Below are 115343 nucleotides of genomic sequence, written 5' to 3'. Positions count from 1 at the left end.
ATCAACTGGTTAATACTGCTTTCGCTGATCAAAACGAAATTATGATTTTCGTAGGTAACCGTGGATGTGTGCAGATTTTCACAGGCAAAATCAAACGGTTGATGCCACATCAAACTGAAGGTTCTGACATCAAATGGCTGAACATTTTCAACCCTGATTTCACCCTGCATATGATTGAAAATGGCGTTGCAGAATGTTGGGTCACTCGTAAACCAACGGAAGATGGATTCGTTACCAGCCTTGAAGTGTTTGATGACCAAGGCAACCAAATCGCACAAATGTACGGACAGCGCACTGAAGGGACGCCAGAGCAAGAACACTGGCGCCAGCAAGTCATGTCCCTGCCAAGAATCTAACACAGGTATTTGACGATGAAACAATGGCTTCTAATGGTAATCACACTGGCAACTTCGTTGGTTGCCCATGGCGCTGACCGCTTAGTGACACTCGGCGGTGATGTAACTGAAATTGTCTATGCACTCGGCGCACAAGATAGTCTGGTTGGGCGCGACAGCAGTAGTTTACATCCCGAGCAAGCAACCAAACTGCCCGATGTCGGCTATATGCGAATGCTCAATGCAGAGGGAGTTCTCTCTTTGCGTCCGACATTAGTGCTCGCCAGTGAGCTTTCCCGACCTTCAATCGCATTAACCCAAATTGAAAAAAGCGGCGTTAAAGTGATTAAAGTCACAGGAGAGCCGAAATTAGAAGCCATTCCTGAGAAAATCACCACTATCGCACAGGCAATGGGATTACCCGAAAAAGGGAAAATATTAGTCGAACAATTTAATGCCGAGCTACTTGCCGTTCCAACCAGCCCTTTGAATAAAAAAGTGGTTTTCTTAATGAGCCATGGCGGAATACAACCGATGGCAGCTGGGCAAAAAACAGCAGCCGATAGCATGATCAAAGCCGTTGGTGCACAAAATGCCATGCATAATTTCACCAGTTACCGACCGCTTTCCCAAGAAGGTTTGATTTACAGCCAACCCGACCTCGTTGTCGTGTCTGAACAAGGTGTGAAATCACTCGGTGGTATTGATAAGGTTTGGGAATTACCGGGGTTAGCACTCACTCCGGCAGGAAAAAATCGCACGCTTTTAGTCGTGGATGATACTGGTATGCTGAGCTTCAGCTTAAGTACGCCCAAGGTTATGCAGCAGTTAAGAGAGGCGTTAGAAAAAAGCGAATGAGTCGTTTTAAGCACCCTTTATTTAAAATTTTGATGTTATTGGTGCTACTGGGGGCAGTCACTGTGGCTGCCTCTACCGCTGGCGCAATTAACTTACCTTTAAAAGCGCTTTGGTTTGCGCCATCAACCGATCCTGACTGGCAAATTTGGCTCACCATTCGTCTACCAAGAGTGTTACTCGCCATTTTAGTAGGGCTGGCTTTAGCGGTTTCCGGTGCGATGATGCAAGGGCTATTTCGCAACCCTCTCGCCGACCCTAGTTTATTAGGGATCAGTAGCGGAGCTGCATTGTGTGTGGCCGCATTCATCATTTTACCGTTCTCCTTACCCACATTAATGCTCAACTACGGTCATCTTGGTGCAGCATTCGTTGGCAGTTTAGCGGTTTCGCTGATCATTTTTAGTCTCAATCGTATGTCTAATGGTAATTTGGCACGGCTGCTATTAGCAGGAATTGCCATCAATGCCCTGTGTATGTCGCTAATTGGGGTACTAAGTTATATGAGTAATGACCAACAATTACGCACATTTAGTTTGTGGATGATGGGGTCATTAGGCAATGTGAATTGGACATCGTTAGCAATTGCCGCCAGCGTGATTATCCCTACGTGCTTACTTTGCTTATGGCAAGGCAATACGCTAAATATTCTGCAATTAGGGGATGAAGACGCCCACTATTTAGGGATAAATGTTGAGCGTAGTAAGTTTATTTTATTATTCCTAAGCGCTTTATTAATTGGCTGCGCCGTTGCCATGAGTGGTGTGATTGGCTTTATCGGGCTCGTTGTCCCTCACTTAATCCGTATGACATTAGGGCCAGATCATCGTTGGCTTATTCCTGGCTCTGCCATAGTGGGTGCTTGCTTACTCTTAGCAGCTGATACCCTTGCTCGCACTTTAGCCGTTCCCGCAGAAATCCCCGTGGGCTTATTAACGGGTTTGATTGGCGGCCCTTACTTTTTATGGCTCATACTACGTCAACCTGCTGGAAGGATCTAACGGATGCCCAATTTACTCGATGCTAAAAATCTCAGTTATCGTATTAATAATCGAACATTAATCGATGATATCAGTTTGTCTATACAGCAAAATCAAATGGTGGTGATCATTGGTCCGAATGGTGCCGGCAAATCCAGTTTATTGAAATTGCTCACAGGCTACACCTCCCCCACTAAAGGTGAGTGCCAGCTAGAAGGTCGCCCACTGCCAGAATGGGAGCCTCAAAATCTGGCTAAAAAACGCGCTGTAATGAAACAACATAGTCATTTACAGTTTGCGTTCAGTGTTGAGGATGTTGTAGCAATGGGAAGGACACCTTACGGTTCTGAACATAAGCAGCACGCCATTGATATTGCTATGGAGCAAACCCATTGCATCCCACTACGCCATCACGATTATCGCCAATTATCCGGTGGTGAACAGCAGCGTGTTCAGCTTGCTCGAGTGTTAGCTCAGTTATGGCAACCAGAGCCAACACCAGCCTGTTTATTCCTTGATGAGCCCACTTCAGCCCTTGATTTATATCACCAGCAACACAGTTTACGACTTTTGCATCAGCTTACCCGTGAAAGACCGCTAGGCGTTTGTTGTGTACTGCATGATTTGAACCTCACCGCGCTCTATGCCGATAAAGTGTATCTTATTCATCAAGGGAAATTAGTTGTGGCTGGAACGCCACAAGAAGTGTTAACTACCGAGAATTTGACTCGATGGTATCAAGCTGATTTAGGGGTGCAGCCGCATCCTGAAACGGCAACCCCCCATGTGTATTTACGCCATTAATAAATAGCCGCGGCTTTCATCATGCTATATTTCATAATGAGGGCCGCGACTTAACATCATAATAAATTAAAGTATTTATTGGGCTTAGGTGGCAGTGGTAACTGCTTAGCATCAATCATATCGAGAGCATTACGTTCAAGCCCCGTACATAACGCATTCAGTGGCAAGCTGTTGTCCAGTACATCAAATGGGTCTTCCAACTGTTCCGCTAATGCATCCCACGCCAAGAACGTATAGGAAACAAACACGGAAACCAAAGGCGTCATATAATGTAAATCCCCCACCAGTGCAAACGGTAATAATGTACAAAATAAATAGACCGTACGTTGCAGGATCAGCGTATAAGCGAAGGGGATCGGCGTATTCGAAATACGTTCACAGCCGCCTAAGACTTCAGATAACCCGTTCACATCTTTATTGATGGACTGAAACAGAACATCACTGATCAGATTGTTATCTCGCAATGCCCCTACACTCAAACCAATATGCATAAGAATTCGGCTGGTGGGAAAAGGGCTTTTAATAACATCTAAAAAAACATCTCGCGGCAATAAACGATACAAATCGATATTTGGGTTAGTGCGTCTAAGTTCGTGATTTAAGCTCCAACTAAACGCAATCAACAAATTAGCAAATGTGCGATGCGCTTGAGGATCATTCGGTAATAATCCTTTTATGTTTCTTAAAATATTACGTTGATTGGTTAAGATTGAGCCCCAAAGCGTTCTTGCTTCAACTAAACGGCTGTAGCAGGCGTTATTACGGAACCCCAAAAAGATAGCTATTGCTATCCCTAATAAGCTAAATGGGGCTATTGTCAGATGTATTCCTAATTGCTCGTACCATTGATAGATTAAAATAGCGACAATGGACATCATAATATTAAGCGACAATCTAAAGGTGATTTTAGACAACACGGAACCGTGCCAGTCGAACAACCTAAAGAACCAGTGTTGATGCGGGCGAATGACCATAAATTAATAATAATTGAAAGGATAGTTATGTGTGATGATTATCACATAAATTATTTCGGCAATCCATATCTTGATGAGCGCATCGATTTACTCATCTTAAGCTAAATAGTTTAATAATAAACTATTTTATTTTTCATCTATTCTATCATCTATTTATTATTTTCCGTTTTTTAAGATTTCAGGTATTGACTCAAGTTTATTTATAATTAACTTTACCTAGCCAATACTTGAATTTGAAATACTTATTTAATTTAAAATTAATTAATCAGTAAATTAAACAATTGATATACAGCATGCGAATATAATCAATTGATTAATTTTCACCTATATTTTGATTAAATATCAGTTAGCTAGCATTGTATTAAGTCAAATTCTTAAGGAACTCTTAATATTGGCGACAATATTACCGTTATCATTTAATCATCATTTAAAAAATGATTAATATAATTCCAATTATAAAAAATTAATAAAACTTTAATTTATTAAGAATGGTTGTTTGTTTATGAAAAAAACAGAATATTTTCTAAAAAAATTCCGTGCGCTAATCATGAGTGACAAAAGTTATCTCACGAATAAATTTATTAAAAAATTAGGGTATTACCCTAACTTTAATGCACCGAAAAGCTTTAATGAAAAAGTGAATTTCCGTATGATCCATGACCGAAATCCACTGCATAGTCAATTCGCCGATAAACTCGCGGTCCGCGACTATGTTACACAGACTATCGGGCAGGAACATATCGTCCCTATTCTCGCGACTTATCAACATGTGGATGAAATCGATATCACAAAGTTGCCCCAACGCTTTGTTTTGAAATGCACCCACGACAGCGGCAGCAGTATTATTTGTACCGATAAATCCCGGTTTGATTTGCAAAAAGCCAAAGACAAATTGTCATTCCATTTACTCAAAAATCTCTATTACATTACTCGTGAGCGCCACTATAAAAATATTCCCGCACATATTATTTGCGAGGAATATATCGATTTATTTGAGCAGAAAAAAAGAAAGCTCGTCCCCGAAACCTGCCGCATTCACTGCTTCTCGGGTAAACCAGTCTACGCAGAAATCGATTATACCGACGAAGATGGCACTGAGTTTATCAATCTTTATGATACGGACTGGCAATTGCAGCCTGTGAGTTTTGGTTATCCTCAAATGCTAGAACCGGTCAGTGAGCCAACCCAATTTAGAGAGATGCTAAGACTGGCTGAAATTTTGGTGACACCATTTGATTATTGCCGAGCTGACTTTTTAATGGCTGAAAACAAACTCTATTTTAGTGAGCTCACCTTTGCACCCAATGCAGGACGTACCGTGATCAGCCCACTCTCTTGGGACTTTAAACTTGGGGAGCTATGGGAGCAGAAAATTACGACGCCAAACATGCTTCATTCACGCCAACCTGGGCTTGCTTTCGCCAATCTTAATAAGAAAAAATAGCCATAAAAAAACGCGCTACTCATTCAAGATAGCGCGTTTTTTATTTTCATTGCCCATAGCGAGCTATTTGCCAAACGCGATTAATTCACCAAGCCGATCAATTGACCAATACACTAGCCTTACGACGTAAGCTCGCAATCAGCATATAAATTGCCGTCACTAATAGCACAATAAAGAAGAAGTTAGTTAACCCGCTATGTTGTTCTAACAGAGTACCCGCCGCGATAGGTCCCATCGCCGAGCCCACACTGTAGCTAAATAACATGACTTGGGTCGCTGCCACAATAAATGACGAATCCAAGTTATCGCACGCTAAAGTGATCGCAATCGGATACAAGGCAAATGATGACATTCCTAGTAAAGCTAGCGCCACAATCATCACCACATAGTCTGATGAGATGTAAATCATGCCCATCGCAAAAACACCTAACAATGACACCATGGCCAATAATAAGGTTTTGCTCATCATTACCGACAACTTACTGATCACTGGCTGAATTAACATGCCACCCAAAATAATGGATGCCATCAGAACGCCAACTTGATCCGTTGTAAAATTATCTTTCTTCAAAGACAGAGGCATTAACCCATAAATGGTTCCCATCACAATACCGGATACCATACAGCCTATAATGGCGGGCTTACTTAAACGGGTGATCTGCTTAAATGATAATTTTTGATGCAAGCCACTTGCCGGTTGCCCTTGGCGTACCAATAAAGGCGGTAAAACTGCCACAAGCAGTAAACCGAGCACCACAATAAAGGGAACAACTCCCTGAGTACCAATCATACCAATAGCGAGCTGCCCGAGTGTCGTTCCCCCATATAATGAGGTCATATAGAAACTCAGTCGTTTTGCGCGCTCTTTTGGGTTATCGCCAATCAATAACCAAGATTCCACCACCACGAAAATCCCTGCTACCGCAATACCCGCAATTAAACGGTTTGGTAGCCAAGCTTCAATCATCGGTGTCCATGGCAGTAAAACAACCGTTGCTGCCAACATTAATAGAAAACTAATAAAGGAGAGACGGTGACCAATTTTTGCGATCACGGGCTCAATCATCATTGAGCCAATTAATAAACCAATATAGTAGGCACTCGCTAACCAGCCTGCATATTGCGTATCAATGCCAAAGCTGCCCATTGATAGCGGGATCAAGCTCATCAGGTAACCTGAAGCAATAGCAAATAACGTTAAGCCTGCAACAGGTACAAAAGTATTGTCGCCTTTACGCATTAACATGGTGGACATTTTCACGTCCTACTCTCCAAAAATAAGATAAATATTGTGCGCTGCAGACGTCGATAATCACGGCAAAATCATTCATAAAAATGAATATATTTTAGCGACCAGTGCAGTGATGAAATTAAATAGATGAGGCTAATTTGAGCGCAATATAGATCTTTCAAGGCGGGAATGACAATGAGAAAAACTAATGATGACTAGTAAATTTATTTATGTGAGAAAAATCACGTTTTTTTATGCAGTAAAACCCCCTAAAAAATCGCCACAAAAACAATCAAATTGTTTATTATCAATTAGATAAATTAACATCACTAAAACTCCTATCGTTACTTTTTGAAACACAATTCCTTACTCCCATTTCCTCTTTCAAAATATATTTATCACTTTTCTTAAAAAGAAATCTATTCAAAACTAATTTTGCTAATTAATTAGCCTCAAGCTTATCAATATACTTAATTAGTGGTATTCATTATTTATAAATTATTATCTTGCTTTAATAATTGTTTTCTAACTCCAAGTTGTTTTCTAACTGCCTTTTAACTCCGAGTTGTCTTCTAACTGCCTTCTGACTCCGAGTTGTCTTCTAACTGCCTTCTGACTCCGAGTTGTCTTCTAACTAGTTTTTGCTGTAGCAAGGCGGTAAGCATCAGTTAGCCTGGGGAGCATACATTAGTATGTGACTCAGGTAACTTATGCGAAACCAACACAGCTACAGTGAAAACTAGGACGAAGACAACCGGCGCCATAAAGTCGTTCTACTGATACCTAAAAACTCCGCCACCGCCTTACGATCCCCATTAAACCTTGCCATCACTTCCTCTAACGTCTCGGTTATTTCCCGAGACGTTGCCGGGTTTACTTCTGTTCGCCTTTCTGGCGATAGCATCTTGAGCATGTCTGGGTTGATGCTTTTATCTGCATAGGCACTACAATAGAGCGCAACACGCTCCATTAAGTTACGCAATTCTCTTACATTTCCAGGCCATGAATAGGCGAGAAAAAAGTCTCGGCAGCTGAGGAGCTGCTGAACTCTAAAGACTGGAAGCGGAAGTTGTAATCCAGCAAAAGCGAGTTTTAGTAATCGCTCTGCTAGCGTGAAAATATCCTCGTTACGCTCTGATAATGCGGGAACTTTCATGCGAAGGACACCTAGACGATAGAAAAGATCGCCACGGAATCTGCCTTGTGCTACCCATTCATCCAAATCACAGTGGGTTGCACAAATCACACGAACGTTAACCTGTAGAGGTCGATACCCCCCAACTCGTACCACGGAACGCTCTTCCAACACACGCAATAACCGAGTTTGTAACGCTATCGGCATCTCACCAATTTCATCGAGAAAAAGGGTTCCGCCATTCGCCAGTTCAAACAGCCCTGCACGCCCGCCACGACGTGAACCAGTAAATGCGCCTTCTTCATAACCAAACAGTTCAGCTTCCAGTAATGTTTCAGGAATGGCACCACAGTTAACCGCCACAAACGGCATTTGCTGTTTACTGCGTTTTTGCTGATTAAACAAACTGTATTCGTGATGAATAGCTTGTGCCACCATCTCTTTCCCCGTGCCACTTTCACCTTGTATCAACACCGTAGCATCTGAACGGGCATACAACATAATGGTTTGCCTAACTCGCTCCATCGCAGGCGATAAGCCAATCAGGTCATTAATCGTATGTCTAACTTTCGCTGTATTCTGCTGAGGGTAACGTGATTGTTCAGTTACATGGCGATGGGACATTCTGCTGAGTTCGATAGCATCAGAAAAGGCTTGTCGAATGGTCTGTGTAGAGTAGATAAAAATCCCTGTCATACCCATTTCTTCAGCGAGATCCGTAATTAATCCCGCCCCCACAACAACGTTTACCCCCATGGCTTTTAGTGCTTTTAGTTGTGCTCGAGCATCTTCGGCAGTGACATAACTGCGCTGTTCAATCTGTAATCCAAAACTATGTTGAAACTGCTCTAACGCAGGGATAATTTTTTGATAACTAATAATGCCGACTTTGTCGCTAATTTCTCGTGCTTTCGCTAGTGCTTGCATCACATCAAAGCCGTTAATATTCACAATAATAACGGGAACTGAAACATGACTTTTTAAATAAGCCCCATTAGATCCTGCGCTGATAATCGCGTCACAGTGTCCCTCCTTTAAACGACGCCGAACCTCTTCCGCAGCTTGCTCGAAACCGATATTCAGTGGAGTGATATCAGCTTGTGCACTAAATTCAGGGCTAATATCACGAAATAACGTGTAAAGACGAGACACTGACACCGTCCAAATAATGGGCTTTTCCATTGTTTTTCTCCACTGGGCATGCTCTGCACTTTAATGTTTCATTCTTGTTTCATAAATCGACACTCTTGTTTCACTGAAACAATATATGGTTTCAATGAAACACACCAATCTATTGGTTAAAAAATGGCTTTCTGGTCACAGAAAAGATAATCTTTTATCTTATTGATATTTAACAATTAATAATAATCCACTTCTTTTCCACCAGACTGGCACGTCAATTGCTATCAACTATATTTACTAAAAGTCATTTATAAATGATTAACCAACTCTGAGGTGCTTATGTCTAGCCGTTCCGCAGGTCAAAAGTTTCGAGATGCCGTTAACAGTGAATCCCCTCTTCAATTGGTCGGCACTATCAATGCAAACCATGCACTTCTAGCTCAACAAGCTGGCTATAAAGCCATTTACTTGTCTGGTGGCGGTGTTGCTGCTGGCTCATTAGGGATCCCCGATTTAGGCATTTCTACGCTGGATGATGTGTTGATTGATATTCGCCGAATTACTGATGTCTGTGATTTACCGTTAATGGTGGATGCAGATATTGGCTTTGGCCCCTCCGCATTTAACGTAGCCCGCACCGTCAAATCGATGGCGAAAGCAGGTGCTGCTGGGCTGCACTTGGAAGATCAAGTTGGCGCAAAACGTTGTGGTCATCGCCCTAATAAAGAAATTGTGTCTACTCAGGAGATGGTTGACCGAATCAAAGCCGCTGTCGATGCCAGAACAGATGAAAATTTTGTCATTATGGCACGAACTGATGCGCTGGCAGTTGAAGGTCTTGAAGCAGCTCTAGAACGAGCAAGTGCATACATCGAAGCAGGTGCCGATATGCTATTTCCCGAAGCGATTACTGAGTTAGGCATGTATCAGCAGTTTACACGTCATGCACAAGTTCCTGTATTAGCTAACTTAACTGAATTTGGTCAAACTCCGCTATTTACTTTGGATGAATTACGCAGTGTTGGCATTGCCATCGCCCTGTACCCACTCTCCGCTTTTCGTGCCATGAACAAAGCCGCAGAACAGGTGTACATCACATTACGCCAGCAAGGTACTCAGAAAAACGTTGTGCCACTTATGCAGACCCGTGAAGAGCTCTATAGATCCATTAATTACTATCAGTATGAAGAAAAACTGGATGCGTTATTTTCACAAAATAAAAAACGCTAATTTCTTTCCAATCACTCCATAAACCGTGAATAGAGCAAGTTGTAATCTCCTCTGTCCCCTACAAGGAATCAATGATGAATGAGCAACTTAAGAGTACAGGATTCAAACCCAAAAAATCGGTCGCCTTATCAGGTGTAACTGCCGGTAATACTGTACTTTGTACCGTGGGTCGAAACGGTAATGACCTCCACTATCGGGGCTATGATATCCACGATTTAGCCACTCAGTGTGAATATGAAGAAGTCGCCTATTTACTTATCCACGATAAGCTTCCTAACCGCACTGAACTGGCGGCGTACAAAGAAAAACTTAAGCCTTTAAGAGGCTTACCGACAAATGTGAAACAAACCTTAGAATCCATTCCAGCGAATACTCACCCGATGGATGTCATTCGCACTGGTGTTTCGATGATGGGTTGCGTGTTGCCAGAAAAAGATCTGCATACCATCGCGGGTGCTAAAGATATTGCCGACCGATTACTCGCCTCTCTGGGTTCTATTTTGCTGTATTGGTACCACTTTAGCCACCATGGTCGCCGCATTGAAACCATGACTGACGATGACTCCATTGGCGCCCATTTTTTGCATCTGTTACACGGTAAAAAACCGTCTGCTCAGTGGGAAAAATTCATGCATATTGCCTCTATTTTATATGCAGAACATGAGTTTAACGCCTCGACATTTGCCGCTCGCGTGATTGCAGGAACAGGTACTGATTTCTACTCCGCAATTACCGGTGCCATTGCTGCATTAAGGGGACCAAAACATGGCGGTGCCAATGAGGTTTCATTAGAAATTCAGCAGCGTTATGCCTCTATCGAGGAAGCTGAACAAGATATCGTGGCTCGAGTTAAAAACGCAGAAGTCATTATCGGCTTTGGCCACCCTGTTTACACCTTGGCGGATCCTCGCCATCCCATCATTAAATCCGTTGCTCTACAGCTTTCAGAGCAAAGTATGAATCGGCATTTGTACACCATTGCCGATCATATTGAATCGGTCATGAAGCGTGAGAAAGGCATGTTTCCTAACCTCGATTGGTTCTCTGCTGTGGTTTATCACTTAATGGGCGTTCCGACTGCAATGTACACCCCATTATTTGCTATCGCGCGGATTGCAGGCTGGTCAGCTCATGTGATTGAACAACGCCAAGATAATAAAATTATTCGCCCTTCAGCACACTACACGGGCCCAGAAAATAAGCTTTTTGTTCCCATTGAACAGCGCTAATTAAGGTAAAAATAATGACCACGCAAAATCAAACGACTCCACATGTTCAATTTGATAAAGTGATGACGGATATTGTCGACTATATTATTGATTTTCCTATCACTTCAACGTTGGCATACGATACTGCCTATTATTGTTTACTGGATACCCTAGGCTGCGGTATGGAATCCCTTGAATACCCTGCTTGTAAAAAGTTATTAGGTCCGATTATTCCGGGTACAATTGTGCCGAATGGCGCCAAAGTACCTGGCACGCAATTTCAATTAGATCCCGTCCAAAGCGCATTTAATATCGGTACGCTATGTCGTTGGTTAGATTTCAACGACACTTGGTTAGCCGCGGAATGGGGACATCCATCGGATAACCTCGGTGGTATTTTAGCCACCGCCGATTGGCTTTCCCGTGAAAATCTCGCTAAGGGTAAAAAGCCGTTAGTGATCCGTGATGTCCTCACCGCAATGATAAAAGCTCATGAAATTCAAGGCTGTATCGCCCTCGAAAACGCGTTTAATAAAGTCGGACTTGACCATGTCATTCTGGTCAAGGTGGCCTCAACTGCCGTCGTTGCTCAAATGCTAGGACTCTCCCGTGAGCAAATTCTCAATGCAGTTTCCCTTGCATGGGTTGATGGCCACAGCTTGCGTACCTATCGACACACGCCAAATACTGGCTCCCGTAAATCATGGGCAGCAGGAGATGCCACCTCTCGTGCAGTTCGCTTGGCGCTTATGGCACAAAAAGGTGAAATGGGCTATCCAACCGCATTAACCGCAAAAACATGGGGTTTTTACGACTCACTGTTCCGTGGTCAGCCATTTAAATTCCAGCGACCTTACGGCTCTTATGTGATGGAAAATGTGTTGTTCAAAATTTCTTTCCCAGCAGAGTTTCACGCTCAAACCGCAGTTGAAGCCGCTTTACAATTGCATGAACAACTGAGTTCAATGGGAAAAACCTCTGACGATATCGAGTCTATTTCAATTCGTACCCACGAAGCCTGCGTGCGCATTATTGATAAACAAGGCCCATTACAGAACCCGGCAGACCGCGATCATTGCATTCAATATATGGTAGCAATCCCGCTTATTTTTGGTCGCCTCACCGCCTCTGACTATGAGGACAGTGTCGCTCAAGATAGCCGAATTGATGCGCTGCGAGCCAAGATGCAGTGCCATGAAGACTCTGAATTTACGCAGGATTATCATGATCCTGAAAAACGCTCTATCACCAATGGACTCACTATCACATTAAAAAATGGGCAAATTTTGGACGAAGTAGTTATTGAATATCCCGTTGGTCATAAACGTCGTCGTCAAGAAGGCATGCCGCTGTTACTTAAGAAATTCAGAACCAACTTAGCGCGTCAGTTCCCTGAAACTCAACAGTTGCGAATTTTAGCCGCTGCACTGGATAAACCATTATTTGAAAATATGCCTGTTAATGAATTTCTCGATTTATGGGTGATTTAGTTTTGTTATTTTTTTGATTTACAGACAGTCAAAGGCTCCACGCTATCGAATCCCGTTGACTGTCTGTACATCACAAATAGCACGGTTTATGGCATTTGTGGCACAAGTGCAGAAATATCATCTTGTCCCGTGACAATATTTTCCGCTGGTACTAATGACGCCATCACTTCTTCCCTTAACTTCGCCACCTCTTCATCAATCTCTTGACGCATTTCTGGTGAACATTTTTCTAATAACTCGCTTAACGTACCCATAATCCCTCCGGTTTCACTAAGTGAGATGCATATTCTGCATCTGCTGATTTAATCAACTTGATATAAAACTGATTTTCATCACAACCTTTTTTATTACCTGCACATAACACAATTCCACAACTTCTTGGATCAAACGCAAAACAGACTCGAATAGGTACCCCCGAAACTTGGATCCTGAGTTCTTTCATATGAATAAATTTAGAAAGTTTTAATCTATCTGCATAAGGGCGCCCAAATGTGGCCCATATTCAGAAAGGATCAAAAGCATCGAAAGTACTTTCTTTTTCACTCGATAGTTTTGAGTTTCTAATCAATTGTCAAACAAAATCCTCGTTCTTATCGTCCATATCAACAAAACAAATCTCCTTACTTTAAGAAAAAAACTCAACTCTCTGGTTATTAAGAAAAACTAATTTTCTAAAAAAACAAAAATAAAATAACCGATTAAATACGGGTCACGGCTTTTATAACCAAAAAATTAAGTAGATTAAATAAAAAAAGAAACTCGATAAAATGAATGGAATGCGCTTCGCAGAAATCATGGCAAGAATAAAACAAACAAAATAATACCAATAGAAATTATTAAGATTTATTTGTTATTTTTAATTATCATAGAGACAAAAAAGCCCCAGTTGACTCAACTAGGGCTTCATATATGTAGGTCTAAGAATTTACTTTAGCAATCTCGCTCTCACTGATTTGCCTTTGATTTTACCTTGTTGTAATTGCTTCCACGCTTTGTTCGCCACTGATTTTTTAATCGCAACGTAGGCATGAATTGGATGAATCGCGATTTTACCAATATCATCCCCTTCTAAACCAACGTCTCCGGTTAATGCACCTAAAATATCCCCAGGGCGTATTTTCGCTTTTTTACCGCCATCTAGGCATAAAGTTACCCATTGGGCTTCTAATGGTGTAATGCGTAACCCTGTTGGCTCTGACTGCCAGTTCAGCTTCATGTTGAGCATCTCTTCGAGCACGTTTGCACGTTGAGCTTCTTCTGGTGAGCATAGGCTTATCGCTAAGCCGCTTTGTCCTGCTCGAGCTGTACGGCCAATACGGTGAACATGCACTTCAGGATCCCAAGACAACTCATAGTTAATCACCATTTCCAGTGCTTTAATGTCTAAACCTCGAGACGCTACATCCGTCGCAACCAAGACTCGGCTGCTACCATTTGCAAATTGAACTAAGGTTTGGTCGCGATCGCGCTGCTCCATATCGCCATGCAAGACTAAGACGCTTTGACGGCTGTCCATTAAAGCATCATAGACAGCCTGACAATCCTTTTTCGTGTTGCAGAACACAACACAAGAAGCCGGCTGTTCACGGCTTAATAGCTTTTGCAGTAAATCAATTTTATCGTGGCGAGACACTTCGTAAAATTGCTGTTCCACGTCAGGTAATTCGTTAACAGAATTGATTTCAATGGTTTGCGGATTATTTTGGATACGTTGGCTAATTGCTGCAATGCTATCCGGCCATGTTGCTGAGAATAAAAGTGTTTGTCTATCTTCTGGCGCGAAAGAGATTACTGCGTCAATATCATCCGCAAACCCCATATCTAACATGCGGTCGGCTTCATCAAGCACCAGTGTCTGTAAATGATCTAACTGCACAGTTTCTTTATGTAAATGATCAAGCAAACGCCCCGGTGTGGCCACCAAAATATGAGCGGCATGCACTAACGAATCGCGCTGAACACTAAAAGGTACACCGCCACATAAAGTTAAAATTTTGAGGTTAGGAATATAACGCGCTAAACGGCGTAATTCATTTGCGACTTGATCCGCTAATTCTCTTGTTGGACATAAAACGAGGGATTGGGTATTAAAGTTTTTTGCATCAATACGTTGTAATAGCCCTAGGCCAAAAGCAGCCGTTTTCCCACTCCCCGTCTTAGCTTGGGCTCGCACATCTTTGCCTGCAAGGATAGCGGGTAATGCCGCTTCTTGAATTGGGGTCATGGTTAAAAAGCCCAATTCATTGAGATTGGAGAGTTGCTCCGCAGGAAGCGCATTTAGTTCAGCAAATGAAGTCACAGTTAACATTCCGAATAAAATAAAAGAGATCATTACGGGGGATCATAGCCCCTCGTACATGATACTAAAAAATAAATTGATAGCGAGTTTGGCTGGTATAAATATGATTAGCTTTGGCAATAATAGGGTTTTCACCATCTGATTCTGTATGCCCTAAACCATCAAATGGGTATTGTGGAGCCAACACTATCCCAGAAAATGGCGTATAGGTTTTGCTTTTACCTAAAACAGAGATTAAATGGTTCCCCGTATACAAATGGATAGCAGGTGAAGTACTCACCATATTCATTTGCACATCACCATTGGGAGAACCCAGTGTCGCCACAATTTGTCGCCCATCGACCACTGACTCATCAAATATAAAAGTATGGTCATATCCACCTACCGCTTGCTGCTCTTCATCTTGTAAAAAGTCATAGCCAACACGTTTCTTTTGCCTAAAGTCGAAATAAGTGTCAGTGACATCACGCCATTCTCCCGTTGGGAGCCCTTCACTATCCTGTGGCAAGAAATATGCTGCCTGCATTTGGAGGTCATGCTCAAATGCAGTGCGATCCGACTGTTCTCCCGCAAGATTAAAATAGGTGTAATTAGTCAAGTTAACAGGGCAATCTTGGTTACATTGATATCGGTAGTTAATGACCACTTGGTTATCGTCAGTGAGCTCATAATGCACTTCAACTTTTAACTCCCCCGGAAAACCTTGGTCACCATCAGAAGAGACAAGGGTAAAAATCGCTTGCTGCTGATCCGGCTGAGCGATTGACCACACTCGATAACTGAAGTTATCACGCCCACCATGCAAGCAATGTGCGCCTTGATTATGTGCAAGTTGATATTTACGACCTTCAAGGTCAAAAGTGGAGTTTGCAATACGATTTGCGACTCGCCCTACCGTTGCACCAAAATAAACTCGCTGTTCCATTTGAGCGGCCATATTAGGTGAACCTAAAATGATATCGCGTTTACCACTCGTCAACGGCAATATGCAGCTCACCCAGCTGGCGCCTAAACTACTCAAAATAATTTTCATTCCCTGTTTATTTGTGAGTGCAACGACCTTCGGTGTGCGTAGAGTATGACGTTGTTGCTTGGTAAACTGCATTTTTCCCTAATATTCCTTATATTTCCACTTATCGTGTAACCAACATAATTTAACAATAATAAAACGAATTCTCGATTACGTAAAAAGAAAAAAGCTGAGCGCATAATACGTCAGCTTTTTCAAAAATGTTTAATACTTAAATAGGAATCAATGCAAACAATCTTTATCGTAAGGGTCTAAGTGGGTCATAACATCCAGTATTTGTGGATTTTTCATTAACTGTTTCCGTACGTTCACTGCAATATCATGCCCTTCTAGAATTGTCATTTGGCCATCTAATTCTAAGTGGACATCTACAAGGAAAAAGTCGCCAGATTTGCGTGTTTTCAAATCATGGAATCCTTTAACTCCCGAAATACCTCGAAGAACATCGCTCATTTGTTCGAGCGTTTCTTCATCTGCACCTTTATCCATTAAATCTTGCATAGACTGATAAGTGAATTTGAATCCCATACGGAAAACGAATGTCCCCACAATTAAAGCGGCAATGGGGTCAAGAATACGGATACCACATAAACTCCCAATAATCCCGATAGCGACCACTAATGAAGAAGCAGCATCAGAACGTGCATGCCAAGCATTCGCCACTAACATACTCGAATTCACTTTATTTGCCACATGCAGCATGTAGCGGAATAAGCCTTCTTTCGCAACCAGAGCCGTTAATGCAGCAACTAATGCAATCGTATGAACTTCTGGGATTAAATCTGGGTTAATCATTTTTTCGACCGCAGACCAGCCCATACCGACACCAACGATCAACAAAATAATCCCTAAAATAAGGGAAGCCCCGTTTTCATAACGAAAATGGCCATATGGGTGGTCAGCATCAGGTTTTTTATGACTTTTTTTATTCGCAATAAGGACAACAAAGTCTGCAATTAAATCCGAAAGTGTATGAATACCATCAGCAATTAAGCCTGATGAGTGGGAAAATATACCGACAATAATTTGCCAAATAGACAACAGCGTATTCACCGCCACACTGATCAATGTACTTTTTTTTGCGGCTTTAAATTTCTCTTGTTGTAGTTCGAATTCATTTTTCCCGGAAGTTGGGATTTCATGTTTATGCATAGTTTATTTTCTTAATGAAAAGCAAAACAATTATCATTTAAATATAGTGTATTTTCAACAACTTAATTAATCATGGCGATATTCTCATATTATTTGTTAAATGTCCCATAATAAATTGTAAATAATTGATTACATTGATTGAGAATGGTTATTCTTTATTTTTCTATCTTTAATCAGATAAAAGCCACAAATAGAAGGTATTCATGACTAGCCTAGTCTCTATTATAGATAGAGTGTAGATTTATCTTTATTAGATAGCCATGCTCCTATGAATCCAATATCACAAAATCATAAGTGTAATATGACTTATAAAATGATAGGTATATAATCAAATTAAAATAACAAATGAAGAGGTGGCTATGTATAAGAAAATATTGGTTCCTATTGATCTGTTAGAAGATGATTTAAATTCAAGCATCATCAAACATGTGGAATATTTGGCAACATTGGGTAAGCCTGAGATTCACTTTTTCTCGGTGATCCCGAGTGTAGAACTATTTTTTGGTATTGAAGTCGCTATTTTACCTGAAAGCCATAAAAATTCGGCTGAGCGTGCAACACTCGCGATGCGGGCATTAGAAGAAGTGATCAAAGATACTAAAATTCCAAGTTCTCAAATTACATGTCAAGTAAGCATTGGTTCAGCAAAAGACGAAATTTTAGACTATGCTAAAACCATTAATGCAGACCTGATTGTCATCGGTTCTCATCATCCAAGCACATCCACCTATTTATTAGGTTCGACAGCATCCGCCATTGTTCGTCATGCACAAACATCAGTGTTTGTCGTTCGTTAATCTAAAGCTTACAAAATAAAAAATGCCGCATCATAGAAAACTGACGCGGCATTTCAATGCATTATTTCTTAGTAGAGTTCATTAATTTATCGTCTGTCGACCAAATACGATATTTCACTTCCATATCTTTTGGCGCATAAACAACAATTGGGAGTTTGCTGTTATAACGAACAAATGCTTCATCACCTAACTGAGTGGTAATAAACCGATCTTTTGCAGGCTCACTACACGCCATCATTGTTGAGGCAGGCCCTTTGACTTCCTCTAATTTGTAGTAGTTATATCCCCAACCCTCTAAGGTTTTTTCTTCTAAGTCACCCATAAACCATTGGCGGTTACAGTCCGCTTTGATGGTTTTACCGATAACCAGCTCAACCATGTAATCATATTCATTTTGCTGAGTATCAAGTTGGATTACATGACGAGTCATACCAGATTCTGCTTTTGGATACGGAGCGATCTTTCCTAAATCTTCAGTCGCCATTGCACAAGAAGACACTGCCACTGCAGCCATTACAGACAAAATCGCTTTTTTCATCATAAAATTCCTATTGGTAAAAAAATAACAACATTAAAAACTAGGGTTTAATACATAGTAGGTCAATTCAACCACTTTAATCACTATAGATGATTCTTAATTACAAAAATATAGATAACTCATTAATCCTTTAGTGATAATACTTAATATTAGTATAAGGATCATAAAATTAATAAAAATTATGTAAATCCGCCCCTTCGATATGTACATAAAACAATCAATGGTTATACTGATAGTGAGGCTTAATTCATTCTGAGGAGGTAGTATGTTATCTGCTGATCAAGATTTAGTTTCACAATTAATCTCCACACATCCCCGCTTTCAATCTCTCTATGAGAAGCATCACCAGTTAGATAAAGAAATTAGCAAGCTTGAAGGACCTTCCGGTGCTGGCTATAACGAACAGGTTGCCAAACTTAAAAAAGAAAAACTGCATCTAAAAGATGAAATGCAGAGAATAATGCAAACCAGTCGATAAGGTGCCTTTAAACTACAGCTAATCTTACTTTATCAAGTACATTGGAGCCTTAGCTTCAGTATATTAAGCTCCAATAAAGCTAGCGGTTATACAACTGGCGATAATGCAGTGTTAATGGCATAAGAAATTTCTCTTATGCCATTTTTGCTATTGCTGGAGGCAAAAATGCTTTTATATTGATTTAATCGCCTATGAATAGTTACCTTAAAGGTATATATTAAATATATCTTTACTTGTGAGGAAACGATGATGGTGGGTAAAAGAATCTCTCGGGAAATCGTAACGATAGAGAAAATGATAAAAATCTATGAAAAGGCACACCCTGCTCCTGAAGACGCTCCTGAACATTACCAAACACTTTTTTCCTATGCGATTAAACGCCTAAAAAAATGCCGCTATGGTGAAGAAAAACCAGCTTGTAAACAGTGTCCTATACACTGCTACCAACCGAAACAACGAGAGCAAATGAAAGTGATTATGCGTTGGGCCGGCCCCAAAATGCTCTATTGCCATCCCATCTTAGCAATTCGTCATCTCATTGATGATAAAAAGCCAGTCCCTGAATTACCTCCAAGGCAACGCGCAACATCTAATAGAGGTAAATAACTCTAAGTGCAAAATATTTTACCAAGCCAATAGAAGAAGTGTGATCCTGTAGAAACTAAATCCCCCCATGTAAATGTTAAATATATTTAACCACTACTTATTCGTCTAAATCTTCGGTTTATTTTTACTATCCTATTGGTTTTTTGTCACTTTTTAAAACATCACGAATCCGATATTCAGTTTCTGATAAATAAAGTCTATTTACTTAAACACATCATCAATATTCCCCTCTCTAAAAATGACGTTCTTATAAAAATTAGTAACCAATAAAAATTAATAACCAAAAACCATATTTATAAAAAAGCCAAAATCAATAACTCAAACCTATACATGTTAAAAATGAGATTTAAATCTCAATATTTGACTTAAATTGAGTTTTTCAATGAAAATATTGAATCATAATAAGTTAAATTATTAATTGACAATGAGACTAACGATAAAAATCATTAGAAAAATTTATTATTAATACTTTTAACGAATGTATCCCAAATAATTTACATCGCTATTATTTATGATAAAACACAAATAATGACTACTTACCTTTAAAAGTCAAAAAAACATCAAAAAAGCGTAAAAAAACATAAAATATTTAAATCCATAAAATTGCATAAAGTTAGAATTTAAAACTATAGTTACCAGTAACTATCAGAACAAACGAATAGAACACTAAATGAGTCACTCGGAATAACCGATGAATATATACGAATGGATCGCAAAAACTATATTTCGAAACATTTATTAATACTTTAATTTACGATATGACATATAAAAGAACAGCTCATATAATTTTAATCATCAAAGTTATAGTGATTTTTTATATCAATAGAAGTTAAAAAATTGACATTTAATTTCGACTATTACTTAAAGAGCTAATTTTAATAAAGGTGCTACCATGAACAGCAAATTAAGTCATCAGGTGATAAAAAAAGTTCGCATAGATAAAAATAACCCACATGCGATACTCGATTTAACCTCTAAAGGTCTTATCATCATAGAAAAAGGGGCGATTTTATTAGAAACCCCTGCGGCAAATCAAAGCCTGCATGAAGGTGATATTCTCTATCACAAACAGGGATCGTACTCGTTTAAAACAGAGAGTAATGCATTAGACGGTGAATTCTTATGGGTCTCATTGGATGATAAGTTTTTACGCGAGTACTTATCTCACTATGGTTCTCAATTAAGTGAGATCGAGCGCACTGAAAGCGCTGTAAAAGACATCATTAAATTTACAACAAACCCATTAATTAATGAGTTAAAAAATAGTTTAGAGTCATTTATTCAAACTCAGTACCCGGAAATGATTCTTAACTTAAGGATTAATGAGCTACTTTTGTTATTATCCTACAGTGAGCAAGGTGCAACCCTATTGTCCAATTTACGACAACTCAGTAATCGCCAAGCTGAGCGTTTGCAGACCTTCATGGAAAATAATTATTTAAAAGAGTGGAAATTAAATGAGTTTGCCAGAACGTTTGGCATGGGCTTAACAACATTCAAAGAGCTATTTCATACTGTTTATGCGACATCGCCACGTTCTTGGATCAGTGAGAAGCGCATCATGTATGCACATCAATTATTGATAAATACGTCGATGAGTATCGTGGAAGTTTCTATGGAAGCAGGCTTTTCAAGTCAGTCTTACTTTACTCAAAGCTATCATAGGCGCTTTGGTTATACCCCCAGTAGGTCGCGTAAAGCAGCCTAGTAGCTTCCTCACGTTATATGCCCTGTCAGTATAGGATTGATGTCTTAGCTACACTGACAGAAAGGCAACCCCGCATACCGTTGGAAATAAAAAAAGAGCCTACTATTTAAGTAAGCCCTTCTTTCTATTTAGAACCTTTAGTGATCAGTTCGCTTGAATCACTTTCAAATCAATAATTGACATCGAATTTGGTGGTACTTCACCGGGAATACCTTCTGGGCCATAACCACCTTCAGGCTCAATATAAATTTTGACCATTCCACCTACACCCACTTTTTCTACGAACGAGTTCATTGGTGGTGGAAGTTGATCATAAGGTAACACCATTGGATTTTTCTCTGTATGCATAACGGTCACCTTACCATCGGTGAGTTGTTCACGCATAATCAATGTGATTTTCTTATCTTTCACATTTGTAATTGGCGTACCTTTTTGTAAAACCTTATAGTAAGTATAGTTATCTAACTTACTGTATTTCTGCTGTTTTATATCCTGCAGGATCTTCTGATTCCGCTTTTCATTCTCTTTAGCAATAGTCGCATTATCCGCAGATGGGATTTGGATAATGGTCGGTGTCTTGCCTGTAGGTGTTTTTTTACTCGCTCTTAATGCATCATTCTCTTCACGTAACTGAGTCACGCGCTGATTGAGATCCCTAATTTGTGTTTTCAATCCCTCATCCGTTGAAAATGCTTTCAAGGATGCCAGCTCATCTTTTGCTTTCTTTAAACTATCTTGAACACTAGCAAGCTCCAGCTTAGACTTGTTATCCGCTGCTGTTTTTTCATCGAGTTGTTTCTTAAGTTGAAGCAATTCCTGATCTTTTTTCGAGAGATTCTCGGCATTAAATTTTTCAGCATCTAACTTCAACGCATTCAATTGTTTGTTCGCATCTAGTAGCTTTTGCTCGATCTCTGCTTGCTGTTTGTTACGATTGGCAAGGTCACTTTCAAGCTTAGCAATCAATGCTTCTTTTTCTTTGGTTTGCGACATCAACTGAACATTTTGAGACTCTAGCTGCTGTTTATCAGACAGTTGCGCTTTTAACGAATCTTGGATGCTTTTATTCTCTAAATCTAACTTTGTTAAAGCTTCTTCTCGGCCTTTGAGTAAGCTAATTTGCTTATGTAATTCCGCCGTTAATTCTTTGACTTGTAGGTCAGTATCTTTGCCTGCAAGTTCAGTCTGTTTTTCTAATTCAGCACGCAGTTTTTGCACTTCAGTATTTGCTTGCGCTAACTGTTTTTTCGCATCCGCATAACTTTGTTCATTCGATGCTAGCTGTGCTTGTAGCTGTGTGTACTGATTTTGGCTATCAGCCAGTTGCTTAGCTATTTTTTCATGAGCATTTTGCTGAGTCGCCTGCTGTTTCTTCGCTTCTGCTAACTCAACATCCAGTGCATTTTTTTGTACTAACTTGGCAGTTTGCTCAACTAATGTCGCTTGAGCTTTGTCGTTCTGCTGTGATTTTTCAGCGAGTTGAGTCAAGAGCTTCTGATTTTGCTCCGACAAAGCTTTAACTTGTTTGTCGCTAGCTTGAGCCATCAACACAGCTTTACTTTCCAGCTCTTGCTTCACGTTTTGCAAGTCTATATTAGCCTTAGCTAGCTGCTGCTTAGAGGTAGCTAATTCAGCTTCTACCGCAGATTTTTGTTTTACTTTATCTGTCAGTTGCTGATTCTGTTGCTCAAGCTGCTTAACCGCATCTTGCTGTTGCTTCAGTGCGGATTGGACATCACTTTTTTGCGCTTGAGCCAGCTTTAGCTCATCCTCACGCTGTTTCAGCAAGGCTTCTTGCTTAACTAAGTTGGCATTCACCGATTTCAACTGCTCATCCGTATTGCCGGATGACTGCAATTGTTGTTTTGCGTCAGATTGCAGTTTGGCAATCTCAGTGGTTAATTGCTCGATACGCTGATGAGCATCCGTGACTTGCTTGTCTTTGTCAGCAAGTTGTTTTTTCGCATTTGTCGCTTCAATCACACCATCACCCAGCTGTTTTTCCAACTGCTTGATAGTGTCTAATGACTGATTATTCTGTTTGGTAAGGTTATCCAGATTAGCTTGCTTTTCAGCAATCACTTTCTGCGATTTGGTTAATTCATTGTTCAGCCCATCGATAACAGCTTTATTATCAACAGATTTTACAACATTTTGTAATTGCTCAATTTGTAACTTACTTGCTGCAATGTCGTCACTGAGTTTAGCTATCGTCGTTTGCTTTTCAGTAATGATGCGGTTTAATTCAGCAATGTCTTTATTGTAATTAGTTAGCTTAGTGACTAATTGACCATCCGTTAACAGCCTATTGTACGAAATCAGCTCACCAACACCTTGGGCAACACCAAAGCGATACAGATTTTTTAATTGCTGCTGCTCAATGAGTTTTGCTAACTGAGCCAAATTGACTGAGTTATCAGTCCCTGCTTTCTTCGTGAAATTCGAAGAATATAAGCCAAGCGGATCAATAATGACTTGGTATTTGGCAAAATCCTTCGCCAAATACTTAGGATTCCATTGATTACCTTGTAGCAAATAGGAAGATGCAGGCTGGTAAGATTGAGACTCAGAAGGCAACGAACAGACGTCGATAGCAGGTTTTATTTCTGTGCCTACTACTTGAGCTGGTTCTGTTACTTGAACTGGAGTTTTAGGCTCAACAGGCGTTGATACCGATGCTTTTGTACTTTGAGATTGAGATGACGTCACCGTATTCGATGATCGCTGAGCCACCTTTTTTTCTTTTGTGCTCTTTGCTTTACCCGTCGTAACTTGACGGTTTTCTTTCGGCACAGGAACTGGCGAAAGAGAGGATAAGACATCATAACCTTGGGCTTGTGATTTAACACTCAGTGGTACTTCGACAGGTCGTGGCCTTGGTTTTTGACCTTCATTTTCAGATTGAAGGTAAGTATCAAAGTCATCGATGACATTATTAAAACGCTCCGCGTAGGAAGCTGTTGAAAAACATGTCGAAAAAAGTGCCAAAGAGACACAAAGCCTTAGGTTAAGTCTCATAATCCATTAATTTTCTGCAAAGTTGATTCCGTTGATAGCACTGCGTTGTAACGCACCTTAGCACAAAGAACTTTTGTTTTAGATTCTATAGCCATTTGCAATAGCTCAATAGTATCTGGGCTAGCAGTTGCTTCGATTTGTTTGTAAAGCTGATTAATTTCACTCACTTCTTTAAATGATCCTACCAGGCGATTATAACTTTCTGGTGATAGCGTTTTCAGAGAACTGAGTTCTTTAATACAAGTATTTAGTGGCGCAACACCTTGTTGTTCAACAGCATTTGGTGAACGATCTAAAGCATTATTTAAAACATTCTGGGATTCAGGGTAAGAATCATCAGCCTTACTATTTTGCTGTGAATTATTCGTTGCTGCTGTGGTTGCTTGAGAATCAGCTAATGCCGTCTTTTGCGCATTTGGACCAGTGACACAGCCAGAAAGTAAAGCTGTGCTTACCGCAAGCAAAGACGCGACATAAAATTTATTTTTTAAAAACATATATTTACCTTACCAGTACTTTTCTTCGCTATTATTATGATGTCCTAGAAACCTAGTGTAAGCTAAAAACTCGCTATTTTCTATATAGCCGAATAGAGAAATAGAGACTTCTCATAAATCTTATGCATTTTTATTTTGTGCCAATTTAGTTTTACAATCACGGGATTGTTATTTCAGTATATGAATACTCATATCTCTTTAAATAAGATATCGCATACTTGTGTTTATTGGTGACTCTTGCACATTAATTAACATCAAAAACACATTTTATTAGTAATAAATCAAAGTAACCTTTGCTTACTCATCCTATCTTTCAGGTTTTTCTAAACTTAGTCTAATTAATCAACTTAGAATCATGGTATTACAAACAAGTACATTTACTCACTCAAAAATTGAAAATACTCACATTTTGGAATATCCCAATGAAATGATAAAGGCTACTCCGATGATAAAGATAAGTATTGAGTAAAATAAAATTCTACACTTATTAAAGTAGTCAATGAATAGCAGTTATCTTAAAAAGATATTAAGCTTAAATTAACGCATAACGTGATGTAACGCAGATTTTTATTTTTATACTGGAAAGATACAACAAATTAATTGTGGGCTTGAATGAGAGAGTTAAATAAAAATATCATGATTAATTGATAATATTCATGCCCAGTTATTAACTGGGCATGAAAAGCAAAGATTAAGCTTTGCTAGGACGTAATGCAGGGAATAGAATTACATCACGAATAGTATGGCTATTGGTAAATAGCATGACCATACGGTCAATACCAATACCTAAACCTGCTGTTGGTGGTAAACCGTGCTCTAATGCAGTTACGTAATCTTCGTCGTAGAACATCGCTTCGTCGTCACCTTCGTCTTTCTGACGAACTTGCTCAGCAAAACGCTCTGCTTGGTCTTCTGCATCATTTAACTCAGAGAAACCGTTACCGATTTCACGACCACCAATGAAGAATTCGAAGCGGTCTGTAATGAATGGGTTGTCATCATTACGGCGTGCTAAAGGAGAAACTTCAGCTGGATATTCAGTGATAAAGGTCGGCTGAATTAAATGGCTTTCAGCAACTTCTTCAAAGATTTCACACTGAACACGACCTAAGCCCCAGCTCTTCTCAATCTTGATACCGATAGACTGAGCAATCGCAACCGCTTTATCCATATCATCCAGATCAGCAACGTTAGTTTCTGGACGATATTTACAGATAGCTTCTTTCATGGTCATTTTGGTAAATGGCTTACCAAAATCGAACTCTTGCTCACCGTATTTAACAACGGTATTGCCTAATACTTTCTGCGTTAAGATACGGAACAAGTCTTCAGTCAGCACAATCAGGTCACGGTAATCGGCATACGCCATATACAGTTCCATCATCGTGAATTCTGGGTTATGGCGTGGAGATAAACCTTCGTTACGGAAGTTACGGTTGATTTCGAATACACGCTCAAAACCACCTACAACTAAGCGCTTCAGATACAGTTCTGGCGCAATACGCAGATACATATCGATATCTAACGCATTATGATGCGTAACAAATGGACGCGCAGAAGCACCACCAGGGATAACTTGCATCATTGGGGTTTCTACTTCCATGAATCCATGCTCAACCATGAAGTTACGAACTTCAGCTAAGATCTTAGAACGGATGATGAAAGTGTTACGAGACTCGTCGTTAGCAATCAGGTCAAGGTAACGTTGACGATAACGTGTCTCTTGGTCTGATAAACCGTGGAATTTGTCTGGTAATGGACGCAGAGCTTTAGTCAACAAACGAACTTCATGACAGTGAACAGTCAATTCGCCTGTTTTAGTTTTAAATAAACGACCTTTAGCGCCTAAAATGTCACCTAAGTCCCATTTTTTAAACTGCTCGTTGTAGATGCCTTCTGGCAGATCATCACGTGAAACGTAAATCTGAATACGGCCACCAACATCTTGCAATGTTGCAAATGACGCTTTACCCATGATACGACGAGTCATCATACGACCCGCGATAGTCACTTCAATGTTCAGGTCTTCCAGCTCTTCAGCTGATTTTTCACCAAATTCAGCGTGAAGCTTGTCGGAGACATTTTCACGACGAAAATCATTTGGGAATGGAATACCCTGTTCGCGCAACGCAACCAGTTTTTCTTTACGGGCTTTGAGTTCGTTATTTAAATCGGGAGCTTGTTCTGCACCCTGTTGCTCTTGAGACATTTTTTCCTCACAGGCCAGCTTTTAAACTAGCTTCAATGAATTTATCCAAATCACCATCCAGCACGGCTTGCGTGTTACGCGTTTCCACACCAGTACGTAAGTCTTTAATGCGTGCATCATCAAGGACGTAAGAACGAATTTGGCTTCCCCAGCCAATGTCCGATTTATTCTCTTCCATCGCTTGCTTATCTGCGTTCTTCTTCTGCATTTCCAGTTCGTATAATTTCGCTTTTAACTGGCGCATGGCTTGATCTTTGTTTTTATGCTGTGAACGGTCGTTCTGGCACTGAGTCACAATGTTGGTCGGTATATGGGTGATACGTACCGCAGACTCAGTTTTGTTAACGTGCTGACCACCGGCACCCGAGGCACGGTATACGTCGATACGTAAATCAGCAGGGTTAATTTCGATATCAATATCATCATCAACTTCAGGATAGATAAACGCTGAACTAAATGAGGTATGACGACGACCACCGGAGTCAAATGGGCTTTTACGCACTAAACGGTGAACACCTGTTTCTGTTCTTAACCAGCCATAGGCATAATCACCGATGATTTTAATTGTTGCAGATTTTAAACCCGCCACATCACCATCTGACTCTTCAATAATTTCTGTTTTGAAGCCTTTTGACTCAGCCCAACGCAGATACATACGCATGAGCATACTCGCCCAATCTTGCGCTTCTGTACCGCCAGAACCTGCTTGTAAGTCGATGTAGCAGTCAGCACTGTCATATTCACCGGAGAACATACGGCGGAATTCAAGTTGTTCTAACTTGCCTTGCAGTACGTCTAACTCAGCGCCCGCTTCGTTGAATGTTTCTTCGTCATCAGCTTCTACCGCTAATTCCAATAAACCTTCTACGTCTTCAATACCTTGAGTTAGTTGGTCAATTGTCTCAACAATCGCCTCAAGGGAAGAGCGTTCTTTGCCAAGTGCTTGAGCACGTTCTGGTTCATTCCAGACATCCGGTTGCTCAAGTTCTGCATTCACTTCTTCTAAGCGTTCTTTCTTGGCATCATAGTCAAAGATACCCCCTCAGAACCGTTGTCCGTTCAGACAGGTCCTGAATTTTGCTTTTTACTGGGTTTATTTCAAACGTCATTTTCACTATCTTATAGTTGATCAATAAAGATAAATATTTTCATTCACGAACCGTTTAGTATAACGGAATTCCTGTCAGGTTTATAGGGCATCAATCCTCTATTTCTGAACGAACTTTTACCGTGGTTTTAATCTGGCCAAATATGTTCAATCATCAATTGCACATTTTTATTACCACGGAACTCGTTCACATCTAACTTAAACGCAATTTTCGCTTTTTTGACGCTATTATCTGGCCATCTGCGGACATCAATATTGAACATAATGCCATCCAACATCGGGCCGCCATTGACGGGTTCTAACATCAATTTTAAATGTTTCTCGCCCACCAGTTTTTGTTGCAATAACTGGAAGTGCCCATCAAATACAGGTTCAGGAAAAGATTGCCCCCACGGGCCGCTTTCGCGAAGTAATTCAGCCGTCTCTAATGACAACTGATTACGCAATAATTCGCCATCACTCCAAATAACACCCGATAATTGCTCAGGTTGAATAAGCTCTCCCATCAGCGTTTCGAAATGGTATTTGAATGCGTCAAATTTGCTTTCTTCGAGCGACAGACCCGCAGCCATAGCGTGCCCACCAAACTTTTGCATTAAACCCGGTTGCAACGTATTTAATCGCTCTAATGCATCGCGCATATGCACGCCTTGCACAGAACGACCTGAACCTTTTAATAACCCATCTCCGGCTGGCGCGAACGCAATAACGGGACGGTGAAACTGCTCTTTAATTCGTGAAGCCAAGATCCCAACCACCCCTTGATGCCATTCGGGATGATATAGCGCTAAACCATTCGGTAACTGATTTTCGCTGTATTCTATTTTGTTAAATAGCACCAATGCTTCTTGCTGCATACCCGCTTCAATTTCACGACGAGTTTGGTTTAAACCATCCAACTCATTGGCTAGCTGGCGTGCATGCGCCATATCATCCGTCAGTAGTAATTCAATACTGACAGACATATCATCCAGCCGACCTGCCGCGTTAAGTCTAGGCCCCAGAGCAAAGCCAAAATCATTCGCGACTAAACGAGAGGCATCTCGTTTGGACACCTCAATTAATGCTTTTATCCCCGCGCAGCAGCGCCCAGCTCTCACTCTGTTCAACCCTTGGTGCACCAAGATGCGGTTGTTCGTATCTAATGGCACCACGTCTGCTACGGTACCCAGCGCAACTAAATCAAGGTATTCCGCTAAATTAGGCTCGCTAATCCCTTGTTTTTCAAACCACTGCTGCTGGCGTAAATGGGCTCTTAACGCTGACATTAAATAAAACGTCACCCCAACACCGGCCAGTGATTTCGAGGCAAATTGGCAATCATTAAGATTCGGGTTGATGATAGCATCCGCCGTCGGTAGCGTTTCTCCCGGTAAATGGTGATCGGTAATAATCACCTTCATCCCATACTCGTGAGCAGTAACCACGCCATCATGAGAAGAAATACCGTTATCCACCGTAATAATAAGGTCAGTTCCCTGCTTATAGGCTTCATCCACCACTAATGGCGTTAAACCATAGCCGTTTTCAAAACGGTTCGGGACGATATAGTTTAAATTCCTATACCCCATCGCTTTAAGCGCACGTATAGCTAATGCGGTGCTCGTTGCACCATCAGCATCAAAATCCCCAACGATAGTGATTTTTTGGTGCTCCACTAGCGCCAAATAGAGCAGCGTTAGTGCATTTTCAACCCCTGATAGCGAACGATAATCAAGCAAATTAGACGCTTTACGCTCCAATTGGGCGAGAGAGGTTATCCCTCTAGAGGCATAAATACGCTGTAAAAGTTCAGGAACATTAGGTAATGCCGCAGCATCACCCGTTAATTCTCGTTGACGTAAAAAAGTTTCGACATTCACAATGATGATTATTTCTGTTCAAGTATTTGGAGTAATTCGTCAGGTTTTAAAAAGCCAGGGAGTACTTGTCCGCTTGGTAAAACAATGGCTGGTGTTCCCGTAACTTTAAATAATTGACCTAATTTCAAATGATTACCTAAATCAATTTTACAGTCATCAATCATGGCAACTTCGTCACCTTTGAACGCTTTAGTCAACGCATCTTTTGGTAACGCATTACACCAGATTGATGCCATCTGTTTTGCCGTGTCGCTCTTCATCCCTTGACGCGGGAAGGCTAAATAGCGCACAGTCACCCCTTTACTGTTTAGCTCCCCCACTGTTTCGTGCAATTTCTTACAGTAACCACAGCTAATATCAGTAAAGACAGTTATCGCATATTTTTCATTAGGTGCTTTGAAGATGATCATCTCGTTTTTCAACGCTTCCATCTTCTTCAATAAAGGCTGGTTGCTGATGTTCACCGGAACTTTTCCGCTGAGATCATAAATTGGACCTTGCAACAGGTATTTACCGTCATCCGTCACATAAATTACGCCGTTATCCGTTTCCACCGTATTTAATCCCACAATTGGGGAGGGCTTAATGGATTCCACTTGCATATTATAATGTGCCAGTTTTTCGATAATCAGTTTTTCTTCCGTTGCGCCATAAACCGATGCCGTTAATGAGGCGATGCAGGCGGCTAAAACAAGTAGTTTGCGTTTCATATTTATCCTTTTCACCCATCACCCTCTTGGATGATGCTGCTCATGTAAAGCACGTAGCCGCTCAGTAGCGACATGTGTGTAAATTTGGGTTGTGGATAGGTCACTGTGACCTAACAACATTTGTACAACGCGCAAGTCCGCGCCGTGATTCAATAAATGGGTTGCAAATGCATGCCTTAATACGTGAGGAGATAACGCATCCCCATCAATATTAGCAAGAACGGCATAATATTTTATTCGGTGCCAAAATGTCTGGCGGGTCATCTTCGTACCACGTTTGCTTGGAAATAAAACATCGCTAGTTTTCCCATTCAGTAAATCTGGGCGCCCCTGCGCGATATATTTTTCCAACCAGTAAATCGCCTCTTCTCCCAGAGGGATCAAACGCTCTTTATCACCTTTACCAACGACCCGAACGACACCTTGACGCAAGCTGATATCCGAAAATGTTAGCCCTATCAGCTCAGAGACTCGTAAGCCACAGGCATACAGTACTTCCAACATCGCTTTGTCTCGTAACTCAAGCGAGTCTTCAGTCGCAGGTGCATTCAACAAATCTTCAACTTGTTGTTCACTGAGATCTTTGGGTAATCGCTGCGGAATTTTTGGTGCTGCGATTACCGCAGAAGGATCATCCGCTCTTATCTTTTCGCGGTAAAAATATTGAAATAACCGGCGAATCGAACTTAATAAACGCGCAGAACTTGCGGCTTTGTATCCGCCATCAATGCGTTCTGCGAGAAAAGATTGCAAATCAATCGACTGAACACTTTCCAAATGCAATTGCTGTGCATCCAGCCATCTATCTAACGATTGCAGATCATTACGATAAGATGCCAAGGTGTTTTCAGCAAGATCTTGCTCCAACCAAATTGTATCAAGAAACTGTTCAATTAAAGGATTTAGTTGTTTACGTTCCACGCCAGATCCTATGCCTCTTTATTATTACAGTGCAATCTATTATGCCTGATTGTAGCACCATCTGTTACAATACGTCCCTCGTGATAAAAACCAGCGCTGGATATAGTAATAATATATATGAAAATAGGTCTTTTTTACGGTTCAAGTACCTGCTATACCGAAATGGTCGCAGAAAAAATACGTGACATTCTTGGTGATGATTTCATTACCCTCCATAACGTCAACGATACACCGCCAGAATTAATGGAACAGTACGATGTTCTTATTTTGGGGATCCCTACGTGGGATTTTGGTGAAATTCAGGAAGATTGGCTAGAAATTTGGGAAGCGCTTCCCAAACTTAACCTTGCGGATAAAATGGTCGCAATGTATGGCATGGGTGACCAAGTTGACTATAGCGAATGGTTTTTAGATGCACTCGGTATGCTCTATCACCAGCTTAAACCGACTGGCGCGCAGTTTATTGGCTTTTGGCCGACTGAAGGCTATGAGTTTGAAAGCCCGAAACCGCTCACTGAAGATGGTACGATGTTTGTGGGTCTTGCATTAGATGATGTGAACCAGTTTGAACAAACTGATGAGCGAGTCGCACAATGGTGCGAGCAGATCCTACAAGAAATTGAAGCTGCTCTTTAAACACCAAGTACAACTCACTGCAATATCAAATATCAGGATATTGCAGTAGTAATTGATTGAGATTGCGCCAGTTCTCTTCGGAAACAGAATCCTTTGCAATCCACAAGCGAAGCTTCTGAGGCTTACCTTGCAACGCATTAAGCGTTAATAAAATACCAAAGCGACTACACCATGGCGCTTTGATAATTTCCCACTCATTCTTTTTCCATTGCAGCTTGTTGCCATTCACCAATACAGCCACACCTTTGACTTTACTGATATTTTTTTGGCTTTTTGCCCAACTTGCTACCAACACAACTAACAATGGCAGCCAAATCATTGAATTACCTGGGGCCCATGGTGCAACCAGCAAAATAATGCCCGTTACCCCATGAAGACAGGTGGAAAAAAGCTGAGTTTTCCATGAAATGGAAAGATTAGATTTCCACAGGACCACGATTTTTATTTCTTTCTTGAATGAGTTTAATCATAGAGAACAGTTCTTCGTCCTCCGGACGCCCGTGATTCATCAACCAATTGAACAAATCTGGGTCTGGACACTCGAGTAGGCGCACAAAAACACGTTTGTCGTGATCTGTTAGCTCGTCATATTCATATTCAAAAAATGGCATGATAGAAATATCAAGCTCACGCATGCCTCTTCTGCACGCCCAATGAATTCGCGCCTTGTTATTGATATCGATTTGACTTTGCCCGCTAGGCATTCCATTATCCATTTCACTACGACCTTTTGTTGCAGTTGACTGATAAGATTGATTATTTTAAATACTCTATCAGATAATCTGTCAATAAAACATGTCACACTCTACATAGTTCACATTTTAGGTTGTAAAATACCGTTTTTCTACAAACTATTTACCCTCTTATGCTGAATAATAAGATAACGGAACTTTAATGCGGGTTTAGGCTTGCAATGTGACCTAGCTATTTTACCATTAAGCACCATTATCAGATAAAGAACAACAGGTGAAATCATGACTTCCCATGTAGACAACACACAACAGTTTCCCCTCGATTCTCAGTCTTTGCCCCTTGTTTTGATTTCACTGGAAAACTGGGAACTTATTCATCTCCACGGCGCCGATGCAGAAAAATATCTGCAAGGGCAAGTCACCGCCGATATCAGCACACTTGAACATGCGCACACATTAACCGCCCATTGCGATCCCAAAGGGAAAATGTGGAGTGACCTACGCTTATTCCATCACTTAGACGGTTTTTCTTATATTGAAAGACGAAGTGTTGCCGATGCCCAGCTCGCTGAATTAAAAAAATACGCGGTTTTCTCTAAAGTCACTTTTGAAAAGAAACCGGAACTGAAATTACTTGGCGTTGCAGGACAAGGGGCGCGAGAAGCACTTTCGTCCGTGTTCGCCACACTACCGGATATCCAAAACCAAGTTGTTGCCGATGGCAACAGCACCCTTCTGCATTTTGATCTTCCCGCAGAGCGTTTTTTAATTATTACGGATGAAGCGACTGCGCAAAATCTCGCAGAGACCTTAAATGCAACACAGGTTTCTGACCAACAATGGTTAGCATTAGACATTGCCTCAGGCTTTGCCGTTATCGACCAAGAAAATAGTGCCCAACATCTGCCACAAGCGGCAAATTTACAAGCTATTCCTCACGGTATTAGCTTTAAAAAAGGCTGCTATACCGGCCAAGAAATGGTCGCACGCGCCAAGTTCCGTGGTGCCAATAAACGCGCTATGTACTGGCTAACGGGCACAGGTTCCTCACTTCCTACTATTGGTGATGGTGTTGAGTGGCAACTGGGTGAAAATTGGCGCCGTACTGGAACAGTGCTTGCTGCTGTGCGTTTAGGGAATGGAGAACTTAGCATCCAAATCATCATGAATAACGATATGGAAGCCGATAGTCTGTTTCGCGTTATGGGTGACGAACAAAGCCGCCTGACCATTGCGCCACTACCTTATTCATTAGAAGAAGATAAATAACTGGGGTTTTTATGTCATCTGCAACAAGTAATAAGCCACTCGACGTTTTGAATTTTGGGGCTTTTACTGAAGTCGTCCAATTTTTGATGGAGCTCGATAAACTGAAAAGCGTTTATCGCAAGAATAAGTTATTAAACCGCGAAAGACACGAAAACACCGCCGAACATAGCTGGCAGTTTGCTGTTGCTGCGATGGCTTTTGCTCCTTATGTACCGGGTGTTAACCTCGAACGTGCCATTAAACTTGCGCTCGTTCATGATATCGTCGAAATCGATGCGGGTGACGTTTTAGTGTTTGATAATGCCGCTCGTGAAGCTATTCATGATGAAGAAGTCAAAGCAGCTAACCGCCTGTTTAACTTACTGCCTAGTCCTCAAAATGCTGAGTTCTTAGCATTATGGAATGAATATGATGCTGTTGAAACCTTGGAATCGAAATATGCCAATGCCATTGACAGAGCGATGCCAATGTTATTGAACTTGCATAACCAAGGCCAAAGCTGGGTTGAAAATCACATTCGCCATGAGCAAGTTGTCAGTAAGTGTGACTATATTCAAGAAATCCTGCCTGAGTTTTGGTTGCAACTTGAACAGCAATTAGAGCAAGCCCACCAAAAAGGCTGGCTGCTATAGTTAAAAAATAAAACAAAAAACGCCAGATAAATATCTGGCGTTTTCATATTAAACACTTAGAACATTAATTACATATACTCATCGATAGGCACGCAAGAACAATGTAAATGACGGTCGCCATAAACATCATCAAGGCGTTTTACCGCAGGCCAATACTTGTTCACTCGTGTTGCGTGAGATGGGAATACTGCCAATTCACGGCTATAACCATGTTCCCACTCTTCTGCTAATTCGGTTTGAACGTGTGGCGCATTCACTAACGGGTTATCTTCCAGCGTCCATTTACCTTGAACCACTTGGTCAATCTCATCACGGATAGCCAGCATGGCATCGATAAAGCGGTCGATTTCCACAATACTTTCTGACTCAGTAGGTTCGATCATCAGCGTGCCCGCCACTGGGAATGACATCGTTGGCGCATGGAAACCATAGTCAATCAGGCGCTTAGCAATATCCAGCTCGCTGATACCCGTATCTTTTTTGATTGGACGTAGATCCACGATACATTCGTGAGCCACATAACCTTCTTGTCCGGTATACAGGATCTCATAGCGACCCGCTAAGCGCTTAGCAATATAGTTCGCATTCAAGATTGCCACTTGGCTAGCTTTTCTCAGCCCGTGAGAGCCCATCATGCGGATATACATCCAGCTAATTGGCAGTATCGAAGCACTACCAAATGGCGCTGCAGAAACTGCACCTTGCTCGGTCAGCATCTCTTGAGTAACGACAGAGTGACCCGGTACAAACGGTGCTAAATGTTTTTTCACGCCGATAGGTCCCATACCTGGGCCGCCACCGCCATGCGGAATACAGAAGGTTTTATGTAAGTTCAAGTGAGACACATCCGCACCGATAAAGCCCGGTGTTGTCAGTCCCACTTGGGCATTCATATTCGCGCCATCTAAGTAAACTTGCCCGCCATATTGGTGGATAATTTCACACACTTCGCGAATGCTCTCTTCATAAACACCGTGAGTTGACGGATAAGTCACCATCACGCAAGAGAGTGCAGCACTGTGCTCCTGCGCTTTTTCTCGTAGGTCAACAAGGTCAATGTTACCTTCATCATCACAACGTACTACCACGACTTCCATACCCGCCATGTGAGCAGATGCAGGGTTAGTTCCGTGAGCTGAGGCTGGGATCAAACAGATATTACGAGCGCCTTCATTGCGACTTTCATGGTAACGACGGATAGCTAATAGCCCCGCATATTCCCCTTGAGCCCCTGAGTTAGGCTGCATACAGACAGCATCATATCCCGTCAATTGAACTAACCAGTGGGAAAGCTGCTCAATCATTTGGTGATAGCCTTGCGCCTGCTCCGGTGGACAGAACGGGTGTAATTCGCCAAATTCAGGCCACGTAATTGGCAACATTTCAGCAGCAGCATTCAGTTTCATGGTGCAAGAACCTAATGGGATCATCGCTTGGTTCAGCGCTAAATCCTTACGCTCTAAGCTGTGCATATAGCGCATCATTTCCGTTTCGCTATGATAACGATGGAAATTAGGATGAGATAAAATCACGTCATCACGCAACATGGCGGCTGGAATTGCACTTTCACTTTCTGAAACTTGCTTATCTAATTTTTCGAAATCCAGTTTTTGGTCAATACCCGTGATCACAAAGAACAATTCGTTCAGGTCTTGGCGTGTGGTGATTTCACTGAATGTGACGCCCACTGCACCGTGAATATCTGTGCGCAAGTTTATTTGCGCTTTTTCGGCACGCACTAAAACAGCCGCTTTGTCTGCCACTTCGATAGCCAGAGTATCGAACCACGTTTTATGGCGTAGAGCGATGCCTGACTCTGTAAGCGCTTTCGCAAAAATCGAGCTAAAGCGATGAATGCGCTGAGCAATCATTTTCAAGCCTTCAGGCCCATGATACACCGCGTACATCGCGGCAATATTGGCCAGTAAAACTTGGGAGGTACAAATGTTGGAGTTCGCTTTTTCACGGCGGATATGCTGTTCACGGGTTTGCATCGCCATACGTAGCGCAGTATGACCCGCCGCATCACGAGAAACCCCGATAATGCGTCCCGGCATCGCACGTTTGAACTCATCTTTACAGGCAAAGAACGCAGCATGAGGACCACCGTACCCCATTGGAACACCAAAACGCTGCGCCGAACCGAAAACGATATCAGCCCCTTGCTTTGCAGGTGCTGTTAATAGCACTAATGCCATCATATCGGCAGCCACACAGCTAACAATGTTCTTCGCTTTTAGTTTGGCAAATAGCTCGCTGTAATCGTGGATATTCCCCGTGGTGCCCACCTGTTGCAGTAATGCACCAAATACACCTTCGTGTTCCAGTACTTTCTCTGCGCTGTCCACAATCACTTCAAAACCAAATGTACCCGCACGAGTCCGCACAACATCAAGAGTTTGAGGATGGACATCATCCGCAACAAAAAAGCGCTCTGCATTTTTCAATTTACTGATGCGTTTGGCCATGGCCATCGCTTCCGCAGCGGCTGTTGCTTCATCCAATAACGATGCTGAAGCTAAATCTAAGCCAGTTAAATCAATCGTTAATTGCTGGAAGTTCAGCAGTGACTCAAGACGACCTTGGGAAACTTCGGGCTGGTAAGGAGTATAAGCCGTATACCAACCTGGGTTTTCGAGCAAATTACGTAAGATAACAGGAGGAAGGATCACTGGGGCATAGCCCATGCCGATGTAACTTTTATAACGTTTATTCAGGGAGGCAATCCCTTTTAATTCTGCGAGGGCTTCTTGCTCGGTAGCACCACCGCCGACTCTTGGTGGCTCAGGCAGTAAAATGGCTTTCGGGACAATTTTGTCCATTAAATTATCGAGGGAAGTCGCGCCAACAGTACCTAACATGGTTTTTATTTGTTGTTCTGATGACCCTATATGGCGCGAGATAAATTCTGAACGGTTTTCTAGTTGACTCAGTGACATCGACATATCTGTGTTCCCATCCTTTTTGCTATGCGTAGCGTAGGTTATAAGACTCTAGCGATGATAAACCTATTGATAAACTGTGAGGTCAGTGGACGAGATCACACTCACCCTGATGAAAAATACGCTCTATTTTTTTGGAACTTCGCACTGTAGCGAGCCATTTCGCTACAGCACAAAGTTGGGAGCGGTGAATTACTCTTCCGCAGCGATCATGCTCAGATAACCTTGAGCATCAATAAGATCAGCTAACTGAGAGTCATCGCTCATCTTAATACGGAAAATCCAACCTTCTTGATATGGCGATTCGTTCACCAGCTCTGGAGAGTCGCTGAGTGCATTGTTAACGGCAATGATTTCACCACTAATCGGTGCATAAATATCGGATGCTGCTTTCACAGACTCAACGACAGCACAGTCGTCCCCTGCGCTCACTACATCACCCACGTCCGGTAAATCAACAAACACCATGTCGCCTAAAGTTTCTTGCGCATGTTCAGTGATACCCACCGTGAATTCACCATTACCTTCATCACGCAGCCATTCGTGTTCGCGGGTATATCTTAATTCTTTAGGTGCATTGCTCATTTCTAGCCTCTCTTTTGATTCTGACCATATGTTCTTGAGAAAAAGTTTTTGAGAAAACGTTTTAAAATCAATTTGTATTAGAAAATATCTAATTACACTAATGCCTTACCTTCACGGACAAATCCGGGTTTTACCACTTCAACCGGCATTTCCCGCTGACGAATTTCAACGATAGCGTGATTTTTAATGTCACTTGGTACACGCGCTAACGCGATACTGAAACCTAACGTTGGAGAGAATGAACCACTGGTGATCACCCCCTCATGCAATTTACCTGATTCATCCGTAAAGCGCACAACCTGTTCGGCACGCAGAATGCCTTTTTCGCGCATCACGATGCCCACCAGCTTATCGGTACCCTTGGCCCGCTGTTTTTCCAGCGCTTCACGACCGATAAAGTTTCTGTCTTGCGGCTCCCAAGCAATTGTCCACCCCATATTGGCCGCTAATGGAGAAATAGATTCATCCATATCTTGCCCATAGAGATTCATACCCGCTTCAAGGCGCAGAGTATCACGAGCCCCCAAACCAGCAGGGTGAACGCCAGCTTTCAACAATTTATGCCAGAAATCCACGATCTGCTGTTTCGGCATCGCAATTTCATACCCTTTTTCACCCGTGTAGCCTGTGGTCGCAATAAATAGATCACCAGTTTGGACACCATAGAAAGGCTTCATATCTTTGATGGCGGCACGCTGTTCATCGGTCAGTAAAGTGTGAACTTTCTCTTGAGATTTCGGACCTTGAACAGCAACTAACGCCAAATCATCACGTACAGTAATCGCGACCGCATAATCTTTTGCGTGCTGCTCAATCCACGCAATATCTTTGTCTCGCGTCGCAGAGTTAACCACAAGGCGGTAGAAGTCATCTTCAAGGTAATAAACAATCAGGTCATCAATCACACCACCCGATGCATTCAGCATACCGGTATACAGCGCGCGACCTTTGATGGTGAGCTTGGCAATATCATTGGCGAGAAGATAGCGAAGAAAATCACGGCAACCTTCACCATGTAAGTCAACAATCGTCATGTGGGAAACATCAAACATTCCTGCATCGGTTCGAACAATATTATGCTCGTTGATTTGCGAACCATAGTGCAGTGGCATCATCCAGCCGTGGAAATCCACCATTTTTGCACCGCAGGCTATATGCTCATCATATAGAGTCGTTTGCTTTACCATGAATACCCTCTTTACATTACTGTGTCTGATGGGGTGATCGCGCGATGAACGGCATAAATTTTTGTCTGTAAACCCCGTTTCATCAAAACGCAAATCATCGGATTTGATTCAAAACCGCTAACATTCGAAATTGGATGCTATAAAAAAAAATAGGGTGACGTACTCTCTGTATTACTCATTGCATCATTACATTTCCAGTGGTTTTTGTTAAATAATTGAGAACGATCACTCAATCCCTTCATATTTGGCTTATTACTGCGCAAAATATCATCGAAATTGAGACTTACCCCAAAAATGCAGATAAATTCAAAAAAGCACATGAATTAGAAAAACTAATCCGAAATAATGGATAAATTAGTTTTTCTCAGCTATTGGTAGACTAGGCTAACGGCTAACGGCTAACGGCTAACGGCTAACGAGGTGGAATAAAAAATAAAAAACCTGAGTATTTAAAATTAAACACTCAGGTTATCTGGAAGAGAATTAAGGCGGAATTAAGCGTTATTAGCCGGTAGTTGCTTCAACCATTTAGGCATATCCGACAAGCCCATTGCGTGGTTCAATAATTGCGGTTTAACCCCCGGCAAACTGTCCGCTAAAACAAGGCCAATATCTCGCAGCAGTTTCTTCGCAGGGTTATTGCCATCAAACAGTTCACGGAAACCTTGCATACCCGCTAACATCACCGCAGCGCTATGCTTGCGGCTACGTTCATAGTCACGCAAATAGAAATATTGACCAAAGTCTTTGCCTTCACGGTGCAGCCTTCTGATTTCACCAATCAACATAGCAACATCCATAAAACCAAGATTCACACCTTGACCGGCTAGAGGATGAATGGTGTGAGCCGCATCCCCAAGTAGCGCTAAACGCTGCGCCGCGAACTGGCGTGCATAGCGCCCAGTTAACGGAATTGTTAAACGGTCGCTTTCTAATTGGCAAAAACCTAAATTAACATCAAATGCGACGGTCAATTCTTTCTCAAATTCTAACTTATCCAAATCTTGACGACGAGCCGCCGCTAAGTTTGGCAAAGACCAAACAATCGAGCATAAATGCGGGTCACTTAACGGTAAGAACGCGAGGATGCCTTCACCATTAAAGGCTTGGCGGGCAATACCTTCATGCGGGCGTTCGGTTCGAATGGTTGCCACCAGTGCGGTATGTTCATAATCCCAGAAAGTGAGCGGAATATCCGCGTGGCTACGCAACCATGAATTTGCGCCGTCTGCCCCGACTATCAAGCGAGCCGTTAACATATTTTCATCGTCTAAAGTGATGAAAACGTCATTTTCCCCCCACACTACCTTTTTGATAGTTGCAGGTGCCAGTAAAGTCACATCGCGCAATTGGCTGGCTTTTTGCCATAAGGCGTCGCGCACCACATTGTTCTCAACAATATGACCTAAATGCGAGAGATTTTGGTCTTGCGCGGAAAAAGCAATACGGCCGAAACTGTGGTTGTCCCACACTTCCATCCCGTTATAGGCGGCAGCACGCATCCCTTTGATGACTGACCACACATCTAAATGAGTCAATAATTTTTCACTGGCAGCATTGATTGCCGACACGCGTAGCGCATGAGGAGCGTTAGCAGAGAATGGCGTTTTAGGTGGATGGTTTTCAACGACCGCCACACGTAAACCACTGCCTTCGAGTCCACATGCCAGTGCGAGCCCAACCATACCACCACCGGCGATAACCACATCAAACGATTGCATATTTTAATTCCTCTTAGTTTTGTGGTTATTTATGTGCGACCCAGCCAAGGGTTTGGCGGGCTAAAACATCACGAACAGGCGGCAACATCTCCATCACCATCAGACCTAAATTACGCCCCACGATTAATGGGAAGCAACGATTAGCAAATAAACGCACCAGACCATCAGTCATGGTGACCGTTTTTTCTCGGTCGGCTAATCGGGTTTGTTGGTACTGACTGAGCAATGAATAACTACCAATATCTTGCTGATTATCATGAGCATTGACGACTAATTCAGCTAATTGCATGACATCACGGATCCCAAGGTTGAAACCTTGCCCTGCAATTGGGTGTAATGTCTGCGCCGCATTTCCCACCAGCGCAACACGGTGACTGACAGGATTCACCGCTTTTCTTAACACTAATGGGTAACAATTACGTTTACCCGCTTGGGTAATTTCCCCTAAGCGCCAGCCAAAGGCTTGCTGTAATTTGCGAATAAAGGTTTCATCATCCCACGCATTAATATCGTCAGCATGTTCTTGGTGATGACACCAAACTAACGAGCTACGCCCTTCAGACATAGGTAATAATGCCAAAGGACCAAATTCAGTAAAACGCTCGAAGGCGCGACCTGCGGGGTCAATCGAGGTTTTCACATTGGCAATAATCGCCACTTGTCCATAATCATCTTGCTGCCATTGCATGTTGCAAGCTTGGCCAATCGCGGAACGACTACCATCCGCCGCCACTAATAAACTGCCCGTGATTTGCTCACCGCTGTCTAACGTGACAGTCACATTCTCCACGGTACGCTTAACATGCTCCACTTTAGCGGGACAATAAAGTGTAACGCCAGGCGCTTTACGTAACAGTGAAAATAAACGGGCGCCCGCTTCATGCAATTCAATCACATTACCCAATTCGGTGATTTGATGATCTTCCGCATGAATATTAACGAACCCTGCGTGCCCTCTATCGGACACATGAACGTGATTAATGGGGGTGACGCAATCAGCAAATGCAGACCAAACACCTATCGATGATAAGTACTGGCAAGTGCCGTGCGCTAACGCAATCGCTCGTGCATCAAAGCCCGGATGTTGGTTATCCGGTTGAGATGCTTCGATAATTGATACCGAAACACGTCCTTGACTGAGTGATGAAATCGCCAGTGCCAATGTCGCACCAGCCATTCCTCCCCCAACAATAATCACATTCATAGGTTGTTAATTACCTTCTATTATTACTTTTTACTGCTTAACCTAAGCGTTTTTTAGCTGCCGCCATTAACGCTTCAATTTCATCAGGATCTTTGACGACCATCGCCGTTAAATTTTCATTCCCATCTTCAGTGATAAGAATATCGTCTTCTATGCGAACACCAATACCACGGTATTGAGGCGGTACATCAGCGTCTGGCGCAATATATAATCCCGGTTCAATAGTCAGCACCATGCCTGGCTCTAAAATGCGGTCTCTTTCTACACCGTAGAAACCGACATCATGAACATCTAAGCCCAGCCAATGGCTTAAACCATGCATAAAAAATGGATGATACGCTTTGTTTTCGATCAATTGTTCGACATCACCCTGCAAAATGCCTAATTTCACTAAGCCTTCCGTTTTAATACGAACAATTTGGCGAGTCACTTCGTGAATGCTGGTACCAGGGCGATACAGTTCTAATGCGGTATTGATAGATTGAAGAACGATATCGTAAATTTCACGCTGCTCTTTGGTAAATTTTCCATTTACAGGAAAAGTTCGGGTGATATCTCCGGCGTAACCTTCTAACTCTGCACCGGCATCAATCAGGACTAAGTCCCCGTCTTTCATCGCACATTCATTTTCTATGTAGTGCAAAATGCAGGCGTTTTCGCCACTACCGACGATGGTGTTATAGGATGGGAAACGCGCACCATGGCGAGTAAATTCATACTCAATCTCACCACAGAGTTGATATTCATACATATTCGGGCGGCAAGTTTCCATCGCACGAATATGCGCTAATGCCGAGATTTCACCCGCTTTACGCATGACCGCCATTTCTGCATCCGACTTAAATAGGCGCATTTCGTGCACCATTGGACGCCAGTCAATGACAGTACGAGGGGCTTTTAAATTGCGACGGCTTCCTCGGCGCAGGACATCCAACGCACCGAAAACCAGTTTATCCGCGTAATCAAATTCACCTTGAGCGTGATAAATCACATCGAGGCCGTTGAGTAATTGATAGAGCTGATCAACGATTTCATCAAATGGCAGCGCTTTATCAACACCGAGTTTTTCCGGTGCCGCATCTTGACCTAAACGACGCCCAAACCAAATTTCTGCCGTGAGATCGCGAACACGGTTGAACAGCACGGTGTGGCTATGTTTCTCGTCACTTTTTATTAAAACTAAAACCGCTTCTGGCTCACTAAATCCAGTCAGATACAGAAAATCACTGTGCTGGCGATACGGATATTCGCAATCCGCATTACGTTGTGCTTCCGGTGCTGAGAAGATAATAGCAGCACTTGCTGGCGCCATTTGAGCCAATAATGCATTACGACGAGAAATAAATTCCTGCTTATTCATACCGTTATTGCCTTATTATTTGGGTTTTAGGTTGGTTGCTTGTTTGATAATTAGCTAAAAATCAAACGGCAATCAGTTTAAATTAGGTAAATCCGTTCCTTAACCGTAGGTGACTGACAATGCAGAAAGCCTACAGTTAGTGGGTCGCTACCTAGTATTATAGATTAGTGAAGAACGGGCTTGATATTCTCGACAGCGGTTGGACCTTTTTTCGGCTCAGCCAGTGCGATGTAACACAGTTGAACGGCAACTCTCACATATTCAACAACTTCTTCTAATGCTTGCTCTAACTCTTCTTGGTCTTCTTCTTCATCATAACCAAGCATACCGATGTTACGTAGATCAGTAATTACTTCACTAATCTCTTTTTTATCAGTCAATTTAGGTTGAGCAACGCCAATACCAAGTAAGAAGTGGTTAACCCAGCCAGCCAGTGCGTCTGCATGGTCAAACACAGAAGCGTCTTCATCCGGAAATAGCATGTTGAATGCAAATTCGGTGTCATCTAATGCTTCAAATGTGAGGTCATATAGCTCGCGCAACGGTTGTGAAACGGTTTGCGGAAATGCAAGCCCGTCATTCGCCAGATCATGAACAAGCGTTTGCCAACCGTGATCACGGCTTCCTCCGCAAATCAGTCCGGTTATTAAACCATGGATCTCGGCGGCAGTGAGTGCGATTGAGTGCTGTTGGAGTAAGTTGTCCAACGATTCATAGTTAGGTAAAGATTTTTGTATAGACATCTGAATTCGTCATGTTAGCTTGGGATTCGTGATATGCTACCACCAAGGATAGCCGCTAGACCAGCCTGCTTTTTTTGTCTGAGTTATTATTAGCTTATTTTTATTCTAAACTAGTAATATATCGCCAATGCCTATCTCAGCATAAGCTATGCAAAAATTAACAACATTTACGCCAAATGTCCTACTTTTATTGGCGAAAACGATTTTAGTATGGAGGTACCATGTCCGCACAACCCGTTGATATTCAGATTTTTGGGCGCTCTATGCGCGTTAATTGCCCAATAGAACAAAAAGAAGCGCTCTTAGAGTCAGCAAAAGAATTAGAAGAACGCTTAAAAACGTTAAAAGACCGAAGCGGTGTCACTAACACTGAACAGCTTATTTTCATTGTCGCATTGAACGTCTGTCACGAATTAGCACAAGAAAAGACAAAAACGCGCGATTATGCTTATAATATGGAAGAGAAGATAAAAGTATTGCAACAGACAATTGAACAAGCATTGCACGATCAGGTGAAAATCACTGAGAGGCAGGTATTGCCCCTAGAGTAAATATGCTTATTAATCAATCACTAGTAAAAAAATAAAACGAAAAATTAGGTTGCATTTATACTCTAATTTCGTACAATGCAATCACTGAGTAACGAAAGTTCTCAAAACAAATTTCTCTGAGATGCGCGTCAGTGGGTAAGTCCCCTGAGCCGATATTTCATACCAAACAGAATGTGGTTATTGCGCTGGTGAGCATGCCTGATTCGCTCAGGAAGCCTAAAGGTTGCTAAACTGCGTTCACCTTGAACCAAGGGTTCAAGGGTTACAGCCTACAACGGCATCTTGGAGACCTCCCTTCTATTTAGTCTGCTCTTATTCTTTGCACAAAATCCCAAACCCGCGCTAAAAATTACTTATTCCTATTCCTTGCGATATACTGTTTCGTAGGTTTTTCCACGAGTTATCAACTTGCTATTAGGAAATGATTTATGGGAATGGTTATGTCAGATACGCTCTCTTCACTACGTCAAAAAATCCGTAAATCCATTCGAGCAACTAGACGGGAACTGACACTAGAAGCCCAAGATAACGCGGCTCAACACATTATCGCTCACATACTTAATCATCCCAAAATAGCGTCAGCTAAAACGATTGCCCTATTTCTTTCGTTCGATGGTGAAATTAATACACGTCCATTAATCCAAACCCTTTGGGATCACGGAAAACAAGTTTATCTCCCCGTTATTCATCCCTTTAATTCTCATCATTTGTTATTTTTGCACTACACGCCGAAGACTATCTTAGTAAAAAATAAATTTAATATTGAAGAACCACAATTGAATGTCTTGGATGTATTACCTATCGAGCAACTGGATATTATGATGGTCCCGCTGGTGGCCTTTGATAGCCAAGGACAACGGTTAGGAATGGGTGGCGGATTTTATGATAGAACATTGGCAAACTGGCAACAAACTGGCTTTTATCCTATTGGGCTCGCCCATGATTGTCAGTTAGTTGAAGATTTACCCGTTGCGCATTGGGATATTCCGTTGCCAGAAATTATTACCCCGAAAAAAATATGGCGCTGGTAAATACCAACGCCACGGTGTTTTTAATATATCGACTGATTAGAACAACAGACGAGCGCGGATAGTGCCCGGTAGAGATTTTAATTTCAGTAATACTTCATCCGCTTGGCTTGGCGACTGCGTTAGCACATCAATAACCACGTAGCCCACATTACCGGAAGTTCTCAGGTATTGCCCGACCACGTTAATGTTATTTTCAGTAAACACTTGGTTGATACTGTTCATGATACCAGGGCGGTTTTCATGAATGTGCAGTAAGCGGTTAGTATCATCCATATGCACTGGCAGAGAAACTTCAGGGAAGTTAACCGCAGATAATGTTGAACCATTATCTGAGTATTTTGCCAGCTTGCTTGCTACTTCTAAGCCGATATTTTCTTGTGCTTCCTCTGTTGAACCACCGATATGTGGAGTCAGGATCACGTTATCGAATTTAATCAACTCAGAGATGAATGGATCATTAGGATCGTTGTTTGCCGCAGGCTCCGTTGGGAATACGTCAACCGCTGCACCTGAGAGTTTTTTGCTCTCTAACGCTGCACTTAATGCAGGAATATCAACGACAGTACCGCGTGATGCGTTGATGAAAATCGCACCTTGCTTCATTTGCTCGAACTGTGCTTCGCCAAACATATTCTTTGTGCTTGCAGTTTCAGGCACATGTAGGCTCACTACATCGCTCATTTTTAATAATTCTGGTAATGAACGAACTTGAGTTGCGTTACCTAATGGTAATTTGTTTTCGATATCATAGAAGTAAACATCCATACCGATACCTTCAGCTAAAATCCCTAACTGTGTGCCGATATGACCATAACCAACAATACCTAAGCGCTTACCACGAGCCTCAAAACAACCCTTCGCTTGTTTTTCCCAGATCCCACGGTGAGCTTGCATATTCGCTTCAGGAATACGACGTAACAACAGTAATAACTGGCCTAATACCATTTCCGCCACGGAACGGGTGTTGGAGAATGGTGCGTTAAAGACAGGAATACCGCGCTTCGCTGCAGCATCGAGATCAACTTGGTTGGTTCCAATACAGAAACATCCCACAGCCACCAGCTTTTCTGCGGCAGCAAAGATCTCTTCCGTCAAATGAGTACGGGAGCGGATCCCCACAAAACGCGCGTCTTTAATCGCTTCTTTTAGTTCTTCGTCCGACAGCGCGCTTTTGTGATATTCGATATTGGTGTAACCCGCTGCTTTGAGGTTATCCACAGCACTTTGGTGAACACCTTCGAGCAGTAAAAATTTAATTTTGTCTTTCTGCAAAGATACCTTGACCATTTACCCTACCCTATCGTACTTAATTTTTGACCGATGAATTTCGTATGAACTCAAAATAATTCGAGATGCACGCCATGAAATTAAGGCACTCCAGCCCCTTCACATGCACCTTGAAATAAAACGAGAATACCAACATAGCAAAATCCAGCGCAGTAGCAATACAAACGATTGCTTAGACTCTGCTAAAATGTGTGATGAAAAAGAAGTTATATGGTGGAAAATCTAGAGCGGTAACACAAAATAAGCATTTTGCCCACCTAATGGGCATTTGTGTGAGATATATCACCAAAATAACGGAAGGTAAAAAAAATTTAAATAATTTTCATGTTGATGATATTTGCAAAAGTCATTAACCGTCCAACTATCTACTCAAAAATAAAATAAGCTAGCCAAAAACAAAATAAGCCAGTGAACTCGAAAATCCACTGGCTTATCATTCATTCTAGCTAATTATAACTTAATAGTTTTTACGCCATCAGCTGTTCCCATCAGCACGACATCCGCACCGCGGTTAGCAAATAATCCGACTGTGACGACGCCAGCAATCCCGTTGATTTTATTTTCTAAAGCCACTGGGTCGAGGATTTCTAAGTTGTGAACATCTAAAATAACGTTACCGTTATCCGTTACCACATTTTCACGGTAAACTGGCTGCCCCCCCAGTTTGACTAGCTCACGAGCCACATAGCTACGCGCCATTGGGATCACTTCCACTGGCAGAGGGAATTTACCCAGTACGCCCACCAGCTTAGATTGGTCTACGATACACACGAATGTTTTAGCAATAGCAGACACGATTTTTTCACGAGTTAACGCTGCACCGCCGCCTTTGATCATGTTCATGTTACCGTCAACTTCATCAGCGCCATCAACATAGACATCTAATAAATCTACGCTATTGCAGTCAAAAACGGGAATACCCAAGGATTTTAATTTCTGAGTTGACGCTTCAGAACTAGAGACAGCGCCTTCGATTTGCCCCTTCATTGTTGCTAATGCATCAATAAAGTGAGATGCGGTAGAACCTGTACCGACACCAACAATGGTGCCCGGTTTAACATATTCTAATGCCGCCCAACCTACTGCTTTTTTTAATTCATCCTGAGTCATGCGAGAGCCTTATGCTGAAATAATGAGTCATTAAGTAGATGTCCAATAGTATATACCGGACACCCAGCAAGTTGCAGTATTGTTATTAGGGATTGTGCACTACTTCTTATGAAAAATACCCTTTAGGAATATTTGCAAGTGTTATCCCTAAAAATATGGCATAGTGATTAGCAGAATAACAAGAAGGAGAGTTTTTGATGAAGCGCCCTGATTATCGCGCCTTGCAAGCACTGGATGCCGTCATTCGTGAACGCGGATTTGAACGAGCAGCACAAAAATTGTGTATCACCCAATCTGCGGTTTCTCAACGAATCAAACAGTTAGAAAACCTTTTTGGTCAACCTTTACTCGTGCGTACTGTTCCGCCACATCCGACTGAACAAGGTCAAAAACTGCTAGCGCTGCTTCATCAAGTAGAATTACTCGAAGAACAGTGGCTTGGAGATGAAAACAGCGGCTCTACCCCATTATTGCTCTCCTTAGCGGTAAACGCCGATAGCTTGGCAACTTGGTTCTTACCGGCATTAAATCCCGTACTGGGTAACACCCCCATTCGCTTAAACATCCAAGTGGAAGATGAAACCCGCACCCAAGAACGTTTAAGACGTGGTGAGGTAGTCGGTGCTATCAGTATTCAGCCACAAGCGCTACCGGGCTGTCTAGTCGATAAACTGGGTGCTCTGGACTATATTTTCGTGGCGTCCCCTGGCTTTGCGGCTAAATATTTCCCTGAAGGTGTGACTCGCGCATCGTTATTAAAAGCGCCAGCCGTGGCCTTTGACCACTTAGATGATATGCACCAAGCCTTTGTACAACAAAACTTTGGTCTCTCTCCAGGTAGCGTCCCTTGCCATATTGTTAACTCATCGGAAGCATTTGTGCAGCTAGCAAAGCAGGGTTCAACATGCTGTATGATCCCGCATTTGCAAATTGCCAGTGAATTAGAAAATGGTGAGCTGATCGATTTAACACCGGGGTTATGCCAACGACGGATGCTTTATTGGCATCGCTTTGCGCCAGAAAGCCGCACAATGAAGAAAGTGACTGACGCCCTGCTGAAAACAGGACGCCAGATGCTAAAACAAGATGATGAAATTGCTGCCGAAATTAACGCTTAATTTCAAAAACCACATCGACTTGGTCATTAAAATCAATACGTTGTTGCTCATAGGTCTCATCAACATTGAGATCTTGAGCAGCAGCTTTCAACGCGCCACCACGACTACGCATCGCCATTGGGTATGGTACATCTGATGGAGCATTATAATTAATGCTGTAAATCGGCCCTAGCTGTGCATTAAACCCTTTCGCCAGCGCTTCAGCCTGCTGTTGAGCATTCTTCATCGCTTGGTCACGCGCTGCATTACGATATTTCTGCGGATCATTCACGCCAAATTGTACTGAATTAATTTCATTCAATCCTGCCGCTAATGCGCCATCGAGCAGAACATTCAGTTGATCCAGTTTTTTCACTTTGACTTCAACGGTTCTTGTCGCGGTATAGCCTTTTAAAGACGCCTTAGCAGTCGAACTATAATCATAGTTTGGTTGCGTACGTACATTGGCAGCTTCAATATCTTGCTTTTCAATGCCATTTTTCTTTAGGAATTCATAATATTCAGCAACACGCTTATCAACGGCGGCTTTCGCAGCAGCGGCATCTTTATTGGTCACTTGCACATTAATGCTCAGCGTCGCCATATCTGGCGCCACTTTCACAGCACCACGTGCTGATGTTGAAATATGTGGACCTTCTGGCACGGCACTTGCCAATGACATGGTTGGTACCGCAAGACCTGCCAGCAGGGCAGCAACAACGATAGATTTCAATTTCACAGAACCTCCCAATGGTGTTTTTCTCTACAATAAAAAGGAAGCTCATCATAAACTTCCTTTGATTAAGGTTCACATTATCATATTCAGCTCAAACTGCGATTCAGAATAATGCTAATTAATAACCCAAACCATGCATCGCGAGTTTAAATGCAATAAACCACATGACACAACCGACAAACAAGTTAATCAAACGCTGAGAGCGTGGTTTATTCAGTATAGGAGAAAACCAAGCGGCTAATATGGCTAATAAGAAAAACCATACAAATGAAGCCGTCAAAGCCCCTGCAGTAAACCATGGACGTAATTGGCTTTCTAATTGCCCACCGACACTGCCTAACACCACAAATGTATCCAAGTACACATGAGGATTCAGCCAAGTGACAGCAAATAAAGTCACAATCACTTTCCAGCGTGTCATTGTTGTACTTTCTAACTGTAAGACCTCATCATCTGAAGTCATAGCTGTACGAAACGCCCCATAGCCATACCATGCTAAGAATGCGACTCCAGCCCATGTAATTAACGCCATCAATAACTCAGACTGGCTTAATAACGCACTGCCGCCAAATACACCAGCAATGATTAAAATCGTGTCACTTAGAGCGCATAATAATGCACTCATTAAATGAAATTGTTTGCGGCTACCTTGTTGCAATACAAACGCATTTTGTGGCCCCAAAGGTAATATCATTGCAGCCCCAAGTAGAGCCCCCTGAAAATAAATCGTAAACATGCAATTTTTCCCAATAATTATTCAGACAATCTGCCAAGAATAATATCCAGAAAAAATTATTAGTGAAAACGATTAACTCTAATGGTCCATAAGCAAGGCTAATCAGAATTGGCGATAAGGAAATGATAAAAAATCAGGATAAGGTTAAGCACAAAGTGTAAATAAAAATGGCGCAACTTTTTAGGTCACGCCATTTTTAAAGATAAATACGTTAAGACTTATTCAGCAGAAATATTTTTTGCGCTAGTATTAACTTGGTGAAGATGAACATCCATTTGCGGGAATGGAATACCAATATTGTGCTTATCAAGCGCACGCTTAAAGTTTTCCATTAAATCCCAATAAACTGGCCAAGTATCGCCATTCGTTGTCCAGAAACGCACTAAATAGTTTAATGAAGATGGCGCCATTTCATTTAAACGGATAGTAACACCTTTGTCATGAAGAATGCGTTTATCCGCAGCAACGATATCACCCAAGACTTTTTTAACCATATCAATATCAGAATTGTAAGCAACACCGACCATGATATCTTGACGACGAAGCGGCTCACGAGTCACGTTAATGATGCTGTCACCAATAATTTTACCGTTTGGGATCACCACGATACGGTCATCTGCCGTTCTCAATGTGGTTGAGAAAATTTGCACGCTTTGTACTGTACCGTCAATTGCGCCAATCTTAACAAACTCACCCGCTTTTAATGGTCTGAATACCACCAGCAGAACGCCCGCAGCAAAGTTACCTAATGAGTTTTGTAATGCTAAACCAACCGCTAAACCGGCGGCACCCATTACCGCGATGACAGAGGCAGTTTGTACGCCAATTTTGCCCAGCACAGCAATTAAGGTAAATGCCACAATGGTATAGCGAGCAATAGCAGATAAGAATTCGCTAACAGTGGAGTCAATTCCTCTCATTGTCATCACGCGATTCAAACCACGGCTAACCCATTTAGCAATCATCAACCCCACAATTAAAATAACAAGTGCGGAAACGATATTGACGACATACTGGACTAGCAGATCCTGATTTGCCACAAACCAATTTGTTGCATCATTCAATGCGCCTGTAACATCATCAGTATTCATATGTATATCCTTTTCGATCAAATTTAGACTAGGAAAACTCGCTCAATTCAATTAATAACCTTAGAAACTATTAGTAAATAATTGAATAACACGCTTAAAATAATAGCTATAAATTATCAAAATATAAAATTAATCGATAAATAAAATGCTATTTATCGATTTTCGATAACAAACTCACGATAGTCATCCAACATATCGAAAAAGTCATTGATACCGCAAAAGGCAATGCTTTCATTATCATAGTAACTCATGCCTTCTTCTAACCCATCGGTCTCAAACGCTAACTGATTCGCACGGATCATGACTTCCTCATCATCTAGAATCAGTGTGTATTCGTGACCAATAAACTCCCACTGCTTTTCACTGCCTTTAATCAGTTCATAATTATCTGCGATAGTATCCAGTAAACTGAGGTCGTTTTTAATTTCCTCGTTTAGCCAATAACCGATAGCTTCATGATCCATTGAAAATTTAGCAGTAATACTTCCTGTAATATCCTTTAAGAATTGGTAGTCCATATGCAATACCTCAACACTTTGCGTCTTTGAATTAAGTATAACGCGAGTCAAGTGGGTTTGCTTAGCGCTATTACAGACTGTCAGAAGAAAATTAATGGTCGTGACTATTACGCTGCATAAATAGGTTTATTCAATTAAGATTGATACTCGCTACCCAACTCGGCAATAGGAACCTCAATGATTAATCGATTAGACCATTTAGTCTTAACCACCACAGATCTTGATGCCTGTCTTAATTTTTACCAACGTATTTTAAAGATGTCTGTGATCACCTTCGGTGAACAACGTTTTGCCCTGCAATTTGGTCAGCAAAAAATAAATATTCACCAATATGGGAAAGAGTTTGAACCTAAGGCACACTTGCCTGTTCCAGGATCGTTAGATCTCTGCTTTATCAGTGATATTCCACTGATAGAAGTTCAACAGCATATTGAACAGCAAGGTGTGGAAATTATAGAGGGGCCAGTGCAACGAACTGGTGCAATCGGTAAGATGACTTCTTTATATATCAGAGATCCTGATTTGAATTTAATTGAAATTTCACAATATCTTTAACGCTCACCTAGCCATATTCGTATTCTTTGCTAGAAGAAAGATAGAAAAAACCCCAAAAATTGAATTCTCAATTCTTGGGGTTAAATGAGTATGATTCTATCTATCGCTGATTAAACAGCAGTTTGGAAAATCACACCATCCGCTTTTTCAGTGTACTGATCCAGTCGATCAAAGTTCAGATAGCGGTATGTATCTTCCGCAGTCTCGTCAACTTTATTCATAAACTGTTGGTACTCAGCTGGCGTTGGTAAACGACCTAACAGAGAAGCCACTGCGGCTAACTCTGCGGATGCCAGATACACATTCGCCCCTGTACCTAAACGGTTAGGGAAGTTACGAGTCGATGTCGAAACGACAGTCGCACCATCTGCCACGCGTGCTTGGTTACCCATACACAGTGAACAGCCAGGGACTTCAATACGGGCTCCGCTCTTACCAAATACGCTGTAATAACCTTCTTCAGTTAATTGAGCCGCATCCATCTTGGTTGGTGGCGCAACCCACAGGCGAGTTGGTAATTGACCTTTATGGGAATCCAGCAGTTTACCTGCCGCACGGAAGTGACCAATGTTAGTCATGCATGAACCGATGAATACTTCATCGATTTTTTCATTCTGAACATCAGACAGTAAACGCGCATCATCTGGGTCATTTGGCGCACACAGAATTGGCTCTTTGATCTCATTAAGATCAATTTCAATCACTGCTGCATATTCTGCATCAGCATCGCCTTCGAGTAACTCAGGGTTCGCTAACCAGTTTTCCATACCTTTGATACGACGTTCAATAGTACGACGGTCACCGTAACCTTCTGCGATCATCCACTTCAAAAGAACGATGTTAGATTGCAGGTATTCGATGATTGGCGCTTTATCCAGTTTGATAGTGCAGCCCGCCGCAGAACGTTCAGCCGACGCATCCGCTAATTCAAATGCTTGCTCAACCTTCAGCTCAGGAAGACCTTCAATTTCCAGAATACGACCAGAGAAAATGTTTTTCTTACCTTTTTTCTCAACAGTCAGTAAGCCATCTTTAATCGCATACAGAGGAATAGCATGAACAAGGTCACGTAATGTAATACCCGGTTGCATTTGTCCTTTGAAGCGAACTAATACGGACTCTGGCATATCCAGAGGCATAACACCGGTTGCAGCAGCAAAAGCCACTAAACCAGAACCTGCTGGGAATGAGATACCAATTGGGAAACGGGTATGCGAGTCACCACCAGTACCAACAGTATCTGGCAATAGCATACGGTTTAACCAAGAGTGAATAATACCGTCGCCCGGACGCAGAGAAACCCCACCGCGGTTCATAATAAAATCAGGCAGCGTATGGTGCGTGGTAACATCGACAGGTTTTGGATAAGCTGCCGTGTGACAGAATGACTGCATGACTAAATCTGCAGAGAATCCTAAACACGCTAAGTCTTTCAGCTCATCACGTGTCATTGGACCCGTGGTATCTTGAGAACCGACAGACGTCATTTTAGGTTCACAGTATTCACCAGGGCGAATACCTTGACGACCGCATGCACGACCCACCATTTTTTGTGCTAATGAGTAACCACGATTGCTTTGTGCAACAGGTTTCGCAAGACGGAACATGTCCGTTGCACCTAAACCTAATGCTTCGCGCGCTTTAGTGGTTAAGCCACGACCGATGATCAGAGGAATACGACCACCAGCACGAACTTCGTCGATTAACACATCCGTTTTTAATTCGAATGTTTCTAATAATTCGTTAGTTTCGTGATTACGAACTTCACCTTTATATGGATAGATATCAATCACATCCCCCATATTCAGCTTAGATACATCCACTTCAATTGGCAGTGCACCCGCATCTTCCATTGTATTAAAGAAGATAGGTGCGATTTTACCACCCAGCACCACACCGCCACCGCGTTTATTAGGCACGAATGGAATATCATCACCCATAAACCATAAAACGGAGTTCGTTGCTGATTTACGCGAAGAACCAGTACCGACAACGTCACCCACATAAGCTAGTGGGAAGCCTTTTTTGTTCAGTTCTTCGATTTGTTTAATTGGACCTACGCTACCCGCTTCATCAGGAACGATACCGTCGCGTGCGTTTTTCAGCATTGCTAAAGCATGCAGAGGGATATCAGGGCGCGACCATGCATCTGGTGCAGGAGATAAATCATCAGTGTTTGTTTCGCCAGTGACTTTAAATACAGTCACTGTCATTTTTTCAGCTAATTCTGGACGTTCGTTGAACCAATCGGCATTCGCCCATGACTCAATGACTTGCTTAGCATGTGCATTTCCCGCTTTCGCTTTTTCTTCTACATCGTAGAAGTTATCGAACATGAGTAGAGTATGGGAAAGTGCTTTCGCTGCGATGGCTGCCAATTTGGCATCATCAAGAGCTTCGATTAGCGCGTGAATATTGTATCCGCCCTGCATGGTACCAAGCAGCTCGATGGCTTTTTCAGGGGAGATCAGAGGGGAGGATGTTTCGCCTTTTGCGATCGCGGCTAAAAATCCAGCTTTAACGTACGCTGCTTCATCGACGCCCGGTGGAACACGGTTGGTCAGCAGGTCTAACAAGAAATCTTCTTCACCTTTGGGTGGGTTTTTCAGTAACTCTACTAGTGCAGCTACTTGTGACGCATCTAATGGCTTAGGGACAATCCCTTGAGCGGCACGCTCGGCTACGTGCTTACGGTATTCTTCTAGCACGACGTTCTCCTCGCTTCTTTGTTATTTATATACCCGGCTGTCTGCACCATCCTGAAAAAGTCATCATCCGGTGCCAGGTCAGAGGAATTTGCTCACATAATCTCAATGGCGATAAAATTATGTCCAGCTTCGGGCAATCAGCATAGCAGAATTTAAACATAATGTTAATTCATTCACAAGAAAGTAACATTCTTCTGCTAACTTAACCCATTAACAAACTTTATAGGGTAATTTTTAAGCTTGAAACATCATAATCCATTATAAGCATCCATTAAGACCTTACTTTTTATAATCCATTTCGTGACTGAAAGCACTCTAATTAGTGCCTTTTTTCATCCCTTATCACAAATTATATTTAATAACTCATTTTTACTTATCTGACTAATTGATAAGGCAAATCATTGCGATTGGTTTAAAATTTTTTAATGGATTTTATGGGGTTTATTGGTCTTTTTAGTTCAACCAGGTTGCTGAGGGGAAGCAATAAAAAAGAGCCTACGAAAATCTAGGCTCTGGGTCAGAAATAGATAATGTGAATTAGTTAGGTTCTTTTTCAGCTAAGTAGCGAAGAATCGCTGAGATATTTTTTAAATTGTAGCGGACTAAAATATCTTTTTCTTTAGCCTCGCATAGCATCTTGTAGTCATCTTCTAGCTGTCCTATATCTAGCTGCTGTGGGTCATTATAAATGTTATAAAGAGATTCAGATGGTACGTTCCAATAAAAATCAGAATCCAGCTTAATACTCTCGATTCCATGCTTTTTCATTTCATCGAAGATAGTATTGATTGCATCCTTCAGTACATTGAGGTCGATATTCATAAATTATCCTTTTTTAATTTTATTTATATTTTCTTTAAATATTTTAATTTCATGCTCTAAATGTCTAATCCGGCCATTAATAATTTTTTGTCTAGCTATGATATTTGGAGCATTTTTTAAGTAACCTAGATTATCAAATGCATCAGGATTACGCCTGTAAGCAGCTAATTTCTCTTCATGTAGTCTAACTTGCTCCCTAAGCGAATGAATAGACCGATTATCAGAAATGCTCAATTTCTTCCCGCTAATGTTAGCACCATCTGGATCCCATTCGGGAGGTGTACCTGAACCAGTACCACCCAATTCAACTTTATCTGAATTTGAAAGTTCTTTTCCAAGATTGGGATTTTTAGCTGCGTTATCGATATCATTAGAGCAACTCATTCCAAAAGTACAATCAAAAGTTTCTGCTAAACCATCACAAATGGAACTTAATCTATTTTCTACCCCCCTTGCAATATGACTATCGGAGATTTCTCGGTTTAAGCCTACGCTAGGGGGCAGTGAGCGAGCAGGAATAGCAAAAAAACTACTTTTTGCAATACCTAGCTTAATTAAATTTCTCTGATTAGCTTTAATACCATTGGCTAATCTGTTATGCACATATTTAATGTAAATAAGGCTTCTTCTTGCTGAACTATCAAGAAAGCCCTCATCTCCATCTGGAAATATATAGTCGTCATTCCAACCTTCATTAAACATATTTTCACTATAGCCAGCTAAAAGATTATCCCTCTCTTCAGCTGTTCTATATACTTTAGTAATTAATCGGTCAGATATTATGCATTCTTTTTTGAAAGGATCATTTTCTGGATCTAATAAAAACTTCCATTCATCAGTTGCTTCTATTTCAGATAATTTTTGATTTAGATTATCGACATGCCTTTGAATCCTTTCCGTTCTAGAGTTGAAATCTGCCTCTGATAATGAACATATATTATCTAATAAATCCTCAATATCTATTGGTGTAGATGCATCTTCACAAGCCGATATATCATCCATAATATCATTGATAACATGATACCATCCTGATAAATCATCAGTTCTAAACCTATCCGTGATACTATCGTACTCTCCGTAGCCGCCATCTCCAAAATACAAACTTGGACTTTCAATAACTGGCAATTCATCGGCAGTTACATAGATTGTACCTAAATTCTCCACTCCACTCATAAAGCAATTTCCTTATTAGCTTAAATGAAAAAGAATAAAGAAATTAAAATGTGATATGTTATTAGTCAACTAAGCGTTATTATTGATATTTATTCATTTCTTATGATTAAAGAAATATTTTATTTAATATTGATAAAAATAATGACATTAATGAATTTAACTATCTATTTATAGATAAAAAAGCAAAAAGCCAATGTGCTTCCACATTGGCTTTTATATATTCAACTGATAAACAACTAACTAAAAAGCTTTTTATCAACGCGACCTAAGAAATTATTTTTTCTTTTTCGCTTTAGCGTTTGGTAAGTCAGTGATGCTACCTTCGTAGATCTCTGCCGCCATACCAATTGATTCATACAGTGTTGGGTGAGCATGGATAGTTAATGCTAAATCTTCAGCATCACAGCCCATTTCGATTGCCAGGCCGATTTCGCCCAGTAATTCACCGCCGTTAACACCAACAACCGCACCACCGATAATACGGTTAGATTGCTTATCGAAAATCAGCTTAGTCATACCTTCAGAGCAGTCAGATGCGATTGCGCGACCTGATGCAGCCCATGGGAATGTTGCTGTTTCGTAGCTGATGTTTTTCTCTTTCGCTTCTTTCTCAGTTAAACCAACCCATGCAACTTCTGGCTCAGTATAAGCGATTGATGGAATCACTTTAGGATCGAAGTAGTGTTTCAGACCAGAGATAACTTCTGCTGCAACGTGACCTTCGTGAACACCTTTGTGAGCCAGCATTGGTTGACCAACGATGTCACCGATAGCAAAGATGTGCGGTACGTTAGTACGCATTTGTTTATCAACATGGATGAAACCACGATCATCAACTTCAACGCCAGCTTTACCTGCGTCTAAGTTCTTACCGTTAGGTACGCGACCGATAGCCACTAACACAGCGTCATAACGTTGTGGTTCAGCTGGCGCTTTTTTACCTTCCATTGAAACGTAGATACCATCTTCTTTCGCTTCAACAGCAGTCACTTTAGTTTCTAACAGTAAGTTGAATTTCTTGCTGATTTGCTTAGTGAATACTTTAACCACGTCTTTATCCGCAGCTGGGATAACTTGGTCAAACATTTCAACCACATCAATTTGTGAACCCAGTGCATGGTATACAGTACCCATCTCAAGACCGATGATACCGCCACCCATTACCAGCAGACGCTCTGGAACTTCTTGCAGTTCTAATGCATCTGTTGAATCCCAAATACGTGGATCTTCATGAGGAATAAATGGTAACTGAATTGGACGTGAACCCGCAGCAATGATCGCATTATCAAAGTTGATAGTGGTGCTGCCGTTTTCGCCTTCAACGACCAGTGTATTCGCGCCAGTAAATTTACCCAGACCGTTAACTACGTTAACTTTACGGCCTTTTGCCATACCCGCTAAGCCGCCGGTCAGTTGGGTGATAACTTTCTCTTTCCACAGACGCACTTTGGAAATGTCGGTTTTTGGCTCGCCAAATACGATACCGTGTTCAGCTAATGCTTTAGCTTCTTCGATAACTTTAGCAACGTGCAGTAATGCTTTAGAAGGGATACAACCTACGTTTAAACAAACTCCACCAAGAGTTGAGTAACGTTCTACCAAAACAGTTTCTAAACCTAAGTCAGCGCAACGGAATGCCGCAGAATAACCTGCTGGGCCTGCACCAAGCACAACGACTTGGGCTTTAATTTCAGTACTCATCATGACCTCTTTTTGTTTTGTCCAGCGGGGCCGCCGAATAAACGAATTTTCCACTGGTAAAGTACACACCGCAAGCAGTTTACAGAATTGTTAACATCCTGAAAAGACTGAATACGTGACGTAACTCCCAACCTTTCGTTGCAACAGCGAAAAACTCTGCCCCAGCCTAAATAAAACAGACCGGCCAATTGACCGGTCTTATTAGTTACATTACCAGACGGCGAATATCGCTCATCAGTTGTCCAACTAAAGTGATGAAGCGCGCACCATCAGCGCCATCAATCACACGGTGGTCAAATGACAGAGACATTGGCAGGATCAAGCGTGGAACGAACTCACTACCATTCCAAACTGGTTTGATAGAAGAGCGAGACAGACCCATAATTGCCACTTCTGGCGCATTCACAATTGGCGCAAAACCGGTAGTCCCGATACCACCTAAGCTAGAGATAGTGAAGCAACCGCCTTGCATGTCTGCTGCGGTCAGTTTACCTGCTCGCGCTTTCTTAGACACTTCACCCAGCTCACGAGATAATTCCATAATGCCTTTTTTGTTCACGTCTTTGAAAACAGGAACAACTAAACCATTTGGCGTATCTACAGCGATACCAATGTTGATATATTTTTTCAGGAACAGACGCTGTGCGTCTTCTGAAATAGAGCTGTTGAAGCGTGGCATTTCTTCCAGAGCACGAGCAACCGCTTTCATCACGAAGACTAGTGGAGTGATTTTCACATCCAGCTTTTTCTTCTCAGCTTCTTTGTTCTGCTGCTTACGGAACTCTTCAACTTCAGTGGTATCCACTTCTTCCATCAGAGTTACGTGCGGGATCATGACCCAGTTACGGCTCAGGTTAGCGCCAGAAATTTTCTGGATACGACCCAGCTCAACTTCTTCAACTTCACCAAATTTGCTGTAATCAACTTTCGGCCATGGAAGCATACCCGGTAAACCACCGCCAGCTGCTGCTGGTGCTTCTGCACGTTTGATTGCATCTTTAACGTAAGCTTGGACGTCTTCACGTAAGATACGGCCTTTACGACCTGTACCTTTCACTTTCGCTAAGTTCACACCAAATTCGCGAGCTAAACGGCGAATAACTGGTGTTGCGTGAATATACGCATCGTTCTCAACAAATTCATTTTTGCTATCAGCAGTTTTAGCTGGAGCAGAGGCTACAGGCGCTGCTGCTGGAGCTGCAACTGGTGCTGAAGCCGGAGCAGCAGTAGGAGCTGGCGCTGCACCCGCAACTTCGAAAGTCATAATCAGGGAACCAGTTTTGACTTTATCGCCAGTCGCAATCTTGATCTCTTTAACTGTACCTGCGAATGGTGCCGGTACTTCCATTGATGCTTTATCGCCTTCAACGGTGATTAAAGATTGCTCAGCTGTTACGGTGTCGCCAACTTTGACCATGACTTCGGTAACTTCAACTTCATCACCACCGATATCTGGTACGTTAACGTCTTTGATTGCCGCTGCGGCTGGTGCCGCTGTCGGTGCTGCTGGAGCAGAAACCGCTGCAGCAGGCGCTGCGCCCGCAACTTCGAATACCATGATCAGCGAGCCAGTTTTCACTTTATCGCCAGTCGCAATTTTGATCTCTTTAACTGTACCTGCAAATGGTGCTGGTACTTCCATTGACGCTTTATCGCCTTCAACGGTAATCAGAGATTGCTCAGCCGTGATTGCATCACCCACTTTAACCATGATCTCAGTGACTTCAACTTCATCACCACCGATGTCTGGTACAGCAACTTCTTTCAGTGCTGTAGCCGCAGGAGCAGCTGGTGCCGCCACTGGAGCCTCAGGCGCTGCTGCTGGCGCAGATGCACCTTCTGCTGAATCAAAAATCATGATTAATTTACCAGTAGTAACTTTGTCACCCACTGCAATTTTAATCTCTTTAACCACACCCGCTTGTGGAGATGGGACTTCCATAGACGCTTTATCACCTTCAACAGTGATGAGTGATTGCTCTGCTTCTACTTTATCGCCAACTTTGACCATGACTTCGGTGACTTCAACTTCATCAGCACCGATATCTGGCACTTGGATTTCAATAGACATTGATTATTACCTCTTATGCCAAACGTGGGTTAACTTTATCTGGGTTGATGTTGTATTTTTTAATCGCTTCTTCAACGACTTTAACATCAATCTCACCACGTTTAGCCAATTCACCTAACGCTGCAACGATGACATACGTTGTATCCACTTCGAAGTGGTGACGCAGGTTCTCACGGCTGTCAGAGCGACCGAAACCGTCAGTACCTAATACACGATACTCACTTGCTGGAACATAAGTACGAATTTGTTCAGCGAACAGTTTCATGTAATCAGTCGATGCAACAGCTGGCGCATCATTCATAACTTGCGCGACATAAGGTACACGTGGAGTTGCTGATGGGTGCAGCATGTTCCAACGCTCACAGTCTTGACCATCACGAGCCAATTCAGTGAATGAGGTTACGCTGTATACGTCAGAACCAATTCCATATTCCGCAGCCAAGATATCTGCAGCTTCACGAACGTGGCGCATCATAGAACCAGAACCTAATAACTGCACTTTGCCTTTCTTGCCTTCAACTGAAGCCAGTTTATAGATACCTTTACGGATACCGTCTTCAACGCCTTCTGGCATTGCGTGCATGTGATAGTTCTCGTTCAGAGTCGTGATGTAGTAGTACACGTTCTCTTGTTTCTCACCATACATACGCTCTAAACCGTCTTGCATGATAACCGCAACTTCGTAAGCGTAAGCTGGGTCATAAGAAATACAGTTAGGGATAGTCAGTGATTGAATATGGCTATGACCATCTTCGTGCTGTAAGCCTTCACCGTTCAGTGTTGTACGACCAGAAGTACCACCGATCAGGAAGCCACGAGCTTGTTGGTCACCTGCTGCCCACATTAAGTCACCAATACGTTGGAAACCAAACATAGAGTAGTAGATATAGAATGGGATCATCGGCAGGTTATTGGTGCTGTATGATGTTGCAGCCGCTAACCATGAAGAGCCCGCACCCAGTTCGTTGATACCTTCTTGCAGGATCTGACCTTTAGAGTCTTCTTTATAGTAAGCAACTTGCTCACGATCTTGCGGAGTATATTGTTGACCTTTCGGGCTATAGATACCAATTTGACGGAACAGACCTTCCATACCGAAAGTACGTGCTTCGTCAGCGATGATTGGAACTAAACGCTCTTTGATCGAGTTGTTTTTCAACATGACATTCAGTGCGCGAACAAATGCGATTGTTGTTGAAATCTCTTTAGATTGTTCTTCCAGTAATTGACTGAAATCTGACAGAGCTGGAATTTCCAGTTTTTCATCAAATTTAGCGCGACGAGCAGGTAAGTAACCACCCAGAGCTTGGCGACGTTCGTGCAGATATTTGTATTCTTCAGAATCTTTATCGAAAGTAATTAATGGCAGTTTTTCGATTTGATCATCAGCAACTGGCACATTGAACTGATCACGGAAGTGGCGAACGCCGTCCATGTTCATTTTCTTAACTTGGTGAGCAATGTTTTTACCTTCTGCTGTTTCACCCATACCATAGCCTTTGATGGTTTGAGCTAAAATAACAGTTGGTTTGCCTTTGGTTTCTTGCGCTTTTTTGAATGCTGCATACACTTTCTTCGGATCGTGACCACCACGGTTCAGCGCCCAAATTTCGTCATCAGTCATATCTTTCACTAATGCAGCCGTTTCTGGGTAACGGTTGAAGAAGTGTTCACGCACATATGCACCATCGCGTGATTTAAATGTTTGATAGTCACCGTCAAGGGTTTCGTTCATCAATTGAACCAGTTTGCCAGTTGTATCTTTACGCAGCAGTTCGTCCCAACGGTCACCCCACATAACTTTGATAACTTGCCAGCCAGCACCACTGAAGATGCCTTCTAATTCGTTAACGATTTTGCCGTTACCTGTTACTGGGCCATCAAGACGTTGCAGGTTACAGTTAATAACGAAGACTAAGTTATCTAATTTATCGCGAGTTGCGATAGTAATTGCACCTTTAGATTCTGGCTCATCCATCTCACCATCACCTAAGAACGCATAAACACGCTGTGCTGAAGTATCTTTCAGACCGCGGTTATCCAAATATTTTAAGAACTTAGCTTGGTAGATAGCATTGATTGGACCCAGCCCCATCGATACAGTTGGGAACTGCCAGAAATCAGGCATTAATTTAGGATGTGGATAAGAAGACAGACCGTTCCCACCAATTTCTTGACGGAAGTTATTCATCTGCTCTTCGGTTAAGCGGCCTTCTAAGAATGCACGCGCATAGATACCAGGGGAGATATGGCCTTGGAAGAAGACTAAATCACCGCCGTCATTATTGTTATGAGCACGGAAGAAGTGGTTGAAGCAAACTTCATATAACGTTGCGGAAGACTGGAATGATGCCATATGACCACCCAGTTCTAAATCCTTTTTAGATGCACGCAGAACAGTCATTACAGCGTTCCAGCGAATTGCAGAACGGATACGGCGTTCTAAATCCATGTTACCAGGGTATGCAGGTTCATCTTCAACAGCAATTGTGTTGATATAATCAGAACTACCAGATGCACCAGCGGCAATGTTAACACCGCCTTTACGTGCTTCGCTTAATACCTGTTCGATAATAAACTGTGCACGATCAACACCTTCTTCACGGATGACCGATTCAATCGCCTGTAGCCAGTCGCGAGTTTCAATCGGATCCACGTCATTTTTTAACATATCTGACATGGTGTATTCCTTATCTGTTATCTATTTTATATGGTTATGTGGAGCCTATCTTCCTGCCATTTTCTTCATGTTAATGAAAACAGCGGGAAGATAGGCCCTGATGTAGTTGCCGCTTTATCTCTAACTAAGAGTACTCACAGTAATGTAGACGCAGCAGTCAGGATCTACACTACCAATTTTAAATCTGGTCTAGATCTGGATGTTGCTGTAAGCGACGTAATGAACGCTCTCGGCGAGTCTGCTCACGCCCAATGTCCAGCAGCAAATCTTCAATAAAAGCAAGATGTCGATGAGACGCTTCTCTCGCTTTTTCAGGTTCCCTTGCGACAATAGCGGAAAAAATCTGTTCTCTATGCTCGCTTACTGCGTTGTACATCTCTTTACGGGTATATAGGAACTCAAAATTCTGACGGATATTTTGCTCTAACATAGGGATCATGCAACGTAGCAAATGTAACAGCACTACATTATGAGCAGCTTCCGTTACAATCAGTTGATACTGTAATACCGCATCTGATTCCGCGTTAAGATCACCACTTTTCTGAGCTGATTTAATCAATTCATAGCTTTGGCGAATACGCTCTAAATCTTCTTCCGTACCACGTAATGCCGCATAGTAAGCAGCGATGCCTTCTAATGCATGACGCGTTTCAAGAAGATCTAATTGAGATTCTGGGTTACCAGCAAGTAATTCGGTCAATGGGTCACTAAAACTTTGCCACATCTGTTTTTGTACAAATGTGCCACCACCTTGACGACGAGATAGAAGACCTTTAGCTTCTAAGGTTTGAATAGCTTCACGCACTGATGGCCTTGAGACATCAAATTGCTTAGCAAGTTCACGTTCAGGAGGCAGCTTTTCGCCGGGGCGTAAAGTCCCCTCGAATATGAGATGCTCAAGCCGTTGCTCGATTACATCTGATAACTTTGGTTGGCGAATTTTACCGTAAGTCATAATCTGCCATTTTCATAGTGAGTAATTATTAATTATCTAGTACCCAGTGTTAATTGGTCATACCAATTATTTTATGGCTTAATAAAGTAACAAAGTATTCACTATCTGTCCATAAAGACCTTGAGCTAAATCATAAAATCCTGCAAGTTTTAACGATTTATTTTAAAAAAAGCATTAATTAATAACCAAGCCTTGATTAAACAACACACAAATTTAACAAAAAACATGACTTTTTATGCTATAAAAATTAAAACTGAACCGTTACAGCTTACCAATTTTCGCATATGTAATCACAAAATACGAATATAAACTCAAGGATTAAACATTGCGCACATTTTTATAAAAAAACGCCATGACTATAGTTAATGATTTGTTAAATTCATAGTTGGCAAAAATATACTTACGTAATTAATCATATGAAAACTGCATACCCATGGTAAAAAAGTATCCCGTCAATATTCAGTACAATTCAATAATCATGAATGTGTGTTCAAAAGACTATGATATCTATGTAGTCATTCATTTTTAGGGGGAAAATTTAAAATCTATCGACCTCCCCCTTATCTTTGTAACCTCACGGTATAGCTTAAATCAGCTCAGACTAGCTTTTAGGTTCAATAAATCGCATTGAGAGGTCTAAAGCCTGAATATGTTTCGTCAATGCGCCTACTGAAATGAAATCAATACCTGTCAGAGCAAACTCTCTGATCGTTTTATCTGTCACATTTCCAGATACTTCTAAAGCGGCTTTACCATCCGTGAGAACAACGGCATCTTTCATCATGTCAGTCGTAAAGTTATCAAGCATAATAATATCCGCTTGAGCTTTAAGAGCCTGTAATAGCTCATCTAGATTTTCGACTTCTACTTCAATAGGAACATCCGAATGAGCTTGGCGAGCAAGCGATACCGCTTGGGAAACAGAGCCCGCTGAAATAATATGATTTTCCTTGATTAAATAAGCATCAGACAAACCTAATCGGTGGTTATACCCGCCGCCCATGAGCACTGCATACTTTAATGCGCTCCGCAAACCAGGGATTGTTTTACGGGTGTCTAATAATTTAGTTCGAGTCCCCTCAAGAAAGGCAACATACTTTGCTGTCACTGTAGAAACCGAAGATAGTGTTTGCACAAAATTCAACGCCGTTCTTTCCCCAGTGAGTAGAATCTGAGAAGGTCCTTGCATCTCACATAATACTTGGTCTGGTGAAACCTTATCGCCGTCTTGAACCTTCCAATCCACTTTAACTTTATTACCGAGTTGGTAAAAAACCTCCTCTAGCCATTTTTGCCCACAAAACACACCGTCTTCACGGGTAATAATTCGAGCTGTGGCTTGGGCCTCTTCATTTAATAGCTGCCCTGTAATGTCCCTTTTATAATCAATGATCTGGCCGAGATCTTCTTTTAAAGCAACACTGACCATAAAAGGAATGTCGGTAATCAATCTTGCCATTAACAATTTACGTCTTTCTTGTTCATCATAGCGTCGTGTAGTCATTATTTACTCCAAAATATGCACCCGTACGGATCTCAACTATGCTAATCTTTCTTAATTACGGGTACTTACAAAAAAGAAAAGAGCATACTATGGATACTGATATGAAAATACATGATGGTTGGTTAAATAATGTGACTCATATCCCTTCCCCACATCATGATGACCGCCCTGAGGGCGAAGAACCTTCACTTCTTGTCATTCACAATATCAGCCTTCCACCGGGACAGTTTGGTGGTCCTTATATTAACCAGCTATTTACTGGCACTTTAAACCCCGAAGAACACCCATTTTTTGATGAAATTAAACATTTACGTGTTTCAGCCCATTGCCTCATCCGTCGTGATGGTGAAATTATTCAATATGTTCCTTTCAACAAGCGTGCATGGCATGCAGGGCAATCTAATTATCGAGGGCGAGAAAAATGTAACGACTTCTCTATTGGCATCGAGTTAGAAGGTACGGATTATGAAGCCTTTACTGAAGCTCAATATATAGCTTTAGCCAAGCTCACTAAGTTACTGATAACTGAATTCCCGCAGATCGAGCAGAATATTACAGGTCATAGCGATATTGCTCCCCATCGAAAAACTGACCCAGGCCCTTACTTTGATTGGCTGCACTATAAAAACACACTCTAAGCTTTCCCAATTAATAATTTTTACGAATTATCCGCCTATTATCTTAGCTAATGAGGGTAACTGCCCCATTAGCACCTATTCCTGATGTGCCTCTATTTATATCAGTCTGACAAACTCATTTTTATTAGAAAAAATATTCTTGGTATATTTTTGCGAGAACGCTCGAAATAAAATGAGACAATTCACCATTTGCAAGATCATTTTACAAAGCCACTCGTAACCTGAATTTTCAATTCGCATTTCCACTAAAAAACTCTTTTATGATGCAACCTCACACTATCAAGGAGGTTTTATTTATGAATCAGAAGGGATTTTCTTTAGTCGAAATCATGGTTGTTATTGCAATTATCTCAATACTCAGCGCTGTCGCCATACCGGGCTATCAAAGCTATATGCAAAGAGCCGCAATGACTGATGTACTACAAACGATCTTGCCTTATAAAAACAGTGTGGAACTGTGCAGCTTTAACCAAGGCCTTTTAGCCAAATGTAATTCAGGAAAAGAAGATATACCGAGCAATATAAAAGGAAAATATCTAAAACAGATTGATGCGAAAGCAGGCGTCATTACCTTTGTTGGTGACAAAACATTAACAGGTCTTACGGGTATTTTGACACCCACTAACTCAACAGCCACATCACCATTTTCATGGAGTATCAGTTGCCAAGCTGATACTAATGCGGATCTAAAAAAACTTTGTGAAAAAACACTGAGCTTCTAATTAAGGGATTAACATGCGGACATCTAGGGAAAGCCATTATATTTTCAAAGAACTCAAAGTGCTTTGTGATAAAAACTATATCGTGATTATCGATTACAACGAAAAAAGGTTATCCATCGCCACGATAGAAAAACTCAATGACAATTTATTATCCACATTACGTTTTATTGCCAGCGTTCCTGTTTGTTATGAAATATGGCCTAAAGAAAAAATTGATCATTATTTCAATCGTCATGTTTTAGAAATCAATGAAGATGAAAATGATTATCAGGCTAATACTATTGAACCTATCAACGTGGCATCTCCTGCCGTTGATTTTGTCGATGATTTATTAAAGATGGCAGTAAGAAAGCGTGCATCTGATATTCACCTTGAACCAACCAAACATAACCTAAAAATTCGCCTTAGAGTGGATGGAAAACTCTACGTTATCCCTTCACCACCTCATGAAATAAACAATGAGGTTATTGCCCGAATAAAAATATTGTCAAAAATGAATATTGCGGAAAAAAGAATACCACAGGATGGACAAATGAATTGGAGCTTTGAGCGAAAGAACTTTAGCATCCGTCTTTCCAGCATGCCCACACTTCATGGCGAGAAATTAGTTCTGAGATTATTAAATACTCAGCTAAAATACTCTCTTGAACAAATTGGGATGTGCCCGACTTTATTACCCCTTTTAAAAAGCACATTACAAAAACCGCAAGGATTGATTCTCGTGACGGGCCCCACTGGTAGCGGGAAAACTGTCACACTTTATAGTGCACTAGAATACCTAAATCAAACATCAAGAAATATATCCACCATTGAAGACCCTATTGAGATCCCCCTTGGGGGGATCAACCAAACACAAGTACACGAAAAATATTCACTTACTTTTGCGTTTATTCTTCGTGCACTACTTCGGCAAGATCCTGATGTTATTATGATTGGTGAAATTAGAGACGAAGAAACTGCTCAAATAGCAGCTCGAGCAGCACAAACAGGGCACCTTGTTCTCTCAACACTTCATACTAATTGTACAGTCAGTGCTATTACACGCATGGAACAACTAGGCGTTGACAGAAATCAACTTCAATCTTGTTTAAAAATGGTTATCGCTCAGCGCTTAGTGAGAAAACTTTGCACATGCTGTAAACAAAAAACGGCACGTATTACTCCGATAAACTCAATGCAGAATATTAACGAATACCACTCTACAGGGTGTGAATACTGTTTTTCTGGATTTATGGGGCGCACTGCAATTTATGAATACCTTGATCAAGCACAGCTCGATTTTATATTAAAAGACAATGGTAAATTAGCTGATAATTTCAAAAATCTATTTCAAGCAAGTCTTGAGCGAGTCGAATCTGGAGAAACAACATTACAGGAAGTTTATTCTGTTATCGGACAAGGAGAGTAAATTAATGTTTGTATATAAATATACTTCACTTGAAAACAATTCGTATATAACTGATAACTTAGTAGCAAAAAATAAACAACAAGCTTTTTTAGATATAATCAAACGAGGCCAAACGCCAATATCCATAAAATTTAAATCTATATTTATATTAGACAAGGAAAATTTAAACTATAGAATTCATTTTTTCCATCAACTAAATATACTATCTTTATCAGGAATCAGTTTATTAAAATGCTTTCAATTACTTCAACTTAATTGCCATTTACCCTTTTGGAAGAACCTCATTAATCAAGCAATCAATGATCTAGAAAAGGGTATTAGTTTTATTAAGAACTTAGAAAATCACCCGCGTATTTTTAATAGTACAATAATTAGCTTAATCGCAATCGCCGAAAAAACGGGAAAATATGATGAAAGCTTTTTGATCATCAAGAATATGCTTGAACATAATCAAAAAACATCAATCTTAATAAAAAAAGCCTTGCGTTACCCAGTTACCCTCGTAGGGTTCTCTAGCCTATTACTTATCATTATGCTGGTTTTTGTCATTCCGCAGTTTGTTGACATTTACGAAAGCTTTCAACAGGAATTACCATCTATAACAAAGGTAGTTATTATCATATCGGATACTCTGATTGAGAATTTTCAATGGATACTATTAACACTATTCACCACTATATTCTTATTTGTTAAATATAGGTCATATGTATCCAGAAAACTGAGCCATTTAATGCAATATCTTCCTTATATCAATAACATCATCAGAGCCAAAAATTTGAACATCTACTTTTTAACATTATCTTCCACATTAAAATCAGGATTACCTCTCATGGAATGCCTTGATTGCTCAACTAAAACGATAGTGCATCATAAATACAAGGAAGAATGTCATGAAATTTATCACTCCGTTCTTAGAGGCGCTTCATTATCTGATGCAATGAAAAATACTCAGCTCTTTCCAAAACTAGTAGTTCAGTTAATTTCCTTGGCGGAAGAATCTGGCAAGCTAGAATATTTTGCAGTATATTTATTTAAGTATTATTCAAGGCAATATAAGACTATTACAGAGCATCATCTTAAGAGCCTTGAACCTATATTACTCTTATTTATAGCTATCATTATCTGCCTAATAATGTTTGCCATGTATTTACCAATATTTAAATTAGGCTCAGTCATTTCTGGAATGTAGCTTATTACATAAAGAAAACAGTTCAATTTAGAGAGTAAAAATAGATTGAAATCACACATATATCCATAACATGATAACTTGACTCAATTGTATACAGACAAATTAAAACTTTCAGTGTAACCTGACTTATTTCACGTAAACTAATGAATCATTTATGTCTTATATCGTTGCCCTCACTGGGGGGATAGGAAGTGGTAAAACAACCGTTGCCAACGAATTTGCTAAACTAGGGGTGCCACTTGTTGATGCTGATGTCATCGCTCGCCAAGTTGTTGAACCTAATACCCCTGCATTGATCAGCATTCAACAGCACTTTGGTCAAGATGTGTTAAACCATGATGGCACTTTAAATAGAGGTTTCTTACGGACAGTTGTTTTTTCCGAGCCTAAGAAAAAAGCGTGGCTAAATGCGCTGCTTCATCCTTTGATACAACAAGAAACGCAGACACAACTTCAGCAGGCTAACTATCCTTATGTTTTATGGGTAATCCCCCTGCTTATTGAAAATAAAATTTCGCATTTAGCAGATCGTGTTCTTGTCGTTGATGTAACAAGAGAAGAACAAATAGAAAGAACGATTAGACGCGATGACACCAGCCTAGAGCATGTTATTAATATATTAAATGCTCAAGTATCTCGAGAAGAAAGGTTGTCATATGCTGACGATATCATCACTAATCATACAGATGATACTGAGCTGCCAAATAAAGTTGCAGAACTACACAAGCAATACCTAGCACTTGCAGCACAAAAAGAATAGGAATGAGCATGAGCGAAAAAATCGAAACAACTTTGGTTACTTATGAATATCCAATGAATGAAAAAATTCGTTCTTGGCTGCGGCTTGAAACATTATTAATGCAAATCTATGAACAGAGCCATATAACCTCCTACTCCTCTGGAATCGCCTTTTTCCGCTCTGTTTCTGAACTGATTGAAATATTGGATAGAGGTGAAGTTCGCTCAGACCTTATCAAAGAACTCGAAAGACAAAAAAGTAGGCTACTCAGTTGGGCTGATGCTCCAAATGTTGATAAAACATTAATCACCTCTCTTTTAAATGACCTAACACCGAAAATAAGCAGTTTAATGTCTGCACCTCGATTTGGCCATCAACTACGCAATGATAAAATTATTAGCATGGTTCGCCAACGTCTCAGTATTCCCGGTGGATGCTGTAACTTTGATTTACCCACCCTTCAACTGTGGTTAAATATCCCTCAATCAGATAGAGATAATGAAATAAAAAGCTGGCTAAATAGTTTAGACCCTCTACAAGATGCCTTAAAAACCGCGTTATTACTCATCCGCCAGAATGGCAGTTTTGAACCGGCCGAATCTCACAATGGTTTTTTCCAAGGTAATGTCGAAGGAAAAGAGCTTTTGCGTATTAAATTATCACCAGAGCATTTGATATACCCTCAAATTTCAGGGCATAAAACGCGTTTTGCCTTACGTTTTCTTCATATCGATAGTGAGAATGGTATACTCCCAGACGTAATTCATTTTCAGTTAGCCTGTTGTTAGTTTGAGAGTCGATGTATGAATGAAATTATTGAAGTCAATTGTCCGACTTGCCAAAAAGTCGTGACTTGGAATGAATCCAGCCCTTTTCGTCCATTTTGCAGTAAGAGATGTCAATTGATTGATCTAGGCGAGTGGGCCGCCGAAGAAAAACGCATTGAAAGCCAAGGTGATATTTCCGATAGCGATAATTGGAGTGAAGCACCTGAGCATTAATTTCACTTTATCTGTATTGATAATGAAAATAGCCAAATCTCTGCATTAGGCTATTTTCATTCTTCATTACAGACGACTGGTTGTTATGCGCCCTTAATCAGCATATCAACAATTACGCGATTAGCAGGTGGAAACTCTTCAGCAATTAAGCTTTGCTGCTCAATCCAACGTGATTTTTGCCCTTCTTTACCATAAGGGTCATTTTTCCAGCCTGAAACCATAAAGAAATAGAGCGTAATAAATCTATCGTCAAATTCATGATCAACTTGATGGTATAGATCGCAGTCAGTCACCGCAATACCCACTTCTTCTTCCAATTCACGGATCAGTGCGTCCTTCGGGTCTTCCCCCTTTTCTAGCTTCCCACCAGGAAATTCCCAAAACCCAGCCATGTGAGTACCTTCTGGTCGCTGAGTAATAAAAATATGTTGCTGAGCATTACGAATGATCCCAGCGGCAATATGCAGATGTTTTTTTTCCATAATTTCTTCACTAAAAAGGCGGGTTTCCCCGCCTTTATTGATTATTTACTGAATTCTAAATTAATTTAAGCGGCCATGGCACTGCTTGTATTTTTTACCAGAACCACAAGGGCATGGATCATTACGACCAATTTTATTACCTTGGGTTGCAATCTTCGCTTCTGCTTCTGTCATTAGCGATTCAGCTTCAGCCTCATGGCTTAAATGCTGTTTCTTCGCCAAACGTTCAGCTTCTTCACGACGTTGCTGCTCTAATGCTTCAACTTCTTCCGGTAAACGTACTTGTACTTTTGACAAGGTACTGATCACTTCATATTTCAATGCTTCCAACATATTGGCAAACATACTGAAGGACTCACGTTTGTATTCTTGTTTTGGATCTTTTTGCGCATAGCCACGTAAATGGATACCTTGACGTAAATAGTCCATGGAAGCTAAATGCTCTTTCCATAATGTATCCAGCGTTTGCAACATAACGCCTTTTTCGAAATTACGCATTGCTTCAGAGCTAACGATCTCTTCTTTACGTTGGTAAATTTCAATCGCTTTTTCCATGATACGTTCGCGCAAAGTTTCTTCGTGAAGTTCAGGCTCTTTGTCTAACCACTCTTGAATTGGTAAGTCGAGGTCAAAATCGTTCACTAAACGTTTTTGCAGACCATCAATGTCCCACATTTCTTCCAGTGATTGAGGCGGAATATATGCATCAATAATAGTGGTAAAGACATCTTCACGAATGCTGTCTACGGTTTCTTTAATATCGCCGCCATCCAGCAGTTCATTACGCTGGGTATAGATAGCGCGACGTTGGTCACTTGCCACATCATCATATTCAAGTAATTGTTTACGAATATCAAAGTTACGGCTTTCAACTTTACGCTGTGCGTTAGCAATTGCTTTAGTGACCCATGGATGTTCAATAGCTTCGCCCGGTTTCATACCCAGTTTTTTCATCATGCCCGTAACACGGTCTGATGCGAAGATACGCATTAAAGCATCTTCCATAGACAGATAGAAACGTGATGAACCAGCATCACCTTGACGTCCCGCACGACCACGTAACTGGTTATCGATACGGCGAGATTCATGACGCTCTGTACCGATGATATGTAAACCGCCAGCCGCTAACACTTCATCGTGACGAATTTTCCAGTTCGCTTTGATTTCATCAATTTGTTCTTGCGTTGGGTTCTCTAGCGCAGCCACTTCTGACTGCCAGCTTCCCCCTAACATGATATCGGTACCACGACCCGCCATGTTAGTTGCGATGGTTACAGCGCTTTTTTGCCCCGCGTTAGCAATAATATCAGCTTCCATTGCGTGAAATTTCGCATTCAATACGTTATGAGCAATTTTTGCTTTAGTCAGCGCATGAGAAATTAATTCAGATTTTTCAATCGAAATGGTACCGACCAGAACTGGCTGACCTTTGGACGTTTTATCACGAATATCTTCAATAATTGCTTCAAATTTGTCTGCTTCAGTCATATAGACTAAATCAGGCATATCCTTACGAACCATTGGACGGTTAGTTGGGATAACAATCGTATCCAGTTTATAGATAGAGCTAAATTCGAATGCTTCGGTATCTGCTGTACCCGTCATACCCGCTAATTTTTCGTATAAGCGGAAATAGTTCTGGAAAGTGATAGATGCCAATGTTTGGTTTTCATTATGAATTTCAACACCTTCTTTTGCTTCAACAGCTTGGTGCAGACCATCAGACCAACGACGCCCTTCCATTGTACGACCAGTATGTTCGTCGACAATAATGACTTGGTTATCTTTAACAATATAGTCAACATCACGAGTAAACAGTGCATGTGCACGTAAACCTGCCATGACGTGGTGCATCAGCATAATGTTTGATGGTGAATAAAGCGACTCGCCTTCATCCATTAAACCAGCTTTTGCCAGTAATTCTTCAACCAGAACCAGACCGCGCTCTGTAATTGTTACCTGGCGAGATTTTTCATCAACTGAGAAGTGACCTTCACCTTGGAAAGTGTCTGAGTCTTCTTTTTCTTGGCGAACAAGTTTCGGGATCAGTTTGTCCACTTTGATGTACAGATCCGAGCTATCTTCTGCTGGGCCTGAAATGATCAGTGGCGTACGCGCTTCATCGATAAGGATAGAGTCCACCTCATCCACTAATGCGTAATGCAGTTTACGTTGAACGCGATCTTCTGGGCTAAATGCCATGTTGTCACGTAAATAGTCAAAACCAAATTCGTTGTTAGTACCGTAAGTAATGTCTTCCGCATAAGCTTGACGCTTTGCAGGTGGAGCCATACCCGATAAGTTAATACCCACGGTTAAGCCTAAAAACTCGAATAATGGGCGGTTATTTTCCGCATCTCGTTTTGCTAGGTAGTCGTTCACGGTAACAACGTGAACCCCTTTGCCTGATAATGCGTTAATGTATGCTGGCAGCGTTGCAGTCAGTGTTTTACCTTCACCTGTACGCATTTCTGCGATGCAACGTTCGTTCAGAACCATACCACCGATTAACTGAACGTCGAAATGACGCATACCGAATACACGTTTACTTGCTTCACGCACTGTCGCAAACGCTTCAGGGATCATATTTTCAATGCTTTCGCCTTGCTTTAAACGCTCACGAAATTCTGCGGTTTTGGCTTTCAGCTCGTCATCCGATAATTTCTCAAACTCCGGCTCTAGCTGGTTAATTTTTTCCACTTCTTTACGCAGACGGCGCAGAGTACGGTCATTACGGCTACCAAATACTTTGGTTAATAGTTTAGTTAACATATTTTTTCTCAGGTAAATCAATTAATTATTTGAATCGGTGATTTTTGATACGATGAAAAGCGTCCCAATGGCAGGCTTTACATCGTTAAATGGATTTAGGCGAAAAAGGGTCCAGCCCGAATGCCATGTACCTGAGCAACCCAAATCGCGGGCTGATAAACAGTAAAGAGAGGGTAGATATGTTCGCTAGCTTGAGTCGTTGCCACATCCCATTGTAAAGATCGCTGCGCCAACATCGCGTACAGCGTATCTAACATTAATTGAGGGGCAAATAGCGTCTCTTTTTGTAGCTTACTTTTGTCGGTATCTTCATCTTCAGTTGCTGAAAAGGCAAAAGTCAGTTGGCGAATAACATTACGTACCGCATGTTGCTGCCAGTAATTGACTGAGTAAGAAGACGAGGATGAAGAGCGTTGGGAGTTCTGCTGTGCAAATAAGTTATCGAAAGCATTTACAGCTTGGCTTTGTCGATTCGCTGGCGCAGAATTAACTTGAGTTTGCTGAGATTCTGATAAGGCATTTAAAATTGTAGGCAAGCCAACACCCGTAGCCACAACACCTAATAACAGGTGGGACCAAAAGTATCGTCTACCTAAATGCCGCCAAAAATTTAAAATGCCCATCAAACTCTTATATAATTTATAGATTAAAGTATGATTCCCAATTATGTTCTGACATCTTTAGCAATCGCGTAAAATGAGAGTTCACAATGAGAGATAGTCATCCACAAGCACTTTTCGATGTTCTCGAAGATTCTCTGGCGAAAACATCAAACACTTTACAAACTATTCAGCGAAATGCAAAAGCTATTCTAAAATTGAATCGTGTTGTAAAAAGCTTGCTGCCAGCAGAAATTAAACCCATGTGTCGAGTGGCAAACTACCGTAATAACATTATGGTTATCGAAGTGGCTAATGCCAGTTGGATGACCCGCCTTAATTACGAGAAAATGAATCTTACTTCTGCATTAAGGTCGTCTATTCTACCATCTTTATCTTCCATCGACATCAGAATCAACCCCGATCTTATACGAAAATCTAAGCAAAATAGCTCATTGAATAAGCAATCAGTGAGTCAAAAAGAAAATCGTAATCAAAGACAGATTAGTACGCAGACCGCAGAGCAGTTATTAAGATTAGCGAAAAAGAGTCCGAAGGGATTAAAAGAGAAGTTTGAGCGGCTGGCTGCATTAGCCGGAGAGAGTACTAATGCAACCAACAGAAAAGGCTAACCCTGGCAGGCAGGAGATAGCCGCATAATAGAAACTATTATGCGAATACAGTCGAAGGCGCTTTGAATGCCAGAGGTAATTCAGCTTCGTCTTCAAAGGTGACCAGATCCCAAGCAGACTCTTTAGCCAGAACCGCTTGCAGCAATTTGTTATTCAATGCGTGACCAGACTTGAATGCAGTGAATGCACCAATAATGTTATGTCCACACATGAATAAGTCACCAATTGCATCGAGCATTTTGTGACGAACGAATTCATCTTCAAAGCGTAAACCATCTTCGTTGAGCACTTTATAGTCATCAACGACGATAGCACAGTCAAAACTACCGCCTAAGCATAGGCCTTTCGATTGCAGATATTCAATGTCACGCATGAAACCGAAAGTACGCGCGCGGCTAATTTGGTTTACAAAAGATTCCGCAGAGAAATCCATTGCATAGCGTTGCGTGCTGCTATCAATCGCAGGGTGTTGGAAATCAATAGTGAAATCAAGGCTAAAGCCATTGTATGGGGACATTTCTGCCCACTTATCACCATCTTCAACACGTACAGTTTCTTTAATGCGTAAGAATTTCTTCGCACAATTTAATTCTTCAATACCGCCATCTAGCAGTAAGAAAACAAACGGTGCAGCACTGCCATCCATAATCGGGATTTCAGGCGCATTGACTTCAATAACAATGTTATCGATGCCTAATCCTGCTAAAGCAGCATTCAAATGTTCAACCGTCGAAATACGTACGTTATCTTCGTTGACTAAGCAAGTACATAACATAGTATCGCGAACTGATTTCGCATCTGCCGGAAAATCTACAGGTGGATTAAGGTCAGTACGACGGTAGATGACCCCGGTATTGGCCGGTGCCGGACGTAAAGTAAGCGTAACTTTCTTGCCGGTATGTAAACCAACACCAGTCGCTTTAATAATACGTTTAAGTGTCCGTTGTTTGATCATCGTATTTTCTCGCAATGTTATAAGTCCTACTGGCTATCTTAATTGATAACCAGTAGAAAATTTTAGCACAAAAAGCGGAAAAACCAATCTAATTAAAAATTAATCGGCCTGTTTACGCAAGAAAGCTGGGATATCTAAGTAATCCGGCTCTTTATTTACTTGTGTATTTTGGTCGTTAACGGCTTTTGCAGCTGGTTTTTCATCATTTAATGAAGACATACTATTTTGCATTTGCTGATAGCGTTGCTCCATAGAAGCTTGCTGAGACATTTTATTGCTGACTAAAGTAATTTCTGGACGTTTGTCCATACCAATACCTGTAGCAACAACAGTCACGCGCAATTCTTCATGCATTTCAGGGTCTAAAGAGGTACCGATTACGACAGTCGCATTATCCGATGCGAATGCACGAATGGTATTACCCACTGTTTCAAACTCATCCAAGCGCAGGTCAAAACCAGCAGTGATGTTAACCAGAACACCACGCGCGCCAGACAGGTCGATATCTTCCAGAAGTGGGCTAGAAATTGCCATTTCAGCAGCTTCTTCCGCTCTATCTTCGCCACGAGCCACACCAGAACCCATCATCGCGTAGCCCATTTCTGACATCACGGTACGTACGTCAGCAAAGTCCACGTTCATTAAACCTGGGCGAGTGATCAGCTCAGCGATACCTTGAACTGCACCTTTTAATACGTCGTTAGCCGCACCAAAAGCATCCAGTAAAGAGATACCACGACCAAGTACTTTCAGTAACTTGTCGTTAGGAATAGTGATCAGCGAGTCAACGTGCTTAGACAGCTCAGTGATACCCGCTTCCGCGAATGCCATACGTTTTTTGCCTTCGAAATTGAATGGCTTAGTCACGACAGCAACGGTTAGGATACCTAATTCTTTAGCAACTTCAGCAACGACTGGTGCTGCACCAGTACCCGTGCCACCGCCCATACCTGCAGCGATGAACACCATATCTGCGCCATCAAGAGCATTGCGCAGTGCTTCACGGTCTTCTTCCGCCGCATTACGGCCAACTTCTGGGTTTGCACCCGCACCCAGACCTTTAGTAATACCTGTACCGATCTGAATGGTTTGTCCGACTGCGGTTTTACGCAGGGCTTGTGCATCGGTGTTGACTGCAAAGAATTCAACACCCTCAATGCGCTCGCGTACCATGTGTTCAACGGCATTTCCGCCGCCGCCGCCAACGCCGATGACTTTAATCACCGCATCGTTGGTTAGCTCCATTGGTTCAAACATAATGTCTCTCCGTTTTGTGCTTACTATTGAAGCTAATAATATGCTTCTAAATAAAAATTAAAATTCTTTTCTCAGCCAGCTGGTGAGCTTACTAAACCACCCGCTAACTGAAGCACGTTTTTCCGTCTCGGTATCATCGCCAAGGTGGCTTTCTTTACCGTAATGCAGAAGCCCTACTGCTGTGGAGTAGTATGGCTCCTGAGCATAATCCGTTAATCCTGTTATATTAAGTGGGGTACCGATTCTGACCTGTGTATGGAACACTTTTTGAGCGCATTCAACTAACCCGTCAATCTGTGCTGCCCCACCGGTCAAAACTATCCCTGCCGCTAAGTGGTGTTTGACACCTTGCTGGCGTAACTGTTCCTGTAAATTTAAAATTTCTTCATTCACTAAATTTAACAGCTCAGTATACCGTGGCTCAATCACTTCCGCTAAGGTTTGACGCTGTAAACTTCTTGGTGGACGACCGCCAACACTCGGCACTTCCACCGTTTCATCTTTACTCACAATCGAACCGACTGCACACCCGTGACGCACTTTAATTGCTTCTGCGTCTGTTGGCGGCGTACCAAATGCGTAAGCGATATCACTTGTCACCACATTACCTGCGTATGGGATCACTTTGGTATGACGCAAAGCACCACCCGTATAAACCGCCATGTCCATTGTGCCGCCACCGACATCAACAACACAGACACCTAATTCGCGCTCATCTTCAGTTAACACACTGTAGCTTGCGGCAAGGCCAGCAAAAATAAGCTGGTCTACTTTTAACCCACAACGCTCAACGGCTTTCACAATGTTCTTCGCCATATCGTTATGGCAAGTGATCAGATGAACTTTAGCTTGCATACGAACACCAGAAAGACCGACTGGATTTTTAATGCCTTCTTGGTAGTCAATCGCGAATTCTTGCGGGATAACATGCAAAATTCGGTGTTCGTCTTTAACTCGGACAGATTTCGCCGTGTGAACGACGCTGTCCACGTCTTCTTGTGTCACTTCTTCTTCTGAGATTGGCACCATACCAATCTCATTTTGGCAGCTCACATGTTTACCTGATAATGCAAGGTAAACAGAAGAAATTTGGCAATCTGCCATTAATTCAGCTTGGTCAATCGCTCTTTGGACGCATTTAACAACCGACTCAAGATCGTTAACGCCACCTTTGTCCATTCCGCGAGATGGACAGCTTCCCACCCCAATAATATTAACCATACCATCGGGCAGAATTTCTCCTACAAGGGCTGACACCTTGGAAGTTCCAATTTCAAGGCCTACCACTAATTTTCTGTCCGTCGCTTTAATCATTTGCTTCTGCCTATCTGCCTAATTTGAGTTATTAGCAATTTGTCTTATTGGAAGCCTTGCGGTGCGTCAACTAATAGAGGAGCCCACCCCACCGCTGCCCCACTGGTATAACGCAAATCAACATAGTCGACGCGTTTATCAGTCGTTTGCTGTAAAAGTGGATAAAGCTCGAGAAAACGGTTTAACCGCTCTAGCACATCTTTTTTCCCAAGTTCGACTCTTACATCATTATCTAAAATAATCTGCCATGCATGGCGCGCTGTCATAGAAACGGATTTTAGTTTCAAGTTATTTTTCGCCAAAATACCACTTAGCACAGCAAATTCTTTCAAAACCTCTGTTTGGCTTCCTTGCGGACCATACAGCATCACATAATCGCCTTTCCCATTTTGACTTGGTGGAAGGGTAAACACACGCCCTTCTTGGTCGACCATGTTTTGGTCATTCCATCTTGCGTAGGGTTTGTACTCCGCAATATGGATTTTTAATTCATCCGGCCACTGTTTACGCACTGTAACTTGGCGTATCCATGGCATCATACTGATTTGGTTTTGAATCGCATTCACATCCACCGTCATAAAGGTTCCCGGCTGACCTAATGACAAAATTGCCTTTCGCACATCGTCATTGGTGGTGTAATTGCGCTCTCCCGTTAATATCAGTTTGGACATTGGCAGCCTATCGGCATCCTTCATCCAGTTCATCACAGTCCAGCCGCTCCACACAATGGTGCCGACGACCATCAGGAAGAAAATCAATCCGCCCAGAAAAGCCCCATTACTTGGTCTTGAGCGCGGATCTTCATCTTGACCGCTATTCTGATTGTGATGCCTTACGTTTAACGCTGCCTGTGACATATCAACTAGCCAATTCCAAAATACGTACCACTAACTGCGAAAAATCCAAACCGGCTTGACGCGCAGCCATTGGAACTAAACTGTGACTGGTCATTCCCGGCGAAGTATTCACTTCGAGTAAATAGAATTCCCCATCACTATCTTGCATCACATCAACCCGTCCCCAGCCACGACAGCCTACCGCTTGATAAGCTTGCATTGCGATATCTGCCAGTTTCGCTTCGAGGTCGCTTGTTAAACCACTTGGGCAGAAATATTGGGTCTCATCGGACAAATACTTCGCTTCATAGTCATAAAAAATACCCGGTGGCTGAATACGAATCGAAGGTAGAACCTCGTCCCCCAATACCGCGACCGTATACTCAGGGCCACTTAACCACTTTTCAATCAATAACGTATCGTCAAACTGGAAAGCAAGCTCAATGGCTTCTGGCAGTGCATCCAGAGAGTCAACTTTGCTCATTCCAACACTGGAACCTTCCAAACTCGGTTTAACGATAAGTGGCAGTCCTAAGTGCTTAACTTGCTGAGCTAACTGCTCTTTTTTAATATTAGTATATTTCTGCTTGTTAAGTGAAATATATGGAGAAACACTTAATCCAGCGCCTTGCCAAAGTTGTTTGGTGCGCAGTTTATCCATACTCAGTGCAGATGCCATTACGCCACTGCCTGTGTATGGAAGCCCCAGAAACTCAAGCATACCTTGGATCGTGCCGTCTTCCCCGCCACGACCATGTAAGGCGATAAACGCTTTATCAAAACCAGCTTCTTTTAATGTCACAACAGGAAAATCTTGGGTATCAATTGGATGTGCATCAACGCCCGCTTGGCGTAATCCCGCCAATACAGCATTGCCAGACTGAAGTGACACTTCACGTTCAGCAGATGTGCCGCCAAATAGAACCGCGATTTTTTCTGTCATGCTTATTCCTCAACCATCGGTGGCTGTAATTTCGTTTCTGCTAGGTTTTTGGCTATTTTACCAATATTTCCTGCGCCTTGAACTAAAATTAAGTCGTTATCATCAAGAACTTGTGCCAGCATATGTGAAACTTGTTCAGGTTCTGCCACAAAAATAGGGTCAACCTGCCCACGACTGCGGATTGTACGGCACAATGAGCGACTATCAGCCCCCGGAACTGGCTTCTCACCCGCGGAATAAACTTCTAGCATGAGCAAGACATCTACCTGCCCCAGCACGTTTGCAAAATCATCGTATAAGTCACGAGTACGTGTATAACGATGAGGCTGGAAAACCATAACGATACGTTTATCTGGCCAGCCTGCGCGAGCAGCTTTAATGGTGGCATCCACTTCTGTTGGATGGTGACCATAGTCATCCACCAGCATCACTTCACCTTCTTTACCATTCACATTACGCAGCGCATAGTTACCTAAGAAATCGAAACGACGACCTGTCCCTTGGAATTCCACTAGTGCAGACAGAATGTGTAAATCGTCGATGCCTTCTTCAGTTGCCACAGCAACAGCCGCCGTTGCATTAAGCGCATTGTGGCGACCAGGTGCATTCAGCACGACGGTCAACTCTGGCATTCCTTCACGAGCAATCGTGAAAAAGCCTTGGTTCCCTTTTTGCTCGTACTTGGTGATACGAACATCCGCATCGTCACTAAAGCCGTAAGTGGTAATGTAACGACCGATTTTTGGTAATAATGAACGGATCACCGGGTCATCAATGCACATCACTGCACGGCCATAGAATGGCAAGTTATGCAGGAAGTTGATGAAGGTATCTGTCAGGTTTTCAAAATTACCCTGATAGGTATCCATGTGGTCCGCTTCAATGTTCGTCACAACCGCAACCAGTGGCTGTAAATGCAAGAATGACGCATCACTTTCATCCGCTTCAGCGATCAAGTAACGGCTACTACCTAATCGTGCATGAGTTCCCGCTGATTTCACTAATCCGCCATTCACAAATGTTGGGTCTAATCCCGCTTGCGCGTAGATCCCAGAAATCATTGCCGTTGTCGTTGTTTTACCGTGAGTTCCCGCCACTGCGATACCATGACGATAGCGCATTAATTCAGCCAGCATTTCAGCACGGCGAATAACGGGGATACGCAGCTCTTTCGCAGCTTGAATTTCAGGGTTCTCTGCAGAAATAGCCGTAGAAACTACCACCACACTCGCATTTTCAACGTTTTCAGGGCGATGATTAAAATAGATAGTGGCGCCCAATTCAGTGAGCTGCTGAGTCACCGCATTAGGTGCTAAATCTGAACCACTAATTTCATAACCTTCGTTAGCCAACACTTCAGCGATACCACCCATGCCAGCACCACCGATGCCGACAAAATGAATGTGCCGTACTCTACGCATTTCTGGCACCGATGTTCTTAATTTCGCTAACTGTTGTGTATTCACTGTATTTCGCTTCTCTATAAATTCTGTCTACATTCTATTTTGTATGGTCAGGCTATTTCGCAACATCGCAAATAACCGCCGCAACACGTTCGGTTGCATCCGTGATGGCACAGCTATAGGCTTTTTCTGCCATCGACAATAATTCGGTTCTATCCCACTTGTTGAGTAACTCAACAACGGCTTCAGGTGTAAACTGCGGTTGCTCAATAATCTTCGCAGCCCCTGCTTGTTCTAAAGGCAGTGCATTCCAATACTGTTGGCGGTCTTTATGCTGGAAAGGAACAAAAATCGCGGGTAAACCTGCCGCGGCTATCTCACTGACAGTTAATGCACCTGAACGACAAACCACAATATCAGCCCATGCGTAAGCTTGCGCCATATCATCAATAAATTCAGTCACTTTAAACTCAGAATTGCCTGAATTTTGCAAACAATCATTATACAGTGCTTCTGTCGATTCCTTACTGCCTTTTCCAGCCTGATGCCAGATATTTAACTGTTTGCTCACATTTCCAGCAACTGCAGGCATAACTTGATTTAAAATTCGCGCCCCTTGGCTACCACCTACAACTAATACGCGTATTGCACCTTCACGCCCTGCTAAGCGCTCTTGCGGTGCCGGCAATGCCAATACATCTTCACGCACTGGGTTACCTACAACGGGTGCATTAGGGAATGCGCCAGGGAAAGCTTGTAAAACACGTTTTGCAATTTTTGATAACCATTTATTGGTTAATCCCGCGATACCATTTTGTTCATGGAGAACAACAGGAACGCCACATTGCCAAGCTGCTATCCCGCCGGGACCAGACACATAACCGCCCATACCGAGCACAGCATCGGGTTGATAGCGCTGAATAATGGTTTTCGCTTGGCGAATGGCTTTATAGATACGCCAAGGTGCACCAATTAATGCACCAATACCTTTACCTCTTAAACCCGAGATCTGAATAAACTCAATATCAATACCGTGTTTCGGTACTAAGGTGGCTTCCATGCGATCCGCGGTGCCTAACCAGCGAATTTCCCAACCTTGAGCCTGCAAATAATGCGCCACAGCTAAGCCGGGAAAAACGTGTCCCCCAGTTCCGCCTGCCATAACGAGTAATTTTTTTGCCTGACTCATTTGGAACTCCTTACAAACGCCTGAGCTTTCTCAAGTCGTGTTTCATAATCAATTCTAAGTAACACAGCGATCGCCGCTGACATCACTAATAAACTCGATCCCCCGTAACTAATTAACGGGAGTGTTAAACCTTTGGTTGGCAACATGCCTGCCGCTGCGCCCACGTTAACCAATGCTTGGAAGGTAAACCAAATACCGATGGCACATGCGAGATACCCACCAAATAATTGGTTGGTCAGTAGTGCTCTACGCCCTACCATCATCGCTCTAAATGCCAACATGAATACCATCAGTAACACCAGAACCACACCCACATACCCCAACTCTTCAGCTAGTACGGAGAAAATAAAGTCAGTGTGTGCTTCCGGTAAATATTCTAATTTCTGTACCGAGTTACCCAGACCTTGTCCGAAAAGCTCTCCTCGACCAAATGCCATCAAAGATTGCGTTAACTGATAACCGCTACCAAACGGGTCATCCCACGGATTTAAGAAGGATGTCACACGGCGCAAACGATACGGTTCAAAGATAATCAAAGCCAGTACGCCTACACCACAAGCCGCGATACCGATAATAAACGGTGCTAAGCGCGCACCAGCTAAAAACAGCAACCCTAACGTAGTTACAACCAGTACAACTACCGTTCCCAAGTCTGGCTGTAATAGCAGCAATAACGCCATCATGATCAAAATACACATCGGTTTTACGAAGCCGAAAAACTTGGTGCGTACTTCATCTGACTTACGAACTAAATAGCTGGAAACGTAACAAAACAGCGCGAACTTAGAAATTTCTGCGGGCTGAATTTTTACAATACCGATATCAATCCAGCGCGATGCCCCATTGACGGAACTACCGGCAACCAACACCACTGCCAGCATACCCAATGCGCCCATCAGCAAAATAAAACTGTATTTTTCCCATGTGGCCATCGAGACGCGCATGACACCTAAAACCAGTAGAAATGCAACGACCAAATACACCACGTCACGTTTAGCAAAATAGAATGGGTCATCCGTTAATCGCTGTCCGACTGGCATCGATGCGGAAGTTACCATAATGAAACCGATTGCCGCCAAACCGAATGCTAACCAAACCAATGTACGGTCGTAGAGCGTCGTGCCTGAAATCACGCCATTCTTTTCACCGATGATCCAGTTTTTTAAACGCAAGGCACCCGGTATGGTCATTAACCTAACTCCTTAGCGAGTTGAGCAAAAACATCACCCCGCTGCTCAAAACTTTTGAACTGATCTAAGCTGGCACATGCTGGAGATAACAGCACCATGTCGCCAGATTTTAACAACGGCGCAATTTGGCGCATACTCTGCTCCATCGTATCTGTCAGTACGGATTTTTCTGGTGCGAGTTCCGCTAATTGCTGACCGTCACGACCAAAGCAGTACAAACGGTAGTTATCTGCCGAAATATATTCTTTGAGCGGAGAAAAATCAGCTGACTTGCCGTCACCACCCAGCAATAAGTAAATATAGCCATCCACATGCAAACCATTAAGTGCAGCTTCTGTACTGCCCACATTGGTTGCTTTTGAGTCATTGATCCAACGCACACCGCGATTGAAAAAGACCAACTGGAAGCGATGCACTAAACCGGCATACTCTTTTAAGACTTTAAGGCTAGCTTCACGAGGGATTGCCACAGAATCAGCTAAGGCTAGTGCAGCCAGTGCATTCATATAGTTATGCTGCCCAGTCAGATGCATTTGTGCCACATCCAACACCACTTCACCTTGAGCGACTAAGACACGTTTTTGCGTATCAAAGTAGTAATCACCGTTATTTAAACCAAAACTAGTGTATTGGCTAGCGCTCTGGTCATGTGGAAGTGTTAGCGGATCTTGCGCGTTCACAATGCAGTGTTGTGCATTATCATAAATACGTAATTTTGCTGCGCGATATTGCTCAAGCCCCAATGGATAGCGATCCATATGATCTTCAGTCACATTCAACACGGTTGCAGCCGCTGCACGTAGGCTAGACGTGGTTTCTAATTGGAAACTAGACAGTTCCAGCACAAACAGACTATGCCCTTGATTGAGCAAAGAAAGTGCAGGAATACCGATATTCCCGCCCACACCGACGGAAATGCCCGCCGCTTTCGCCATTTCCCCCACAAGAGAAGTCACCGTGCTTTTACCATTAGAACCTGTGATTGCGACGATTGGCGCATCCGCCTCACGGCAAAACAGCTCGATATCACCCACAATCTCAATACCGTTACTTACTGCTTCCTGTAACTGCGGTGTTGCCAACGCGACGCCTGGGCTGGCAACAATCAAATCGGCTTGTTGCAGCCATTCATTATTTAAGCTGCCACTATGGCAAGCAACATTCTCAGGAAGTTTATCAACTCCAGGTGGCACAGCGCGGGTATCCATCACGCGAGGAACAACCCCACGAGCAAGGAAAAAGTCAACGCAGGAAAGCCCAGTTAAACCTAGGCCAATAATCACGACGTTTTTACCCTGATACTGCTGAGCCTGTGAACCAATCATCTTAACGCACCTTCAATGTTGCTAGTCCAATCAGAACTAACATGAGAGAGATAATCCAGAAACGCACGATAACGCGTGGTTCTGGCCAACCTTTCAATTCATAGTGATGGTGAATTGGTGCCATACGGAAAATTCGTTGGCCACGTAATTTGAAGGAGCCAACTTGTAAAATCACCGACAGTGTTTCAACCACAAACACACCGCCCATGATGACTAATAAGAATTCTTGACGCAGTAAAACAGCGATAGTTCCTAATGCTCCACCTAATGCCAAAGAGCCAACATCACCCATAAATACTTGCGCTGGGTAGGTGTTGAACCATAAGAAGCCTAAACCTGCCCCAACAATCGCCGTACACACAATCACTAACTCCCCCGCATGCGGTAAGAATGGAATGTGTAAGTAGTTAGCAAAGTTAACGTTACCCGTTGCCCATGCCACTAAAGCAAAGCCCGCAGCAACAAACACTGTTGGCATAATCGCTAAACCATCTAAGCCATCCGTTAAGTTAACAGCGTTACTGGTTCCAACGATAACGAAGTAAGCCAGTAAAATGTACAGCACGCCTAATTGCGGCATCACATCTTTAAAGAACGGAACAACCAGCTGAGTCGCTGGCGTGTCTTTACCAATGGCATACATAGAAAAGGCAACGACTAATGCAAGCACGGACTGCCAGAAATATTTCCAGCGGGCAATCAAACCACGGGTGTCTTTTCTCACCACTTTGCGATAGTCATCAACAAATCCGACAATACCGTAACCCACTAACACCAGCAGTACACACCAAACATAAGGGTTGTCTAAACGCGCCCATAGCAGCACAGACATACAAATAGAAAACAGGATCAAAATCCCGCCCATGGTTGGCGTACCACGTTTACTAAAGTGAGACTCAGGACCTTCATTACGGACAACTTGACCAATCTGCATTTTTTGTAGGTAAGCAATGAGATGTGGACCCATCCACAAAGCAATGATTAATGCAGTCAGCAAACCGACAATGGCTCTGAACGTCAAATAGGAGAAGACGTTAAAAGCAGAAAATTTATGAACCAATAATTCGGCTAACCAGACTAACATTCGAAGCACTCCTTCAATGCATTCACGACATCTTCCATCGCGGAGCTGCGTGAACCTTTAACTAAAATAGAAACAACATCATTCTGCTGTGCTAGCGGAATTAGTCGGGTTAATAAATCTTGTTTCGCTGTAAAATGCTCGCCGCGTTCGCTAGATTGGCTAATAATTTCGCTTAACTGTCCAACACTGAGAACTTTATCTAACCCCGCTTGTTTCGCGGCTAAACCAACTCGCTCATGACACTCGTGGGCATAATCACCAAGCTCACCCATGTCACCGACAACGAAAATACGATAGCCTGGCATTTTCGCCAGCACATTAATCGCCGCAATCATCGAACCATCATTGGCATTATAGGTATCGTCCAGTACGACTTTCGTCTCACTTAAACTCACTGGAAATAAACGCCCCGGTACCGCTTTCGTGGTGGCAATACCTTGTTTGATATCGTCTAAGGTTGCCCCCACAGAGATGGCTAATGCACTTGCCGCTAAAACGTTGGCAATGTTATGCACTCCCGGTAATGGCAATGTGATTTCAACCTGCCCTACCGGCGTATGTAGTGTGAAATCTGTTGTCAGCTGTTTGATTTGAATATCTGAAGGATAGAAATCCGCTTTTTCAGTCAGTGAGTAATACCAAACGGTTTGACGAGGATTAAATTTCCACTTATCAGAGTAGCTATCTAAATTCACAATCGCCGTGCCTTCTTCTGGCAGACCTTGGTAAATTTCACCTTTGGCTTTAGCAACACCTTCAGGGGAACCAAAACCAGCAAGATGCGCACCAAATAAGTTATTCACGAGCGCAGTTTCTGGCTTAACGATGTTAGTCGTGTATTCAATTTCATGTGGGTGATTGGCCCCCATTTCGATCACAGCAAATTGGTATTCATCTGTTAAACGGAACAGTGTCAGGGGAACACCAATATCATTATTCAAGTTACCTGCGGTATATAACGTTTTACCGCGTTGCGCCAGAATCGAGGCTGTCATCTCTTTCACGGATGTTTTGCCGGAAGAGCCAGTCAACCCGACCACTCTCGCTTTAGATTGTTGGCGAATCCAAGCTGCGATTTGCCCCATCGCAATACGCGTATCTTCAACAATTACCTGTGGGCAGTTCACATCCAATTGGTGGTCAACTAACAGTGCTGCCGCGCCAGCATCAACGACTTGTTCGGCAAAGTCATGAGCATCAAAACGCTCGCCTTTTAAGGCAATAAATAGGCAGCTAGCGTCGATTTTACGGCTATCGGTACTCACGTTTAATAACGCTAATTCGTTATTGCTCGCTTGTTCAATGCGACCGTGAGTGATTTGTGCCAGTTGGGCTAAGGTCATCGGGATCATGCCATCACCCCCAACAATCTTGCGACGGTCAAGCGGTCTGAATAATCTAAACGGCGAGAACCAATAATTTGATAATCTTCATGACCTTTACCTGCCACTAAAATCACATCATCAGGTTGTGCTTGTAAAATAGTGTTGGTAACAGCTTCGGGGCGTCCAGGGATCGCGAAGACACGGCTAGAATCCAAAATACCCGCCATGATGTCGTTGATAATATCCAGCGGATCTTCGCTGCGAGGGTTATCATCGGTGATCACCACTTTATCAGCGTATTGTTCAGCAGAAGCGCCCATCAGTGGGCGTTTACCTTTGTCTCTATCACCGCCACAACCAAAGACGCACCACAGCTTGCCTTTACAATGTAAACGCGCTGCCGCTAACGCTTTTTCTAATGCGTCAGGGGTATGAGCATAATCCACAACCACAGTTGGCTTACCTGCAACGCTGAACACTTCCATACGACCACAGACTGGCATTAATGCACCTGTTGTCGCTAAAAGCTGCTCTAATGGGTAATCCATCATTAATAGCGTCGCCATCGCCAGCAATAAGTTGCTTACGTTAAACGCCCCCATTAATGGGCTTTCAAATGAACCGTCACCCCAGCTTGACGTGAAATGGATGGTTGCGCCTTTATCGTGATAATCCACATCAGTAGCTTTTAACCATGAGCCTTGCCAGTTAGCCGGAATACGATTTTCCATCGTCACGGCACAAGCTTGCGGCAAGCGCTGCAACCACTTCAGCCCGACTTCATCATCAGCATTAATAATTTGAGTTTTAGTTTGATGAGTAGAGAACAGTAACCATTTTGCAGCTTCGTAATTTGCCATATCACCATGGTAGTCAAGGTGGTCACGGCTTAAGTTAGTGAATACTGCCGCGTCAAATTGCAGCGCAGCAACACGACCTTGCACCAAGCCATGGGAAGAAACTTCCATCGCCGTCAACGTTGCTTTTTTATTCAGTAATTGAGTCAGTTCTAATTGGATATCAACGGCGGAGCCCGTGGTGTTCTCGCTTGGAGAAACTTGCCCCAGTAGCCCATTACCTACCGTACCCATCACTGCTGATGTTTCGCCTAATCCTTTTGCCCATTGAGCAATTAATTGCGTGGTGGTGGTCTTACCGTTGGTTCCCGTCACACCCACTAATTTCATTTGGGATGAAGGTTGATGGTAGAACTCACCCGCTAATGCGGATAAACGGTTGTTTAGGTCGTTAAGATAAATGACAGGTACACCATGAATAAAGCGAATTTCGCCTTCTTCTGCTTCGCCTTGTGCTTCTGCGATAACTGCAGAAACCCCTTGCGCGATAGCTTGAGGAATATAGTGTCTGCCATCTGACTGATGGCCTTTTACAGCAATGAACAGATCGCCCGCGGCAGCCTTTCGACTGTCTAGCGTCATCTCTCGTAAAGAGACATTTGTTGTACTCACACCAAATGGGGCGAGGAGTTCACAAAGATTACGATCTGCCACTTTTAACCTCTTTTTGACTGTTCACGATTTCACTTTTATCGTCTGTTTGCAATGCATCTGGCTCAACGTTCATGAGACGTAAAACCCCGCCCATGATAGAACCAAAGATAGGTGCAGATACTGCACCTCCGTAGTACTTACCGGCTTTTGGATCGTTGATTAACACAACGAGGGCATAGCGCGGGTTGCTTGCGGGAGCAACCCCTGCGGTATAAGCGATATATTCGTTGATATAGCGCCCTTCAGGTCCGACTTTTTTCGCGGTACCTGTTTTAATTGCAATACGATAGCCTTTAATTGCGGCACGTGTTCCCCCGCCACCTGGCAGAGCAACACTTTCCATCATGTGCACAACGGTGCGCATTATTGGCTCAGGAAACACTCGCGTCCCCGGAACAGGCGGGTCGACTTTAGTAATCGATAACGGGCGATATACCCCGAAACTACCGATCGTTGCATAGGCACGCGCAAGCTGTAATGGCGTCACCATCTGCCCATACCCAAAAGAAAAGGTGGCCCTTTCTAAATCAGACCACCGTGTTTTTTTACTTGGAAAGATGCCACTACTTTCCCCGACTAACCCCAGATTAGTCGGCTTGCCAAACCCAAAGCGGCTATACACGTCCACCAGCTCTGTGGCAGGCATCGCTAACGCTAATTTTGAAACACCAACGTTACTCGACTTCTGTAAAATACCGGTAATTGATAACTCTGCGTAACGCGCAACGTCTTTGATCTCATGACCATTCACGCGGTACGGGTAGGTATTTAATACGGTATTTTCTTTCACAATTTTGTTTTGTAGCGCACTCATCACCACAAGTGGCTTCACGGTCGAACCCGGTTCAAAAATATCCGTGATAGCGCGGTTACGCATGAAATCCATCGGCGTACCCGCGAGATTATTTGGGTTATAGGATGGACTGTTTGCCATCGCTAAGATTTCCCCAGTATTCACATCCACCAGGATTGCCACACCGGACTCAGCCTTGTTCTCTTGAACACCTTTCGTTAGCTCACGATACACAATGGATTGAATACGCTCATCAATACTGAGCATCAAGTTATGTGCTGCTTGGCTATCGACGGAAGAGACGGTCTCAATAACACGCCCATTACGGTCTTTACGTACGGTACGTTCACCCGGAGAACCTTTTAACCAACGGTTGAAGCTTTTTTCCACCCCTTCAATACCTTCACCATCGATATTTGTCACGCCTAGTAAGTGAGCAGTCACTGGACCTGATGGGTAATATCGGCGAGACTCTTTACGTAAATAGATCCCTGGAACTTTTAGTTTGCGGACATATTCACCGATGGAGGGGTTAACTTGACGAGCGAGGTAAACAAAGCGCCCTTTCGGGTTAGCAGAAATTTTGGTGGTGATTTGTTCAAGAGGAATATCTAATGCATCGGCGAGCGCTTTCCAGTGTTCATCGTTACTTACGCCGCCTTTTTCAAAGACTTCTTTAGGATCAGCCCAGATAGCATTGACCGGAACACTAACCGCTAATTGGCGACCTTCACGGTCACTGATCATCCCGCGAGCCGTTGATACTTCTTGAACGCGAAGGGAGCGCATATCCCCTTCTTTAACGAGTTGTTCAGGGGCAATAATTTGTAGGTACGCAACGCGAGTCAACAACCCTGCTAATGCCAGCCCAATACATCCACACAACAAAACAAAACGCCAGCGAACAAAGCTGGTGACTTCTTCTGTTTTCTTGTTCTTAGCGGGTTTGGTTGCTTTCATTCTTAACCTTCGTTATTGCTTGGAAACAATAATGTTTTCTTGGGATGGTTCCACATGAACCATTTGCAATTTTTCAACAGATAAACGCTCAACACGGCTGTGACTGGCTAACGCATTCTCTTCAAGGATCAAGTTTCGCCATTCGATATCGAGAAAATCTTTCTCTTCGTACAGCTTATCTTTGGCGGCAGTCAGCAGTCGTGTTTCATGAGCGGTGGTCACCACAAACACAGCGCTAATCACTATCGCGGCTAGCAAAATCATCGGAATAATTCCGTAACGAAATAAATCGCGACCGATGACTCTGGCTAAACTGTGTCTTTCTGGTGTCATTACTCTACCGCTCTCTGTGCAAAACGTAACACCGAGCTACGTGCTCGTGGGTTTTCGTCAATTTCACTCTCGGAAGGCTTCATTTTGCCTAGTGCACGTAATTTAGCGGCACCTAGCTCTTTGATTTGCGCTTCTGTCAGTGGAATCCCCGCAGGAACAGAAGGTCCGGTACTGTTTTGACGAATAAAGCGTTTTACTAATCTGTCTTCCAATGAATGGAAACTGATCACCGATAAACGCCCTTCAGGTGCTAAAACAGACATCGCACCATTTAATGCTTTCTCAATCTCTTCCAGCTCGCTATTGATATAAATACGAATCGCTTGGAAGCTGCGGGTTGCTGGGTGCTTGTGTCGGTCTTTAATCGGACTGACTTTGGCAATCAGCTCCGCCAAGTGGCGTGTACGCGTTAACGGTTCTTCTTCGGGATTATGGTTACGCTCAACAATGGCTCTTGCGATACGCTTTGCAAAACGCTCTTCACCAAATGTTTTGAGCACCCATGCGATATCGTCTGCTTCCGCGTTCATCAGCCATTGCTGCGCGGATTGACCACGCGTTGGATCCATACGCATATCCAGTGGCCCATCACGCATAAATGAGAACCCACGCTCTGGATCATCTAACTGCGGTGAAGAGACACCGAGATCCAGCAACACACCATCAATCTTGCCAACTAAGCCTTCTTCTTCCACATAATCTGCAATGGCTGAAAATGGGCCATGCTTAATCATAAAACGTGGGTCATTAATCCCTTGAGCGGCTTTAATCGCCTCTGGGTCACGGTCAATGGCAATCAAGCGACCTTGATCTCCCAGTTGGCTTAAAATCAAGCGAGAGTGCCCACCACGACCAAATGTGCCATCAATATAGATACCATTTGGTTTAAGATTTAAGCCGTTCACTGCTTCATCGAGCAGTACTGTTACGTGTTTAAATTGCTGCTGTGTCATTGTTATAGTGACAAATCCTGTAGACGGGCGGACAGCGGTTCGTCAGCTAGACGCTCAGCAGCGATGTCAGTTTCCACCTGCTGGTACCACATCTGTTCATCCCAAATTTCAAATTTATTTATTTGGCCCACCAACATGACCTCTTTTGTTAGCCCTGCGTGTTGACGCAGCGTGCTAGCTAGCAAAAGACGTCCTGCATTGTCTATCTGACATTCACTGGCATGACCAAGTAAAAGGCGCTGTACTCGACGTTCTGCGGGATTCATGGTGGATAACTTAGACAGTTTTTCCTCAATGATTTCCCATTCGGGTAAGGTATAAAGCAGCAGGCATGGCTGGTGAAGGTCAATGGTACACACCATTTGCCCTTTCGATTCCTCGCTCAGCATTCCTCGATAACGAGTAGGCACGGTTAGCCGCCCTTTGCTGTCGAGATTAACCAGTGTAGCCCCACGAAACATACCTGATTTTTCCCCTTTATTTCCAACTGCCCCACTTTACCCCACAATTCTCCACTTATAAAGTTTACGAATGGTATGAAAACGTTGTCAAGCCAGCCGCACGTAGCTTTAGCTTTATTTACAGAACGTTTTAGAAAAGAAAAAGTTGGAAAAAATCTTACTTGGAAAGAAAAAGAGAAATAACGAGTTGATATAATTCACTTATTTATAAAACGCAGGTAAAACATGTTTAAATCTATTTCATTGCTGCAAAATCATACAAATTTGAGTAAATGATATATACGTCTCATTTTTAATCAGTTTATTTCGTGTCTATTCTTTACCTTTTGATCATCATTTATTGATGATTATTTAAACAAAACTACCAAATAATACGTATTTTTATATAAAATCATTATATTTCAATACATTAAATGACTGTTTTAATTCACAGTATTATTTTACTGACAATAATTTGCTCATTGTATTTATCGGTTTTTTTATGGGTTAAAAAAAATTAATTCGTCAAAAAACCAATCAATGCAAAATAATCAAAAAAAGTATTAGGAAAATTCCTAAAGTGAAATATTTACAGGATAACGCAATAAAAAAATCGTAATCAACCATAAATTTCACCAAAAAAAAAGCCCCTAATAGATAGGGGCGGATATATTACTAAGAATCTTGGTTAACATCACTAACTATTAAACCGGTTTTTTCACCATTGGATAAGGTTTATCCACTACTGTTTGCGACCTAAACTACCACGGCGACATAAGTCCCTGCGAATTCGACGAATTCCAGTTTCTGGCTTCTGTTTCTCGTCTAGGCTGGCTAATACCAATTCTAAAATACGCTCTGCAATATCACGGTGGCGCTGAGCGAGAGAGAGCACAGGACAACCGAGGAAATCCAGTAATTCGTTATCACCAAAGGTACTGATAACCATGTTTTCAGGTAAGCGGCCATTGCGTTTCAATGCCACATCCAACACGCCTTGCAGCAAAGAAAATGACGTTGTGAATAATGCATCCGGCATCGCGTTACCACTATCTAGCCATTGGGAGAAAACGTCGGCAGCGGCATCACACTCATAACTATTGGCGTATAAATAATTGACTTCGCGAGTGTCCCCTTCCCATGCTTTACGGAAGCCTTGCTCACGTAGATAGCTCACAGAAAGTTCAGGTAATGCCCCGAGATACAAGACCGATTCAGCTGAGAATTTACGTAATTCTTTAGAGATCATCAGTGCATCTTCTTGGTCGTCACCGACCACGCTAATGAAATGCTCTTTTTCTAATGCTCTATCCAGCGCGATGATAGGCAGTGAACGGTTCGCCCAGCGCTGATAAAACGGATGTTCAGGAGGTAATGCGGTAGACACAATAATCGCGTCAACTTGGCGCTGCAGTAAATGTTCCACGCAACGAATTTCGTTGTCAGGTTGGTCTTCTGAACACGCAATTAAAAGCTGATATCCGCGCTGACGAGCTTGTCTCTCAAGATAATTGGCTATACGGGTATAGCTCGTATTTTCAAGATCAGGGATCACCAACCCAATTGAGCGAGTGCGACCTGCGCGTAACCCTGCAGCGACTGCGTTTGGATGGTAATTGTGCTCTCTGACGACTGCCATCACTTTTTCTACAGTTTTATCGCTGACTCGATACTGCTTGGCCTTGCCGTTGATCACATAACTAGCCGTTGTGCGGGAAACACCCGCTAGACGGGCTATCTCATCCAGTTTCACGTTAACCTCTTTGCAATTTGGGAAACAGCCCCGAGTCATTCGAGGCCTTAATCTGCTCTATTCTACCTGTGGCGGATAAATTTTTCATCGCATAATTTTATCGCCACGGGAAACACCAACGATCCCTGAGCGTGCAACTTCAACAATTTCAGCAACACCACGCACAGCTTCAAGAAATGCATCCAGTTTATCGCTTGTTCCTGCGAGCTGAACGGTGTACAGCGTTGGTGTCACATCCACAATTTGCCCACGAAAAATATCGGCACTTCGCTTAATTTCATCGCGCCCATAACCGGAAGCTTGCAGTTTCACTAACATGATTTCACGCTCGACATGAGCTGATGCGGTCAGTTCACTCACACGCAACACATCCACCAGTTTATGCAGCTGTTTTTCAATCTGCTCTAGCACCTTGGCATCCCCTTTTGTTTGGATGGTCATCCGTGACAACGTTGGGTCGTCGGTCGGTGCTACGGTCAAGCTTTCGATGTTATAACCGCGCTGTGAAAACAACCCAATCACGCGAGATAATGCCCCTGATTCATTCTCTAGTAACACTGATAAGATACGACGCATGATCAAGTCCTCTCCGTTTTACTTAACCACATTTCATCCATTGCTCCACCACGGATCTGCATTGGGTAAACATGCTCAGTTTCATCAATATTAATATCTACAAAGACCAGACGCTGGTTTTCATTCACTTCGACTAGCGCTTGTTTTAGCTTATCTTCAAGTTCATCTGGGGAGGCAATTGAAATCCCTACATGCCCATAAGCTTCGGCTAATTTTGTGAAATTTGGCAATGACTGCATATAGGACTGTGAGTGGCGGCCTTGATAAATCATGTCCTGCCACTGTTTTACCATGCCTAAAAAACCGTTATTTAGGTTCAGAACCAACACCGGCAATCCATATTGCAGTGCAGTTGAAAGCTCTTGAATGTTCATCTGAATACTGCCGTCGCCAGTCACGCATACAACCGTGGATTTAGGGTGCGCTAATTTAACCCCTAAAGCAGCCGGCAAACCAAAGCCCATGGTGCCTAAGCCCCCTGAGTTGATCCAGTGCCGTGGTTTATCAAACGGATAATAAAGTGCAGCAAACATTTGGTGCTGCCCCACATCTGAGGTCACATAAGCTTCACCGTTGGTTAAGCGGTAAATAGTCTCAATGGCTTGTTGCGGCTTCACTTTACTTGGGTTTAATGCATATTTTAGGCACTGTTTTTCGCGCCAAATACCGATCTCCTTCCACCACGTTTGCAGTGCAGCGGTATCTTGCTCGGCAGCCGCATGATCCAGTTGAGCAATCATCTGTTCTAACGTAAGTTTTGCATCGCCAACAATGGGAATATCCGCTTTGACTGTTTTCGAAATTGAGGTTGGATCCACATCAATTTGGATCACGGTTGCATTCGGACAATATTTTTCTAAGTTATTGGTTGTACGGTCGTCAAAGCGAACACCAACCGCAAAAATCACATCAGAATGATGCATCACTTTGTTGGCTTCGTAGGTGCCATGCATTCCGAGCATACCCACAGATTGTTGGTGAGTTTCGGGGAATGCGCCTAGCCCCATCAACGTTGATACCACTGGCAACTGAAGTTTTTCAGCTAATGTCATTAGCTCCGCGGAGCAATTGGCATTGATCGCACCGCCACCGATATACATCACTGGCTTCTTCGCCGCGACTAATTTGGTCAACGCTTTCTTAATTTGACCTTTGTGCCCTTGTAAGGTCGGATTATATGAGCGCAATGAAACGGATTCAGGGTAGCGATAAGGGAATTTAGCGGCCGGATTCACCGTATCTTTTGGAAAGTCGATCACCACAGGCCCTGGGCGTCCACTCGCCGCAATATAAAACGCTTTTTTGATGGTTTCAGGGATCTCTTTCGCGTGTTTGATGAGAAAACTATGCTTCACGATTGGGCGCGAAATACCCACCATATCGCACTCTTGAAACGCATCGTTCCCAATTAATGAACTGGCGACCTGCCCCGATAAAACCACCATGGGTACAGAGTCCATATACGCAGTAGCAATACCGGTTATCGCATTGGTTGCGCCGGGTCCTGACGTTACTAACACTACGCCCACATCCCCCGTTGAGCGCGCATAGCCATCGGCCATATGCACCGCAGCTTGCTCGTGACGAACTAAAATATGCTCTACGCCACCCACAGTATGCAGTGCATCATAAATATCAAGAACTGCGCCTCCCGGATAGCCAAATACGTGTTTCACTCCTTGGTCAATCAATGACTTGACGACCATTTCTGCTCCCGACAACATCTCCATGAGTTTGCCCTCAGACTATTTGCAAGTTAACAGAGAGCCGAACAGCCCTCTTTAATTTTTATTAAGTTAGTCATAAATTCAGCTCTTAACATATCCCTACCATTTGTGGGACGCAAATTTGATTTCGCAGAGAAATTAAGGAAGATTTCATTTTGTCTTGAACATGAAAATTCGGCAGATTCATTGACTAGTTTTCAATCAAAATAGAGCGAAAATAACTAAAAGGTAAGCAAAAATAGTGGCAACGCGATTTTACATAAATAGCAGGTAAAACAAAGCCCTTCAGGAATAACGACTGAAGGGCTTAGAAAATATGATTAAATATCGAATTACTCTTGATACATAGATTCAATTTCTAATCGGTAGCGCTCTGAAATAATTTTACGGCGTAATTTCAGCGTAGGCGTTAATTCACCTTTCTCCATTGAGAAGTTGCTTGGTAACAGTGTAAAACGCTTCACTTGATGGAAGTTTTCCAGATTCTTTTGTAGCTCTTTGAGACGACCTTCAAACAGCGCGACAATTTTAGAGTCTTTTAACAGCTCCAAACGATCACGGTATTTTAAGTTAATTGAATTGGCGTACTCTTCAAGGCTGTCATAGCAAGGCACAATTAACGCAGAGACAAATTTACGTGCATCGGCAATGACGGCAATATGCTCAATAAAACGGTCTTGACCTAAAACACCTTCGATAACCTGTGGCGCTATATATTTCCCGTTAGACGTTTTCATTAAATCTTTCAGTCTATCTGTAATATATAAGTTGCCTTGCTCATCGATTTTTCCGGCATCTCCAGTACGTAACCAGCCATCAGCCGTGAATGTATCTATCGTTTCTTGCGGGCGATTATAGTAGCCTTTCATGACGACAGGGCCTTTGACTTGGATTTCGTCGTTTGCTCCAATGCGTACAGAAATGGCAGAAAGCGGTGTACCAATTGAACCTAATGGGTATTTGTTAGCTTCCCAGCACGAGACTGTCGCGCAAGTTTCGCTCATCCCATAGCCATATTTGATATCCACACCTGCGGACAAGAAAAACGCAATCACATCATCATCGAGACGCGCGCCCGCCGCTGGCATAAAACGAATGCGACCACCTAGCCCTTGGCGAATTTTGCTCAGAACCAGCTTATCGGCCAATGCATATAAGCGATTGTTGATAAATGAAAGTGATTTACCTTGCGCCATCGCTTTCACTTTTTGTTTCCCTATCGCAATCGCCCATTTGAAAATCACACGACGCATAAAAGGCGCTTGGGATACTTTACTTTGTACTGCGCTGTAAACTTTCTCATAGAAACGTGGTACGGCACACATCACCGTTGGCTTAACATCAGCAAGCGCTTCTTTGACTAAATTAGTATTGGTTAAATAGACATTACGCGCTCCGCTGTGCATGACATAAAAACTCCATGCGCGTTCAAAAACGTGGGAAAGCGGCAGGAAACATAATGAAACATCGTCTTCGGACAGCTCTAAACGGTTGTCATGAAGATAAAGCTGAGCTGCCATATTGTAGTAATCCAGCATCACCCCTTTCGGTTCACCCGTGGTGCCCGAAGTATAAATAATGGTGAATAAATCACTTAAGTTTTGTGCTGCAATTCGCGCATCTAACTCAGCTTGATAATGCGGCTGAGCGAGAGACATAAATGTCGATAAGTGCATGCTGTTGGCCACTTGACCATCCAGTTCGACATTGTCATCTAATGCAATGATAGCGGTGAGTTGCGGGCAATGGGCAAGTAATTGGCAAGCAACTTGGTATTGTTCTTGAGCACCCACAAAGAGGATCTTAATGTTGGCGTCATTAATGATATAGGCGGCTTGGTCGATACTGCTGGTAGCATAGAGAGGCACCGTCACGGCTTTAATTTGTAATACAGCCAGATCAACCAAAGACCAATTCATACTATTATGAGCAAAAAGCCCAATATTCTCTTGCGGGGCAACATTCATCGCCAAAAGCTGACGTGCAATCGCGGTGGTTTTGGTTCCCACTTCTGCCCAAGTCAGTTCTGATTGATGTCCGTTGTCCCATTGACTGAAAGCTATCCGATCCGCTGACTCGCTCGCGTCCATTCTGGAACGTATGCGGTTAACAATATGATATGGATATAGATTTTCAGTAATCAAAGTGTATTCCCTATAGGTCATTAGAATTTTAAGTCATTCGGCAAACTCACAAATAACCTAATTTTAATACTTTTTATTATTTCAGCTTACATCTGTTAGCTGAATATTTTAAGTGTATAGCGGAAAGATAAACGAGGAAAGGAATAAAGTGTAAATTTTTTGCAAATGCTACGGACACAACAAAACTCGCCACTATTTTCATCATGGCGAGTTAGTATTTAGAGGAATATGCTAGTGTTATCTTGGAATGAATTGAATCAATTTAGCTTACAACTGTTCTATCATTTGGCAAAACTGCGTTTTCATCCATTGATGGCCTTTATCTCGCGCCGTCGATTCATGCCACGTTAAATAACATGGGCGAGAATTATCTTCCCAAGGCAATGATAAAGTACGTAGTTGCAGTTGACTTGCATGATGCTCCACTAACCATTTAGGTGCAATCGCCACTAAATCTGTTTGTGCCACAATGTTCAATACACTGTTTAAGTCAGTTCCTTGATAACTGACAGTGTGTGAGAGTTCCGTATTATGGTAATACAATTTGCTAAATGACCCAATATTATCCATTGCCATAATAGCGTGTCTTTCATTCATTAACATTTCTTGATTAATGGTACTTTCAATTCTTGGATGGTGATTCGCTACGACTAAAACTAATTCATCATTAAATAAAATCTGATGTTGATATTCGGGTTTTTCGAATTGATTATAGCCCAAGAAGAAATCTATCTCTTGATATTTTAATTGATGCGCAATGTTATTCCCTAAAAAAGAATGAATGAAAACTTGAATATTTGGCGACGCAATTTTAAATTTATCAACAATTATTGCCGCTAAACGAATATCTAATGGAGAGCAAATAGATAAGTTAAATGCTCTTTCGCTTTGCTTAGGATCAAATCCTGCGCCTGGTAATTCATTATGCACCAATTGAAGCGCTTGTCTTACTGGCCCAAATAATTGTTTAGCACGCGAAGTTGGTTGAATACCACGCCCATAACGAACAAATAATTCGTCATTGAACATAGATTTTAAACGGGATACGGCGTTACTTACTGCTGGCTGAGACATACCGAGAACTTGCGCTGCACGAGTGACATTTTGCATTTGCATCACAACATCAAAAACAGTTAATAAGTTCAAATCAACATTACGCAGATGAATATCGCTACTTTCTTTTTTTGCTGTTGAGATCGTATCAAAATCAGTCATTTTTAACTCCACTAAATATATTTATCATTTTTAATTAATGAACATGATTCATCAAAGCAATATTGACGAAAAACATAAAATCATTAAATATTATTTTTAAAACAACTTATACATGATAAGTTATTTCGCTTTCCCTGCATTTATTAAAACGACGCTTCTATTCTTTTTGCCCATAAATTAGAATCGAGGTATAGATATCATCATAAAATGCAAATATTCATCAGTGTAATGGGTGCGTGTAACTTATTAAAGCCAGCATCATTTCGATAAAAATAATAAAACAAATTCAAGAATAAATCATAATAAATCTCTTCTATAAACGCACTTGAATCTCATTATCAGATTAATTTTTAATTATTTATTTATTAGATAATTAACCTTATTTGAAGCATAGCCATCATCAATACCAACAAAGACTTTTATCTAACTTCTGCATGCTTTCATTACATAAACATAATAAAAATCATTACGTTATAAAAATATCATCATGCCATTAATTTTTAGACGAAATTTTAGCCTACTTTTAGCTGCCCGATATAGACAAAAACATCATGAAAATTATAAATATCAGACACAAACTCCAATAATCGATAACAACTCAATTTCAAGCATTTCGCGCTCAAAAAATTAAGTTTGACATCATTATTGAAATCACGTATCAATAAATGCAGATTATTTGAAATTCAGAAAGAGACAGTTACCCATGACATTTTCTATCCGCCTACTAAGCCTACTACTACTCGCAGCCAATTTGCGCGGTATGCTTATGGATGGAAAGTAAAACAAATACTGTCCACAAACATAAAGAAGCCCGCGCAACCAGCGGGTTTTTTTATGCCTGCGGCTAGATGGGAATCCAACAAACAGAATTAAAAACAACAAAATTTAGTCTATGAGGAACGCATTATGAGCAACCAAGTTATCATCTTCGATACGACCTTACGTGATGGCGAGCAAGCCTTGCAGGCCAGCTTATCCGTTAAAGAAAAATTACAAATTGCTTTCGCGTTAGAGCGCTTAGGTGTCGATGTTATTGAAGCTGGGTTTCCTGTCTCATCCCCAGGTGATTTTGAGTCTGTTCAAACTATCGCCCGCGAAATCAAAAACAGCCGTATCTGCGCATTAGCACGCTGTGTTGAAAATGATATTGATGTGGCGGCTGAATCCTTGAAAGTGGCTGAAGCATTCCGTATTCATGTGTTCTTAGCAACATCCAATTTGCATATGCAGAAAAAGTTAAACAAAACGTTTGATGGCGTGATGGATATGGCGATCAACTCCATTAAACGCGCACGTCGTTATACCGATGATGTAGAATTTTCGTGTGAAGATGCGGGTCGTACCGATATTGACAACTTATGTCGCATTGTCGAAGCCGCCATCGGTGCAGGCGCGACCACCATTAATATCCCTGATACCGTCGGCTACACGACCCCATATCAATTTGGCGGCATTATCTCTTCTTTATATGAGCGCGTACCTAACATTGATAAAGCCATCATCTCCGTTCACTGCCACGATGACTTAGGCATGTCAGTCGCCAACTCCATCAGCGCCGTTCAAGCCGGAGCTCGCCAAGTGGAAGGAACGATCAACGGATTAGGCGAACGAGCCGGCAACACTGCGTTAGAAGAAGTTATTATGGCGATTAAATTACGTGAACAGATGTTAGGTGTGCATACCAATATCAATCACAAAGAAATTTACCGCACCAGCCAGTTAGTCAGCCAGTTATGCAATACCCCAATTCCTGCCAATAAAGCGGTTGTGGGCAGCAACGCATTCGCGCATTCATCAGGGATCCACCAAGATGGCGTGTTAAAGAATCGCGAAACATACGAAATCATGACCCCTGAATCCATCGGCTTGAAAGAGCAACAATTAAACTTAACCTCCCGTTCAGGTCGTGCAGCGGTTAAACACCGCATGGAAGAGATGGGTTACAGCGAAGGTAAAGATTTCAACTTGGATGAGTTATACACCGCATTCTTGAACTTAGCCGATAAAAAAGGCCAAGTGTTTGATTATGATTTAGAGGCTTTAGCCTTCTTCGCGAAACAACAAGATGAAACTGACCATTTTGTCATGGATTACTTTAGTACACAGTCGGGTTCAAGCATTGTGGCCACTGCAACCGTCAAAATGCAGTGTGGTGAAACAGAAAAATCTGAAGCGGCAACCGGAAATGGTCCTGTTGATGCCATCTATCAAGCGATTAGTAAAATCACCAACTACCCAATGAAATTGGTTTCTTACCAATTGTCCGCGAAAGGCCAGGGTGAAAATGCATTAGGGCAAGTGGATATCGTCGCTGAATGTTTTGGTCGTCGTTTCCACGGTATGGGATTAGCAACGGATATCGTTGAATCATCCGCAAAAGCCATGGTACATGTATTAAATAGTATTTGGCGTGCAGAACAAGTCGAAAGAGAAAAACAAAAAATCTCTGACCAAGAGTCACAAATTAATACAAAGGAAGCGGTATAAACATGTCTACGAATTTTAATATTGCGGTATTAGCGGGCGATGGAATCGGCCCAGAAGTGATGGCTCAAGCTCATAAAGTATTAAACGCTATTAGCAAGCGATTTGCTATCACCATTTCAACTAAAGAATATGATGTGGGCGGCGCGGCCATTGATAATCACGGAGAGCCATTACCGCAAGCGACAGTCAAAGGTTGTGAAGAGGCTGATGCCGTGTTATTCGGCTCAGTCGGTGGTCCAAAATGGGAACATTTGCCACCAGACAGCCAGCCTGAACGCGGTGCATTATTGCCATTACGCAAACATTTTAAATTATTCAGCAACTTACGCCCTGCTCGTTTATATCAAGCTTTAGAAGCGTTCTGCCCATTACGCGCAGATATTGCAGCACAAGGTTTCGATATTTTATGTGTGCGTGAATTAACTGGCGGGATCTATTTTGGTCAGCCAAAAGGACGTAAAGGCGAAGGGGCTGAAGAATATGCTTTCGATACCGAGGTTTATCACCGCTATGAAATTGAACGCATTGCCCGTATTGCCTTTGAATCTGCTCGTAAACGCAGTCATAAAGTGACTTCAATTGATAAAGCTAACGTTTTACAAAGCTCCGTATTATGGCGCGAAGTGGTTAACCAAATTGCCAAAGAGTATCCAGATGTTGAAGTGAACCATATGTATATCGATAACGCCGCAATGCAGATGATCAAAGCCCCTTCTCAGTTTGATGTGGTGCTGTGCTCCAACTTATTCGGTGACATTATTTCCGATGAGTGCGCGATGATCACAGGCTCGATGGGTATGTTGCCTTCAGCTAGCTTAAACGCCGATGGCTTTGGCTTGTACGAGCCCGCAGGCGGTTCAGCACCAGATATCGCAGGCAAAAATATTGCCAACCCAATCGCACAAATTTTGTCGGCATCCATGTTGTTACGTTTTAGCTTGAATCAAACGGAAGCGGCTGATGCCATCGAAAACGCGGTGAATAAAGCATTAGAAAATGGCTATCGTACTGCAGATTTAGCGGGCAATGGTCAATCAATCAGTACCAGTGAAATGGGTGACATTATCGCTCGTTATATTGAAGAGGGGGTTTAACATGTCGAAGACTTTATACCAAAAATTATATGACGCTCACGTTGTCCGTGAGGTTGAAAACGAAATCCCTTTAATTTATATCGATCGCCATCTGGTACATGAAGTGACTTCACCGCAAGCGTTTGATGGTTTAAGAACCAAAAATCGCCCGTTGCATCAACCAAGCAAAACATTTGCAACCATGGATCATAACGTGTCAACGCAAACTAAAGATATCAATGCCTGCGGTGATATGGCGCGAATTCAGATGCAAGAGTTGATGAAAAACTGCGAAGAATTCGGCGTGACTTTATATGATTTAAATCACCCATATCAAGGTATTGTCCATGTGATGGGGCCAGAGCAAGGCATCACTTTACCGGGGACAACCATTGTTTGTGGTGACTCTCATACTGCCACTCACGGTGCATTCGGCGCATTAGCTTTTGGGATTGGGACATCCGAAGTTGAACACGTCATGGCGACCCAAACCTTGAAACAGGCGCGAGCCAAAACCATGAAAATTGAAGTGGTGGGTAAAGCGCCAGCGGGGATCACCGCAAAAGATATCGTCTTAGCTATCATTGGTACGACAGGTAGTGCAGGTGGAACGGGCTATATTGTCGAATTCTGCGGTGATGCGATTGAAGATTTGAGTATGGAAGGTCGCATGACCGTCTGTAATATGGCGATTGAGTTAGGCGCTAAAGCTGGCATTATCGCTCCTGATGAAACGACTTTTAATTATATGAAAGGTCGCCAATTCGCACCGAAAGGTCAAGATTGGGATGATGCCGTTGCGTATTGGAAAACCTTGAAAACCGATGATGATGCGACGTTCGACAAAGTGATCACTATCCAAGCTGAGACTATTGCACCGCAAGTGACTTGGGGTACTAACCCCGGGCAAGTGATCGCGATTAACCAACCAATCCCAGCACCAGAATCTTTTGCTGACCCCGTCGAGCGAGCTTCTGCAGAAAAAGCCTTGGCCTATATGGGATTGGAATCAGGTATTAAGTTATCTGACGTGAAGATTGATAAAGTCTTTATTGGCTCTTGCACTAACTCACGCATCGAAGATTTACGCGCCGCAGCTGCCATCGCCAAAGGTAAGAAAGTGGCATCTGGCGTACAAGCGATTGTGGTACCAGGTTCCGGCCCCGTTAAAGCCCAAGCGGAACAAGAAGGTTTGGATAAAATCTTTATGGATGCAGGCTTCGAATGGCGCTTACCGGGCTGTTCAATGTGCTTAGCGATGAACAACGACCGTTTGAATCCAGGTGAACGCTGCGCATCCACCAGCAACCGAAACTTTGAAGGTCGCCAAGGTCGTGCGGGGCGCACCCATTTAGTCAGCCCTGCAATGGCAGCTGCCGCAGCGATTAACGGTCATTTTGCTGATGTTCGTGACATTCAAATCTAAAGGAGAAAACCATGGATAAGTTTATTAAGCATGTTGGGATTGTTGCTCCTTTAGATGCCGCAAACGTCGACACCGATGCGATTATTCCAAAGCAGTTTTTGCAGAAAGTGACGCGTACAGGCTTTGGTCAGCACTTATTTAATGACTGGCGTTTTTTAGATGATAAAGGCCAGCAACCTAATCCTGACTTTGTCTTGAACAAACCCGTATTTAAAGGCGCTAGCATTCTGTTAGCCCGTGAAAACTTTGGTTGCGGTTCATCTCGTGAGCACGCCCCATGGGCATTGACCGACTTTGGCATTCAAGTGGTGATTGCACCGAGTTTTGCCGATATTTTTTACGGAAACTCATTTAATAACCAGCTGTTGCCGATTAAATTGAGCGAGCAGCAAGTGGATGAGATGTTCAACTATGTGAATAGCCACGAAGGTTGCCAGTTTACTGTCGATTTAGAAGCACAAACCGTCACTGCCGGCGACAAAGTATATACTTTCGAGATTGACAGTTTCCGCCGCCATTGCATGATGAATGGCTTAGACAGCATCGGTTTAACGTTACAGCACGTCGACCAAATCAAGGATTACGAGCAAAAGCTCCCTGCCTTTATGAATTAATCTCCAGCCCACTTCGGTGGGCTTAGGTTGTTGACAAAGCAGGATAAAAGCGTCGTTTTTCCTGCTTTGTGTTATCAGCCGAAAATCAATGAATTGATTTTCCTAATTATTTTCAAAACCTATTCAACCTGCCACCAAACCTAGCCGGTTTGTCAGCAGTCTGAACCCACTTCGGTGGGCTTTTTCTTACCTATTTGTATTCATAAAAGTAGAACTCAACTCCAACAAACCGCGCCCACCAATAAATCCTTCCCCATTAATTCTGAATATGCCATGATTTCAAATAATCATGATTCTGGGTTTAATCAAACCGTTTTTGCAAAATAGTTCATGTTGTGGCAAGGCGGCAAAATGAGGATATCTCGGGGAGCATACATAAGTATGTGACCTGAGTAGCCGAATGAAGCCAACACAGCCACAACGTGAAATATGAAGAAAAAAGAAAAAAGCCGATATGCATTCACATACCGGCTGGTAAATATACCATTACTCAATAAATGGGGGAGTAAACCTGCAACAGACAGGTCAATAGAGCTACTTACTGTCCCCTATTATCTACGGAATATAGGATATTAAAATTGATACAATTTTTTCCGGAGTTCCTCTTTTATGTCTAATTCTCGATTACAAACCCAATTTGTTCGCTTGTGGCAACATTTTCAGGGAAAAAACAGCGAAACCACTTTGCAAGATATTGCGGAGATCCTGTTTTGCTCTCGCCGTCATGTTCGTACCCTGCTCAATAATATGCAGTCCCATGGTTGGCTCAGTTGGCAAGCCGAAGCGGGACGAGGAAAGCGTTCCGCATTAATTTTTCATATCAATGGATTAGAACTACAACAAGCGCAGGCTGAGCAGCTTTTAAAAGAGGAAAGTATTGAAAAACTCGTGGCGCTCGTTGGCGATAAAGAGACTATCCGCCAAATGGTCTTATCAGAGCTCGAGCGCAGTTATCGACAAGGTAAAAACTTACTGCGCATCATTTATTACCGTGATTTTCCTAATTTACTTCCCGGCACCCCAATGCGCCGCTCTGAAATCCACTTAATGAGTCAGATATTTAATGGATTAACTCACTTAAATGAGGAAAAAGGGGAAGTGGAAGATGGTATTGCTCACCACTGGCAAGCCGTTAATGAGCAACATTGGCGCTTTTATTTACGTCCGGCTATCTATTTTCATCATGGACGTGAAATGCAAGTGGAGGATATTATCCACTCTTTATTACGATTAAAGCAGTGCTGGCCGCTGTTCTCACATATTCACTCAGTCACCTCCTCGCAACCTTACGTAATTGATATCCATCTGAGCCATCCTGATACCCAATTTCCTTGGTTACTGGGCAGCCCACATGCCGCCATTCTCCCGAAAGAGTGGGAAACCATCAGCGGTTTTAGTCAGCGCCCTATTGGTACGGGTCCTTATGAAGTAGAAACCAACATCCCGCAGAAACTCACCATCAGCGCTTTTGATCGCTATTTTGGCTATCGCGCCTTGTTGGATGAAGTGACTATTTGGGTGGTTCCCGAACTTTCTGAGCAGATGGTGTGTACCACATTAAAAATGGATGGCGACAAACGCCACAATGACTCCCTCGAAAGCCGCATGGAAGAAGGTTGCTATTTTCTGTTATTCGACCAACGCTCCGATATTTCTCAACGGGAAGATGTGCGTAAATGGCTGTGCAGCTTTTTAACCCCCGTCAACCTACTGGCGCACTGTGAATCCTTCTATCAACGCCACTGGGCACCTGCTTATGGATTACTGCTTCATTGGCATCACAGTAAAATGCTCTCCCAGCGCACTAAACCTGAAGATTTAACTGAGCTAACTGTCACTTTTTATCACCATCATCATGAATTTTATGCCATCAGCCAAATCATGAAGCGAGTGTTAGAAACCCAAGGAGTAGAGCTTAAAATTAACATCGTTGATTATGATGATTGGTTTAACGGGGATGCGAAGAGCGATATTTGGCTCTCCACTGCCAACTTTTATAAACCTCTTGAATTCTCTATCTTCGCCACCTTGTACGAAATGCCGCTATTGCGTCAGTGTTTAGGAAAAACCCTCGATAAAGAGTTACAGCTGTGGCGCCAGCAAAAATTGGATGTGGAATCTTGGTGCGAGAGCTTGATTGATTCTCAAGTCTTCCACCCCATTTTTCATCACTGGTTAGAGTTACAAGGTCAAAGAACGATGCGAGGTGTTCGTATGAATACCTTTGGCTGGTTTGACTTTAAATCAGCTTGGTTTAAGCCAACTGAGGATAATACACAGAATTGATGATAGTTATAAACAGTTAGAGTGAGCAAAATGGATTTTATTCACTTTTTCTGTGGATATCCATGTGAACAACCAGATAGTAATCAGGGTATATCCCAACTGTTCATTTCTAACAAAAAATCATACTAAAAAATAAAACATTATAAATCATAGTAATAAATGAATTTCACATGAGATATCCACTGTGAGTTTTCCCCTCTTTTTTTGTTAGGAGTTCAACTGAGCAAAGATCAATCAATGCATGTTTTATCCACAAGGAATGTACTTAACTTACCCGCTTTTTGTGACGAGCTTCAATAAATGACATTAGTCAAGGCTGTAAATTCACACAGTAATCGCAGTTTTTCACAGTTATCCAGAAATCCTGTGGATAACCTAGTGCATGATCCTGTGATTATCTTGGGATGAAGTTGAATAACCCTAAATATTCATAATCCCACCTGTGATTATTATCTAATATCCATATATATATCATGAAGTTAAATACAGTGACTAAAAAGTGTTATACTCACCCTATCTTGCGACCATTTTCTTGGTTATTTTTTAAACACAATCAAACTCTGTCGACTATGTCCTTTATACCGCCTTCACCACCAGAAAATGAAACCGTCTTATTAGCGCGAGCCCAAGCCCTTGCAGGCTATACGCTTGGTGAGTTAGCAACTATTGCAGGCATCCCAATCCCCCCCGATCTTAAACGAGATAAAGGCTGGGTCGGGACACTGTTAGAGTATTTTTTAGGTGCGACCGCAGGCAGTAAAGCCGAACAAGATTTTGCAGATATTGGCGTTGAGCTTAAAACAATTCCAATCGATCGCCATGGCGTACCATTAGAAACGACGTTTGTTTCTGTCGCGCCACTTACGGGCAATAGCGGCCTGACATGGGAAAATAGCCATGTGCGCCGCAAATTATCTCGCATTCTGTGGTTTCCGATTGAAGGTGAACGCCAAATTCCACTTGCCCAGCGCCGTATTGCAAACCCGCTGATTTGGAGCCCTTCTGCGCTTGAAGAACAACTTTTACGCCAAGATTGGGAAGAGTTAATGGATTTAATTGTGCTGGGAAAAGTCGAAACCATCACCGCTCGTCACGGACAAGTTCTACAAATTCGTCCCAAAGCGGCGAATAATAGAGCGCTAACCGAAGGTATTGGTGAATTTGGACAGCCAATAATGACATTACCGAGAGGTTTCTATTTAAAAAAAGATTTTACGGGTCCATTATTAGCGCGGCACTTTAACCTCGGTTAATCGGTCAAGGCATCGCCTGTACCAAACAGACGATTTTTTATTCCATTTTTAAGGCAATAAGATGTTTGAGTGGTTCTTAGATCCCCATGCTTGGATGGCATTGGCAACATTAACAATTTTGGAAGTCGTACTGGGTATCGATAATATTATTTTCTTAAGTATTGTCGTCAGCAAATTGCCTGCCCATCAACAAAATAGCGCCAGACGTATTGGATTAATCGCAGCGATGGGAATGCGCTTAGCACTACTAGCGTCCATTGCTTGGCTCGCACGCCTCACAACACCACTCTTCACATTAGCTGAACATACCGTTTCCGCCCGCGACTTAATTTTATGTGCCGGTGGCTTATTCCTCATTTGGAAATCCAGTCAGGAGATTTTCGATACTATTGAAGGGGAAGACGATGATGGGATAGCCCAGAAAAAAGTCACTTCATTCTGGGGAGCCATTATGCAAATCGCAATTTTAGATATTATCTTTAGCTTAGATTCCGTGATCACCGCTGTGGGGCTATCTGACCATCTGTTTATTATGATGGCCGCAGTGATTATGGCGGTCATGATCATGATGTTCGCCGCGAAACCGATTGGTGATTTTGTGGAGCGTTACCCTTCCGTTAAAATCCTCGCGCTCTCTTTCTTGATCCTTGTGGGCTTCACTCTGTTACTTGAAAGTGTTCAGGTGCATGTTTCAAAAGGCTATATCTATTTTGCTATGTTCTTCTCCATGTCAGTGCAAATGCTCAATATTCTGCGCAGCAAAAAGTGGAAAATGAAAAACAAGCAATAATAGAGGCTTTAGTGTAAGGCGTCCTTAGCTGCGGCAATGGCGCCTTCCACCGCTTTTTTAGCCTGAGGGCTATTTTTCCAACAACTTGACCCCGTTAGTGCTGCGCCCGAAATTAAAATTTCATCATAAGAAGCTTCACTTAACTGCGCTAAAGATGAAAACCCCATTTGTTCTAATCGACTAATCACTGTTGGTCCAACTCCCTTCACCGCTAAGAGAATTTGCTTTTCTGAGTCTGAAAATGGCATAAATTATCCTTTTGGCTGTAAAACAGCCGTAATTGAGCGTATATTTTGCAATTAGCCTATTTCTTAATTTAAAATTCTGAGCTGTCTATAACAGGTTGAGTTACCTGCCCTACAAATCTGTTTTAGCAAATAGGAAATAACAACGGTAAAGTCATTGACGACTCGCGATAGAAACTAACATGTCGCACTAAAAATTCTATCTTGTAGGTATTTATTATGTATAGCAACAAAATATCCAATACTCGCCATATGTCGATGACATTATCTGATGGGCGACTTTTGTGTTGGTATGAATCTGGCCCTGAACAGGGGTTCCCCGTAATTTTTTGTACTGGCGCAGGGATGAGCGGTACACTGGGCTTTGGCATTGACCGTCTTGAAGAGCTAAATATACGCTTGATAACCCCAGAGCGTGCCGGACTGGGTCAATCCACCTTTGATGAGCATAAATCCCTACAACGCTTTGCTCAAGATATTCAAGAACTTCTGAATGCTCAAAAACTGCCATCATTTTCCGTTGTCGGTTTTTCTCAAGGTGCCGTTTTCGCCATGGCACTCGCCAGCTACGCTTCCCCAATTTCATTATCACTTGTGTCAGGACAAGACCAATTTGAGTTTCCTGCAACCCGAGCGCAATTAAAACAAGATGTGATTAATATGCAGGAGCAAGCCATTCATACCCCTGATGTTTTATCAGAATGGTTGATGCGCAATGTGACCTCACAATGGTTACTGGCGTTTATTCTTAACTGTAGCGCAGAGATAGACCAGCAGGTTTATAGCGAAGAGAGCTTCTTAGCCGCCTACAGTGACTGTATGGAACGTGCATTTATGCAAGGTAACCAAGGCTATGTTCAAGATCTCTTAATCGCTCTGCAGCATTGGCAGTTCAATCCTGAAAATATCCACTGCCCTGTCGCGCTGTGGTATGGCGAGCAAGATGTGAGTACCGTGCACTCCCCTGATTTTGGTAAAACACTGGCTCAGCGTTTTCCTGATAGCGAACACTTTTTGTTCTCTCATGAAGGCGGCTCGGTTCTGTGGACACAAGCCTATTCCATTCTTGCCCAATTGAAAGAACACAGCCTTTAGGCATAAAAAAGGTGCCCAATGAAACATTAGGCACCTTAAATAGCGGATTAAAACTTATTTCTTAGACGCTTGGATATATAACAGTTCCAATGCAATCGTCGCCGCGGCTAATGCCGTAATTTCTGATTGGTCATAGGCTGGTGCCACTTCCACCACATCCATCCCAACAATATTCAGTGACTTAATGCCACGCAGCAGTTTTAACGCTTTATCAGATGTTAACCCACCAATCACTGGCGTGCCGGTTCCTGGTGCAAAGGCAGGATCCAGACAGTCAATATCAAACGTCAGATAAACGGGCATATCACCCACGATTTGTTTGATCTGAGCAACCATGTCATCCACGCCACGATCATTCGCTTGAGCCGCATCCAATACCGTGAAACCGTTGTCAGAATCATGCTCAGTACGAATACCAATCTGCACGGAATGATTTGGGTCGATCAAGCCTTCTTTTGGCGCATGATAGAACATGGTGCCGTGGTCATACAGACTGCCATTACCGTATGTGTCAGTGTGCGCATCAAAATGCACTAACGCCATTTTACCGAAGTGCTTCGCGTGGGCACGCAGTAATGGCAATGTCACAAAGTGGTCGCCACCAAACGTTAGGCAACGTTTACCGGATTCCAGCAGCTTTTCAGTGTGAGCTTGCAGTTTGTCGCACATATCTTGCGCGTCACCGAATGCAAACACCACATCGCCGCAATCAACCACGTTGAGTTTGTTTTTTAATTTAAAATCCCACGGCCAACGGTGGCTTTCCCACGCAAGGTTAGTGGAAACCTGACGAATAGCAGCAGGCCCATGACGGCTACCCGCGCGTCCTGAGGTTGCCATATCAAATGGAACACCCGTGATCACCCAATCAGCATCAGAGCTGTATGGTTGGAAATTTAACGGAAAACGTAAAAAACCAAATGCGTTTGAAACCAGTGAATTATCAACCTGATTTCCTAATGTGCTATTAATCATCACTGTTCCTTAATCATTCATCTTCTAATACTAAACAGTACTGAATACTGTTCATAGAAAGGTAAATTAACTAGTACTTACAATAGGTTATAAAGCTTATAGGCGTATATTCTAGCTTTGTTGTACATGAGTTTTACGCGATTATATCAGGGTCTAGTACTGGAACATAGCTACCATCTTATAGAGAACAATATGAACTCTCAGCAAAGTTACTGCCTTTTAGTACTTGAAGTTTTTTGAGGCAGGGTAAGCAGGTGGTTTTTATGAAAAAGTGTCCAATGGGTCAACAGAGGTATTAAGAGATACATTATTACCATTGGACATTTTATACTGATTAATGATCACCTATCGGGATTATTGATCATTAAATCAATATTACTATTGAGTTTATCAATTAGCTCTATTAGTACTGAACCCTAACCCGATAAAACCTATCATTATTGTTAATTAGATTTTGTACTCATATCATAATGAATTATGTTATACATGAAAGATATCAGTACTGATCGAGTAGTGTTTTGACTCGCCTAAAATGAATTTTGATGTGAACTCGCGGCAAAGTTACCAGTCTTTAGTACTCGAATTATTATGAATCAGGGGTAATATACTGTTTTTATGAATACTTAAAGTAATCCCTTACTGAAGTAAAAAAT

Annotated in this window: 99 protein-coding genes, 1 other RNA gene and 1 pseudogene (1 of these 101 running past the window's edge); 36 read left to right on the top strand and 65 right to left on the bottom strand. The window is 42.4% G+C overall.

The window, feature by feature from the left end:
• The 4 genes in view from GKR48_RS05965 to GKR48_RS05950 are tightly spaced (at most 15 nt apart) and all read left to right on the top strand, a layout consistent with a single transcriptional unit that may run on beyond the window.
• Nucleotides 1–356: the final stretch of a hemin-degrading factor gene (locus GKR48_RS05965; RefSeq protein WP_336431125.1), read on the top strand. The gene continues 694 nt to the left of window position 1, outside the view; 356 of the gene's 1050 nt are visible here — the last part of the coding sequence; the start codon falls outside the window, past its left edge; its stop codon occupies nt 354–356.
• Nucleotides 357–371: 15 nt separating this feature from the next.
• Nucleotides 372–1193 (top strand): heme/hemin ABC transporter substrate-binding protein, encoded by an 822-nt coding sequence (locus tag GKR48_RS05960; RefSeq protein WP_154627388.1) that lies wholly within the window; start codon nt 372–374, stop codon nt 1191–1193.
• Complete coding sequence (locus GKR48_RS05955) at nt 1190–2191, top strand: FecCD family ABC transporter permease (RefSeq protein ID WP_154627387.1); 1002 nt, start codon at nt 1190–1192, stop codon at nt 2189–2191. Before GKR48_RS05960 ends, GKR48_RS05955 begins: the two co-directional genes overlap by 4 nt.
• A gap of 3 nt (nt 2192–2194) precedes the next feature.
• Nucleotides 2195–2974, top strand: a complete 780-nt coding sequence (locus GKR48_RS05950; RefSeq protein WP_154627386.1) for a heme ABC transporter ATP-binding protein — start codon at nt 2195–2197, stop codon at nt 2972–2974.
• A 56-nt stretch (nt 2975–3030) separates the two neighbouring features.
• Here the strand turns inward: GKR48_RS05950 and GKR48_RS05945 are convergent, their stop codons facing one another.
• Nucleotides 3031–3948 carry a bestrophin family protein gene (locus GKR48_RS05945; protein ID WP_154627385.1) on the bottom strand — a complete coding sequence of 306 codons (918 nt, stop codon included), beginning with the start codon at nt 3946–3948 and terminating at the stop codon, nt 3031–3033.
• A 502-nt stretch (nt 3949–4450) separates the two neighbouring features.
• Here GKR48_RS05945 and GKR48_RS05940 point away from each other — a divergent pair.
• Nucleotides 4451–5392, top strand: a complete 942-nt coding sequence (locus GKR48_RS05940) for an ATP-grasp fold amidoligase family protein (RefSeq protein WP_154627384.1) — start codon at nt 4451–4453, stop codon at nt 5390–5392.
• Nucleotides 5393–5489: 97 nt separating this feature from the next.
• On the opposite strand, the gene GKR48_RS05935 is transcribed toward GKR48_RS05940, so the two are convergent.
• Nucleotides 5490–6632 carry an MFS transporter gene (locus GKR48_RS05935; RefSeq protein WP_154627423.1) on the bottom strand — a complete coding sequence of 381 codons (1143 nt, stop codon included), beginning with the start codon at nt 6630–6632 and terminating at the stop codon, nt 5490–5492.
• Nucleotides 6633–7362: 730 nt separating this feature from the next.
• Nucleotides 7363–8946, bottom strand: a pseudogene (gene prpR / locus GKR48_RS05930) (propionate catabolism operon regulatory protein PrpR); the annotation flags it as partial.
• Between the two features lie 273 nt (nt 8947–9219).
• Here prpR and prpB point away from each other — a divergent pair.
• The 3 genes from prpB to GKR48_RS05915 all read left to right on the top strand — a co-directional run bounded on the left by prpB (nt 9220) and on the right by GKR48_RS05915 (nt 12808).
• Entirely contained in the window at nt 9220–10110 is an 891-nt protein-coding gene (gene prpB, locus GKR48_RS05925) for a methylisocitrate lyase (protein WP_154627382.1), read from the top strand.
• A gap of 74 nt (nt 10111–10184) precedes the next feature.
• Nucleotides 10185–11339 (top strand): bifunctional 2-methylcitrate synthase/citrate synthase, encoded by a 1155-nt coding sequence (prpC, locus tag GKR48_RS05920; protein WP_154627381.1) that lies wholly within the window; start codon nt 10185–10187, stop codon nt 11337–11339.
• Nucleotides 11340–11353: 14 nt separating this feature from the next.
• Nucleotides 11354–12808, top strand: coding sequence for a bifunctional 2-methylcitrate dehydratase/aconitate hydratase (locus GKR48_RS05915; RefSeq protein ID WP_154627380.1), 1455 nt, complete (start codon nt 11354–11356; stop codon nt 12806–12808).
• 86 nt (nt 12809–12894) lie between these two features.
• On the opposite strand, the gene GKR48_RS05910 is transcribed toward GKR48_RS05915, so the two are convergent.
• The 5 genes from GKR48_RS05910 to GKR48_RS05890 form a co-directional block, all read right to left on the bottom strand.
• A complete protein-coding gene (locus GKR48_RS05910) occupies nt 12895–13062 on the bottom strand; it encodes a hypothetical protein (protein ID WP_154627379.1) in 168 nt (55 codons plus the stop codon).
• On the bottom strand, nt 13050–13250 hold the full coding sequence (locus tag GKR48_RS18140; protein ID WP_336431124.1) for a type II toxin-antitoxin system RelE/ParE family toxin: 201 nt from the start codon (nt 13248–13250) through the stop codon (nt 13050–13052). The genes GKR48_RS05910 and GKR48_RS18140 overlap by 13 nt, the downstream gene beginning before the upstream one ends.
• A gap of 483 nt (nt 13251–13733) precedes the next feature.
• Nucleotides 13734–15107 (bottom strand): ATP-dependent RNA helicase DbpA, encoded by a 1374-nt coding sequence (dbpA, locus tag GKR48_RS05900; protein ID WP_336431127.1) that lies wholly within the window; start codon nt 15105–15107, stop codon nt 13734–13736.
• Between the two features lie 64 nt (nt 15108–15171).
• Nucleotides 15172–16212, bottom strand: coding sequence for a galactose-1-epimerase (locus GKR48_RS05895; protein WP_154627378.1), 1041 nt, complete (start codon nt 16210–16212; stop codon nt 15172–15174).
• 147 nt (nt 16213–16359) lie between these two features.
• The gene (locus tag GKR48_RS05890) at nt 16360–17289 is read right to left on the bottom strand and encodes a cation diffusion facilitator family transporter (protein ID WP_154602571.1); all 930 of its coding nucleotides are present in this window, start codon (nt 17287–17289) and stop codon (nt 16360–16362) included.
• 359 nt (nt 17290–17648) lie between these two features.
• Here GKR48_RS05890 and GKR48_RS05885 point away from each other — a divergent pair, with 359 nt between their 5' ends.
• Complete coding sequence (locus GKR48_RS05885) at nt 17649–18086, top strand: universal stress protein (RefSeq protein WP_154627377.1); 438 nt, start codon at nt 17649–17651, stop codon at nt 18084–18086.
• 61 nt (nt 18087–18147) lie between these two features.
• Here GKR48_RS05885 and eco read toward each other — a convergent pair whose 3' ends face one another.
• Complete coding sequence (eco, locus tag GKR48_RS05880; RefSeq protein WP_154627421.1) at nt 18148–18624, bottom strand: serine protease inhibitor ecotin; 477 nt, start codon at nt 18622–18624, stop codon at nt 18148–18150.
• Between the two features lie 265 nt (nt 18625–18889).
• On the opposite strand from eco, the gene GKR48_RS05875 reads away from it, so the two are divergent.
• The 3 genes from GKR48_RS05875 to GKR48_RS05865 all read left to right on the top strand — a co-directional run bounded on the left by GKR48_RS05875 (nt 18890) and on the right by GKR48_RS05865 (nt 21416).
• On the top strand, nt 18890–19102 hold the full coding sequence (locus GKR48_RS05875) for a DUF465 domain-containing protein (protein WP_036951125.1): 213 nt from the start codon (nt 18890–18892) through the stop codon (nt 19100–19102).
• 249 nt (nt 19103–19351) lie between these two features.
• Nucleotides 19352–19708, top strand: coding sequence for a nitrous oxide-stimulated promoter family protein (locus GKR48_RS05870; RefSeq protein ID WP_154627420.1), 357 nt, complete (start codon nt 19352–19354; stop codon nt 19706–19708).
• A gap of 892 nt (nt 19709–20600) precedes the next feature.
• Nucleotides 20601–21416: a helix-turn-helix transcriptional regulator gene (locus tag GKR48_RS05865; protein WP_154627376.1), complete on the top strand. Its 816-nt coding sequence runs from the start codon at nt 20601–20603 to the stop codon at nt 21414–21416.
• A gap of 144 nt (nt 21417–21560) precedes the next feature.
• Here the strand turns inward: GKR48_RS05865 and GKR48_RS17890 are convergent, their stop codons facing one another.
• From GKR48_RS17890 to xerD, 7 genes are all read right to left on the bottom strand, one after another.
• A complete protein-coding gene (locus GKR48_RS17890; protein WP_230088611.1) occupies nt 21561–24404 on the bottom strand; it encodes an FKBP-type peptidyl-prolyl cis-trans isomerase in 2844 nt (947 codons plus the stop codon).
• A 26-nt stretch (nt 24405–24430) separates the two neighbouring features.
• Nucleotides 24431–24931 (bottom strand): hypothetical protein, encoded by a 501-nt coding sequence (locus tag GKR48_RS05855; RefSeq protein WP_154627375.1) that lies wholly within the window; start codon nt 24929–24931, stop codon nt 24431–24433.
• Between the two features lie 691 nt (nt 24932–25622).
• Nucleotides 25623–27140, bottom strand: a complete 1518-nt coding sequence (lysS, locus tag GKR48_RS05850; protein ID WP_036951129.1) for a lysine--tRNA ligase — start codon at nt 27138–27140, stop codon at nt 25623–25625.
• 7 nt (nt 27141–27147) lie between these two features.
• Nucleotides 27148–28249, bottom strand: a protein-coding gene (gene prfB, locus GKR48_RS05845; protein ID WP_154627374.1) for a peptide chain release factor 2 whose coding sequence is annotated in 2 segments (ribosomal slippage) — nt 27148–28170 and nt 28172–28249 — 1101 coding nt in all. Because the reading frame shifts where the segments join, the coding sequence is not laid out codon by codon here.
• Between the two features lie 127 nt (nt 28250–28376).
• Nucleotides 28377–30110, bottom strand: coding sequence for a single-stranded-DNA-specific exonuclease RecJ (recJ, locus tag GKR48_RS05840; RefSeq protein ID WP_272521468.1), 1734 nt, complete (start codon nt 30108–30110; stop codon nt 28377–28379).
• An 8-nt stretch (nt 30111–30118) separates the two neighbouring features.
• Nucleotides 30119–30820 carry a bifunctional protein-disulfide isomerase/oxidoreductase DsbC gene (dsbC, locus tag GKR48_RS05835; RefSeq protein ID WP_154627373.1) on the bottom strand — a complete coding sequence of 234 codons (702 nt, stop codon included), beginning with the start codon at nt 30818–30820 and terminating at the stop codon, nt 30119–30121.
• Nucleotides 30821–30838: 18 nt separating this feature from the next.
• Nucleotides 30839–31741, bottom strand: coding sequence for a site-specific tyrosine recombinase XerD (xerD, locus tag GKR48_RS05830; protein ID WP_272521467.1), 903 nt, complete (start codon nt 31739–31741; stop codon nt 30839–30841).
• Between the two features lie 117 nt (nt 31742–31858).
• Here xerD and fldB point away from each other — a divergent pair, with 117 nt between their 5' ends.
• Entirely contained in the window at nt 31859–32377 is a 519-nt protein-coding gene (gene fldB / locus GKR48_RS05825) for a flavodoxin FldB (protein WP_154627372.1), read from the top strand.
• Between the two features lie 25 nt (nt 32378–32402).
• On the opposite strand, the gene GKR48_RS05820 is transcribed toward fldB, so the two are convergent.
• The gene (locus GKR48_RS05820; RefSeq protein WP_132495768.1) at nt 32403–32813 is read right to left on the bottom strand and encodes a protein YgfX; all 411 of its coding nucleotides are present in this window, start codon (nt 32811–32813) and stop codon (nt 32403–32405) included.
• Nucleotides 32794–33060, bottom strand: a complete 267-nt coding sequence (sdhE, locus tag GKR48_RS05815; RefSeq protein WP_036951240.1) for an FAD assembly factor SdhE — start codon at nt 33058–33060, stop codon at nt 32794–32796. The genes GKR48_RS05820 and sdhE overlap by 20 nt, the downstream gene beginning before the upstream one ends.
• A gap of 291 nt (nt 33061–33351) precedes the next feature.
• On the opposite strand from sdhE, the gene ygfZ reads away from it, so the two are divergent.
• Together ygfZ and GKR48_RS05805 are read left to right on the top strand one after the other, a co-directional pair.
• A complete protein-coding gene (gene ygfZ, locus GKR48_RS05810; protein ID WP_154627371.1) occupies nt 33352–34338 on the top strand; it encodes a tRNA-modifying protein YgfZ in 987 nt (328 codons plus the stop codon).
• Between the two features lie 11 nt (nt 34339–34349).
• Entirely contained in the window at nt 34350–34970 is a 621-nt protein-coding gene (locus GKR48_RS05805; protein ID WP_154627370.1) for an HD domain-containing protein, read from the top strand.
• 68 nt (nt 34971–35038) lie between these two features.
• Here GKR48_RS05805 and gcvP read toward each other — a convergent pair whose 3' ends face one another.
• From gcvP to GKR48_RS05770, 7 genes are all read right to left on the bottom strand, one after another.
• Nucleotides 35039–37915: an aminomethyl-transferring glycine dehydrogenase gene (gene gcvP, locus GKR48_RS05800; protein ID WP_154627369.1), complete on the bottom strand. Its 2877-nt coding sequence runs from the start codon at nt 37913–37915 to the stop codon at nt 35039–35041.
• A 189-nt stretch (nt 37916–38104) separates the two neighbouring features.
• Nucleotides 38105–38497 carry a glycine cleavage system protein GcvH gene (gene gcvH / locus GKR48_RS05795; RefSeq protein WP_154627368.1) on the bottom strand — a complete coding sequence of 131 codons (393 nt, stop codon included), beginning with the start codon at nt 38495–38497 and terminating at the stop codon, nt 38105–38107.
• Nucleotides 38498–38589: 92 nt separating this feature from the next.
• Complete coding sequence (gene gcvT / locus GKR48_RS05790) at nt 38590–39684, bottom strand: glycine cleavage system aminomethyltransferase GcvT (RefSeq protein WP_154602559.1); 1095 nt, start codon at nt 39682–39684, stop codon at nt 38590–38592.
• A 494-nt stretch (nt 39685–40178) separates the two neighbouring features.
• On the bottom strand, nt 40179–41405 hold the full coding sequence (ubiI, locus tag GKR48_RS05785; protein ID WP_154627367.1) for an FAD-dependent 2-octaprenylphenol hydroxylase: 1227 nt from the start codon (nt 41403–41405) through the stop codon (nt 40179–40181).
• Nucleotides 41406–41430: 25 nt separating this feature from the next.
• Nucleotides 41431–42609: a 2-octaprenyl-6-methoxyphenyl hydroxylase gene (gene ubiH, locus GKR48_RS05780; protein ID WP_154627366.1), complete on the bottom strand. Its 1179-nt coding sequence runs from the start codon at nt 42607–42609 to the stop codon at nt 41431–41433.
• A gap of 37 nt (nt 42610–42646) precedes the next feature.
• The gene (gene pepP / locus GKR48_RS05775) at nt 42647–43969 is read right to left on the bottom strand and encodes a Xaa-Pro aminopeptidase (protein ID WP_154627365.1); all 1323 of its coding nucleotides are present in this window, start codon (nt 43967–43969) and stop codon (nt 42647–42649) included.
• Between the two features lie 164 nt (nt 43970–44133).
• Nucleotides 44134–44712 (bottom strand): YecA/YgfB family protein, encoded by a 579-nt coding sequence (locus GKR48_RS05770; RefSeq protein WP_154602554.1) that lies wholly within the window; start codon nt 44710–44712, stop codon nt 44134–44136.
• 221 nt (nt 44713–44933) lie between these two features.
• Here GKR48_RS05770 and zapA point away from each other — a divergent pair, with 221 nt between their 5' ends.
• The 3 genes from zapA (at nt 44934) to GKR48_RS05755 (ending at nt 46294) form a co-directional block, all read left to right on the top strand.
• Nucleotides 44934–45263, top strand: coding sequence for a cell division protein ZapA (gene zapA, locus GKR48_RS05765; RefSeq protein ID WP_036951152.1), 330 nt, complete (start codon nt 44934–44936; stop codon nt 45261–45263).
• 110 nt (nt 45264–45373) lie between these two features.
• A non-coding RNA gene (gene ssrS, locus GKR48_RS05760) (6S RNA) lies at nt 45374–45556 on the top strand.
• Between the two features lie 135 nt (nt 45557–45691).
• The gene (locus GKR48_RS05755; protein ID WP_230088610.1) at nt 45692–46294 is read left to right on the top strand and encodes a 5-formyltetrahydrofolate cyclo-ligase; all 603 of its coding nucleotides are present in this window, start codon (nt 45692–45694) and stop codon (nt 46292–46294) included.
• Between the two features lie 36 nt (nt 46295–46330).
• Here the strand turns inward: GKR48_RS05755 and serA are convergent, their stop codons facing one another.
• Complete coding sequence (gene serA, locus GKR48_RS05750) at nt 46331–47581, bottom strand: phosphoglycerate dehydrogenase (RefSeq protein ID WP_154627364.1); 1251 nt, start codon at nt 47579–47581, stop codon at nt 46331–46333.
• Between the two features lie 450 nt (nt 47582–48031).
• Nucleotides 48032–48691, bottom strand: a complete 660-nt coding sequence (rpiA, locus tag GKR48_RS05745; protein ID WP_154627363.1) for a ribose-5-phosphate isomerase RpiA — start codon at nt 48689–48691, stop codon at nt 48032–48034.
• A gap of 197 nt (nt 48692–48888) precedes the next feature.
• Here rpiA and GKR48_RS05740 point away from each other — a divergent pair, with 197 nt between their 5' ends.
• A complete protein-coding gene (locus GKR48_RS05740; protein WP_036951157.1) occupies nt 48889–49809 on the top strand; it encodes a LysR family transcriptional regulator ArgP in 921 nt (306 codons plus the stop codon).
• Here GKR48_RS05740 and GKR48_RS05735 read toward each other — a convergent pair.
• The 4 genes from GKR48_RS05735 to GKR48_RS05720 form a co-directional block, all read right to left on the bottom strand.
• The gene (locus GKR48_RS05735) at nt 49799–50527 is read right to left on the bottom strand and encodes an oxidative stress defense protein (RefSeq protein ID WP_336431123.1); all 729 of its coding nucleotides are present in this window, start codon (nt 50525–50527) and stop codon (nt 49799–49801) included. The two genes, GKR48_RS05740 and GKR48_RS05735, sit on opposite strands and share 11 nt — an antisense overlap.
• Before the next feature lie 115 nt (nt 50528–50642).
• The gene (gene argO, locus GKR48_RS05730) at nt 50643–51260 is read right to left on the bottom strand and encodes an arginine exporter ArgO (RefSeq protein ID WP_154627361.1); all 618 of its coding nucleotides are present in this window, start codon (nt 51258–51260) and stop codon (nt 50643–50645) included.
• Nucleotides 51261–51478: 218 nt separating this feature from the next.
• Nucleotides 51479–52351, bottom strand: a complete 873-nt coding sequence (mscS, locus tag GKR48_RS05725) for a small-conductance mechanosensitive channel MscS (RefSeq protein ID WP_154602550.1) — start codon at nt 52349–52351, stop codon at nt 51479–51481.
• A 152-nt stretch (nt 52352–52503) separates the two neighbouring features.
• Nucleotides 52504–52869: a YacL family protein gene (locus tag GKR48_RS05720; RefSeq protein ID WP_006658028.1), complete on the bottom strand. Its 366-nt coding sequence runs from the start codon at nt 52867–52869 to the stop codon at nt 52504–52506.
• 177 nt (nt 52870–53046) lie between these two features.
• Here GKR48_RS05720 and GKR48_RS05715 point away from each other — a divergent pair, with 177 nt between their 5' ends.
• A complete protein-coding gene (locus GKR48_RS05715; protein ID WP_154627360.1) occupies nt 53047–53424 on the top strand; it encodes a VOC family protein in 378 nt (125 codons plus the stop codon).
• Nucleotides 53425–53534: 110 nt separating this feature from the next.
• Here the strand turns inward: GKR48_RS05715 and acnB are convergent, their stop codons facing one another.
• The 8 genes from acnB to nadC all read right to left on the bottom strand — a co-directional run bounded on the left by acnB (nt 53535) and on the right by nadC (nt 67038).
• Nucleotides 53535–56132, bottom strand: coding sequence for a bifunctional aconitate hydratase 2/2-methylisocitrate dehydratase (gene acnB, locus GKR48_RS05710; RefSeq protein ID WP_036951167.1), 2598 nt, complete (start codon nt 56130–56132; stop codon nt 53535–53537).
• 537 nt (nt 56133–56669) lie between these two features.
• Nucleotides 56670–56954: a hypothetical protein gene (locus tag GKR48_RS05705; protein WP_154627359.1), complete on the bottom strand. Its 285-nt coding sequence runs from the start codon at nt 56952–56954 to the stop codon at nt 56670–56672.
• A gap of 3 nt (nt 56955–56957) precedes the next feature.
• The gene (locus tag GKR48_RS05700) at nt 56958–58127 is read right to left on the bottom strand and encodes a hypothetical protein (protein WP_154627358.1); all 1170 of its coding nucleotides are present in this window, start codon (nt 58125–58127) and stop codon (nt 56958–56960) included.
• A 273-nt stretch (nt 58128–58400) separates the two neighbouring features.
• Nucleotides 58401–59828 (bottom strand): dihydrolipoyl dehydrogenase, encoded by a 1428-nt coding sequence (gene lpdA / locus GKR48_RS05695; protein ID WP_036951171.1) that lies wholly within the window; start codon nt 59826–59828, stop codon nt 58401–58403.
• A gap of 205 nt (nt 59829–60033) precedes the next feature.
• The gene (gene aceF / locus GKR48_RS05690) at nt 60034–61899 is read right to left on the bottom strand and encodes a pyruvate dehydrogenase complex dihydrolipoyllysine-residue acetyltransferase (RefSeq protein WP_154627357.1); all 1866 of its coding nucleotides are present in this window, start codon (nt 61897–61899) and stop codon (nt 60034–60036) included.
• A 13-nt stretch (nt 61900–61912) separates the two neighbouring features.
• A complete protein-coding gene (aceE, locus tag GKR48_RS05685) occupies nt 61913–64579 on the bottom strand; it encodes a pyruvate dehydrogenase (acetyl-transferring), homodimeric type (RefSeq protein WP_154602547.1) in 2667 nt (888 codons plus the stop codon).
• Nucleotides 64580–64757: 178 nt separating this feature from the next.
• Complete coding sequence (pdhR, locus tag GKR48_RS05680) at nt 64758–65534, bottom strand: pyruvate dehydrogenase complex transcriptional repressor PdhR (RefSeq protein WP_154602546.1); 777 nt, start codon at nt 65532–65534, stop codon at nt 64758–64760.
• 601 nt (nt 65535–66135) lie between these two features.
• Nucleotides 66136–67038 (bottom strand): carboxylating nicotinate-nucleotide diphosphorylase, encoded by a 903-nt coding sequence (gene nadC, locus GKR48_RS05675; protein ID WP_154627356.1) that lies wholly within the window; start codon nt 67036–67038, stop codon nt 66136–66138.
• Between the two features lie 101 nt (nt 67039–67139).
• Between nadC and ampD the strand changes: the two genes are divergently transcribed.
• The 7 genes from ampD (at nt 67140) to yacG (ending at nt 72735) form a co-directional block, all read left to right on the top strand.
• Nucleotides 67140–67676, top strand: coding sequence for a 1,6-anhydro-N-acetylmuramyl-L-alanine amidase AmpD (gene ampD / locus GKR48_RS05670; RefSeq protein ID WP_154627355.1), 537 nt, complete (start codon nt 67140–67142; stop codon nt 67674–67676).
• Between the two features lie 296 nt (nt 67677–67972).
• Nucleotides 67973–68398 carry a prepilin peptidase-dependent pilin gene (gene ppdD / locus GKR48_RS05665; protein ID WP_154627354.1) on the top strand — a complete coding sequence of 142 codons (426 nt, stop codon included), beginning with the start codon at nt 67973–67975 and terminating at the stop codon, nt 68396–68398.
• Between the two features lie 13 nt (nt 68399–68411).
• A complete protein-coding gene (locus GKR48_RS05660) occupies nt 68412–69806 on the top strand; it encodes a GspE/PulE family protein (protein ID WP_154627353.1) in 1395 nt (464 codons plus the stop codon).
• Between the two features lie 4 nt (nt 69807–69810).
• Complete coding sequence (locus GKR48_RS05655; protein ID WP_154627352.1) at nt 69811–70995, top strand: type II secretion system F family protein; 1185 nt, start codon at nt 69811–69813, stop codon at nt 70993–70995.
• A gap of 154 nt (nt 70996–71149) precedes the next feature.
• Entirely contained in the window at nt 71150–71755 is a 606-nt protein-coding gene (gene coaE, locus GKR48_RS05650) for a dephospho-CoA kinase (RefSeq protein WP_154627351.1), read from the top strand.
• A gap of 8 nt (nt 71756–71763) precedes the next feature.
• The gene (gene zapD, locus GKR48_RS05645; RefSeq protein WP_154602539.1) at nt 71764–72522 is read left to right on the top strand and encodes a cell division protein ZapD; all 759 of its coding nucleotides are present in this window, start codon (nt 71764–71766) and stop codon (nt 72520–72522) included.
• Between the two features lie 15 nt (nt 72523–72537).
• Nucleotides 72538–72735: a DNA gyrase inhibitor YacG gene (gene yacG, locus GKR48_RS05640; protein WP_132495795.1), complete on the top strand. Its 198-nt coding sequence runs from the start codon at nt 72538–72540 to the stop codon at nt 72733–72735.
• 83 nt (nt 72736–72818) lie between these two features.
• Here the strand turns inward: yacG and mutT are convergent, their stop codons facing one another.
• The 3 genes from mutT to secM all read right to left on the bottom strand — a co-directional run bounded on the left by mutT (nt 72819) and on the right by secM (nt 76612).
• The gene (mutT, locus tag GKR48_RS05635) at nt 72819–73217 is read right to left on the bottom strand and encodes an 8-oxo-dGTP diphosphatase MutT (RefSeq protein ID WP_154627350.1); all 399 of its coding nucleotides are present in this window, start codon (nt 73215–73217) and stop codon (nt 72819–72821) included.
• A 60-nt stretch (nt 73218–73277) separates the two neighbouring features.
• On the bottom strand, nt 73278–75989 hold the full coding sequence (gene secA / locus GKR48_RS05630) for a preprotein translocase subunit SecA (protein WP_154627349.1): 2712 nt from the start codon (nt 75987–75989) through the stop codon (nt 73278–73280).
• A gap of 95 nt (nt 75990–76084) precedes the next feature.
• Nucleotides 76085–76612, bottom strand: coding sequence for a secA translation cis-regulator SecM (secM, locus tag GKR48_RS05625; protein WP_154602537.1), 528 nt, complete (start codon nt 76610–76612; stop codon nt 76085–76087).
• 86 nt (nt 76613–76698) lie between these two features.
• On the opposite strand from secM, the gene GKR48_RS05620 reads away from it, so the two are divergent.
• On the top strand, nt 76699–77220 hold the full coding sequence (locus tag GKR48_RS05620; RefSeq protein ID WP_154627348.1) for a DUF721 domain-containing protein: 522 nt from the start codon (nt 76699–76701) through the stop codon (nt 77218–77220).
• A 37-nt stretch (nt 77221–77257) separates the two neighbouring features.
• On the opposite strand, the gene lpxC is transcribed toward GKR48_RS05620, so the two are convergent.
• From lpxC to leuO, 21 genes are all read right to left on the bottom strand, one after another.
• The gene (gene lpxC, locus GKR48_RS05615; protein WP_006660764.1) at nt 77258–78175 is read right to left on the bottom strand and encodes a UDP-3-O-acyl-N-acetylglucosamine deacetylase; all 918 of its coding nucleotides are present in this window, start codon (nt 78173–78175) and stop codon (nt 77258–77260) included.
• A gap of 99 nt (nt 78176–78274) precedes the next feature.
• On the bottom strand, nt 78275–79432 hold the full coding sequence (gene ftsZ, locus GKR48_RS05610; RefSeq protein WP_036951193.1) for a cell division protein FtsZ: 1158 nt from the start codon (nt 79430–79432) through the stop codon (nt 78275–78277).
• A 57-nt stretch (nt 79433–79489) separates the two neighbouring features.
• Complete coding sequence (ftsA, locus tag GKR48_RS05605; RefSeq protein ID WP_036951194.1) at nt 79490–80746, bottom strand: cell division protein FtsA; 1257 nt, start codon at nt 80744–80746, stop codon at nt 79490–79492.
• A 44-nt stretch (nt 80747–80790) separates the two neighbouring features.
• Nucleotides 80791–81603 (bottom strand): cell division protein FtsQ, encoded by an 813-nt coding sequence (gene ftsQ / locus GKR48_RS05600; RefSeq protein WP_154627347.1) that lies wholly within the window; start codon nt 81601–81603, stop codon nt 80791–80793.
• 1 nt (nt 81604) lies between these two features.
• Nucleotides 81605–82525: a D-alanine--D-alanine ligase gene (locus GKR48_RS05595; protein ID WP_154602534.1), complete on the bottom strand. Its 921-nt coding sequence runs from the start codon at nt 82523–82525 to the stop codon at nt 81605–81607.
• A gap of 2 nt (nt 82526–82527) precedes the next feature.
• Nucleotides 82528–83946 (bottom strand): UDP-N-acetylmuramate--L-alanine ligase, encoded by a 1419-nt coding sequence (murC, locus tag GKR48_RS05590; protein WP_154602698.1) that lies wholly within the window; start codon nt 83944–83946, stop codon nt 82528–82530.
• A gap of 97 nt (nt 83947–84043) precedes the next feature.
• Entirely contained in the window at nt 84044–85117 is a 1074-nt protein-coding gene (gene murG / locus GKR48_RS05585; RefSeq protein WP_154602533.1) for an undecaprenyldiphospho-muramoylpentapeptide beta-N-acetylglucosaminyltransferase, read from the bottom strand.
• Entirely contained in the window at nt 85114–86307 is a 1194-nt protein-coding gene (gene ftsW, locus GKR48_RS05580; RefSeq protein ID WP_154627346.1) for a cell division protein FtsW, read from the bottom strand. The genes murG and ftsW overlap by 4 nt, the downstream gene beginning before the upstream one ends.
• The gene (murD, locus tag GKR48_RS05575; RefSeq protein ID WP_154627345.1) at nt 86307–87632 is read right to left on the bottom strand and encodes a UDP-N-acetylmuramoyl-L-alanine--D-glutamate ligase; all 1326 of its coding nucleotides are present in this window, start codon (nt 87630–87632) and stop codon (nt 86307–86309) included. The genes ftsW and murD overlap by 1 nt, the downstream gene beginning before the upstream one ends.
• A gap of 1 nt (nt 87633) precedes the next feature.
• Nucleotides 87634–88716, bottom strand: a complete 1083-nt coding sequence (gene mraY, locus GKR48_RS05570; protein WP_006660755.1) for a phospho-N-acetylmuramoyl-pentapeptide-transferase — start codon at nt 88714–88716, stop codon at nt 87634–87636.
• Nucleotides 88710–90068, bottom strand: a complete 1359-nt coding sequence (gene murF / locus GKR48_RS05565; RefSeq protein WP_154627344.1) for a UDP-N-acetylmuramoyl-tripeptide--D-alanyl-D-alanine ligase — start codon at nt 90066–90068, stop codon at nt 88710–88712. The genes mraY and murF overlap by 7 nt, the downstream gene beginning before the upstream one ends.
• Nucleotides 90065–91552 carry a UDP-N-acetylmuramoyl-L-alanyl-D-glutamate--2,6-diaminopimelate ligase gene (gene murE / locus GKR48_RS05560; protein WP_336431122.1) on the bottom strand — a complete coding sequence of 496 codons (1488 nt, stop codon included), beginning with the start codon at nt 91550–91552 and terminating at the stop codon, nt 90065–90067. Before murE ends, murF begins: the two co-directional genes overlap by 4 nt.
• Nucleotides 91539–93305, bottom strand: a complete 1767-nt coding sequence (ftsI, locus tag GKR48_RS05555) for a peptidoglycan glycosyltransferase FtsI (RefSeq protein ID WP_154627343.1) — start codon at nt 93303–93305, stop codon at nt 91539–91541. Before ftsI ends, murE begins: the two co-directional genes overlap by 14 nt.
• 12 nt (nt 93306–93317) lie before the next feature.
• Nucleotides 93318–93638, bottom strand: coding sequence for a cell division protein FtsL (ftsL, locus tag GKR48_RS05550; protein WP_036951205.1), 321 nt, complete (start codon nt 93636–93638; stop codon nt 93318–93320).
• Nucleotides 93638–94591, bottom strand: a complete 954-nt coding sequence (gene rsmH / locus GKR48_RS05545; protein WP_154627342.1) for a 16S rRNA (cytosine(1402)-N(4))-methyltransferase RsmH — start codon at nt 94589–94591, stop codon at nt 93638–93640. Before rsmH ends, ftsL begins: the two co-directional genes overlap by 1 nt.
• Before the next feature lie 2 nt (nt 94592–94593).
• On the bottom strand, nt 94594–95052 hold the full coding sequence (mraZ, locus tag GKR48_RS05540; protein WP_154602526.1) for a division/cell wall cluster transcriptional repressor MraZ: 459 nt from the start codon (nt 95050–95052) through the stop codon (nt 94594–94596).
• Nucleotides 95053–95773: 721 nt separating this feature from the next.
• On the bottom strand, nt 95774–96784 hold the full coding sequence (gene cra / locus GKR48_RS05535; protein ID WP_336431121.1) for a catabolite repressor/activator: 1011 nt from the start codon (nt 96782–96784) through the stop codon (nt 95774–95776).
• 84 nt (nt 96785–96868) lie between these two features.
• Nucleotides 96869–97360: an acetolactate synthase small subunit gene (ilvN, locus tag GKR48_RS05530; RefSeq protein ID WP_154602524.1), complete on the bottom strand. Its 492-nt coding sequence runs from the start codon at nt 97358–97360 to the stop codon at nt 96869–96871.
• Nucleotides 97361–97362: 2 nt separating this feature from the next.
• On the bottom strand, nt 97363–99090 hold the full coding sequence (gene ilvI, locus GKR48_RS05525; protein ID WP_154627340.1) for an acetolactate synthase 3 large subunit: 1728 nt from the start codon (nt 99088–99090) through the stop codon (nt 97363–97365).
• A 329-nt stretch (nt 99091–99419) separates the two neighbouring features.
• Entirely contained in the window at nt 99420–101177 is a 1758-nt protein-coding gene (locus GKR48_RS05520) for an AMP-dependent synthetase/ligase (RefSeq protein ID WP_154627339.1), read from the bottom strand.
• A gap of 321 nt (nt 101178–101498) precedes the next feature.
• On the bottom strand, nt 101499–102446 hold the full coding sequence (gene leuO, locus GKR48_RS05515; RefSeq protein ID WP_154627338.1) for a transcriptional regulator LeuO: 948 nt from the start codon (nt 102444–102446) through the stop codon (nt 101499–101501).
• Nucleotides 102447–103352: 906 nt separating this feature from the next.
• Between leuO and leuA the strand changes: the two genes are divergently transcribed.
• The 7 genes from leuA (at nt 103353) to GKR48_RS05475 (ending at nt 112375) form a co-directional block, all read left to right on the top strand.
• Nucleotides 103353–104933 carry a 2-isopropylmalate synthase gene (gene leuA, locus GKR48_RS05505; protein WP_154627336.1) on the top strand — a complete coding sequence of 527 codons (1581 nt, stop codon included), beginning with the start codon at nt 103353–103355 and terminating at the stop codon, nt 104931–104933.
• Nucleotides 104934–104935: 2 nt separating this feature from the next.
• Nucleotides 104936–106027 carry a 3-isopropylmalate dehydrogenase gene (gene leuB / locus GKR48_RS05500; RefSeq protein ID WP_154627335.1) on the top strand — a complete coding sequence of 364 codons (1092 nt, stop codon included), beginning with the start codon at nt 104936–104938 and terminating at the stop codon, nt 106025–106027.
• A gap of 1 nt (nt 106028) precedes the next feature.
• Entirely contained in the window at nt 106029–107432 is a 1404-nt protein-coding gene (gene leuC, locus GKR48_RS05495; RefSeq protein WP_154627334.1) for a 3-isopropylmalate dehydratase large subunit, read from the top strand.
• 11 nt (nt 107433–107443) lie between these two features.
• Nucleotides 107444–108046 carry a 3-isopropylmalate dehydratase small subunit gene (leuD, locus tag GKR48_RS05490; protein ID WP_154602516.1) on the top strand — a complete coding sequence of 201 codons (603 nt, stop codon included), beginning with the start codon at nt 107444–107446 and terminating at the stop codon, nt 108044–108046.
• A 609-nt stretch (nt 108047–108655) separates the two neighbouring features.
• Nucleotides 108656–110332, top strand: coding sequence for an HTH-type transcriptional regulator SgrR (gene sgrR, locus GKR48_RS05485; RefSeq protein WP_154627333.1), 1677 nt, complete (start codon nt 108656–108658; stop codon nt 110330–110332).
• Between the two features lie 569 nt (nt 110333–110901).
• Nucleotides 110902–111585 carry a DNA mismatch repair endonuclease MutH gene (mutH, locus tag GKR48_RS05480; protein WP_418055353.1) on the top strand — a complete coding sequence of 228 codons (684 nt, stop codon included), beginning with the start codon at nt 110902–110904 and terminating at the stop codon, nt 111583–111585.
• A gap of 61 nt (nt 111586–111646) precedes the next feature.
• Complete coding sequence (locus GKR48_RS05475) at nt 111647–112375, top strand: TerC family protein (RefSeq protein ID WP_154602514.1); 729 nt, start codon at nt 111647–111649, stop codon at nt 112373–112375.
• A gap of 8 nt (nt 112376–112383) precedes the next feature.
• Here GKR48_RS05475 and GKR48_RS05470 read toward each other — a convergent pair whose 3' ends face one another.
• On the bottom strand, nt 112384–112623 hold the full coding sequence (locus GKR48_RS05470) for a helix-hairpin-helix domain-containing protein (protein WP_154627332.1): 240 nt from the start codon (nt 112621–112623) through the stop codon (nt 112384–112386).
• A 216-nt stretch (nt 112624–112839) separates the two neighbouring features.
• Between GKR48_RS05470 and GKR48_RS05465 the strand changes: the two genes are divergently transcribed.
• Nucleotides 112840–113715, top strand: coding sequence for an alpha/beta fold hydrolase (locus GKR48_RS05465; RefSeq protein ID WP_154627331.1), 876 nt, complete (start codon nt 112840–112842; stop codon nt 113713–113715).
• A gap of 54 nt (nt 113716–113769) precedes the next feature.
• On the opposite strand, the gene speB is transcribed toward GKR48_RS05465, so the two are convergent.
• Nucleotides 113770–114690 carry an agmatinase gene (gene speB, locus GKR48_RS05460; RefSeq protein WP_154602511.1) on the bottom strand — a complete coding sequence of 307 codons (921 nt, stop codon included), beginning with the start codon at nt 114688–114690 and terminating at the stop codon, nt 113770–113772.
• Between the last annotated feature and the right edge of the window lie 653 nt (nt 114691–115343).

The organism is Providencia sp. wls1943 (assembly GCF_009706275.1).
In the GTDB taxonomy this organism is placed as follows: Bacteria; Pseudomonadota; Gammaproteobacteria; order Enterobacterales; family Enterobacteriaceae; genus Providencia; species Providencia zhijiangensis.
The sequence above is the reverse complement of the archived record's forward strand: the minus strand, read 5'-3'. Positions and strand labels throughout refer to the sequence as shown.

Bases quoted from the DNA above. Each gene is read 5' to 3' on its own strand.
- GKR48_RS18140 (WP_336431124.1), bottom strand. From the start codon at position 13,250: ATGAAAGAACTCAGGATCCAAGTTTCGGGGGTACCTATTCGAGTCTGT.
- prpC (WP_154627381.1), top strand. From the start codon at position 10,185: ATGAATGAGCAACTTAAGAGTACAGGATTCAAACCCAAAAAATCGGTC.
- GKR48_RS05620 (WP_154627348.1), top strand. From the start codon at position 76,699: ATGAGAGATAGTCATCCACAAGCACTTTTCGATGTTCTCGAAGATTCT.
- leuO (WP_154627338.1), bottom strand. From the start codon at position 102,446: ATGACTGATTTTGATACGATCTCAACAGCAAAAAAAGAAAGTAGCGAT.
- GKR48_RS05755 (WP_230088610.1), top strand. From the start codon at position 45,692: ATGGGAATGGTTATGTCAGATACGCTCTCTTCACTACGTCAAAAAATC.
- gcvH (WP_154627368.1), bottom strand. From the start codon at position 38,497: ATGAGCAATGCACCTAAAGAATTAAGATATACCCGCGAACACGAATGG.
- GKR48_RS05875 (WP_036951125.1), top strand. From the start codon at position 18,890: ATGTTATCTGCTGATCAAGATTTAGTTTCACAATTAATCTCCACACAT.
- GKR48_RS05940 (WP_154627384.1), top strand. From the start codon at position 4,451: ATGAAAAAAACAGAATATTTTCTAAAAAAATTCCGTGCGCTAATCATG.
- GKR48_RS05960 (WP_154627388.1), top strand. From the start codon at position 372: ATGAAACAATGGCTTCTAATGGTAATCACACTGGCAACTTCGTTGGTT.
- leuC (WP_154627334.1), top strand. From the start codon at position 106,029: ATGTCGAAGACTTTATACCAAAAATTATATGACGCTCACGTTGTCCGT.
- dsbC (WP_154627373.1), bottom strand. From the start codon at position 30,820: ATGAAACGCAAACTACTTGTTTTAGCCGCCTGCATCGCCTCATTAACG.
- eco (WP_154627421.1), bottom strand. From the start codon at position 18,624: ATGAAAAAAGCGATTTTGTCTGTAATGGCTGCAGTGGCAGTGTCTTCT.
- mutH (WP_418055353.1), top strand. From the start codon at position 110,902: ATGTCCTTTATACCGCCTTCACCACCAGAAAATGAAACCGTCTTATTA.
- ftsW (WP_154627346.1), bottom strand. From the start codon at position 86,307: ATGACCATACCGGGTGCCTTGCGTTTAAAAAACTGGATCATCGGTGAA.
- ftsI (WP_154627343.1), bottom strand. From the start codon at position 93,305: ATGAAAGCAACCAAACCCGCTAAGAACAAGAAAACAGAAGAAGTCACC.
- ilvN (WP_154602524.1), bottom strand. From the start codon at position 97,360: ATGCGTCGTATCTTATCAGTGTTACTAGAGAATGAATCAGGGGCATTA.
- ftsA (WP_036951194.1), bottom strand. From the start codon at position 80,746: ATGATTAAAGCGACGGACAGAAAATTAGTGGTAGGCCTTGAAATTGGA.
- prpB (WP_154627382.1), top strand. From the start codon at position 9,220: ATGTCTAGCCGTTCCGCAGGTCAAAAGTTTCGAGATGCCGTTAACAGT.
- ubiH (WP_154627366.1), bottom strand. From the start codon at position 42,609: ATGAATGTGATTATTGTTGGGGGAGGAATGGCTGGTGCGACATTGGCA.
- GKR48_RS05470 (WP_154627332.1), bottom strand. From the start codon at position 112,623: ATGCCATTTTCAGACTCAGAAAAGCAAATTCTCTTAGCGGTGAAGGGA.
- GKR48_RS05660 (WP_154627353.1), top strand. From the start codon at position 68,412: ATGCGGACATCTAGGGAAAGCCATTATATTTTCAAAGAACTCAAAGTG.
- aceE (WP_154602547.1), bottom strand. From the start codon at position 64,579: ATGTCAGATATGTTAAAAAATGACGTGGATCCGATTGAAACTCGCGAC.
- murG (WP_154602533.1), bottom strand. From the start codon at position 85,117: ATGAGTCAGGCAAAAAAATTACTCGTTATGGCAGGCGGAACTGGGGGA.
- speB (WP_154602511.1), bottom strand. From the start codon at position 114,690: ATGATTAATAGCACATTAGGAAATCAGGTTGATAATTCACTGGTTTCA.
- ubiI (WP_154627367.1), bottom strand. From the start codon at position 41,405: ATGCAATCGTTTGATGTGGTTATCGCCGGTGGTGGTATGGTTGGGCTC.
- ftsL (WP_036951205.1), bottom strand. From the start codon at position 93,638: ATGACACCAGAAAGACACAGTTTAGCCAGAGTCATCGGTCGCGATTTA.
- GKR48_RS05890 (WP_154602571.1), bottom strand. From the start codon at position 17,289: ATGCATAAACATGAAATCCCAACTTCCGGGAAAAATGAATTCGAACTA.
- GKR48_RS05855 (WP_154627375.1), bottom strand. From the start codon at position 24,931: ATGTTTTTAAAAAATAAATTTTATGTCGCGTCTTTGCTTGCGGTAAGC.
- GKR48_RS05945 (WP_154627385.1), bottom strand. From the start codon at position 3,948: ATGGTCATTCGCCCGCATCAACACTGGTTCTTTAGGTTGTTCGACTGG.
- GKR48_RS05655 (WP_154627352.1), top strand. From the start codon at position 69,811: ATGTTTGTATATAAATATACTTCACTTGAAAACAATTCGTATATAACT.
- GKR48_RS05720 (WP_006658028.1), bottom strand. From the start codon at position 52,869: ATGGACTACCAATTCTTAAAGGATATTACAGGAAGTATTACTGCTAAA.
- ampD (WP_154627355.1), top strand. From the start codon at position 67,140: ATGAAAATACATGATGGTTGGTTAAATAATGTGACTCATATCCCTTCC.
- leuA (WP_154627336.1), top strand. From the start codon at position 103,353: ATGAGCAACCAAGTTATCATCTTCGATACGACCTTACGTGATGGCGAG.
- fldB (WP_154627372.1), top strand. From the start codon at position 31,859: ATGAAAATAGGTCTTTTTTACGGTTCAAGTACCTGCTATACCGAAATG.
- pepP (WP_154627365.1), bottom strand. From the start codon at position 43,969: ATGAATAAGCAGGAATTTATTTCTCGTCGTAATGCATTATTGGCTCAA.
- lysS (WP_036951129.1), bottom strand. From the start codon at position 27,140: ATGTCTCAAGAGCAACAGGGTGCAGAACAAGCTCCCGATTTAAATAAC.
- ygfZ (WP_154627371.1), top strand. From the start codon at position 33,352: ATGACTTCCCATGTAGACAACACACAACAGTTTCCCCTCGATTCTCAG.
- GKR48_RS05595 (WP_154602534.1), bottom strand. From the start codon at position 82,525: ATGACAGAAAAAATCGCGGTTCTATTTGGCGGCACATCTGCTGAACGT.
- leuD (WP_154602516.1), top strand. From the start codon at position 107,444: ATGGATAAGTTTATTAAGCATGTTGGGATTGTTGCTCCTTTAGATGCC.
- GKR48_RS05870 (WP_154627420.1), top strand. From the start codon at position 19,352: ATGGTGGGTAAAAGAATCTCTCGGGAAATCGTAACGATAGAGAAAATG.
- mutT (WP_154627350.1), bottom strand. From the start codon at position 73,217: ATGGAAAAAAAACATCTGCATATTGCCGCTGGGATCATTCGTAATGCT.
- coaE (WP_154627351.1), top strand. From the start codon at position 71,150: ATGTCTTATATCGTTGCCCTCACTGGGGGGATAGGAAGTGGTAAAACA.
- rsmH (WP_154627342.1), bottom strand. From the start codon at position 94,591: ATGACACAGCAGCAATTTAAACACGTAACAGTACTGCTCGATGAAGCA.
- ftsZ (WP_036951193.1), bottom strand. From the start codon at position 79,432: ATGTTTGAACCAATGGAGCTAACCAACGATGCGGTGATTAAAGTCATC.
- mraZ (WP_154602526.1), bottom strand. From the start codon at position 95,052: ATGTTTCGTGGGGCTACACTGGTTAATCTCGACAGCAAAGGGCGGCTA.
- mscS (WP_154602550.1), bottom strand. From the start codon at position 52,351: ATGAATACTGATGATGTTACAGGCGCATTGAATGATGCAACAAATTGG.
- zapD (WP_154602539.1), top strand. From the start codon at position 71,764: ATGAGCGAAAAAATCGAAACAACTTTGGTTACTTATGAATATCCAATG.
- GKR48_RS05715 (WP_154627360.1), top strand. From the start codon at position 53,047: ATGATTAATCGATTAGACCATTTAGTCTTAACCACCACAGATCTTGAT.
- nadC (WP_154627356.1), bottom strand. From the start codon at position 67,038: ATGACTACACGACGCTATGATGAACAAGAAAGACGTAAATTGTTAATG.
- gcvP (WP_154627369.1), bottom strand. From the start codon at position 37,915: ATGTCGATGTCACTGAGTCAACTAGAAAACCGTTCAGAATTTATCTCG.
- lpxC (WP_006660764.1), bottom strand. From the start codon at position 78,175: ATGATCAAACAACGGACACTTAAACGTATTATTAAAGCGACTGGTGTT.
- GKR48_RS05955 (WP_154627387.1), top strand. From the start codon at position 1,190: ATGAGTCGTTTTAAGCACCCTTTATTTAAAATTTTGATGTTATTGGTG.
- pdhR (WP_154602546.1), bottom strand. From the start codon at position 65,534: ATGACTTACGGTAAAATTCGCCAACCAAAGTTATCAGATGTAATCGAG.
- GKR48_RS05865 (WP_154627376.1), top strand. From the start codon at position 20,601: ATGAACAGCAAATTAAGTCATCAGGTGATAAAAAAAGTTCGCATAGAT.
- leuB (WP_154627335.1), top strand. From the start codon at position 104,936: ATGTCTACGAATTTTAATATTGCGGTATTAGCGGGCGATGGAATCGGC.
- murD (WP_154627345.1), bottom strand. From the start codon at position 87,632: ATGATTGGTTCACAGGCTCAGCAGTATCAGGGTAAAAACGTCGTGATT.
- ppdD (WP_154627354.1), top strand. From the start codon at position 67,973: ATGAATCAGAAGGGATTTTCTTTAGTCGAAATCATGGTTGTTATTGCA.
- mraY (WP_006660755.1), bottom strand. From the start codon at position 88,716: ATGTTAGTCTGGTTAGCCGAATTATTGGTTCATAAATTTTCTGCTTTT.
- GKR48_RS05935 (WP_154627423.1), bottom strand. From the start codon at position 6,632: ATGCGTAAAGGCGACAATACTTTTGTACCTGTTGCAGGCTTAACGTTA.
- secM (WP_154602537.1), bottom strand. From the start codon at position 76,612: ATGGGCATTTTAAATTTTTGGCGGCATTTAGGTAGACGATACTTTTGG.
- yacG (WP_132495795.1), top strand. From the start codon at position 72,538: ATGAATGAAATTATTGAAGTCAATTGTCCGACTTGCCAAAAAGTCGTG.
- GKR48_RS05705 (WP_154627359.1), bottom strand. From the start codon at position 56,954: ATGAATATCGACCTCAATGTACTGAAGGATGCAATCAATACTATCTTC.
- zapA (WP_036951152.1), top strand. From the start codon at position 44,934: ATGTCCGCACAACCCGTTGATATTCAGATTTTTGGGCGCTCTATGCGC.
- gcvT (WP_154602559.1), bottom strand. From the start codon at position 39,684: ATGGTAAAGCAAACGACTCTATATGATGAGCATATAGCCTGCGGTGCA.
- GKR48_RS05805 (WP_154627370.1), top strand. From the start codon at position 34,350: ATGTCATCTGCAACAAGTAATAAGCCACTCGACGTTTTGAATTTTGGG.
- GKR48_RS05465 (WP_154627331.1), top strand. From the start codon at position 112,840: ATGTATAGCAACAAAATATCCAATACTCGCCATATGTCGATGACATTA.
- murC (WP_154602698.1), bottom strand. From the start codon at position 83,946: ATGCGTAGAGTACGGCACATTCATTTTGTCGGCATCGGTGGTGCTGGC.
- GKR48_RS05700 (WP_154627358.1), bottom strand. From the start codon at position 58,127: ATGAGTGGAGTGGAGAATTTAGGTACAATCTATGTAACTGCCGATGAA.
- GKR48_RS05915 (WP_154627380.1), top strand. From the start codon at position 11,354: ATGACCACGCAAAATCAAACGACTCCACATGTTCAATTTGATAAAGTG.
- GKR48_RS05520 (WP_154627339.1), bottom strand. From the start codon at position 101,177: ATGGACGCGAGCGAGTCAGCGGATCGGATAGCTTTCAGTCAATGGGAC.
- murF (WP_154627344.1), bottom strand. From the start codon at position 90,068: ATGATCCCGATGACCTTAGCCCAACTGGCACAAATCACTCACGGTCGC.
- ilvI (WP_154627340.1), bottom strand. From the start codon at position 99,090: ATGGAGATGTTGTCGGGAGCAGAAATGGTCGTCAAGTCATTGATTGAC.
- GKR48_RS05885 (WP_154627377.1), top strand. From the start codon at position 17,649: ATGTATAAGAAAATATTGGTTCCTATTGATCTGTTAGAAGATGATTTA.
- serA (WP_154627364.1), bottom strand. From the start codon at position 47,581: ATGGTCAAGGTATCTTTGCAGAAAGACAAAATTAAATTTTTACTGCTC.
- lpdA (WP_036951171.1), bottom strand. From the start codon at position 59,828: ATGAGTACTGAAATTAAAGCCCAAGTCGTTGTGCTTGGTGCAGGCCCA.
- argO (WP_154627361.1), bottom strand. From the start codon at position 51,260: ATGTTTACGATTTATTTTCAGGGGGCTCTACTTGGGGCTGCAATGATA.
- GKR48_RS05950 (WP_154627386.1), top strand. From the start codon at position 2,195: ATGCCCAATTTACTCGATGCTAAAAATCTCAGTTATCGTATTAATAAT.
- rpiA (WP_154627363.1), bottom strand. From the start codon at position 48,691: ATGACTCAGGATGAATTAAAAAAAGCAGTAGGTTGGGCGGCATTAGAA.
- GKR48_RS05475 (WP_154602514.1), top strand. From the start codon at position 111,647: ATGTTTGAGTGGTTCTTAGATCCCCATGCTTGGATGGCATTGGCAACA.
- ftsQ (WP_154627347.1), bottom strand. From the start codon at position 81,603: ATGTCACAGGCAGCGTTAAACGTAAGGCATCACAATCAGAATAGCGGT.
- GKR48_RS05910 (WP_154627379.1), bottom strand. From the start codon at position 13,062: ATGGGTACGTTAAGCGAGTTATTAGAAAAATGTTCACCAGAAATGCGT.
- GKR48_RS05895 (WP_154627378.1), bottom strand. From the start codon at position 16,212: ATGCAGTTTACCAAGCAACAACGTCATACTCTACGCACACCGAAGGTC.
- sgrR (WP_154627333.1), top strand. From the start codon at position 108,656: ATGTCTAATTCTCGATTACAAACCCAATTTGTTCGCTTGTGGCAACAT.
- aceF (WP_154627357.1), bottom strand. From the start codon at position 61,899: ATGTCTATTGAAATCCAAGTGCCAGATATCGGTGCTGATGAAGTTGAA.
- GKR48_RS05740 (WP_036951157.1), top strand. From the start codon at position 48,889: ATGAAGCGCCCTGATTATCGCGCCTTGCAAGCACTGGATGCCGTCATT.
- GKR48_RS05770 (WP_154602554.1), bottom strand. From the start codon at position 44,712: ATGTCTATACAAAAATCTTTACCTAACTATGAATCGTTGGACAACTTA.
- secA (WP_154627349.1), bottom strand. From the start codon at position 75,989: ATGTTAACTAAACTATTAACCAAAGTATTTGGTAGCCGTAATGACCGT.